The 107,164-nt window shown below is 42.0% G+C and carries 81 protein-coding genes; 25 read left to right on the top strand and 56 right to left on the bottom strand.

Annotation, left to right across the window (positions count from 1 at the left end):
* Positions 1–52: 52 nt before the first annotated feature.
* From B2O97_RS18025 to B2O97_RS18060, 8 genes are all read right to left on the bottom strand, one after another.
* Positions 53–1,336 carry a Gfo/Idh/MocA family protein gene (locus B2O97_RS18025; protein ID WP_070567396.1) on the bottom strand — a complete coding sequence of 428 codons (1,284 nt, stop codon included), beginning with the start codon at positions 1,334–1,336 and terminating at the stop codon, positions 53–55.
* Between the two features lie 109 nt (positions 1,337–1,445).
* Positions 1,446–3,284 carry an alpha-L-fucosidase gene (locus B2O97_RS18030; protein WP_115047567.1) on the bottom strand — a complete coding sequence of 613 codons (1,839 nt, stop codon included), beginning with the start codon at positions 3,282–3,284 and terminating at the stop codon, positions 1,446–1,448.
* Between the two features lie 56 nt (positions 3,285–3,340).
* Positions 3,341–4,306, bottom strand: coding sequence for an SGNH/GDSL hydrolase family protein (locus B2O97_RS18035; RefSeq protein WP_115047565.1), 966 nt, complete (start codon positions 4,304–4,306; stop codon positions 3,341–3,343).
* 29 nt (positions 4,307–4,335) lie between these two features.
* The gene (locus tag B2O97_RS18040; RefSeq protein ID WP_286767806.1) at positions 4,336–6,978 is read right to left on the bottom strand and encodes an alpha-L-fucosidase; all 2,643 of its coding nucleotides are present in this window, start codon (positions 6,976–6,978) and stop codon (positions 4,336–4,338) included.
* Between the two features lie 28 nt (positions 6,979–7,006).
* Positions 7,007–8,764: a RagB/SusD family nutrient uptake outer membrane protein gene (locus tag B2O97_RS18045; protein WP_115049467.1), complete on the bottom strand. Its 1,758-nt coding sequence runs from the start codon at positions 8,762–8,764 to the stop codon at positions 7,007–7,009.
* Positions 8,765–8,787: 23 nt separating this feature from the next.
* Positions 8,788–12,324: a SusC/RagA family TonB-linked outer membrane protein gene (locus B2O97_RS18050; RefSeq protein WP_286767807.1), complete on the bottom strand. Its 3,537-nt coding sequence runs from the start codon at positions 12,322–12,324 to the stop codon at positions 8,788–8,790.
* Positions 12,325–12,573: 249 nt separating this feature from the next.
* Positions 12,574–13,845 carry a FecR family protein gene (locus tag B2O97_RS18055; RefSeq protein ID WP_286767808.1) on the bottom strand — a complete coding sequence of 424 codons (1,272 nt, stop codon included), beginning with the start codon at positions 13,843–13,845 and terminating at the stop codon, positions 12,574–12,576.
* 65 nt (positions 13,846–13,910) lie between these two features.
* Entirely contained in the window at positions 13,911–14,510 is a 600-nt protein-coding gene (locus B2O97_RS18060) for an RNA polymerase sigma-70 factor (RefSeq protein WP_053003692.1), read from the bottom strand.
* A 155-nt stretch (positions 14,511–14,665) separates the two neighbouring features.
* On the opposite strand from B2O97_RS18060, the gene B2O97_RS18065 reads away from it, so the two are divergent.
* Positions 14,666–15,814: an alginate lyase family protein gene (locus tag B2O97_RS18065; protein WP_286767809.1), complete on the top strand. Its 1,149-nt coding sequence runs from the start codon at positions 14,666–14,668 to the stop codon at positions 15,812–15,814.
* Between the two features lie 62 nt (positions 15,815–15,876).
* On the opposite strand, the gene B2O97_RS18070 is transcribed toward B2O97_RS18065, so the two are convergent.
* The 7 genes from B2O97_RS18070 to B2O97_RS18100 all read right to left on the bottom strand — a co-directional run bounded on the left by B2O97_RS18070 (position 15,877) and on the right by B2O97_RS18100 (position 27,681).
* Positions 15,877–17,382 carry a glycoside hydrolase family 32 protein gene (locus B2O97_RS18070; protein ID WP_286767811.1) on the bottom strand — a complete coding sequence of 502 codons (1,506 nt, stop codon included), beginning with the start codon at positions 17,380–17,382 and terminating at the stop codon, positions 15,877–15,879.
* Between the two features lie 66 nt (positions 17,383–17,448).
* Positions 17,449–19,053, bottom strand: a complete 1,605-nt coding sequence (locus B2O97_RS18075) for a glycoside hydrolase family 32 protein (RefSeq protein ID WP_286767812.1) — start codon at positions 19,051–19,053, stop codon at positions 17,449–17,451.
* A gap of 60 nt (positions 19,054–19,113) precedes the next feature.
* Complete coding sequence (locus tag B2O97_RS18080; RefSeq protein WP_070567410.1) at positions 19,114–20,226, bottom strand: hypothetical protein; 1,113 nt, start codon at positions 20,224–20,226, stop codon at positions 19,114–19,116.
* A gap of 43 nt (positions 20,227–20,269) precedes the next feature.
* Entirely contained in the window at positions 20,270–21,952 is a 1,683-nt protein-coding gene (locus B2O97_RS18085; protein WP_286752939.1) for a RagB/SusD family nutrient uptake outer membrane protein, read from the bottom strand.
* 45 nt (positions 21,953–21,997) lie between these two features.
* A complete protein-coding gene (locus tag B2O97_RS18090) occupies positions 21,998–25,123 on the bottom strand; it encodes a SusC/RagA family TonB-linked outer membrane protein (protein WP_286767817.1) in 3,126 nt (1,041 codons plus the stop codon).
* Positions 25,124–25,209: 86 nt separating this feature from the next.
* Positions 25,210–26,160, bottom strand: a complete 951-nt coding sequence (locus B2O97_RS18095; RefSeq protein WP_159332812.1) for a carbohydrate kinase family protein — start codon at positions 26,158–26,160, stop codon at positions 25,210–25,212.
* 198 nt (positions 26,161–26,358) lie between these two features.
* Positions 26,359–27,681, bottom strand: coding sequence for a sugar porter family MFS transporter (locus tag B2O97_RS18100; RefSeq protein ID WP_046674257.1), 1,323 nt, complete (start codon positions 27,679–27,681; stop codon positions 26,359–26,361).
* 292 nt (positions 27,682–27,973) lie between these two features.
* Between B2O97_RS18100 and B2O97_RS18105 the strand changes: the two genes are divergently transcribed.
* Entirely contained in the window at positions 27,974–30,727 is a 2,754-nt protein-coding gene (locus B2O97_RS18105) for a hybrid sensor histidine kinase/response regulator transcription factor (protein WP_286767819.1), read from the top strand.
* A 30-nt stretch (positions 30,728–30,757) separates the two neighbouring features.
* On the opposite strand, the gene B2O97_RS18110 is transcribed toward B2O97_RS18105, so the two are convergent.
* The 6 genes from B2O97_RS18110 to B2O97_RS18135 form a co-directional block, all read right to left on the bottom strand.
* Positions 30,758–31,528 carry an ABC transporter permease gene (locus B2O97_RS18110; protein ID WP_286752943.1) on the bottom strand — a complete coding sequence of 257 codons (771 nt, stop codon included), beginning with the start codon at positions 31,526–31,528 and terminating at the stop codon, positions 30,758–30,760.
* Positions 31,521–32,426: an ABC transporter ATP-binding protein gene (locus B2O97_RS18115; RefSeq protein ID WP_286767821.1), complete on the bottom strand. Its 906-nt coding sequence runs from the start codon at positions 32,424–32,426 to the stop codon at positions 31,521–31,523. The genes B2O97_RS18110 and B2O97_RS18115 overlap by 8 nt, the downstream gene beginning before the upstream one ends.
* A gap of 5 nt (positions 32,427–32,431) precedes the next feature.
* Entirely contained in the window at positions 32,432–33,622 is a 1,191-nt protein-coding gene (locus B2O97_RS18120; RefSeq protein ID WP_172462346.1) for an erythromycin esterase family protein, read from the bottom strand.
* Positions 33,623–33,974: 352 nt separating this feature from the next.
* Positions 33,975–35,591: a RagB/SusD family nutrient uptake outer membrane protein gene (locus B2O97_RS18125; protein WP_286767823.1), complete on the bottom strand. Its 1,617-nt coding sequence runs from the start codon at positions 35,589–35,591 to the stop codon at positions 33,975–33,977.
* Positions 35,592–35,600: 9 nt separating this feature from the next.
* Positions 35,601–38,714 (bottom strand): SusC/RagA family TonB-linked outer membrane protein, encoded by a 3,114-nt coding sequence (locus tag B2O97_RS18130; protein WP_286767824.1) that lies wholly within the window; start codon positions 38,712–38,714, stop codon positions 35,601–35,603.
* A gap of 318 nt (positions 38,715–39,032) precedes the next feature.
* The gene (locus B2O97_RS18135; RefSeq protein WP_286767825.1) at positions 39,033–41,288 is read right to left on the bottom strand and encodes a GH92 family glycosyl hydrolase; all 2,256 of its coding nucleotides are present in this window, start codon (positions 41,286–41,288) and stop codon (positions 39,033–39,035) included.
* 630 nt (positions 41,289–41,918) lie between these two features.
* On the opposite strand from B2O97_RS18135, the gene B2O97_RS18140 reads away from it, so the two are divergent.
* From B2O97_RS18140 to B2O97_RS18165, 6 genes are all read left to right on the top strand, one after another.
* Positions 41,919–42,509, top strand: coding sequence for an RNA polymerase sigma factor (locus B2O97_RS18140; protein ID WP_204990787.1), 591 nt, complete (start codon positions 41,919–41,921; stop codon positions 42,507–42,509).
* A gap of 83 nt (positions 42,510–42,592) precedes the next feature.
* Entirely contained in the window at positions 42,593–43,609 is a 1,017-nt protein-coding gene (locus B2O97_RS18145) for a FecR family protein (protein ID WP_204990788.1), read from the top strand.
* 24 nt (positions 43,610–43,633) lie between these two features.
* Entirely contained in the window at positions 43,634–46,984 is a 3,351-nt protein-coding gene (locus tag B2O97_RS18150; RefSeq protein WP_286767826.1) for a SusC/RagA family TonB-linked outer membrane protein, read from the top strand.
* Positions 46,985–46,995: 11 nt separating this feature from the next.
* The gene (locus B2O97_RS18155; RefSeq protein WP_286767827.1) at positions 46,996–48,381 is read left to right on the top strand and encodes a RagB/SusD family nutrient uptake outer membrane protein; all 1,386 of its coding nucleotides are present in this window, start codon (positions 46,996–46,998) and stop codon (positions 48,379–48,381) included.
* 28 nt (positions 48,382–48,409) lie between these two features.
* Complete coding sequence (locus tag B2O97_RS18160) at positions 48,410–49,882, top strand: TlpA disulfide reductase family protein (protein WP_286767828.1); 1,473 nt, start codon at positions 48,410–48,412, stop codon at positions 49,880–49,882.
* A 232-nt stretch (positions 49,883–50,114) separates the two neighbouring features.
* The gene (locus B2O97_RS18165; protein WP_286767829.1) at positions 50,115–51,239 is read left to right on the top strand and encodes an MBL fold metallo-hydrolase; all 1,125 of its coding nucleotides are present in this window, start codon (positions 50,115–50,117) and stop codon (positions 51,237–51,239) included.
* A 2-nt stretch (positions 51,240–51,241) separates the two neighbouring features.
* On the opposite strand, the gene B2O97_RS18170 is transcribed toward B2O97_RS18165, so the two are convergent.
* Positions 51,242–52,051, bottom strand: coding sequence for a helix-turn-helix domain-containing protein (locus tag B2O97_RS18170; RefSeq protein ID WP_112373432.1), 810 nt, complete (start codon positions 52,049–52,051; stop codon positions 51,242–51,244).
* A gap of 334 nt (positions 52,052–52,385) precedes the next feature.
* Between B2O97_RS18170 and B2O97_RS18175 the strand changes: the two genes are divergently transcribed.
* The 3 genes from B2O97_RS18175 to B2O97_RS18185 are packed head-to-tail and all read left to right on the top strand — an operon-like array spanning position 52,386 to position 53,780.
* Complete coding sequence (locus tag B2O97_RS18175) at positions 52,386–53,024, top strand: alpha-L-fucosidase (RefSeq protein ID WP_236560138.1); 639 nt, start codon at positions 52,386–52,388, stop codon at positions 53,022–53,024.
* On the top strand, positions 53,024–53,428 hold the full coding sequence (locus tag B2O97_RS18180; RefSeq protein ID WP_286767830.1) for an alpha-L-fucosidase: 405 nt from the start codon (positions 53,024–53,026) through the stop codon (positions 53,426–53,428). The genes B2O97_RS18175 and B2O97_RS18180 overlap by 1 nt, the downstream gene beginning before the upstream one ends.
* Positions 53,400–53,780, top strand: a complete 381-nt coding sequence (locus B2O97_RS18185) for a discoidin domain-containing protein (RefSeq protein WP_286767831.1) — start codon at positions 53,400–53,402, stop codon at positions 53,778–53,780. The genes B2O97_RS18180 and B2O97_RS18185 overlap by 29 nt, the downstream gene beginning before the upstream one ends.
* A gap of 106 nt (positions 53,781–53,886) precedes the next feature.
* On the opposite strand, the gene B2O97_RS18190 is transcribed toward B2O97_RS18185, so the two are convergent.
* From B2O97_RS18190 to B2O97_RS18210, 5 genes are all read right to left on the bottom strand, one after another.
* On the bottom strand, positions 53,887–55,653 hold the full coding sequence (locus tag B2O97_RS18190; protein ID WP_201639552.1) for a RagB/SusD family nutrient uptake outer membrane protein: 1,767 nt from the start codon (positions 55,651–55,653) through the stop codon (positions 53,887–53,889).
* Between the two features lie 12 nt (positions 55,654–55,665).
* Positions 55,666–58,902: a SusC/RagA family TonB-linked outer membrane protein gene (locus B2O97_RS18195; protein WP_286767832.1), complete on the bottom strand. Its 3,237-nt coding sequence runs from the start codon at positions 58,900–58,902 to the stop codon at positions 55,666–55,668.
* A 582-nt stretch (positions 58,903–59,484) separates the two neighbouring features.
* On the bottom strand, positions 59,485–60,309 hold the full coding sequence (locus B2O97_RS18200; protein ID WP_112373435.1) for an alpha/beta fold hydrolase: 825 nt from the start codon (positions 60,307–60,309) through the stop codon (positions 59,485–59,487).
* A 234-nt stretch (positions 60,310–60,543) separates the two neighbouring features.
* Positions 60,544–61,053 (bottom strand): DsbA family protein, encoded by a 510-nt coding sequence (locus B2O97_RS18205; protein ID WP_286767833.1) that lies wholly within the window; start codon positions 61,051–61,053, stop codon positions 60,544–60,546.
* 2 nt (positions 61,054–61,055) lie between these two features.
* Positions 61,056–61,517, bottom strand: coding sequence for a redoxin domain-containing protein (locus tag B2O97_RS18210; RefSeq protein ID WP_286752985.1), 462 nt, complete (start codon positions 61,515–61,517; stop codon positions 61,056–61,058).
* A 211-nt stretch (positions 61,518–61,728) separates the two neighbouring features.
* On the opposite strand from B2O97_RS18210, the gene B2O97_RS18215 reads away from it, so the two are divergent.
* Positions 61,729–62,577, top strand: coding sequence for an SDR family NAD(P)-dependent oxidoreductase (locus B2O97_RS18215; protein WP_112373441.1), 849 nt, complete (start codon positions 61,729–61,731; stop codon positions 62,575–62,577).
* A 74-nt stretch (positions 62,578–62,651) separates the two neighbouring features.
* Positions 62,652–63,566 carry a helix-turn-helix domain-containing protein gene (locus B2O97_RS18220; RefSeq protein WP_112373442.1) on the top strand — a complete coding sequence of 305 codons (915 nt, stop codon included), beginning with the start codon at positions 62,652–62,654 and terminating at the stop codon, positions 63,564–63,566.
* An 11-nt stretch (positions 63,567–63,577) separates the two neighbouring features.
* On the opposite strand, the gene B2O97_RS18225 is transcribed toward B2O97_RS18220, so the two are convergent.
* A complete protein-coding gene (locus B2O97_RS18225) occupies positions 63,578–64,102 on the bottom strand; it encodes a hypothetical protein (protein WP_201639556.1) in 525 nt (174 codons plus the stop codon).
* Positions 64,103–64,335: 233 nt separating this feature from the next.
* Between B2O97_RS18225 and B2O97_RS18230 the strand changes: the two genes are divergently transcribed.
* A complete protein-coding gene (locus B2O97_RS18230) occupies positions 64,336–64,581 on the top strand; it encodes a hypothetical protein (RefSeq protein WP_286767834.1) in 246 nt (81 codons plus the stop codon).
* A gap of 127 nt (positions 64,582–64,708) precedes the next feature.
* On the opposite strand, the gene B2O97_RS18235 is transcribed toward B2O97_RS18230, so the two are convergent.
* On the bottom strand, positions 64,709–65,266 hold the full coding sequence (locus B2O97_RS18235; RefSeq protein ID WP_146752970.1) for a hypothetical protein: 558 nt from the start codon (positions 65,264–65,266) through the stop codon (positions 64,709–64,711).
* 231 nt (positions 65,267–65,497) lie between these two features.
* Between B2O97_RS18235 and B2O97_RS18240 the strand changes: the two genes are divergently transcribed.
* Positions 65,498–66,205 carry a Crp/Fnr family transcriptional regulator gene (locus B2O97_RS18240; RefSeq protein WP_115047516.1) on the top strand — a complete coding sequence of 236 codons (708 nt, stop codon included), beginning with the start codon at positions 65,498–65,500 and terminating at the stop codon, positions 66,203–66,205.
* A 53-nt stretch (positions 66,206–66,258) separates the two neighbouring features.
* On the opposite strand, the gene B2O97_RS18245 is transcribed toward B2O97_RS18240, so the two are convergent.
* From B2O97_RS18245 to nirB, 4 genes are read right to left on the bottom strand one after another with little or no spacing between them, the layout of a single operon-like run.
* The gene (locus B2O97_RS18245; protein WP_236560135.1) at positions 66,259–66,660 is read right to left on the bottom strand and encodes a hypothetical protein; all 402 of its coding nucleotides are present in this window, start codon (positions 66,658–66,660) and stop codon (positions 66,259–66,261) included.
* A 6-nt stretch (positions 66,661–66,666) separates the two neighbouring features.
* Complete coding sequence (locus tag B2O97_RS18250) at positions 66,667–67,479, bottom strand: formate/nitrite transporter family protein (protein WP_112373447.1); 813 nt, start codon at positions 67,477–67,479, stop codon at positions 66,667–66,669.
* A gap of 48 nt (positions 67,480–67,527) precedes the next feature.
* Positions 67,528–67,857, bottom strand: coding sequence for a nitrite reductase small subunit NirD (gene nirD / locus B2O97_RS18255; RefSeq protein ID WP_286767835.1), 330 nt, complete (start codon positions 67,855–67,857; stop codon positions 67,528–67,530).
* Positions 67,858–67,909: 52 nt separating this feature from the next.
* Entirely contained in the window at positions 67,910–70,426 is a 2,517-nt protein-coding gene (gene nirB, locus B2O97_RS18260; protein WP_286767836.1) for a nitrite reductase large subunit NirB, read from the bottom strand.
* Between the two features lie 199 nt (positions 70,427–70,625).
* On the opposite strand from nirB, the gene cobA reads away from it, so the two are divergent.
* Entirely contained in the window at positions 70,626–71,387 is a 762-nt protein-coding gene (gene cobA, locus B2O97_RS18265; RefSeq protein WP_286767837.1) for a uroporphyrinogen-III C-methyltransferase, read from the top strand.
* Positions 71,388–71,517: 130 nt separating this feature from the next.
* Here cobA and B2O97_RS18270 read toward each other — a convergent pair whose 3' ends face one another.
* Positions 71,518–72,267 carry a DeoR/GlpR family DNA-binding transcription regulator gene (locus B2O97_RS18270; protein WP_115047512.1) on the bottom strand — a complete coding sequence of 250 codons (750 nt, stop codon included), beginning with the start codon at positions 72,265–72,267 and terminating at the stop codon, positions 71,518–71,520.
* 4 nt (positions 72,268–72,271) lie between these two features.
* Positions 72,272–73,456, bottom strand: a complete 1,185-nt coding sequence (locus B2O97_RS18275) for an MFS transporter (RefSeq protein WP_286767838.1) — start codon at positions 73,454–73,456, stop codon at positions 72,272–72,274.
* Between the two features lie 74 nt (positions 73,457–73,530).
* On the opposite strand from B2O97_RS18275, the gene B2O97_RS18280 reads away from it, so the two are divergent.
* Positions 73,531–73,920, top strand: coding sequence for a VOC family protein (locus B2O97_RS18280; protein WP_046674292.1), 390 nt, complete (start codon positions 73,531–73,533; stop codon positions 73,918–73,920).
* Positions 73,921–74,009: 89 nt separating this feature from the next.
* Here B2O97_RS18280 and B2O97_RS18285 read toward each other — a convergent pair whose 3' ends face one another.
* The 3 genes from B2O97_RS18285 to B2O97_RS18295 form a co-directional block, all read right to left on the bottom strand.
* Positions 74,010–74,612 (bottom strand): hypothetical protein, encoded by a 603-nt coding sequence (locus tag B2O97_RS18285; protein ID WP_112373453.1) that lies wholly within the window; start codon positions 74,610–74,612, stop codon positions 74,010–74,012.
* A gap of 56 nt (positions 74,613–74,668) precedes the next feature.
* A complete protein-coding gene (locus tag B2O97_RS18290; protein ID WP_112373454.1) occupies positions 74,669–74,923 on the bottom strand; it encodes an FUSC family protein in 255 nt (84 codons plus the stop codon).
* A 259-nt stretch (positions 74,924–75,182) separates the two neighbouring features.
* Positions 75,183–75,572 (bottom strand): DoxX family protein, encoded by a 390-nt coding sequence (locus B2O97_RS18295; RefSeq protein ID WP_112373455.1) that lies wholly within the window; start codon positions 75,570–75,572, stop codon positions 75,183–75,185.
* A gap of 35 nt (positions 75,573–75,607) precedes the next feature.
* On the opposite strand from B2O97_RS18295, the gene B2O97_RS18300 reads away from it, so the two are divergent.
* The gene (locus tag B2O97_RS18300) at positions 75,608–75,880 is read left to right on the top strand and encodes a hypothetical protein (RefSeq protein ID WP_286767839.1); all 273 of its coding nucleotides are present in this window, start codon (positions 75,608–75,610) and stop codon (positions 75,878–75,880) included.
* A 637-nt stretch (positions 75,881–76,517) separates the two neighbouring features.
* Here B2O97_RS18300 and B2O97_RS18305 read toward each other — a convergent pair.
* The 4 genes from B2O97_RS18305 to B2O97_RS18320 are packed head-to-tail and all read right to left on the bottom strand — an operon-like array spanning position 76,518 to position 80,230.
* The gene (locus tag B2O97_RS18305) at positions 76,518–77,168 is read right to left on the bottom strand and encodes a 3-hydroxyacyl-CoA dehydrogenase NAD-binding domain-containing protein (protein ID WP_201303490.1); all 651 of its coding nucleotides are present in this window, start codon (positions 77,166–77,168) and stop codon (positions 76,518–76,520) included.
* On the bottom strand, positions 77,143–78,279 hold the full coding sequence (locus B2O97_RS18310) for a catalase family protein (protein WP_112373457.1): 1,137 nt from the start codon (positions 78,277–78,279) through the stop codon (positions 77,143–77,145). Before B2O97_RS18310 ends, B2O97_RS18305 begins: the two co-directional genes overlap by 26 nt.
* A 17-nt stretch (positions 78,280–78,296) precedes the next feature.
* Positions 78,297–79,652 carry a Dyp-type peroxidase gene (locus B2O97_RS18315; RefSeq protein WP_286767840.1) on the bottom strand — a complete coding sequence of 452 codons (1,356 nt, stop codon included), beginning with the start codon at positions 79,650–79,652 and terminating at the stop codon, positions 78,297–78,299.
* A gap of 20 nt (positions 79,653–79,672) precedes the next feature.
* A complete protein-coding gene (locus tag B2O97_RS18320; RefSeq protein ID WP_070567536.1) occupies positions 79,673–80,230 on the bottom strand; it encodes a hypothetical protein in 558 nt (185 codons plus the stop codon).
* Positions 80,231–81,032: 802 nt separating this feature from the next.
* On the opposite strand from B2O97_RS18320, the gene B2O97_RS18325 reads away from it, so the two are divergent.
* Positions 81,033–81,491, top strand: coding sequence for a hypothetical protein (locus B2O97_RS18325; protein WP_112373459.1), 459 nt, complete (start codon positions 81,033–81,035; stop codon positions 81,489–81,491).
* A 49-nt stretch (positions 81,492–81,540) separates the two neighbouring features.
* Positions 81,541–82,851 carry a hypothetical protein gene (locus B2O97_RS18330; protein ID WP_286767841.1) on the top strand — a complete coding sequence of 437 codons (1,311 nt, stop codon included), beginning with the start codon at positions 81,541–81,543 and terminating at the stop codon, positions 82,849–82,851.
* 58 nt (positions 82,852–82,909) lie between these two features.
* Here the strand turns inward: B2O97_RS18330 and B2O97_RS18335 are convergent, their stop codons facing one another.
* The 9 genes from B2O97_RS18335 to B2O97_RS18375 all read right to left on the bottom strand — a co-directional run bounded on the left by B2O97_RS18335 (position 82,910) and on the right by B2O97_RS18375 (position 95,304).
* Entirely contained in the window at positions 82,910–83,446 is a 537-nt protein-coding gene (locus tag B2O97_RS18335; protein ID WP_147282010.1) for a hypothetical protein, read from the bottom strand.
* Between the two features lie 577 nt (positions 83,447–84,023).
* The gene (locus tag B2O97_RS18340) at positions 84,024–85,883 is read right to left on the bottom strand and encodes a DUF4859 domain-containing protein (protein WP_286767842.1); all 1,860 of its coding nucleotides are present in this window, start codon (positions 85,881–85,883) and stop codon (positions 84,024–84,026) included.
* A 22-nt stretch (positions 85,884–85,905) separates the two neighbouring features.
* Complete coding sequence (locus tag B2O97_RS18345; RefSeq protein WP_139145032.1) at positions 85,906–86,874, bottom strand: hypothetical protein; 969 nt, start codon at positions 86,872–86,874, stop codon at positions 85,906–85,908.
* An 80-nt stretch (positions 86,875–86,954) separates the two neighbouring features.
* Entirely contained in the window at positions 86,955–88,097 is a 1,143-nt protein-coding gene (locus tag B2O97_RS18350; protein WP_286767843.1) for a DUF4859 domain-containing protein, read from the bottom strand.
* Between the two features lie 19 nt (positions 88,098–88,116).
* Positions 88,117–89,592, bottom strand: a complete 1,476-nt coding sequence (locus tag B2O97_RS18355) for a RagB/SusD family nutrient uptake outer membrane protein (RefSeq protein WP_286767844.1) — start codon at positions 89,590–89,592, stop codon at positions 88,117–88,119.
* 45 nt (positions 89,593–89,637) lie between these two features.
* The gene (locus tag B2O97_RS18360; RefSeq protein ID WP_286767845.1) at positions 89,638–92,799 is read right to left on the bottom strand and encodes a SusC/RagA family TonB-linked outer membrane protein; all 3,162 of its coding nucleotides are present in this window, start codon (positions 92,797–92,799) and stop codon (positions 89,638–89,640) included.
* Between the two features lie 393 nt (positions 92,800–93,192).
* Positions 93,193–94,056 (bottom strand): AraC family transcriptional regulator, encoded by an 864-nt coding sequence (locus tag B2O97_RS18365; protein WP_201639566.1) that lies wholly within the window; start codon positions 94,054–94,056, stop codon positions 93,193–93,195.
* Between the two features lie 140 nt (positions 94,057–94,196).
* Complete coding sequence (locus B2O97_RS18370) at positions 94,197–94,724, bottom strand: hypothetical protein (RefSeq protein ID WP_286767846.1); 528 nt, start codon at positions 94,722–94,724, stop codon at positions 94,197–94,199.
* Positions 94,725–94,761: 37 nt separating this feature from the next.
* The gene (locus B2O97_RS18375) at positions 94,762–95,304 is read right to left on the bottom strand and encodes a hypothetical protein (RefSeq protein ID WP_286767847.1); all 543 of its coding nucleotides are present in this window, start codon (positions 95,302–95,304) and stop codon (positions 94,762–94,764) included.
* 367 nt (positions 95,305–95,671) lie between these two features.
* Between B2O97_RS18375 and B2O97_RS18380 the strand changes: the two genes are divergently transcribed.
* Together B2O97_RS18380 and B2O97_RS18385 are read left to right on the top strand one after the other, a co-directional pair.
* Positions 95,672–96,388, top strand: a complete 717-nt coding sequence (locus tag B2O97_RS18380; RefSeq protein ID WP_286767848.1) for a hypothetical protein — start codon at positions 95,672–95,674, stop codon at positions 96,386–96,388.
* A 61-nt stretch (positions 96,389–96,449) separates the two neighbouring features.
* The gene (locus B2O97_RS18385; RefSeq protein ID WP_286767849.1) at positions 96,450–97,073 is read left to right on the top strand and encodes an outer membrane beta-barrel protein; all 624 of its coding nucleotides are present in this window, start codon (positions 96,450–96,452) and stop codon (positions 97,071–97,073) included.
* 65 nt (positions 97,074–97,138) lie between these two features.
* Here the strand turns inward: B2O97_RS18385 and B2O97_RS18390 are convergent, their stop codons facing one another.
* Positions 97,139–98,092 (bottom strand): LytTR family DNA-binding domain-containing protein, encoded by a 954-nt coding sequence (locus tag B2O97_RS18390; RefSeq protein WP_286767850.1) that lies wholly within the window; start codon positions 98,090–98,092, stop codon positions 97,139–97,141.
* A 356-nt stretch (positions 98,093–98,448) separates the two neighbouring features.
* Between B2O97_RS18390 and B2O97_RS18395 the strand changes: the two genes are divergently transcribed.
* The 3 genes from B2O97_RS18395 (at position 98,449) to B2O97_RS18405 (ending at position 100,644) form a co-directional block, all read left to right on the top strand.
* Positions 98,449–99,588, top strand: a complete 1,140-nt coding sequence (locus B2O97_RS18395) for a hypothetical protein (protein ID WP_286767851.1) — start codon at positions 98,449–98,451, stop codon at positions 99,586–99,588.
* 5 nt (positions 99,589–99,593) lie between these two features.
* Complete coding sequence (locus B2O97_RS18400) at positions 99,594–100,172, top strand: hypothetical protein (protein ID WP_286767852.1); 579 nt, start codon at positions 99,594–99,596, stop codon at positions 100,170–100,172.
* A gap of 145 nt (positions 100,173–100,317) precedes the next feature.
* The gene (locus B2O97_RS18405) at positions 100,318–100,644 is read left to right on the top strand and encodes a hypothetical protein (RefSeq protein ID WP_286727937.1); all 327 of its coding nucleotides are present in this window, start codon (positions 100,318–100,320) and stop codon (positions 100,642–100,644) included.
* 1 nt (position 100,645) lies between these two features.
* On the opposite strand, the gene B2O97_RS18410 is transcribed toward B2O97_RS18405, so the two are convergent.
* The 4 genes from B2O97_RS18410 to B2O97_RS18425 form a co-directional block, all read right to left on the bottom strand.
* A complete protein-coding gene (locus B2O97_RS18410; RefSeq protein WP_286767853.1) occupies positions 100,646–101,998 on the bottom strand; it encodes a RagB/SusD family nutrient uptake outer membrane protein in 1,353 nt (450 codons plus the stop codon).
* An 18-nt stretch (positions 101,999–102,016) separates the two neighbouring features.
* On the bottom strand, positions 102,017–105,187 hold the full coding sequence (locus B2O97_RS18415; protein ID WP_286767854.1) for a SusC/RagA family TonB-linked outer membrane protein: 3,171 nt from the start codon (positions 105,185–105,187) through the stop codon (positions 102,017–102,019).
* Positions 105,174–106,556 (bottom strand): TlpA family protein disulfide reductase, encoded by a 1,383-nt coding sequence (locus B2O97_RS18420; protein ID WP_286767855.1) that lies wholly within the window; start codon positions 106,554–106,556, stop codon positions 105,174–105,176. The genes B2O97_RS18415 and B2O97_RS18420 overlap by 14 nt, the downstream gene beginning before the upstream one ends.
* A gap of 152 nt (positions 106,557–106,708) precedes the next feature.
* Positions 106,709–107,083, bottom strand: coding sequence for a hypothetical protein (locus tag B2O97_RS18425; RefSeq protein WP_286767856.1), 375 nt, complete (start codon positions 107,081–107,083; stop codon positions 106,709–106,711).
* Between the last annotated feature and the right edge of the window lie 81 nt (positions 107,084–107,164).

The following is a 107,164-nucleotide window of genomic DNA, read 5'->3' on the forward strand; positions in this document are numbered from 1 at the left end:
ACTGCCTTTTTGAGACAGCCTCGTTTTTATCATTAGTCGACCATTTTCTTGATTAGAACTTTCTAAAATCCCATTCTCCGCGATAAGGGCGGCTACGCATGAGGTTAGCATAATCATTGTCGAACTGTTCCTTTTGTGGATTCCATTTTAAATCCTTTTGAAGTTCATAGGCAATGTTGATGGCATTGCAAACAGAGCTCGTTCGATGGCCTATTTCAACATCACAGATCGGCTTACTTCTTTTTTTGATCGCGTCTACCCAGTCCTGATAGTGATTATCACTGTAATACAGGCGACGATCTGTGGAGCTCAATTTAAGATTGGCCAAATTCTCGGGATTCGAACGGATAAATTCGCGGCTTACTTCAATCTTACCTTTTTCACCAATAAATTGAATCGCGTTATGTACGCCCCATTGCACATGGTTTACCCGAACTCCATTGGCATAGTTAAAGGAAAGCCCGCTATTGCTATTTGCTGCTTTAGGTGGATTGAATTGCACCGGGCCAGATTCGTCCATGCCCAACGCCCATTGCACAATATCAAACATATGTGCTCCCCAATCGGTAATATAACCACCGCCGAAATCACGGTAACCACGCCACCAAGCCCATTTATCATCCTCAAGCGGTGGGCTTAAAATCGGGTTATAACCGCGGTAAGGTGAAGGTCCTACCCACATATCCCAATCCAAATAATCCGGTGCTGGCATAGCTGGTAGGTCGCATTGTTTGACCGGTTCGCCCACAGACACATTAATTTCTTTTATTTTGCCGATATAGCCATTGAGCACCAGTTCTGCGGCTTGTCTAAAATTATAGGAAGAACGCTGCATGCTACCTGTCTGAAAGACACGTTTATATTTGCGGGTTGCATCGACCATTGCTCTCCCCTCGGCAATGGTAAGCGCCAGGGGTTTCTCACAATAAATATCTTTGCCGGCCTTAGCTGCATCAACAGCAACCTGTGCATGCCAGTGATCTGGTGTTGCAATAACAACAGCATCAATATCTTTCCGATCCAATAGTTCGCGATAATGGTGATAGGCCTTGATCTCAGTCTGTGCTTTTGACAATTCCGTTTGCTTTTTCCCTGTCGCAGCAATAAATGCGGCCAACTTCTTACGGTCCACATCGCAGGCCGCCAGACTTGCGATTTCCTTGCAGCGATTGAGACCGTTCATCAAAGTATAGGATTGTTTTCCGACACCGATAAATCCAAGATTGATACGATCACTTGGTGCAAGAAATCCATTTCCGCCTAACACAACGCGCGGGACAATTGTGAAAGCCAAAGAGGATACAATCCCCTTGGCTATAAAATCTCTTCTTTTCATTTTTTACTGTTAGTTTATTTTTCTGCTCGTCTTTATAGACACTTATTCGGTCCTCGGCGGCAAAATTGTTTATGTATGGATGATTTGTCTAGGCTTTCTCAAAAATAGTTTATTCTTGAACCGGAACCAGTGTAATTGACGCAATCTCAGGTAATGCATCGCCATCAATTGCCGTAGCCTGCAGCAGCACTTTTGTACTTGGCTCTCCGATCACTTGCTGTGATACTTCTATTGTTCCCATGACCGCTTCCTTAAATGCAGTTCCATTTTCATTTATAAAGGCGAAAGGAATCTTTTGTCCAAGAGCGGTTAGCAAAATTTTGCCCTGATGTTTAGGATTAGGTAGATAATTGAGGAGTACTCGGTATTTACCCGGTTTCTGAATTTTAATATCCCAAATTACTTGATCGGCAAGATCCTTCCATTGACCTATGGCATTCGGGCGATTTGGATCATGGGTATGTGCGCCAATAATTTTCAGTCCCTTTCCTTCCTGCAGTTTTGCATTATTTGCGTTCATCACGATGCGACCATCCGCCTGTGTTTGTGTTAGGCTTTCCTCAACAATTGGTTTTCCCTGGATCTCCACCACGATAACCTTAGGCCCTTTATTGCTGTCGAAGACATCAACAGGAATTGCTGGTCTACCATTTTCCAGCGTAGATTTTAACTTCATTTTCGGTGAAGCCAGGGCATAGACAGCCGTCACTTTATTTTTGATTGGCAGATTTATTTTCCCATCGGCTGGACGGTCAAAAACATGCAGATAGAGTTTCCCATTTTTTTGCGTACAATAACCCCAATCCAACGCTTGGAAAGGGCTCGCCGTAGTCCCGTAAATAGCTTCGCTATTGATCTTCATCCAGTCCCCGATCTGCTCCATAATACGCACCGCAGGTTCGGGAATGCCGCCATCACCATCGGGTCCGACATTTAACAGGAAATTGCCGCCCTTACTTACTGTTTCCACAAATAATTGCATGATCTTGGGGAAGCTTTTCCAATTTTGATCATGGGCGCTATAACCATAACTTTCATTCATGGTATGGCTTACCTCCCAATACATACCAGGCAAGCCTGTTGGTGGAATATATTTTTCAGGCGTTCCAATATCACCGTTTTTATTTTCGAGTCCATTCCAAAATCGATTATTGATAATAATGTTGGGTTGCCATTTGATCAGGTCTGTTAAAATATGTTTGGTTCCCCAGGCTTCACCTTCGTGCTGTTTGCTACTGAAATCGGGCCACAGCATATCCAATCGCCCGTAATTTTGGGCAAGTTCCTTAATTTGGCCATAGAGATAGGCTTTATACCGTTCATGATCAGGTTGATGATTATCTACATTCGGGTTTAACTGAAAAGCCTCATAGGAATCGGGATGCTGCCAATCCAGCAGCGAATAATAGGCACCTACTTTCATTCCCTCTTGGCGGAAAGCTTCCATAATTTCGCGGTAAAGATCTCTCCCTTTTGGCGATAAATTTGCCGTACCTGTTACATCGTTTTTAACCGCGTAAGGCTGTTGACTATTGAATAAGCTAAAGCCTTCGTGGTGTCGAGAGGTCAGCACCATATACTTCATTCCCGTTTTTTTTGCAAGGTGAGCCCAGGATTTTGGGTCGAAAGAACGCAATGTAAATTTTGGTTTCAGCACTTCAGCATACTGCTTACTGGGAATTTTTCCCCAAGTCTGTATCCATTCAGCATAATGCTGTGGGTATTTTTTCCCTTCAAAAGAACCTCCCGCTGCACTATACAATCCCCAATGGATAAATAACCCAAAACGAGCTTCTTTAAACCATTCCATGCGTTTATCTTGTGTCTCCTGCCAGCCAGTTACGCCTTCATAAGGTAATGATTTGGTCTGTGAATTAGCAACATCGGTCATGCATAGCAACATTCCCACTGCTGCTGCACACTTCCACTTTAAAAAATTGATTTTCATCGTAATATAGTTTTATACATAAAAGTTCATGGATTATAATCATTAAACAGGGGTCATCAGAAACCCAAGTTGTTTATTTCCTCCTGCATGGTATCATAAGTCTTTCGCGCATCCTCCAATGGAATTCCTTTTGATAGTCCGGGTCGTTTATGGCCTGTAAAAGTCAACCATGTGTCTTTCATGATCGTCTGTCTTTTCAAAACAAGGGCATATAACTGGCGAAGTTTTGGTTTATCAAGCAAATTGTCATCCCATGTGCTTTCAATCGGGAAATTAGGCATCAGGTGTTTAACAATTTCCCTTGCCATGAGCCAATGGCCCAACTCGCCAGGATGAACACCATCTGTCGCTAGCCTAAACTGAGGATCTTTCTTGATGCCAGTCTCCAAATATCGCCGCATGGGGAAATGGAGGTCAATGATTTCCCATGATTGTTTTCGGCCATAATCGATCAACCATTCGGCATAACGATCCAATACTTTATTATACCCATTGAGCCGAAGCTGCGGATCATCATGCACCGGTGGAGTCATCCATATGATACGTTTGACACCTTGATCTGCAAGTCGTTTTTGCAGGTGTATAATTCCGTTTTTATAGGCTTCAAAACGGGCCGAATCAAATGGTAGGTAAATACCGTCATTCATGCCATAACATACGAAGACAACCTTAGGATTGATTTTATCGAGTACATTATCCAAACGGTCAAATAGACAAGGTCGCGGAAACTTTCCATCGGCATGATTCGGCTCACTAAGTCCAGATACGGTCTCACTTGGTAGCCCCGAGTTAATAAACTGGGGTTTCTTTTTCGGATGACTGCTCAGGAACAAACTTTCGGTCATGGCGACATATTGACCGGCATAGGTAATGCTATTTCCCAGAAAAAGAATTTTCTGTGCTTCGTTCCAGGCAAACTGATTAACCTGTTTTTGCCCAACAGCTTGTACATACCATAAACTTAAGCAGAAGAGCAGCGACAAAACACGTATTTTTTTTGTAGTTAATAATTGATTCAACATCGTTATAATTGATACAGTCAATATTCGAATTAGCCTAGTTTTATTTTTAGCGCATAGCCCAAGCTGTTGTTTTCTATCTTCTTGGGTAATTTCAATTGCAATCCATGGTTATCCTGCTGGAAATCGATCTGACCAAACCCTAAGATTTCCACTGATTTCACTTTAGCCTTATTTTGGTTCAGGGACTTTACATTGACGATTCCACCCTTAGGTACTACAAGAGCCATCGCATATACAAAATCATTCTTTTGGGTAAACCAAAAATCCGAAGCGGTAAAAGATGCCTTAAATCCTTCTCTCTCCCGTTGTTCGGTATCCGTTATCCGAATTGCTGTAGGCCCCTCATGTGCAGTGGTCCATGGGGATGTCCCATAAATCGCTTCACCATTGAGTCGCAACCATTTCCCTAATATAGCAAGATTTTTCTTTACCGGCACAGGGACATTCCCCTGCGCATCGGGTCCAATATTGAGCATATAGTTACCACCTTTACTGACAATTTCCAAAAGCCAATAGCGCAATTCGTCTACATTTTTCCAATCATGATCGTAGGATTTATAGCCCCAGGAATGATTGAATGTCCCGATGGCTTCCCAAGGTTGGTTAAAATGTTCCGAAGGATCTGGAATCCGATTATCTCCTGGAATGGCATAATCGCCCATGCCATTGCCAATCCGTTCGGAGACAATAACATGTGGATTGCAATCATAAACGGTTTTATAGAACCGAAAGCTTTGTTCTCCAGTCATCAGTCCCGGCATATCAAACCAGATATATTTCAGCTGTTTGAACCGCGTCAAAATTTCCTTTACCTGAGGAATTGCTTTTTCGTTGAGATACGAAGCAAAGGAATTTTTACTGGGATCCCAAAGATTGGCACCAAAAGCATCGGTTTTGGTATGGGCAAGATCATGCTGTGCCTTCGTTACCTTATATTGCGCGTCGCTACCATCCCTCCAATCGATATTCTGTGAATAATAGACACCAAAATCGAGTTTATGCCGAAGACAGGCATCATAAAGTTCCTGAATGATATCGCGTTTAAAGGGCGTAGCCTGTATGCTATTGAATGAACTGACCTTTGAACCATATAGCGCAAATCCATCGTGATGTTTACTTGTCACAACAAGATATTTCATCCCGGCATCCTTGGCCATTTTAACAATGTTATCGGCATCAAAAGATTGAGGCGAAAATTGGTTTGCTAATTTGGCATAGGTTGACCGTGGAATTTTTGCGACCAATTGAATCCATTCGGCGACACTAGGACTCCCTAAATCTTCTATTCTCTGACCGTTCCATATACCTGCTGGGATCGCATACAGTCCCCAATGGATAAATAGACCAAACTTTTGTTGCTGAAAGTCTTGGAGTGCCCGTGCTTTCTGTTTATTCATCTCCTGCCATTCCTTCATTAGCTGTGCAAGTCGATGTCTTCGCTTGTTCCATCGCGTCAAGGCTTCTAAATAATAATAGTCTGCATACACCAAAGGCACATCAATCTCTCCTTTATGTGGAATACTACCTACACTATGTTTTAAGATAAACAGACCATTTCCTCCAACTTCACTAGCGTACTTTGGCGAGCCCAATGATCGCAAAATCTTTTCAGCCAGATCCAAATAATCCTGCTGTTGTCCCGGCTCCATATATTCAACCAATTCCAAAAGTGCCGATGCAGTGACAGCAGCAGCGGATGCATCCCGCGGGGTAGTGCCAAAATCTTCTTTTCGATAGTCCCAGTTTGGAATAAACCCCGCTTTATCGACATCAAAGTCCCACAAGGGAACTCCATCATCAGGCAAGCGCGGGTGCCGTGCATAAAAGTCTGCCATTTTTAGAGCAGCCTGTAAAAACTTAGGATCCTTCGTTTCACGGTACAACACAACAAATCCATACAATCCCCAAGCTTGCCCTCTCGCCCAGGCGGAATTGTCCGAAAAGCCCTGAGCAGTCTCCCTGCTCAATACAGCACCCGTATTGGGATCATAGGTAACCACATGGTAAGAACTGTAATCCGGTCGGTATTGATTTTTCAACGTCGTTTCTGCATGTCGAATAGCGGCATTCCGATAAACAGAATCGCCAGATAATTTGGAAGCCAAAAAAAGAAGTTCCAAATTCATCATATTGTCGATAATGACAGGGAATTCATATTTATGCTTACCGTCCCAAGAAGAAAATGTATTCCAAGACTTGATCGCTCCAACCTTTGGATTGAAACGTGTCAATAAAGATTTGGCACTCTGGATCAAGATCGATTTGAAGGTGGTGTCACCCGTCAACCGATAGGCATTGCCATAACTGCAGTTCATTACGAAACCAATATCGTGGTGATGCGTATTAAATTGATTTTGACGTAATGAATTCGTCCATTTTAATGCAGCGTCCCGCCATTGATCATCGCCTGTATACTCAAAAACATACCAAAGACAGCCCGGCCAAAAGCCACCAGTCCAATCCCGGATATCAGTAAACGTTGTTTTTCCATTATGATCTGCCGATCGTGGATACTTACTCAGATCTTTATGATCTTGATACAGCAATGCATACTGTCGTTCGGCCAAATCAAATCCCTTTTTTACGATATCGCTTGTATCCGCACGTAGGAGAAAAGGATAAAAAAAGGTCAAAAAATAAATAAAGTATAAGCTATATCTAAAAAAAATCATGTTTAGGTTCATTTTATACCCACAAAAACTAATCGATCCAACCCGGGTTTTGCACAAGGTTCACGTTCATCTGTATTTCTGAGGTCGGAATAGGCCATACGGTCAAGAAATCGCCTTTGTAGCTATAATTCCCAACATTTGTCCCCCAGACCTGCTTACGTCCATTGCCTGCTTGAAACACCGTCTCTTTCCAGGTCCCCCAACGCAATTCGTCAAAGTAATTGATCCCCTCATTCGGAAACTCCACACGGCGTTCGTTGCGAATACGTGTACGTAAATCATCTTTTCCGCCAACAGCCGTTACAGCATTGGAATTTAAAAGTGCCAGCCCCGCACGCTGGCGAACTTCGTTAACTTTTGCTATAGCTTCATTCAGTTTACCATCTTCATTCAAGGCCTCGGCCCACATCAATAAAACATCAGCATAGCGAAAAATCGGAAAATCGATAGGTCCATAATTACGATCCACAAGCTCATTGACTCCTTCAGCAACAAATTTTCGATAGAAATAGAAGAAATTGATCTGCGTATCACTCTGAATATCGCCGTCTACCTGTGCCTGCCCACGAAATGGCCAGCGCATAAATTGAAGACTTTCAACATTCGTAAAATTATAGGCACCCCTAAAAGTCGAATAAGGCGTCACGACATTGGCCTGCAAACGGGGATCACGATTTTCATAGGCCTTTTTGATGCGCTCCTCATTGCCTTGGGGCAGATAAAGGCTCATTTTTGCACCTCTTAATACCGCAGCTGCCTTCTCCGCATCTGTCAAGTTGTTACGTAGAAAAAAGACCTCCCTTTCATTTTCGGTTAAACTGCTGTATCCTGGAATAATTTTATCCCATTCAAACTTAGAGCCATCGTTATTTTCGTATAGATCAACCAAGTGTGGTGAAGGCATATAGTAATTCCAGCCTCGCGAATAGACCGAGGGCCAACCGCAAAATAGCTGCATATTATTCCCATATCCCTGTTCACTGCGATGCTGAATGGAAAAAATCATCTCAGGACACTGCTCATTGGCCTCCTTAAACAAAGCTTTATAATCGCCGAACAGGGTGTGGCCAGCATCTTTTACTTTTTGAAAATCAGCCGCTGCTTTTGTCCAATCCTTTCGATAAAGATAAACTTTACCCCGTAAGGCATAGGCTGCCGCTTTAGTTGCATGTCCATAATTTGCATTACCCGCGGGATAACGATCGGGGAAATTGCTTTCAGCAATACAATCGTTCAGGTCAGCCAATATTTGATTCCAAACCTCCTCTTCCGAACTACGTCCTTTAATGGCCTCCGCCGCTGTAAAGGGCTCGAGATAAATGGGTACTCCTTTGTAGAGTTGGTTAAGTCGAAAGTAAAAATAAGCGCGCAGAAATTTAGCTTCCGCAATATATTTTGCTTTCTTTTCTGCTGTAGAAGGCGATTTTATGGGAATATTCTTTAAGGCGTCGTTTGCACGCTGAATACCTTCATATTGAATTTTCCAAACGTTCAAAAATAAGGGGTCTCCCGCGGTAATGGTTCCCGTCAATAAGGGTTCATCAAAACGTGCCTGCCCCGTATAGGAAAACCGATCAAACTGATACAGTTCATAGGGTGAGATCAGTCCACTATGCCCCATCAGGAGCCTAAACGAACTATAGATTCCCGCAACGCCCAAATCTGTTAAATTGTCGGTTGTCCACATCGTTGCCGTGGAAACCGATGAATATGGAGAGGTATCCAAAAGATCTTTTTTGCACCCTACTATACCTGTTAGCAATACAATCGCTAGAAATTTTTTCATCTTTTTCATAGTGTTCATTTAGATTAAAAGGTTAGATTCAAACCCAATGAATATTGACGCATCGTTGGGTAGTTGACGACAGACGAGTTGATCAGCGAAGGATCATTGCTCGCAGGTCCAATTTCCGGATCCAGTCCAGGGAACTTGGTCCATGTCAACAGGTTTTCACCAGCTAAATAAATCCGAAGTTTAGCGATTGAGAAACGTTTTGCTATGCTTTCAGGAAGGGTGTAGCCTAACTGAAGATTTCTCAGCTTCACAAAAGACGCATTATATAAGTAATAATCGCTGGTACGTCCATTCTGTGCATCGGTCACCCCTTTTAAGCGTGGATAATAGCCATCTATCCGATTGTTGGGATCCGAAGGATTCGCGGCATTATAATAATAATGGTTGTTAGCGACCAATGCTGGGACTGATTTCCCCTGTGCGACGATAGAGGAATTGAGATAAAGTTCATTCCAATAATACGACATACCTGAAGAAGCGGACCAGATCATGGACGCATCAAATCCTTTATAGGCCATGTTGATACTAAGACCATAATTGAATGCTGGTGTTGCCCTTTTGCGCATAAACTTTTGGTCATAGACATTTCCATAAACACCGTCACCGTTCATATCCGAATAAATCAAGTCGCCATACCAGATCTTGGTAGGATCTATCCCGTCGGCGGGCTGAAATGAATAGCCTGCAGCGACCATAGCCTTCAACCATTCCATATCCTGTTCTGTCCGGATCATTCCGTCGCGAGGTCCACCATTTTTATCAACGGAGCCATCCGCTAAGAAGTGGCTTCCTGAGCCACGGTATACGTTGTATAAATAGAATTCATTGATTTCGTGGCCTTCCAGAATCCGTTGGTTTACTCCATTAGAAACCATACCGATATTGGACTGGTAAACCCGATTACCGGCGGCATCAGTGACATACCCCTCCGACAATGCTCCTTTATATTTTTCGACACGATTGGTATTATAGGCGAAGTTGGCTGATACGCCATATTTAAAATCGTTGATTTTATCTTGGTATCCCAGCGTCAATTCAATCCCTCGTTTGCTCACTTCGGCAATGTTCATCGTCGCTGCTGTAGCGGTACCTGTGGTCGCCGGAATAGTCGGGACGTATAGTATTCCATCCGTGTAAGCGCGATAGGCATCAAATTCGACGGTCAATTTATTTCTCCATGCTGTCGCTGTAAAGCCTACATTTGTCGTAGTGGTGGTTTCCCAATGCAACAGGTCATTTCCTAGTTTAGTCTGCGCCAAACCACGAACAGCCTGGTTATTGAATGAATAGTTTACAGTACCGTACGAGGGCAGATGATCATAATTACCCGGGGATGCATTATTTCCGGTTTTCCCCCAGGAGGCCCTTATCCGCAAATCATTCAGAAAAGACTTAAGTGGACGCATAAACGATTCCTCCGAAATACGCCATCCTGCGGAGAAGGCCGGAAAGAAGCCCCAGCGCTTGGCGGTTCCAAAGCGTGATGATCCATCGTACCGTAACACCGCTTCGGCCAGGTATTTATTATCGTAAGCATAATTGGCGCGACCAAAAAAGGAACGTAAACCGTAGTCGAGCTCATCACCTGTGATAGAACTCATTGTTGTTGCCGAATTAAATGTCGTCAAGTCGGGGTGTACAAGTCCCAGTTTAGCCGCCCCTATATTATATTGGTTAAAATACTGTTCGTTATAGCCCAAGATACCGCCAACGTCGTGTTTACCAAAAGATCCTGAATAACGTAATACATTATCAATAATCACATTGTAGCTCTTGGTAAGGCCATATTGGGTTGTAATTTGTCCCGACGAAAGCGCAGCTGTACTCAATTTGTTGGTTGCAAAATTCCATTTTTCATAAGGCACCTGATGGGAGTTGGTTTCGGTATACGCATAATTGTAATTTACCTTAGATTCAAACTCCAACCCCTTCATTAAATTTAACTTTGCAAATATTGTGGTGTTGAATCGGTTGACCTGGTTCTTCCCTCCCATTCCATTTAGAAAAGCTAGGGCATTGTTTGCGGTTGCCGATTCTTCGGCGGCAGCCGGAAAACCATAAGCGCCATTGTAATAAGGATAAACTCCGGGCACAGTCTGTGTCAGGTAAGAATATGCAGTTACTACATCGGCCACACTCAAATTCTGCATATCGCCAAAGGTCTGGGTACCCACCGTTAAAAACTTGGCAACTTTCGATTGTAGATTAATACGCATGCGTATCTTGTCGGCTCCAGTTTCGGGCATGGTCCCCGGGTTGTTGAAATAACCTACTGAAAAGAGGTATTGCGTGTTCTCACTCCCACCATTTAAGGATAGATTGTGATTTTGTAAGAGTTTGCGTTGTCCAAAAAGCACATCTCCCCAATTGGTATTGGGATACGCAACTTCATTGGGAATCCCAAATTCGGTCAATCCATTCGGATTTTTCTTCGCTTCTTCCCAGAGATTGATTGTTGCATCCGTATATACGGCCGCCTGCCCCAGATTCTTGAACCCTTCATTCACAAGGCGCATATGCTGCGCGTAGTCGGTAATAAATTCGGGTACATTATTGGGCCGTAGCATCGAAACCATTCCCGAATAGGATACATTATTTTTTCCCTTTGATCCTTTTTTTGTCGTAATTAAAATAACTCCATTTGAACCCAATGATCCATAAATTGCCGCTGTTGCCGCATCTTTCAAAATGGAAATCGATTCTACATCATTGGGATTGACAGCATCCATGGATCCGACAATACCATCGATCACCACCAAGGGTGAGGTATTGTTTAAAGTTCCCTTTCCTCGGATCAGGATATTAGCGCCATCTGCCCCCGGTTTTCCGGTTGTGGTCTGTACGTTAACCCCCGCCGCGAGTCCGGCCAGAGAAGAGCTAAGTGTAGCCGTTGATCTGTTTTCCACCGAACTTCCGTTCACGGTCGATACAGCACCAATCACATTTGCGCGTTTCTGACTTCCGTACCCGACAACAACCACCTCGTCTAGACCACTGACAAGCTCTTGAAGCACAATACTCAATTCTTCATTGCCGGTGACACTCTTTTCTAGACCTTGGTAACCGACGTTTGAAACTACCAAGGTTGCATTGGTAGTTGGTAACTGGATGGTAAATTTCCCATCTTGATCTGTCACCGTGGAGATATTGGTTCCTTTCACGGTAACGGTCGTTCCTACCAGGGCCTGTCCTTTGCCATTAACGACTTTACCGGCAATACCCCGCTGCAGGACTTTTTTGTGTTCGGGAATTAATGGATTTCTTTTGGGTTTTATCACGATCACCTCATCTTTTTTGATCCACTCCAGATCCAGAGGTGCTACGATAGCATTTAATGCATCTTCCAATTTGGCATGCTGTATATTGACTGACAAGCGAGTCTGTGCCAGCGACTTGCCATTTAAGAAAAAATTGACGCCACTCTGCTTTTGGAGATCGCGCATCACCTGATTTAAGGTGACGTGCTTAGCGGTTAAGTTTATGGTTTGCGCATTTCCTTCTGCAAACAGCTGCATTGCAGTCAGTAAAGAAATGAGTACGATTAATTTCATAATCAGTATACTTCGTAAAGTTAAACTCCACGGGTGTAGCCTAACAAATGGATAAAAAATCATATGTTTGTACGGTTTGTATGTTATTTATAAATGGTTATCAAAAATTTGCCTTTGGGCAACACTTGTAAGTATATGCATCCAATTTAAGGCAGTGCCCCCCAGCACTGCCCTTTTTGTGTTGCTTATACCTTTCTCCAGCTCAAGAAGAGTCTATAGTCATTTCTTTTTTCATCAATATTTAAGGTTTTATTGCAATGGTGTCACCAATAAGATATTTTTTTCCTGACCTTTACTCAACTCAAAATGCAACCCACCTTCTTCCAATACATCGAGTACGTCACGGAGTGACTTGTTTCGTTTGATACGACCATAGAAATGCGTTTGTGGCGCTTCGCCCTTGTACCTCACTTCTACATTATACCAGCGACCAATCTGCTGCAATGCATCCGACACCGGTGTTTCGTCAAAATAAAACAAGCCATCTTTCCAGGCAGTGAACGGCGCTGTATCTACATTTGCAACTTGTATATTTCCATTATTAGTATTAGTCGATTGCTGACCGGGTTGAAGGTATATTGCCTGTGAAGCGCGATTATCGTTTGATAATTTGACCTTCCCTGTGATTAAAGTTGTCTTAATAGCCGTACTTTCCGGATAAGCATTCACATTGAATGTTGTCCCAAGCACCTCAATTTCCTGCCCTTTACTGTGTATTTTGAAAGGTCTCGAGCTATCTTTGGTCACCTCGAAAAAGGCCTCTCCCAACAGGATAACTTTTCGTTCATTTTTGGCAAAGGCCATCGGATATTTTAGCGAAGAGGCCGCATTAAGCCATACTTTTGTTCCATCAGGTAAAGTAATTTGATACATCCCCCCCAGCGGTGTGGTCAACTCCAACATCGCCTTGCTTGGATCCATTTGCTGGCCTTGTTTACTTAAGGCATCGGCGATAGATTGCCCATTTTCGTAGGTGATATTTTCCCCCATGACAATCCCCGAAGCCTGTTTATCGAGTTCCAAAAGTGTACCATCTGCCAAGCGAAGAGTGGCACTGTTTCCGCCAGGCTGTACAGCATCATCCTTTGTATGTTCCAGTCCAGCGAGATTCCTGTCCACCAGGGTATGACTCGTCTGCTGTTGCCAAAATATTACTGAAAAAACAAAGAGCAATAGACAGGCCGCTGCAGCCCAATAGGGCCATCGTATGGAGATAATGGTTTTCTTCTGGATCGGCATACGATCTTCCCCTCCTTTTTCCAATAAGTTATCGTTATCTTCTTTTCCTTGCTGGATTTGTTTTTTGATGGTTTCGAGTATTATTTTCAATCTCGATTCCTCCATTTTACCAACAGACAAAGGCCGTAGTAAACTAGTTACTAAAGCCTGATCGATCGCATCCTGCTCACTGGTGTCAGTAGTAGAAAGCGCATGCTGTAGCCATTCGATCTCCTCAAGCGAACAGTTCCCTTCTTGATATTTTTGAAGTAATTGGTCTATTTTAGATTTATTGGTCTCCACTGAGCTGTATTTTAAAGTAAATACACACAGCATGAAATAAAGGTCTGCTCTAGAAAAAAATTTTTTTATTTAGCCGAATAGAGAAGCAATGCCAATAACAATGATGAAAATCCACTATCCTGCAATGCGCCACTTCGGATAAACTTATTTGCTTTGACAATATGGTCGCGAACTGTCGCAATGGAAATCCCCATTTCTTCGGCGATCTCTTGATAACTTTTACCCTCCAGCTTGGACAGCCTAAATATTTTTTGGCGTTGTTTGGGCAATTTGCTCAGTAATTCCTCGACCAGGACCAAGGCTTCCTTTGAATCCAGCACTTTATCAATGGTATTCTCGGATTCCACTACCCCATAGGCGAGCTGGATCTCGGATTCCATTTCCAATTTCAACCTTCGTTTGAAATTAAACGTAATATTACGTGAACAGGTAAACAGAAATGCGGCGAAAGATTGTTCAGGATTTATTTTTGTTCTATTTTCCCAAATACGTAGAAAAACATCCTGAAGTAAATCTTCAGCGATAGTTTCATCTTTCAAAAACCTAAGAATATTGGCGTAAATAATCTGGCTATAGCGATGGTACAAAATATCAAAGGCCTGGATATCTCCATAGTGAAGTTGGCACAAGAGTTCCTTCTCAGGCAGATTTTGATCGATGTCCATAATTGATTATTCTAGGCATGAAGTTAATTACTTCGCTGCAATAATTCAAATCAAATTTCTGAAGCCCAGTAAACTTATTGTATTTTTTTTTTAATTTGCAGGAGCTAATCCCCCCATAGCTGCGCAATCAATTGATAAACGTATCCATTTAAAACATGCAAAATTTTAGATATTATTTTCGGAAGCTCAGCCGTTCGACAGCTCAATGTATTAAAATAGGGTCAACCTTGATTCTGATCTATTTTTTTACGGCTTCTTCTCCCTGCCATGCCCAATCTCTTATGCACCCGAATGCACAGATTAAGTTTGTAAAATCACAGATCAGCAAAAAGTCCGAACCGGTATATACGGCGTACAAGCAATTGATTAGGCTGGCCGATTCTCTTTTATTGACCAATCATCATGCTGTCGAAGATTTTAGTGTCCCTGGCTTTTATAGCGATAAAGAAGGCCAACGTGCCATGGCAAAAAAACTCCATGCAGACGCTTTTGCCGCTTATTGTACGGCCCTCGCCTATACGTTGAATGGGGAGCAGAAATATGCCCAAAAAGCCCTTTACTTCATGAATGCTTGGGCCACCATCAATAAAAAATATTCCCAGTTTGACGGACCAGTTGTACTTTCTTATGCTGGTGCCGGATTAATGATTGCAGCAGAGCTGCTCAAAAACGATCCGCTCTGGGCAGAAAACGATCTTAATCACTTTAAAAGCTGGACGATCAGCGTCTATCAAAAAGCGACACATTTCTTACGTGAAAGGCCAAATAATATTGCTGATTGGGCAAGGTTTGCAAATTTGCTTTCGGCCAATTTTCTTGATGACCCAAAAGAGCTCGCCTTCACCATATCATTGATTAAAGGCGATCTTTTTGAAAAAATCGCAGCGGATGGTCACCTCATTGAGGAAGTAAAACGAGGAGAAAAAGGTTTATGGTACACCTATTTCTCGTTGGCCCCATTAACAGCCTCCATGTGGTGTATACGTCAGGTGACGGGCGAGAACCTGTTTGCAGCCACGAAGGATGGGAAATCGATCAAAAAGGCCCTAGATTACTTATATTATTACAATCAACATCCTACAGCATGGCCCTGGTTTAAAAATCCTGACGTAGACATTCACAACATGACGGTAGGCGTCTGGCCTTCCAACCTACTTGAAGCCATGAAGGATATTTATCAGACGGCTGAATATGATTCGTATCTCTCGATTTACCGTCCAATTATCTACAAAAAGAATCATTTTGCCTGGACTTTCCCGACATTAATGCCGGTATACTTGAATCAGGCCAATAATATAGAATAGTATAAACCATAAAGCGATCCTTCGTGAAAACGAGGATCGCTTTAATCGTGTAAATTGGGGTTCTATTTCTTAAATCCAGCAATACCGAGCTCTTGAAACTCCAGCTTTTTATTCCCCACGATACGCACCTTGGTTATCGGTCTGTTCGGAAAAAATAAACTGGTCATTACCGTTAGTCCCCCATCTGCAAAAAGCTCCACAGAGCTCACATCAACATACAAGCTGAAAGAGAGTTTTCCGTTATTCAGCAGGCGTTGTGCTGAAGCTATCTTTGGGAATTCCTCGTTAAACGAAACTTCCCCGGACTTAGAGCGGTCGATGTAATATGCATTTTGATCTTCACGATAACCAATAACCAATTCGTCACCAGAGTCATTTGATAAGATCACTTTGAAAGACTGTTGCTTTAAATCTTTGAGGTCCAAACGGTACGCTTGCGGGAGATGTTGCTCGAACGAAACTTCCTTCGTTCCGCCGCCATGGTACTTTTTAAGCGGTCGAAATGCAGTTTCAATTTCTTTGGGCGCAGTACTTGCAACGTAGAACGACTGTCCAATTTTATCCAACGATAAAACACGTGGTATGGTTGAGGAGGAGCGCCATTTTGTGGTAGGAACCACATTGGCATATTGCCAGTTGCTCATCCAGCCAATCATCAGGTGCCTATCCCCCAGGTTACTCCAAGTTACACCGGCATAATTATCGGGTCCCCAATCCAGCCACTTTATTTTGGTATCTTCTGTGTGGAACTGATGTCCATCAAAGTCACCCACAAAATATTGTGTTACGGAACCACCGTTGGGCCCACCTGGATTGATACTGACCAACAAGACCCACTTTGTAACTCCTTTGTAGTCCATGGGAATAAGATCGGGACATTCCCAGACACCTCCATGGGCTCCCACCTCTTTACCAAACTCACTTTCCTTCTGCCATGTTTTCAAATCTTTGGAAGAATAGAAAGTAATACAATCTTTTGTAGCTAAGGTCATAATCCAACGTTGGCTATGCGCATGCCACATCACCTTTGGATCCCTGAAATCCCATATGCCAGGGTTTGGTAATACTGGATTGCCTTTATATTTTGTCCAGGAAAGACCCTTATCTAAACTATAAGCTAAACTTTGATTTTGATGCAATCCCGTTTTCCGATCCTCTTCCTGATGATTGTGATGGGTAAAAATGGCGACCATAGCATCTTTTCCAAAACCTGCGGTGTTGTCTTTATCGATCACAGCACTACCTGAGAAAATAGTTCCCAAACTGTCGGGGTACAATGCGATCTTCTGCTCGTCCCAATGAATCAAATCTTTACTGATCGCATGGCCCCAATGCATTGGTCCCCAAACGGGTTTTTCGGGATTATGCTGAAAAAAAAGATGATAATTACCGTTCAAATAGACCAGCCCATTGGGGTCGTTCATCCAGCCCTGCTGTGGGGTAAAATGGTAAAGTGGACGATACTTCTCTTGGGGATCCCGTTGTTTTTGCTGCCCCATCTGGGCCAGACTTGTACCGACAATACTTAGCAAGAACATCGTAAGTCCGTATTTTTTTAATCTTATCATTTTTCTTTTGTTTACGTTTATAATCCGATTATTGTTCGCTTCAATAAGCAAATATCTTATAAATTATCAGGAAGATTTTTCAACTTTCAACCCATTGACTGTAACGATTCCCTGATCCACAAAAATAGTCCATGGATTTTGATCCATTTTATAGATCCGGTTGGTAAAAGCAACACGATCATTCACATACACGACACAGATAGACTTTTCAATACTAATTTTCAGATTAAAAATCCGATTGGTCGGTACGGTGAGTGGTGTAAAATTGAGTGCTGTTTTACTTCCGCCACCATTTCGAGCCTCCTTATTCATAAGCAGGGCCGGCATATTCCAACGATTGGATGAAGTCAGGTCAAAAGCAATGCTATACACTTCGGTCGGATCATCACATGCTCCAAATGAAAAACCAAATTGATTGGATTGCGAAGCATCAATAGTCATTGTCATTTTTACGGTCGACGTATTTCGGTTAAACAGCGCATAGCTTCTTCCCCCTGATTGAGCTGACAAACGATAGGTTTTATTCGACTCAGAAACTTGACCAACGCTGCTCAGTTTTTCAAAGGCGACTTCTTTATTGAATTTGCTGTTTAGGGCCTCCGGAATTTTAGGATACAACTGTCCTGACGTTCCCTGAACCAACTGATGGGAAATTAGATTTCCAGCCCAGGGCAGTTCGTTGTTATTATTGACGGTTTGTCCCGTTGAACACCAACCCGAAAGATAACGTGTTGTACCATCGCTAGCCGTCTTGCCAGCATAGAGATAAAGTCCATCAAAGGTTTCATGATGTCCTTCGGCATCCCGACAGATCATCCAGGGACCATCCGGAGAATCCGCAATACGATAAAATGTCTTGCGATGTTCATCCCGGTTGATCCGCGAAAACAACAGATACCACTTATTGCCCATTTTAAATAGATCCGGGCATTCCAATAGTTCAGCATCTGTTTCGATGCCATATTTTTCCACTGTCCCTGTCGTCGCAACGAGCGGTTCAATCATCGACCAACTGCTTAAATCGGTTGACTGATAACGTGCAAGGATTCCTTTTCCGTCTTTTCGCGTCGTGACTAGCATCACGTAGGCATTACGGCCTTCATCCCAATAAACGTGCGGATCCCGAAAATTATTTCGATCATAGCCCACCGCAGCCTGCAGTGCCATAGCTGGTTGCTTGGTCCAATTCATTAAATCAGTGGAGGTAGCCAACATGATCTTTTCTGCTGGAGTAAAAACACTGTTATGACCTGTATAGAAACAGTAATACACTGTTCCTTTTTTGATAAAACTTCCTGTTCCGATCCATTCATCCTGACTCCCCACAGCGCCCGACGACAATACTTCGGTATAGCCCTCAAATGTTCCAAAGTCACTTGTTCGCGTGCTATAAATCGGGTGCCTGTTGGCGTTCTCATAGAGATAAAACAAGTAGAACTTTTTATCGCTGGCATTGTAATAAGGCATGGGATCGCCCACAAACCCCTGCTGAGGCCTATAGAATCGTTGATATGGGCCAGCCTCCTGCCCCGAAATACAAGCCGTAGAACTGTCCACAGGTTGTATTGTTATGGGCTTATCTACCACTGTCGAACGCTCGTCGCTATTCTTGCAACTTGTCAACAAGCTGAGCAAGAATACTGTCGGAAGCAAATACATTTTTGGTCTCATGATTTAAATCTTTCTATTAATCCCTTATAATCTATCATCGCTTGTTTTATTTGTATTCGATCATTCTTTAGGTAATGCTTTCAATTCGTCCCAGTACATCCGTTGGGTAGGAAATGCCACGGGCTGTCCATTAGGATGCTCATGCGGCATCACAAGTATATTGTTGATGATAGCCTTTCTTCCAGCAGGAATCTGAAAAACCAACTCTTGCCACTCCCCAACGTGCTCCTTTGCATAATTAGCCCGCAACCAATCTTTTTGCTGTTCACCATCCGATTGAATCTCCAATTGTACATCTCCCGCTACATCCTTCAATATCATAATGGAAAAACGGCCATATTCTGCCGGATTGATAGTCACTTTATTTGCATTCCACAGCGCACCACCATGCCAGCCTTCGCCCGTTTTATTATCCCGGACAAAAGACGCACAGAACGGTGTTGCATTAATTCCCGTAGTTTTCGGGTTGGGATAAGGTGAATCTACGGCGCTCACCCCTAACCCGTCGAAATGTGGAACGCTTGTTTCGCCATTATAAATCATCAGGATCTGTTTGGGTTCCGTGCCCAAAATCGCTGTTACCGTATACTGGAACGTCTGCCCCATATACGCAAGGCTGTATTTTATCGGAGAACTTAAATCCACGGGGCCACTCTGATTGGGCGTTATGCTCGCGCCAGCTGTAAATTCTATCGCAGGTGATAAGTTCTTCAGGTCTGTCCCCAGGGGTAGGTAAATTTTAATGCTTTTATTTTTCTGATCGATGATTCCAGCTTTTTCTCCGATATGGAATGCCGTTATTTCCGCTTTGATTTCTTTGACGGTTACTTGATAGGTGTTGAATAGATTTCCATTAAACACGCGGTAAGTAATTGGTGTTGTTCCAGAAAATGAAAAGTTCTGGGCGATACCTGAAGCTGGAGAAACCTTGGCATTATTGGGCAATTCAATTGTCGGAGCCACCGCTGAAAGATCTGTGCCTTCAGGAACCATGACAAGAATGGTACCTTTTGCCGGATCTATTTTTCCAGCGGTATTACCGACCTTGAAGGAAAGTACCTCTACATCTGCGTTCAAATTGAGTGTGCTATCGGCATCACGCTTGCAGGCAGCAATAAGCCAGATAAGCAGGATAGTAATCCCTACTTTTATCGTATTTTTTAATGTGTGCATTGGAATAATTGGTTATGCTAATCGTTCAACAATAAATGCTTATTTAATAGCCTGGATTTTGTTTGTACAGATATTTACTTAATCTGATCTGTGCTTCAGGAATCGGCAAGTATTCGTTCCTATCTGCAGTAAAATGTGCCGAAGAATAATAAGATCGACGTGACTTTTCCGCATCATAATAGGCATTCATGGCCTGGTCTGCAATTCCCCAGCGTACAAGATCAAAGAACCTTCCGTTTTCCATCGCAAGCTCCAATCGTCTTTCCCAACGTAACGCCTTCCGGGCATTTTCTTCGTTCCATACAATATTATCTCCATTTTTGTACGTTTCGATCAGGGTTTTATCATTTGCATAGCCCGTAAGTGCAGTGCTATTTTTTGCCCGCGTACGTACTTGGTTTATCAATGGCAGTGCTTCAGCCGAACGATGCAGCTCGATAAGCGCCTCTGCCCGCATCAACAGCACATCGGCAAAGCGCAATACAATTCGATTTTTTGTATTGGCATAGAAAGGTACCATCGGGACAAAGCAATCGCAATCGGGATCTACATTCTCTTTCAATGAGGCGTAAACCGAATATTCTGCCGGGTTACGGTTCCAGCTTTCTTCATACGTTCTTTTGCTACTATACTTGTACGGTAAGCCCGGAATTGCAACCGTATGAAATAACCGTGGATCGTACTTTTCTGAGGTATTAAAGCTATTCAACGCATTGTAGTTATCCAGTGGTAGACCTTTACCCGTTGTGCGAAACGCGTTGACAAGGCTTTGACTCGGTTTATTGAAATCACAACAGCCTACGCCCATAGGTACTGATAGCACATCAGAAAAATTAACACGCCCAAATTTTGTGCCGTCATCTTTTGAAAACTGAACTGAAAACAGGGCTTCGGTCCCATTTTCATATTTGCCCGGCAAGAAATTAAAAGCAAAGTCGGTTTCCAGCGTATGATTGGATGAAAGTACAACATCCGTATTTTGTACAACCTTTTCCAAATCTCCGGCATCGATGCCCGTCACCACATTACGTTCGGCATTGTCCTGACGGTATCCCTTATAGAGATAGGTTTTGGCAAGATATGCCGCAGCAGCAACACGGTTGGCACGCCCGACCTCCGTTTGTACAGCCGGGAGATGATCTACAGCATACTGAAAATCATCCACAATCTTTTGCCATAGCGCATCGTTGCTCAAGGCCCTATTCGATACGGTTTCATAGCTGTCTACCGCGACATTTTCATCAATATAAGGCACATATTTGAAAAGGATCTTGAGCATAAAGTAAAAATGACCGCGTAGAAAGCGTGCTTCACCCAGCTTTTCTTCCTTCCCATCGAAATTATCCATCTCCTGTATGGTCTTGATCGTGGTATTGGCACGCGAAATCGCCACGTACAACTGAAACCACAATTTATCCAACTCTGCAAAATTGGTTGTAATGTTATTGGAGACCTCCAGGAAATGAAAGGTCTGGATATCCTGTGGTCCCGATCCGCCTTTATAAGCATCGTCCGACCGAACCGTACCATAGGGCCATAAGCTAAAAGGGACGTCATAATGATCGTTACCCAATGCCGCATAGGTAGCTGTCAATAATCGTTCGGGCTCCTTAACCTGATCGGAGCTCAGTACACCATTGGGTGTTTGATCTAAAAATTTGGTGCATCCTGGAAGTAGTCCAGCAAGAACCATGAATATCGCTATTTTAGTGGTTATTTTTTTCATCCGTATAAATTATTTAGAAGTGTATCGCCTTATTTCGCTCCCATTTTAAAATCCAATATTTACCCCAGCTGTCCAGGTGGTTGGAATTGGATAACCCCAACCTACATTTTCAGGATCCACACCGGTGAAATTTTTTGATTTAACGGTAAATAGATTCTGACCAGTTACATAAACCCTTAATCGACTCATACGCAGGTGTGCGGCGGTTGCTGTTGGCAAAGTGTAGCCCAGGGACAAATTCCGGAGCTTCATATAAGATCCATTCTCGATAAAGTAATTTGACAGACGGCCCTCGTCGTTGTTATTTGTTGTTTGTAAGGCCGGGATCGTTGACGTTGGATTTTGTGGTGTCCAGGCATTGAGCAGACGTACACCTTTATTGGAATTGACATCGTCCACACTCCAGAAGTCCGTTTGCTTTTTCAGCCAGTTTTCAACATCTATTCCCTGTACCCCCTGAAAGTACGCAGATAGGTCAAAGCTTTTATATTTTAGCACAATGTTCAAACTATAAGAAAAATCAGGATGAGGACTACCAATCCATGTACGGTCCATATCGGTGATCTGCTTGTCCGCATCATAGACGTTGACATAACGTAAACGCCCTATCCCTTTACCGGTCTGATTGACGTGCGCATCCACCTCGTCCTGATTCTGAAAAATGCCGTCGGTGACATAGCCATAAAATGACCCTAGCGGCCGGCCGATAATATTGTCTCCTTGACGACCACCATAGGAGTTTTCTACTGCTTCGGGTAAATGTGTCACCTTGTTTTTATAGGTCGAGAACACAGCCATTACATCATAATCCAATCCAAAGGTTGTTTTATTACGATATCCGGCCGATATGTCCAAACCTTTATTTTCCATGGAGGCACCATTCGCCCAACGGTAACCGCCCTCTCCGACCACACCGATATAGGCTGGATTGATCAACATATCTTTGGTTGCTTTAACATACCAGTCAATCGAACCATAGAGACTTTGATTAAACAATGAAAAGTCCAAGCCTATATTCGTCTGCGTGGTAGTTTCCCATTTCAGATCATTATTTTCCGTTTGGATTTTGCGGTATCCCGATGGTAACTTTCCCGTTCCTGCACCCGATAGATCGTATGCTGTACCGTCCACGATATTCCATGTTGGATCAGCAACACCATATTCGGGGACGAACAGGGCATAGGTAGCCAGATTACCAATACCCTGGTTGCCTGTCTGCCCCCATCCCACACGTAACTTGAGGTCAGAAATATAATTTTTTGTACTTGCCATAAAGCGTTCAGAAGAGATCCGCCAGCCTGCCGTTACCGCCGGAAAAGTGGCAAAGCGGTTATTTTTACCGAAGCGGGAAGAGCCATCGTGGCGTACGGTGAAAGAAGCCAGATAACGGTCATCATAGGAATAATTGGCCTTTCCAAAATAGGATAGCAGCGAGAAGCCTGTAGACCCACCTCCTACTGCCGCTGTACCCGTACTCACACCTGGCCACATATACTCTGGTGTTTCTATGGCAAATGCACCATCACCAGCGGTATAGGCGTTAAAATTAATATCATTCTGACGGTTCATTTCGATACCAGCAAGCACATCTATTGTATGTTTGTCGATTGCCTTCCGATAAGTCGCTGTATTGGACCAAGTCCACTTCATCCCATGAGACTGCTCCATATTAACGCCACTGCGGCTGCTGTTCATAAATCCCGAACGATAGGATACTTCCAGGTTACGTTTGTAAAAATTACTGTAATCCAGGCCATAACTGGTTCGAACATGCAGATCTTTTATCAGCTGTAGATCGGCATAGGCATTCCCAAACAAACGCCAATAATTGTATTTATTATTTCTATTGTCGTAAAGTATACGCATGGGATTATGACGGTCGTTCATTCCTAATGCTGGTCCCCCCCAGCCCATTCCATCTACCGTATGCACGGGGATAATCGGTAAAGCTTTCAACGAAAGGTCAAGTACATCGCCGGGGACCTGCACTTCACCCGTGTTGTTTACTGTAAAATTCTCTCCAACAACCAGTTTTCCATCAAACAGTTTATAGTCAGCATTCATCCGGGCGGATATTCGCTGGAAATCCGTGTAACGGAGTGTGCCATTGTTGTGCAAATAACCTAAGGAGAAAAAGGAGCTGGATTTTTCTGTTCCGGAGCTCAATGTCGCATTGTATGACTGCTGCAGTCCTGGTTTCGAAACTTCCTTAAACCAATCGGTATCTGAAGCATACATAGTGTGCTCACGATCAATATACTTGGAAACAAAAACAGTATTGAGCTGAGGCACGCCATTCGCATCGTTATTCCATTCAAACTGATAACCAATATTGTTTCCATTTGGATTGCCACCGCTGTTGATCGTTGCCTGCCATAGGGCACGACAATATTGTTGTGCGTCGAGCACTTTCATGCGATTATTAAAATGCGTACTGGTGGCGTAGGCGTCTACTGTAAGTTTAGGGGCACCTAGCTTTCCTTTTTTCGTAGTGATGACAATAACACCATTGGCTGCACGCGAGCCATAGATACTCGCCGAAGAAGCGTCCTTTAAAACCTGAATGCTTTCGATATCATTCGAATTGAGTTCGTGCATTCCGCCCTGTGTGGGGGTTCCATCAATGACATACAAGGGATCCTGACTACTATTGATCGAACTGATTCCGCGCATACGCACTGTTGCCGCTCCACTTGGACTACCATCCGAAGTTACAGTCATACCGGCTACCCTTCCTTGCAGGGATTTCATTGGGTTATTTTCTGGAGCCTTCATCATCTCAGCAACATTCACAACACTCACTGCACCAGTCAAGTCCTTCTTCCGTTCGGTTTGATATCCCGTAACGACCACTTCATCCAGTCCTTTTTCGGTGCTCGTAAGCTGAATATCGAGGAACTTTCTTCCGGCAACAGCAATTGTCTGCGTGGCATAGCCGACATAACTTATTTCTAATGTGCCCTGATTGCCCGATGTCTGGAGGACAAATTCTCCCTTTTCATTTGTCTTGGTAGCTATTGTGGTTCCCTTCACCACTAAAGATGCCCCCACTACAGGTGCTGCTGTTCCACTATCCGTAATTCTTCCCCGGATTTCAGTCTGCTGCGCAAATGCGACAACAGAAAAAAGTGCCAAAGACGGGAGCAGCATTGCTTTCTGTCTTGTAAACATAATTGGTTATGCGTAAATGGTTAATTATTTAGATTGATTATTTTATGATGATAACGTGTATACTGCTTCTTTAAGAAGCAGTATACTTACTGTTGCTTCTGGCCTCCATTAAAGATCGGATGCAACCATTGGAATCGATTGATGACCTCATCGTTATATTCAGGACAAGCCCCCCGGCTCTGTGTCACAAACCCACTTAAGGTCGCCGCAAATTCCAGTACTTCCTCCAGCTGAACACCCTCCTGCATCTGAAACCTTTTGGTGAGGAAAGCCGCCAAAAACGAATCACCACTTCCGATTGTATCTTCTACCTGAACTTTCAAGGCCGGGAAATGATAACTGATATTATCTTTTTTATAATGATACACGGCTCCATCTGCACCATAGGTTACTATTGCCTCCTGAATTGCAAAACGGGCCATGATCAAGTCTACACGCTGCTGATCGGTATAGGCTTCCGTAGCGCCATTCCAGTCGGAAATAACATGCAGTTCCTCGGCATTCATTTTCACAAAATCAGCGTATGCCAACAACTTATGTATTTTTTCAGGACCAAAATAAGGTGTACGCAGGTTGACATCCATCACCCGAAAGCGGGCTTTTTCAAGCAATAACAGCAAACTTTGGAAGCTTACTTCATCCCGACAGGCTAGACTTCCATATACCAAAAAATCCACCGTTGCAACTGCTTCCAGAACAGCACTATCCACTGCTATTCTGTCCCAAGCTACCGGATAAACGATATCGTAATGCACATCGCGTTTAGCATCGATCGAAACCTCTACGGTTGAGGTAGGCAATAACTCATCGTACTGGAAAAAATCGGTCGGAATGCCCAGATCCTCACATACCTTACGTAGTTCATAACCATTTTCATCACGCCCTATGCGTGTTAGCATACGCGTCGTAACGCCCAGTTTATTGAGGTGATAAGCCACATTCAACGGTGCACCGCCCAATTTTTTACCGGTAGGAAGATTGTCCCAAAGTACCTCTCCAAAACAAATACCCTGTATTGATTTTTCTCCGTTTTTCATATTTCTTCTTTTTTCACAAAGCTTCGGCCGAGCGCCAAAAGCCATGTAACGAATTGATTATTATATTTCCCTTTAAGTTCAATGTTGACAATAGATACACACGACTTGCTATCATAATGTCATTGATTAAATAGCTTTCGATAGGCGCCAGTCGCGCCATGGCTACTCCGACACCTATTCGTTTAGTCCAGCTAAAGACTAATGTAGATTGATGGTATGCCCAAGGTCTTCCAGTGACTTCCCTTTTGTCTCCGGCATAAACTTAAGCACATAGATAAGCTGTAAAACCATAAATAGGGCAAAGATCAAGAAGGTACCGCCCCCGCCGAGCATTTCCGTCAATGCAGGAAAACAAAAGGTAATAATTGCCGCCATCACCCAGTGTGTCAAGCTGCCGAATGTCTGTCCTTTAGCACGGACATCATTCGGAAAAATTTCCGAAATAAACACCCAAATCACAGCGCCTTGCGAGAATGCGAAAAAGGCAATAAAACTCATCAGATAGATGGTGATCGCAAAACCCGTCGTTTGATTGGTATAAAAAGCATGGGAAACGAGTGCCAAAGATACAATCAGTCCAATGGAGCCCACCAACATTAATTTTTTTCGACCGACCTTATCGATGAAATTGATCGCCAGCAACGTAAAGATAAAATTGACAACCCCGATCCCAACTGTTGAAAGCAATGAACTCTGTGAGCCCAAGCCGGCCATTTCAAATACACGGGGGGCATAATAAATGATTGCGTTAATACCTGAAACCTGATTGAATAGCGCAAAACAAAAGGCCAATAAAATAGGTTTGACATTTTCGCGAACGAAGAGTTTGCCCTCCCCTGCTGTATTGTTTTTGGACTCCTGAATTTTTGAAATCTCCAGCTCGTAACCATCCGAGTTGATTTTTTTCATAATTCGTTTTGCTTCAGCTAAATTACCCCTGTGCAGCAGTAACCATCTTGGACTTTCCGGAATAAGGAAGATCAGACCGAAGAATAATAACGACGGAAAACACTGTACGCCTAACATCCAACGCCAGGACTCTTCCCCTACCTGACCGATAAAGTAATTGGACAGATAGGCAATCAGAATCCCCAATACGACGTTGAACTGGAAAAGTCCGACCAATTTTCCACGCGATGCCGCCGGAGATATTTCCGATATATAGATTGGTGCAGTTACCGAAGAGACGCCAACGCCTATACCACCCAGAAAGCGGAATAAAATAAATATCGTCCAGTCATTCGCCAATGCGCTGCCTATTGCTGAGATAAAGTAAAGAGCTGCAACCGCAAATAAAGTATTCTTACGCCCCAACTTATCTGACGGCAGTGCACCCAGCGCTGCTCCAACAACTGTTCCGATCAATGCAATGGCCATGGTCAATCCATGCTGAAACTCACTTAAATGCCAGTGTTCCTGCACGGCCTTTTCTGCTCCTGAAATAACCGCTGTATCAAATCCAAATAAAAATCCGCCTAAAGCCACTACAAAGGACCAAGCTAGTACCGTGTTTTTGTTCATGTTATGATCTATAATTGATTAATCCAAATTTAACCCTGGTTTCATCTTAACTTAAATTTGAGCTTCGCAAAAACATTTATTTATGTAACATTTTTTAAAAAACATTAAAACACTAAAAATCTGAAACTTACACTAGTATTACTTTTTAAAACTTTCACTTTTTAAACAGAAAATTTAGAAAATGATACATTTTTGAAAGTTTCCATATCAGTGTAAAGAATACACTAACAAAGACGAGGTTAGCCTAAAAAAACTAAATAATGTATATTCGGATATTGAAGGAAAAAAAATCATGGGAAAATATTTCATTTATGGTGGCATATTGATCCTGCTTCTTTTTTGTGGATGTCAACCAATGGTCCAGAAGAAAAAGCGGATTATTGCTTTTTCACAGTGTATCGGAAATGATGCCTGGCGACAAACCATGCTCGAAGAAATGAAAAGGGAACTTTCCTTCAATCCGGATATTGACTTTCTTTATCGAGATGCCCATGGCGACAATAATGTCCAGATTAATCAAATTCGGGAATTAGTCAAACAGGATATCGATCTTCTGATTGTATCGCCAAATGAGGCCGAGCCCCTTACCCCTATAGTAGATTCGGTATTTCAACGCAATATACCCGTCATCGTAACTGACCGTAAGACATCCTCAGGCCAATATAATGCCTATGTGGGGGCAGACAATCTTGCTATCGGAAAACTGGCGGGCCAGTATAGCCGCACCATTTTACAAAACAATGGTTCGATCGGCCTGGTTACTGGATTATCGGGTACATCCGCCTCCATAGAACGTGAAAAAGGCTTTATGCAGCAAATTGGAGATGCTAAAGGGATTCGAACGAGCGGAATCATTCACGGCGGATGGGAAAAAAACAAAGCTTATTTGGAAACGCGTAGGCATATAGACCAAATGATCCAGAGTGATATCATCTTCACCTTCAATGATCAGATGGCCATGGGGGTAAAAAAAGCATTGGACGAAGCCCAGATCAAAAAGGACATTAAGATAATCGGTGTTGATGCCCTTCCTGGTCCCGGAAATGGGCTTGAACAGATCATACAGGGCAAAATGTTCGCTTCCATACTCTACCCCACTGGCGGAGCCGAAGCCATTCGAACGGCCTTGGCTATCATCAACCACCAAAACTACCGCCGCGAGAATATACTCGCAACCTCTGTCATCGATAAAACCAACGCGGAGTTGCTTGCCCTGCAGTCGGATAAAATAAAGCAACAGCAGCTCGATATAGACAAAAGACAGGAATTCATTACGGAACAGAATAAGATTTACCAAAGTCAAAAGTCGGTTCTTAATGTACTGGTCGTTAGCTTGGTGCTTGCTGTTGTCTTTGGTGGCATTTCTATTATCGTGATCAGGAGCAACTGGGAAAAGAACAAACATCTGGAAATCCAAAATAGTGAGATCCTTGCGCAACAAAAACAGATCGTCGAGATGAATAGTCAGATCCAGCAAGCGGCAGAAATCAAGAATAATTTCTTCACCAACATCTCACATGAATTTAAAACACCACTGACGCTTATTATAGCGCCTATCGAGGACCTTGAATTACGAAAAGACCTGCCAGAAGAAGTCAAAGAACAGTTGTCGCGCGTCAAGCGGAATGCAAAAAAACTACAGCGTTTGGTTACCGACCTCATTGATATCCACCGAATCAGTAAATCAAAAATTAGGTTACATGCGTCTATCGTTTATATCGATCCATTCATCCAGCAGGTAATAGGTAGTTTCAAACCGCTATTTAAGAAAAACAGAATCTCGGTCAGTTATATCAACAAAACGAGTTTGAAAGAGGTTTGGATGGACGAATACCTCATGGAACAGGTCCTATCCAACTTATTATCCAATGCGATCAAACATACTTCAGCAAGCGGCAGAATTGAAATTATACTAGAAGAAAACAATTTCAAGGACTATTTTTATCTACGCGTATTGGATAATGGTCTGGGAATTGCGCCGGTTGATATTGAGCATATTTTTGATCCTTTTTACCAAGGAGCCGGCAGCCGTAACGGATCCGGAATCGGACTCGCATACAGCAAACAGATCGTCGAACTGCATCATGGCCAGATCACCGTGAGCAGCAAGCCCGGCCATGGATCGATCTTCACCCTCCGCATGCCAATTGGGAACGGTCATTATGAACCTGCTGAACTGGCCGGTTTCGACAGTGGAGAAAAACCATCGTTTCATCAACAAGATCTACTGGACACGACAGCAAAGGTGGTAGACAACAATCTTTCTTTTCGATCCAACAAATCGAAGAGCATTATGATCGTCGAAGATAATGATGAAATCAGAGACTATCTCCGCTCGTTATTGGAACAGGATTACAACCTGTTTCTGGCGAAGGATGCCCAGCAAGCCACTAGTATGATGAAGACACATTTTCCAGACCTGGTGATCACCGATATTATGCTTCCTGATGGAAGCGGACTGGATATTTTGAAAGACATCAAAGCCTTTTATCAGACCGCACATATTCCCGTCATCTTACTGAGTGCACTTGCCAACGAGGAGACCATGCTTGAGGGGAGCAAATTAATGGCCGATGACTATATTACTAAGCCATTCAATGCCGAACTGCTGCGGATACGTATTTCAAATATTCTTCAATCGCGTCATCAGCTTAAAGAAAAATATAGCAGCAACGTCGAACAGTTTGAGCGTACTCAAGCCGAACAGGTCAACGATAGCGACAGAAGATTCCTAAACAATCTCTCCGCCATTGTCGAATCCAAGTTATCGGATCAGCGGTTAAGCGTCGACGGGATTGCCAACGACCTCCATCTCTCACGCGTTCAGCTCTATCGTAAGGTGAAACAGCTGCTCGACTGCAGTGTCAATGAGTATATTGTGGAACGAAGATTAAAGAAAGCCAAAAGCCTGATGGCTGAGGGTCTAACCATCAACGAAATATTTAGTAGTGTCGGCTTTTCATCAGCATCTTACTTCGCGTCGGCCTTTAAAAGGAAATATGGACAGTCACCAAGCGCCTATAAAAAAGAATTTGACAAAAAATAGCCGATCAGTGGGGCATCCACAAACGAAACGTTAAAACTGCCCCTTTCGTTTAAATAGATAAAAGCTGATCAATAGAAATACAACAACCATCACCATGTTGCAGTAATCGAGCCGTGCAAATGAGTCATTTTCGGATAGGATGTTCATGACCGCATTATAAGCACCCGTATAGGGTATAAAATCCGAAAAGCTTTTTTGCGCCACAAGCACTGAAAACACCAACATAAACATCCCCACCCCAATCGGGTAAATAAAGCTTCGGAACAATAGACTTAAAGCCAGCTGGATCATCCCAATAGCTGATAAGGTAATGAAAAGCTTCAGAAATGTATAAAAAATCACCTGCCTATAGTCGTAATTCTGGAAACCAAGGACGGGATAAATCAGACTGAGCAGATAGCCGCTGATCAAAAATGCAGCGTACGCAAAAAGAATTGAAAAAAGTAATGTTAGTAGAATAAAGGTCGCTTTGGAAAAGAAAATATTCGATTTACTGATGGGCACAGTAAAGAGTATTTTATAATTGTTATTCTTATACTCCACATCACAGCAAGCATATACGAACAAAGCGACAAGAATGGGATAGAGTAAATAAAAAAATTGAAATACATATCGACCCAATAAGACTTTCCAGGGATTGGGAATGGCGCTGGCACCACCGGAATTGACAATGTCATAGATTATATAAGCGCTAATCGCAAAAATAAGCAGCATAGGTGCGATCAAGACCCCAAAAATTTCCCTGTTACGAAGAAGTTTGTACTTTTCAGACAAAAAAGCAGTATAAAATGTATTAGTCATTTGCACGAGCGATTAGGTTTATAAAAATTTGTTCAAGATCAGCACCACGGGATTCCAGCCCATAAATAGCAATCTGCTGTTCAACCAAAGATTTGATCACAAAATCAAATTGTTGATCATCCCCTATATTGACGATAACATTTTGACCATCGAAGTTAACCGTAGAAAAACCTCCATTTTGCAAAATAGAAACTGTTGCAGCAGGATTGGATGTCCGTAAGAACACTTCTCGGTCAACCTGTCCCAGCAGCTCATGCTTAGTTCCTTGGAAAATCATTTTCCCACCTTCTATGATACCAATGTGTGTTGCTATTTTTTCAAGCTCACTCAAAATATGGCTTGAAAGAAAGATCGTTTTACCCTGTTCATTGAGGTGACAAAACAAGTTGCGCATTTCCACAATACCCTGTGGGTCGAGACCATTTAATGGTTCATCCAGAATGAGTAATTGGGGATCATGAAATATCGCCATTGCAATCCCTAACCGCTGTTTCATACCCATAGACAAAGCATTCGTTTTTTTCTTTTTCTCCCGATGAAGATCAACCATTCCCAACACTTCATCAATACGTTTATTCCCTTTTTTATGAATGATATCCAAATACTTTAAATTTTCAAAAACGGTTAACTTAGTATAATAACAAGGCGATTCGATCAGGTTTCCAACATTCGTATAGATACGTGTTCGATTTGTCCTAAGACTATTTCCCTGAATAAAAATCGCATCTGTCCGGTCCTCCAAAAGACCTAAAAGTAGCTTGATTGTTGTCGATTTTCCGGCTCCATTTCGCCCGAGATAGCCATAAATACCCTTTTCTGGTACCTGCAGACTGATGTTATCCAGGATTGTTTTCGCGCCTATTTTAAAGCTAAGTTGTTTTGTGAGGATACTTTCCATTGGTGTTACCGGTAAATTGGATCTTTATTGATATCGATATAGAAAATGCCGTCGATAAAGTCGTGCCACCTTCTATCTTCATCAATCCCTTGATTGATGACTGAACTAAAATTCTGTTTTAAAATACTATTGTTGGACAACTCCCGAAGATCTAAAAAGAAATAAGGCGATTTGGTAGCATGAAATACATTTTCCACCGCCAACTTACCCACTCTATCGACAACACGGCCAGTTTTATCGTATCGTCCATAGGAAGTAAAGTCCAGGCTATATGCTTGGGCGCCATATTTACGCTTTAGATAAGTCCCAAGCGGCCGATAATCTTTATTGTATGGAGCAGAAAAGCTATGGATATTGGCACACCAGACGATAATCTTTTTGCCGGCGTAAAGCGAATCGATCTGATAGCATAGATTTTCTGCCATCAGGGAATCCCTAAAATGCATGCTCTGCATTGATCCTGATTTATAGCGCCAAGATTTGTCAAAGTTATTTCTCATATCGGACAGGTATCGGCTATAGATCAGGTGCTCATTGTCTTTTACACCCCTGCTGATCACACGGCTCAATGCATCCAATTCTGCTAAAAACTGTTTCTTTTGGTCCGCATCGAGCTGCTTGCTGGCAAAACGTTCATATGTCAGGTATTCCAGTTTGTTTCTATTTTTTTTCAATAAAGGATACTTGGTTGAATCAATCCCATTTTTGACTAAGAAATCTTCTAATAATTTCGCCCGCTTATCAGACAATTCCCTACCCGAAAACTGAATATCAAACCCACCGAGAGAAATAGGATTCTGGGATGTTTTCGTATTTTTATAATAAGTTAAGAGCAGTTGATTTTCCTCATTTTGCCACCAAAAGTCAAATAGACCGATACCGCCGACCGTTTTTACTTGAGACCGACTCGTAGGGGTATCCATCTGTGCATTCATCATCCACATATCATATTGCCCTGCCTCATATAAAACTACGTCATAATCGAGATGCTCATGCAGATAACGAATGAGTCTGGCTTTCGCTTTGAAAGTTTCGCCATCATTGTGCAGCATTTCACCCAACATCAAAATTCTATTATTTTTTAGCGTAGCATCAAAAAAGCGTAGATCCGAAAAATTACTATCGGTCATCAAGATACTTTTGATTTCTTTTTTATGGCGATTCACTTCGGTTAATAATGTTGCATGATTCGCCATGGGCGTATCATTATAGACAAGCTTATTAAACGATAAAATTAAAACTGTAGTTATCGCAAGTGCACATAAAACACCTCTCATGCATTTCAGCTTATATAATTCATAATTGATCTATCTACTGCGTGTCACGCTAAAGTAGAATACATTTTAACATAAGATGATCATTTTTTCTTTTTCCACAAAAAAATTATACAAAAAAAATTAGAAATGCCCTATAACTACAAAAAGGCGGTTAAGTGAGTGTATCACATAACCGCCTTGCTTGCTTGCTTGCTTGCTTGCTTGCTTGCTTGCTTGCTTGCTTGCTTGCTTGCTTGCTTGCTTGCTTCGTAAAAAATATAGCAGGAGAAAATTAATACCCTACATTTTGTTTCAACGTTCCTTTACTGTTATCGATTACAGCTTGCGGAATTGGCCACAATTCATTTTTTCCAGCTTTGAACGTTCTATTTTCAGAGAAAAAACGATCAGTTAACGAAGTATAAGTAACCTTGCCCGTTTTAGGATCCACCGTACCTTTGGACAGCGCGCCATTTACAGGACCGTTCATCACATCTTTGGCTATTCCCCAACGAATAATATCAAAGCGGCGGCGTCCTTCTCCTGCGAATTCTACACGAAGCTCACGACGCACCAACTCACGCAGTTTGCTCTGACCACTGTAAACTGCTTTATCTACTTTTGGCATCTTTGCGCGTAGACGAACCAGATCGATATTGTCATATACGCTATTATCAATGATCCCCAATTCAATCTTTGCTTCCGCATTTAACAGAAGCATTTCAGCATAACGCATCACAATAATGTTGGTACCCACGTTCCAAATGTTCGCATAACTGCTCGGATTTTGGATGTATTTTTTATAGTTGTAAGCTGTGCTAGATGCATTATCTGGACCAGATGGATAATCTTCCGATTTCGGATCCAATGGATCGAAATATTTACCGTTATACAGTGCTCCTGGGTAAACAATTGTTGCGCCCAGGCGTGGATCTCTTTTTTCATATGGACTGGCAGGGTTATAGGATTTCGACTCGCCAATAGTTTCTCCATCGGCAGTTTCGTAAGCATCTACCAGACTCTGTGTTGGTACAATAGACCCCCATCCGCCCATGGAATTGGGCAGCATAATACCAAGTGAAGTATATCCTTGAATATTTACCAAATATTCGATATTCATCATAACCTCACTGTTGTTTTCATTTGCCTCTTCAAATAGGGTTGCATAATCATCGAATAATTTATAATTAGCCGAAGAGATGATCTCCTGTGTTGTATTGATGACATCCTGATATTTCTTTTCAAAAGCATAACAGCGAGCCAACAAACCAAGGGCGGCACCTTTTGACATCCGCCCGCCTCCCTTAGCAAACGACAAATCTGCTGCAGCTTCTTTCAATTCTTTTTCCACAAATTCCAATACTTCTTTTTGCGTATTTGCAGGCACGAACGAATTTTCTGCGGTCAAAGTTTTCGTAATGATAGGTACTCCCCCAAATAAGGTCGCCATATCAAAATACTTATATGCGCGTATGACGCGTACCTCAGCGGTCAGCCGTTTCTTTTTTTCAGCATTAACCGGCGATTTTTCAATATTTTCAAGGATATAATTAGCACGACGGATATGCTCGTACGTATAGCGTGCCTCTGCGTTTCCAGAGTTTGTCGGTGTTGCCGTCCCATTTCCCAAAGCTTGGAATCCTTCCCAAGGGAAATCACTATTGGAGTTATCCGAAGTACAGTCCATGTAAAAGATCTGTGTACCGTCTTCCCAAGCAGATCCTTCGGCCAGCTTACCGTCGCTTCCCCTTGTACCGCTGTACAAACCTGTTACAGCAAAATCGGTTTCTGCTTCCGTTTTCCAAAAATTATCGGCATTATATGCATCCAACGGTTCCTGATCGAGTTTTTGACAAGAGAACAATAAGGTGGCTACGCTCAATGCAATCGTTATATTTCTAAGTTTCATGATTTTCAATTAAAAGTTTACGTTAAGACCAAACACATTTGTTTTCACTTGTGGGTAGTAATTACCTCTAGAATCCGCTGGAGCCTCCGGATCAAATCCTTTAGCAAAACCAGTAAAAGTCAAGAGGTTTTGCCCACTATAGTATACCTTGGCCCCTTTAATACCGATTCTATCCGTAAACGTTTTTGGTAAGGTATAACCGAAGGTAATGTTCTTCAAGCGGACATAACTTGCATTCTGTATCCAAAAATCGGAAGGAGTGCCTGAAGGACTATTTTGTGACCAACTGGTCAATGCCCTCGGCATCGATCCATTTGGATTGGTCTCTGCATTGAAACGATCTGCAAAAATGGTTGTCGGTTTATCAGATCCCGAGATCCCGCCAATGGCTTCACCCCAAAGATAGCCCTGTACTTTAGCGGCCCCTTGGAAGAATAGGCTCAGATCAAAGTTTTTATAACTCATATTGGACGTCAGACCAAAGATGAATTTCGGATCAGGCGAACCTAGATATACATGGTCATTTCCATCGATTTTTTTATCGCCATTCTGATCTTTATAGATAATATCACCAGCACCTACAGTTCCATTTACGCCTTGAATGCCACTGTTTTTATATTCTTCATCCGAACGATAGATTCCTGCTGTTTCGTAGCCATAAAACGAACGGATTGGTCGGCCCTGCTCATAGATATAAAAAGTTCCATTAACTTGTGGCTCATCGCTTGCCCATTTTTTGATCTGGTTGTTAATATAAGAACCATTTGCGGCAATGCTATATTTAAAATCACCAATACTATTTTGATAGTTCACTTGGAGCTCAACCCCATTATTTTGTACTTTCCCTGCATTTTGGTAAGGCGCTGGAAGACCATATAAGTTCGATACGGGCAGTTTTAACAACACTCCATCAGTTTTACGGTCAAAGTATTCAAATACAAAGCCCAAATTGTTTTTGAAGTTCAGGTCCAAACCAATGTTAGTACTTGTCGTTGACTCCCATTTCAATATTGGGTTTGCTGATTCAACGATAGCTCCGCCAGAACTAATCTCACCGCCAAAGAAGTAATTATAGCCAGGAGAAATGGTAAATAAGCCTGGATAATAAGCGTCTGAAGAAGGATATGAATTATCTGATGTTGCCGCTAATTGTTGGTTTCCGAGTTTACCCCAACCACCTCTTAATTTCAATTCTGAAATTACATCAGACAAAGGAGATTCTTTAAAGAAATCTTCCTGAGAAATACGCCATCCTGCTGAGAACGAAGGAAAAGTACTCCAACGATTGCTTCCCAAGAATCGCGATGTCCCGTCACGTCTCACATTGGCTTCCAATAGGTACTTATCCGCAAATGCATAATTGATACGACCGAAGAAAGAGCGTAAAATTAACTTTTTTGCTCCCCCGTCGACTTTCATTCCGTCCTTGCTACCTAAATTCAGTTCCGAAAAATCATTATTCAAAAACCCTTGCGCATAAGCACTGGAGTAATCTGCACGGAATGTTTCATCCATAAAACCGCCTAAGACATTGATTTGATGATTACCAATCTTTTTATCATAGGTCAACAAGGTTTGAAAAGTCAATCGTTCAGATTGAAAGTTGTAAACAGTCAGATTATTCACCCCTTGCTTAGGTCCCAAATCACCGTTCGGTGCATAGTATTGGATGTCTTTGACGAATTTGGAAGACATATTGTCGATCGGTTGAAAGCCAACAACTTGTTTGATCTTCAATCCATCCATAATCTTAAATTCACCGGAGAAATTGACCTGCGTATGTTTATTGATCATATTGTCCTTTGCCTCCAGATCCATCCAAGCGATTGGGTTACCGTCGCTACCACGACCATACACACCATTGCTATATTTGTATGGAATAAAACTAGGAATACGATTTACCTGTCTAAAGATCTGTGCCATGTCACCTGTAGAAGGGTTTACGGGTTCGGTAATACGTTGATAGTTATACGCCAGCCCTAAATCAAATCGAAGCCTTGAAGACACTTTTGCCCCCACATTTGTGCGTAAATTATACCGGTCCGAACTCGCAACTTTAATAACACCTTTCTGCCCTAGATAGCCTCCGGAAGCCATATACTGCACATCTTCTGTTCCTCCTGTAACCTGCAAATTATGCGATTGCTGGAAACCTGACCCTTTATACAACAACCCTAACCAATCTGTATTGGGATGACCGTCCGGATCAGATCCATTTTTGAAAAGTTCTAGATCCTGCTGGGAGAAACGCTGCGTCTTCCCTTCATTTTTAAGAGCCTCGTTTAAGATGACAGCATGGTCATAAGAGTTCATATATTCCGGTAGACGTGTTGGATCCTGAATCCCGGCATAGCCCGTATAATTCAATTGCGGTTTGCCACTTCCCCCTTTTTTGGTCGTAATCAGAATAACCCCGTTTGCAGCCTTAGATCCATAAATTGCTGCACTAGGTCCATCCTTCAGTACCGAAACACTTTCAATATCGTTGGGATTGATATTATTCATCGAGCTTTCTATTCCATCGACAATAACAAGCGGATTCGCATTATTGATAGTACCTAGACCACGGATTCGGATGGTACCGTTATCCTTACCTGGTTGCCCCGAATTTTGAGTAATTGTTACACCCGAAAATTTACCCTGGATCGCTGAGGATACATTTGTAACGGGACGGTCCTGTAGATCCTTTGACGTGATCGCCTGTACAGCACCAGTTAGATTTACTTTCTTTTGTTTGGCAAATCCCACAACAACAACTTCTTCCAAAGCCTCATTGTTACTTTCGAGCTGAATTGACAGGGTCGTCCCTGTAACAGTTACTTCTTTAGTTTTATAGCCAACGCTACTAACAAGCAAAATATCACCGGCTTTCGCTCGAATTGTAAATGTCCCTTTTGCATCTGTCGATGTCGATACCGATGTACCTTTGACCGAAACAGTCGCAGCCGAAAGAGGACCATCTTCTGCGGTTACTTTCCCGGTAACTTGGTTCTGAGTGGCCTCGTTTGCTTTATGTTTAAATGCAATTGGCGTTTCTGCGGCCCACAAACTTTGCGAAGACGCAACAAGAAGAGCAATAGCAAGCAGGCTTACCTTTTGGTTACTTGTAAATTTTGAAATCATAATTAAATAGTTAGTAAAGTTGAGTCTGTCAGTTTAGTATTTGATTGACTGGTTCAGCCCATTAAATTAGAGGGATATTTTATGGGAACAAAAAAACGGTGTCACGAAATCGATTGCGCAAATAACGCAATCGATTGACTTTTATTTATTGAAATTCACTTTGTCACTTTTTTAGTACAAAAAACAATGTTTCTTTAGCTTGTAAAGGTTGCTGCTTTAGAATAATAAGCTGCACACCACCTAAACAATAAAGAGCCCTAGATCTGAAGATCAAAGGCTCTTTATTCTCGTATGAAGGAGATTCCTTATATATTGCGGCTAATTTCCCCAATTTTGATTTGCTTTATCCCCCATCACAAACTCCAAGGTACCACCTTTCAACACATCGGCATGGGTCAACTGTGGAACGTTCAGTGGCTTTCCATTTAATTTAGCAGACTGAATGTATTTGTTTCTTGCCGATGCATTCTTGCCGATAATAACAAAAGACTTACCATTAGGAAGCTGTATGCTCACCTTCTGGAAAAATGGAGATCCGATGCTGTAGGACGTCAAACCCGGGGTAACCGGATAGAAGCCCATTTGTGAAAAGACAACAAAAGCAGACATTCCACCACCGTCTTCATCTCCCGGCACCCCCATTAAATCGTTTCTAAACCATTCCCCGATCAGCTTGCGTATCCTTTTCTGTGTCATCCAAGGTTGTCCAGCATAGTTATATAGATAAGGAATATGCAAAGCCGGCTCGTTTGCCATGGAAAATTGTCCAACATTACCTGTATGATCTGGAAGCTGCGCATAAAAATCAAATTTTGACCGACCCAAAGGTTGCTGGAACATCTCATCAAGGTACTTGACAAAAGATTCATTTCCTCCCATCAGTTTGATCAGATCGGGAATATTATGCTGCACATCCCAGCGGTAGATCCAGGCATTGTTTTCACCGTAATATTCCCGTGCTCCCTGTCCGCCAGAAAACACATAGTCAAAAGGCATGATAAAATTTCCCTTGTCATCTTTGGGATGGAAAAATTTGGTCTGCTCGTTGAAAAGATTTCTATAATTGAAAGATTTCTTCATAAATAACTCATAGTCAGCCTGAATACCCAATTCTTGCGCAAGCTGTGCCAAGCACCATAAATCGTAAGAGGTACCCAAGGTTACTGCGACCGGTTGTCTCCGTTCAAAACCGTTTACTTCGGGTATGGTTTCTTTTTCACCTGGATACAATGCTGGGATATAGCCTTTCTCCTTAAAAAATTCGTCTAGTTTTCCTGCGGCCTTACCGGACCATGGAGCCAAAGTCTTTTCTGTAATTGCACCTTTTGCAGCCAGATACGCTTTCTTGATATCAAAATTGCGCACTCCTTTGCGATAAGCATCCAATAAAGTTGCTACACCATGATTGGAATTCATCCTTCTACTATCGCCGGTAATCTCAGGGAAAGTAGGCAACCATGGCTGCTCCATTTGCTCGGACATCCGGACAAAAGAATTGAGGATCATGGACTCTGTGTTGGGATCCAAGAGTACCCGTAATGGGTGATGTGCCCGGTAAGAGTCCCAGATCCAGTCATCTGTAAAAAAAGGTTTACCTTCGTCCTGATGTACCTTTCCGTCGAACGCGCTGTGATAGCGACCATCTTCAGAAATGTTGACAGGTCTTTCGTAAGTGCGGTATAAAGACGTATAAAACACGTGCTTATTGGACTCATTGTCGCCCTCTACAGCAATTTTACCTAAAGCATCGTTCCATATTTTACGTCCTTTTTCAGCCAGCTTCTTTTGGTCAAAGTCACTGATTTCACGCTTCAAATTGGCTTTTGCTTGTGCCGCATCAATAAATGAAACGCCATATTTCATACGTAAGCTAGTCCCTGCTTGATTAAACTCCAGTACCAGGCAAGAATTCTTACCAGCAACTTCAGTGGCATTTTCCAATTGTTGGCCTTGCAGTCGCTTCACGGCAAAAGGTTTGGATTCGGGAACGGCATAAATATACACATGCGTGCCATTACCAATATCCTGCATACCCGAAAGTCCCTGACCGTCCCATTGAAGTTTCCCCTCCTGTGAATTGAACTGCAGGTATTTTGTCGAAGTTGACGGAAAAGTAAAGGTATACATGCCCGACTGATGCGACAACGCGTAGTCTACCTGAATATTCTCTTGATCCAGTAACACGGAATACGCATACGGATGAATTTCCTCTTGATCGTAACTGTACAATTGTACCGGTTTCAAATCGCCTGGCAATTTCACCATTGGGCTAAGGTTGAAAGCCGATCTTCCACGATGGCTTGTAACGATAAGTGGCAGACCAAACAGACGATCTGAAGTATAGTCTCCCCGCTTAGGATAAACGCGCAAAAGGCTGTTTGGCAAGTGAACCGTTGGGTAGGTTGGTACCAATAAATGACTGATGTTTCCCATGTATGGGTTAACATAATCAACATAATCTTTCGTCATTCTAGCTTGGGAAAAACCTTTTAGCATACTGACCGAAAGAAAAACAAAACAGCATAATGTACGCAATAATCTTTTTGTTTTACGTTTGATATTCTTTGTTAGCATTTTAAACAATTAAGTGTTCGATGGTTTAAGGGCAAAACATATGTTCTGCCCTTAAAGTTAATTTTTTTTGACAACATATCATCTTTGTGTCTACCAAAATCAAAATTGGATCTCTAAAAACAAAAATTTTTATTGTTACTTATCAAATAAACTAGATAAAATCCTGTATACTGACACAAATAAGCGTTTATTTGATAATTTATTCGAAAAATTAAAAATGAATTCTATTTTAATTTTATTCAACCTAATTTTGAGATAATTACAAACTAAAAACCAATTTTTATGGATATAAACTAACAAACATGCGAAATGTTTAACCATTTCCAAATCGATTTGTTCAACGGTGCTTTACAATAATCATGTTGACCTCAATAAATTACCTATAATTGTGACAAGGATCTTCAACAAGCAGGCATATACTTTTGTTAAAGTTTTAAACTGATTGCTATCTCGTAACATTCGAAGCTCTTTTGCAACTATAATAAAAAATAATGTTTTCATTAAAATAAAAGAAGAAGGCAAATATTATACGCAGATCTTGACCTTATTTAATAAAATATGTAATATTGAAAAAAAGTTACATTCCTAAACCCTACCAACCCAAGGAATTCAACTTCACGCTATCATATCATGAAAAACGATAAATATCCAGCTCATAATGATGCAAGCTTGTTAGCTCGGCTCCGAGAAGGCGATTTAGAGGCTTTCAATATTTTGTATGATAAATATTGGTCTTTACTTTTAGATGAATCTTACAAAAGGCTCGAAGATTTGGCTTCCTGTGAAGAGATTGTTCAGGATGTATTTATTGAACTTTGGGAACACTGTCCCAGTAGAGAAATTCACAACCTGAAATCCTACCTCATTGCATGCATGAAATACAAAGTCTTTGAAACCTATAAGAAAAACAAACGCAGAAATATCCTTATCGAAGAAAATCATCACCTTTATCGAAGTTATGAAATTCTGGAAGGAGATCAGTATGCCGAAAAGGATTTAAAATCTTTAATTGAACAATGGGTAGCCAATCTCCCACAAAAAAGAAAAGAAATCTTTAAAATGAGATACTTAGATGGACTTACCACAAAGGAAATTAGTGATTTGACAGAAACTTCCCAAAATACAGTTCAAAATCACCTCGGAGTATCAATTCAAAAATTAAAAAAACTTGTTATCCAACATTTTTTGACGCTACTATTAATTTTATACAACTGTAAATAAGCAAATTACAAATAAACACCAATTTAGACTAGTACATTTTTTCCTGTTAGGGGCACTATTTAAGTGAACATTGTACTAATCATATGCAATATCCTAACCAAGAGCTCGAAAAGCTAATTGACAAATACTTAAAAGGCGAAGCCAATTCGGAAGAAATAGACGTCGTGGAACGTTTTTTCGATTCATTTTCATCCCGACCGAATTTAAGCAAAACACTACCCGATCATGTACAGAAAGCACTCAAAGCACGCATTCATGGCAGAATTATAAAGAAACTGACTCGGAGGAATCAGAAAATATTCAATTTCCCTAGAATTGCAGCAGCTGCAGCTATCCTCTGTATCGCTTTTACATCTCTTTATCTTTACAAAATTACGCAATCAAACAATCAAGAACTAACGCTAACAAACGGACAACAGCAGCGAATTGTTCTAGAAGACGGTACAAAAGTTACACTTAATGCGTCGAGCAAAATAATCTACCCCGCCTCATTCAAAGATTCCAGCACACGTGAAGTTACTTTGATCGGGGAAGCATTTTTCGATGTCGCCAAAAATCCATCCAAGCCCTTCCTTATTCATACACCAAGGATGGAAATTAGCGTTCTGGGAACCGCTTTCAATGTGCGCGATTATGCCGAAGAAAATAATGCCGAAACAGCTTTGGTACGTGGCAAAGTATCCATTTGGAAAAAAGGAACTGACAATCAGAAATTTATATTAAAGCCCAAAGAAAAGTTTGTGATCAGAAAGGTAAATGGAGTTGAAAAGGAATTCCCATCGACAACTACTAAAACCGCATCGGCTCCCATGGCAATAGCTATTCAGCCATTTTCCATCTCTGAAAAAGACGGATCCGCTTTAGAAACCGAATGGTTATTAAATCGGATTACCGTTCAAGATGATAGATTATTGGATATCGCCTTAAAACTAGAGCGCATGTATGGCGTGGAAATTAAAATTACAAACAAAGCAGTTGCCAACCAACGCTACTCAGCAACATTCGAAAACGAACAACTAGAAAATATCCTAAAAGCATTACAAACTGTCAATTACTTTCAAATTAAAAAAACGGGGAAAAACCAAATACAACTACTCTAAAAACAATCAACCTATATAACTCACATGAACAAAACAAAACCCAAATTTAGAAAAGAGTCGAGATTGGCTTTACTGCTCATTTGTCTTAGCGCCATGCATATACAGAGCTTCGCCTATTCTCAAACTGAAAAAATTGATGTCTCCGTCCAGGGAGGAAAACTCGAAGATGTATTTCAAACAATCAATGACAAGAGCAAATACAAAATGTTCTTTAGCAAATCGACTCTCCCAAACTCGACAATCAATATTGTTGGAAAGAAAATCAGTGTAAAAGATCTTCTTTCCCAGTCTCTGGCCGGGAGCAACCTAACATGGGAAGTATTGGACAATGATATTATCGCTATAAAAGAAAAAAAACAGAATCAGCAACACATTGCGGGCCAAGTAGTCAATGAAAATGGAACGCCTTTGGCAGGAGTATCTGTTATCATAAAGGACTGGCAAAAATCAGAATACCGCAATATGCAAACGAGTACCGCAACGGATGTCAATGGACAATGGGGACTGCGTATTCCAAATGACGATGTCATTATTACTTTTTCTTTTATTGGTTATCAGAAGGTTGATATCACTGCGAAGCAACTTATTGCCAATTCTACTCCTATTAAACTGAAACCGGAAGAAGGAAGCTTAGAAGAAGTGGTTGTTATTGGCTACGGTACGACAACACGTAGATTGAATACGGGATCAGTTGCTTCGATCACAGCGAAGGACATTACCTCTCAACCTGTAAGTAATCCCCTTGCCGCACTATCGGGAAGAATGTCCGGTGTATTGATCGCCCAAAACAATGGTGTGCCCGGAAGTGCCGTTCAGATTCAGATTAGGAATCAGGCGTCATTAAGTGGAACGACCTCAGGTTCAATACCGCTATACGTGGTTGATGGAGTTCCCTTTACCAATTTTAACGGTGGACAACCTGCAACGGATAACCTCAATTCATTTGGGATCTCAGCTTCTTCAGGCGGCTTAAGTCCCTTCAGCATGATTAATCCAGCGGATATTGAACGTATTGATGTCTTGAAAGATGCCGACGCTACAGCGATCTATGGTAGCCGGGGCGCAAATGGTGTCGTTTTGATCACCACAAAAAAAGGATCTGCAGGTCGTACTCGCATTGGTGTCAACTTTAACACCGGATTTACCGAGGTCAACCACTTTATCCCTATGTTGAACCTAGAACAATATCTCACACTAAGAAAAGAGGCTTTTGCTAATGCTGGAGTTACACCTACAGCCGATAACGCTCCAGATCTTATGTTATGGGATCAGAACAAATCGACAGATTGGCAGAAAATGCTGATTGGAAACAAAGGACATATTACCGACGTTCAAGCGAATATGTCTGGTGGAAAAGAATCTACCCGCTTTTTCTTTAATTCGGGATATAGACGCGAGAGTACTGTTTTTTATGGGGATAGCAAAAACAGTCGCTTTACCTCACGGTTAAACTTAGATCACACCTCTTCTGACAAAAAATTCAATGCCGCTTTATCAGTTAGCTATGCCAACGACAATTCGGATATGCCTTCCTCTGATGTCACTTCACTCTACAATTTGCCCCCCAATTATCCAATCTATGGTGACAATGGAAAATACTATTGGTTACCGTCATCAGCTTTTATTGACAACCCAATCGCCTTGCTCGAACGGAAATACTTTGGTAATACCAATAATCTGATCTCAAATGCCAATCTGAGTTACAAAATTATACCTGGACTGACTGCAAAAGCAAATTTTGGCTATACCATCACACAGTTGAACCAAAATAATCAACGTCCAATTACTTCCTTAAACAACACCGTCTCCAACCCGCTTGGATCTTCCAGTTTCTCTAATACAAAGGCCGAAAATTGGATTATTGAACCGACATTGGATTATGTAAAAAGTATCGGCGAAGGTAAATTTACGGCATTAATTGGAACAAGTTTTCAGCAAAATTCATCCCGTTCACAGACAACCAATGGTTCTAATTATTCAAACGATGCACTTTTAGGTTCGCTCAGTGCCGCAGGATTATTCACTGCCAGCAATAACCTCGTATATTACAAATACAATGCACTATTTGGAAAAGTAAATTACGACTGGAAAGAGAAATATTTGTTTAATGGAACTTTTAGAAGAGATGGCTCATCTCGTTTTGGACCTAAAAACCGATTCGGAAATTTTGGAGCAATAGGGCTAGGATGGGTCTTTGGAAAAGAGGATTTTATACAAGATAATCTAACGTTTTTAAGTTTTGGTAAATTGAGAGCGAGCTATGGAACTACAGGTAATGATCAAATTTCAAATTACCTTTATCTTCCACTCTACTCTTCAACAACCGCATATCTGAATAATCCTTCCATGAATATTGGAACACTTCCAAATGAATATATCAAGTGGGAAACAACCAAAAAACTGGAGTTTGCTTTAGATCTAGGTTTCTTGAAAGATCGAATTTTGTTTACTGGAAACTTTTTCAGAAATCGTTCTTCTGACCAGATAACTGATTTAGTTTTAAGTACTCAAACGGGCTACAACAGTTACAAAGAAAACCTACCGGCATTGATCCAAAATACAGGCTTGGAATTGGAGTTGAATACCACCAATATTACAAATGAAAATTTTACATGGAAAACATCTGCTAATTTCACGTTTTATAAAAACAAACTTGTCGAATTTCCTGGAATTGAAAACACATTTTATTCAAGTAGCTTTCTAGTTGGTGAGCCGCTCAATATGATCCGTTTGTATCACTATCAAGGTGTAGACCCCACAACAGGAAGAGCGTTATACGAAGATCGCAATGGCGATGGGGCTATAACGGGCGATGACCGATACATTGCTAACTTAGGCACACCTTTCTATGGCGGATTTAACAATACTTTTTCTTACAAAGGCTTCGAGCTGGGGGTATTCTTTCAATTTAACCACCGCTTTGGAGTAACTAAAATCCTCAATACGAGACCTGGTGCTATGCTCAACCAAAATGATTACTGGTTGGACAGATGGACATTAAATAACAGTAATACCAATATCCCGGGAGCAATTATCCCGACAGTACCAGCATCTTCAGCTGATGGAGTTGCATTAAGCAACTCTTATAATCAATATACCAGCTCTGATGCTGTCTATGGGGATGCTTCCTATATTAAATTGAGGTCTGTCAATTTATCTTACAACCTGCCCAAAAGCTGGACTTCGAAATTAAAAATGTCTAATTGTAATGTATTTATGCAAGGGCAAAATCTCTTTACATGGGCCAAGAACAAATATGTCCTGGATACCGAAACGACCGTGCAAGGCGGTCCATCTGGTTTAGGAACGGGAACGATTGCCCAAGTATTGCCTCCATTGCGGACGATTGTATTTGGATTTAACTGTCAATTTTAAAACTAGAGATCATGAAATTAAACATCAATAAAAATATACTATTATTAGCAATTACTAGTGGAACTCTTTTGACTAGCTCCTGCGAAAAATTTGTGGAATTAGGCGCTCCGCCGACACAAGTAGTAGCTGGCGAAGCATTCTCCACAGATGCTTCTGCAAATAGTGTCATACGCGGATTGTATACCACAGCATTAAGCATCAATCTCGCCGGGACTTCAACCTTTTATACGGGAATCGCTGCAGACGACCTTCAATACAATGCGGCTGATGCAAATACCTCGGAATTCGCCAGCAATAGCCTGCTGAACACAAATGGGAATATCGCTAATTTCTGGTCAAATTGTTACCAACTTATCAAGAATGCAAACAATGCTATATCAGGTCTCGACGCATCCACCAGCCTTACCCCAAGTGTAAAAGATCAGCTCCTGGGCGAAGCGAAATTTTTTAGGGCCTATACCTATTTCTATCTCGTCAACCTTTATGGTGATGTGCCATTGCAATTACGTGATGACCTACACGCTTTTGAAGATGCAGTTCTTCCACGAACTTCGGCACAGCAAGTATATGATCAGATTATTGCTGATCTTAAAGATGCGGAAAGTAAGATGGCGACGGCCTATGATGCAACAGCAAGCCCGAGAGGAAGAGCTAACAAAACTGCTGCAAGTGCATTATTGGCAAGAGTTTATCTTTACCAAAAGGATTATCAAAATGCCGAATCTTATGCGACCAAAGTATTACAGTCATCTGATTATGGCATGCCGACACCAGATAAAAATTTTGTAAACTCGAGTAATGAGGTTATCCTTCAACTTGGCAATCAAACGGGAGTAACGACATTTGGCTCCAATTATATTACCGCGGCTACAGCTACACCCAGCTACACCCTACCGGACGCTGTGTATAATAGCTTTGAGACATCTCCGACGGTTGACTTAAGAAAAACAAATTGGACAAGTTCAAAGACGGTCTCCAACAAAATCTATTATGCCATAACCAAATATAAAGTATCCTCGGGAACAGGTTCCGAATACCATATTATGCTTCGCTTAGCCGAGCAGTATCTTATTCGCGCGGAAGCGAGGGCTAAACTGGGAAAACTTGCCGAAGCCCGAACAGATGTGGATGCTGTCCGTTCTCGCGCTGGACTTACAGGACTTAATTCAAGCTTAAACCAAACACAATTACTATCTGCAATAGAAATGGAACGTCTGCACGAATTTTTCGGTGAGTTCGGCCATCGTTGGCTCGACCTCAAGCGTACCGATCGTGCTACCGCTGTATTATCTCCAATCAAATCAAACTGGCAGGCCACGGATGTCTTGTATCCCATTCCACAAGCCCAGATTTTGATCAACAATAAACTGACACAGAATCCAGGATACGAAGATTAATGAATTTAAAAAATCATACAGACAAAAAATGAAAACAAAAATCTTAACGGCTGCGTTGGTATTTTCGCTAACAGCATCTTTTGCACAACAACCAGCAAAAAACAAATACCAACAATATCTTCCAATTATAGAAAAAGGTACGTTGGTACAAAAGGATTCGCTCGCGAATGTATTAATGAGCGAGCTAAAGACTTATAAGTCTGAAGAAGATTACCGCACGGCGATCAATATTCTGCGCTCTTTAGGCAAAGAAGATCTTCAAACATCGGTCGAGGAACTGGCAAAGAAAAAATACCCAAAAGGATCACTAACCCGCGATGCCTTTATAACCAATGTTTTTTACACTGCCAGTACGCCATTGGCGAAAGAGAAAGCGTATAATGAACTTATAAAAAAGTGGCCAGTTAAGAACTTCAGCGAAGAGCCCCTCACATATGATTATGTAGTGGCTACTTTGGCACAGAGTTTTGCCAACGACGGAAATTCACAAAAAGCTGTACATTATTTAGGCGAATTGAAAGAACGATTCTGGCGCGGAAACGGCTATATCCCTGTGGGACAAATTTTATTGAGTGCGGGCGACACGGCAACTGCTGCACCGCTCTTAAAAACTGCCATGGACGATAGCTATTATTATTTAACGCTTCCAGAGAATGAAAAAGACAATAAAGCCCGCTTTGCAGGCATGGGCTATACGAGCTCCATGTCAGCTTATGTCAATATCCTTGTTGCACAGAAAAAATATGCGGAAGCACTCAATTATATCGAGAATGCTTTAAAAGTTGCTCCGGAACAAGCGGATGGACTTGCAATGGTCTATTACAAATCACTAATGGGTACTGGAAGAAAGCTAGAGGCCTATAATATTCTGACCAAATTATATGCTAAAGGGCAGTTTGCTATCGAAAATGATCTTAAGAAATTGTACACCGAATTAAACGGTTCTGATCAAGGCTACGAACGTTTTAACGCATCCTTGAAAACAGAATTAACGCAAAATATTCGTAATCACATTAAAGAGATGGCAACTTTTAAACCTGCACCTAATTTTGAATTACTCAATCTTAAAGGTGAAAAAGTATCCCTAGCCAGTTTAAAGGGAAAAGTTGTCGTATTGGATTTTTGGGCAACTTGGTGTCAGCCATGTATCCGTTCATTCCCAGGAATGAAGGCAGCACAGGACTCTTATGCAGATGATAAGGATGTACAATTCTTATTCATGAATACCTGGGAGCGCGATAAGAACTATAAAGAAAATGTGATATCCTTTATCGCCAAGAATAACTATCCTTTTGAAGTGCTCTATGACGATCAAAAAGATCCACAAACAGGAGAAGTTATGGCCGCGAAATTCGGAGTCAAAGGAATTCCAGCAAAATTTATTATTGATAAGGAAGGAAATATACGTTATTTTCTTACGGGATCTACTCCAAATGTAGATTATATTAAATTAGAAATGAAAGAGCTCATTGAAGCTGCTAAAAAACCTTATAAAGGCTAAAAAGAAGGGGGCGTTCAAAAAGATTGAACAGCCCCTTCTTTTTATGATCCAACCAACTGTAGTCCAGCCAACTCCTGAGCGTAAAAGAAGAATTTTTGTCGGCTTTAAGACTTTCTTAATATTGTGGATCCGATGAATCTGCCGAAATGAGCCATACAGCACATAAATTTGAGCTGTCAACAAAAACAAATCTGCCTCAGCAGCCATACCTTTGTTGCCATACAACAAGCAGATGACAACAAGAAACAGCAGGAAGAAATGGCTTATATTTTTGAAAATAACAATCCTAGGACTGGCAGTTCTCATCGCTCTTATCGGACTATATATGATGCATCCACAATTCGGCAAAAGACCCTCGGGTGAAAGACTTCAACGCATACAGTTATCCAAGCAATATCGGGACGGTAAATTTCAGAATAGCAGCCCTACACCACAGCTTACGCAGGCCTGGACGGTCGCCCTATACGATTACTTTTTTAAACGCTCGAACGAAACAAGTCCCAGACACACTATACCAACAGTGGATATCGACTGGGAAAAGTTGTTACGTCAGTCGCATGGCCTTGTTTGGTTTGGTCATTCTTCCTATTTCCTTCGTCTCGATGGTAAGAACATACTCGTCGATCCAGTCCTTAGCGGCAGTGCTTCGCCTATCCCAGGAAGTGTAAAAGCGTTTAAGGGAGCCGATGTCTCTACCGTATCTGCCCTACCGCCGATTGACTATCTATTCATATCACATGACCATTATGATCACATGGATTACAAGACGTTAAAGGCACTACAACCCCGGGTTGGAAAAGTCATTGTTGGTCTTGGTGTTGGCTCCCATCTTGAATATTGGGGATATCGTCCTGAACAGATCATCGAAAAAGATTGGTGGGACGAAATCAACTTGGGTGATGGTTTCAGTGTAACAGTTGCACCCGCCAGACATTTTTCAGGCCGCAGCATATTTTCTGCCAATACATTATGGGCATCCTATGCGCTCCAGACACCTTCCATGCGGCTCTATTTAGGCGGGGACAGCGGTTACGATAACCACTTCAAAGAGATAGGTAATCAATTGGGTCCTTTTGACCTGGCTATATTGGAAAATGGTCAATATGACCTTAGCTGGAGACATATACACATGATGCCAGAGGAGGTTGTCCAAGCGGCACATGATCTCAAAGCCACCTTGCTATTTCCGGTTCATTCGTCCAAGTTTGTATTGGCCAATCATGCCTGGAATGAACCTTTAGAACGTATTTCCAAGGAAGCAATACGACAACAACAGCCCTTGCTTACCCCCATGATCGGCCAGGTCATCGACCTCGATCAGCCCCCTTTAACACCTAGTTATTGGTGGCGGAAATAGTTTTAAGCAACGGAATTGATAGTCGCTGGTGTTATGCCAAACTTCTCCTTGAAAGAGGCATAAAAATGAGAAAGGTTTTCAAAACCCAGATCAAGATAAAAATCTGCAGGTTTTTGCCGCTTATTTTCAATTAGATAATAAGCCTCAGAAAGACGTCTTTCTTGCAGCCATTTTCGGGGCGATGTCTGGAATATTTTCTCAAAATCACGTTTAAAGCTTGCTAAACTCCGCCCTGTTAGTTTCGCAAAGTTTTCTAAAGGTACATTGTACCGATAGTTTTTAACCATAAACTGCTCGAGATCAATTTTATGCGGCTCTGAAAAGTCAAAAAGCAGGTCTTTTAACTGTGGATAACTTTCCAACAACAAGGTGATCAACTCGTAGATCTTTATGTTTTCCATCTGCGGACTTACTCGGTCGATGGCTTCTGCATAAGGGGTCAATGACTCAAAATAACTTTTTATAAACAGGTTACTTTCCAGTACAACATTGGACTCACCCTGATACTTTTTGTCTGAACTGAGGTGATGATCCATTGCGTATTGCTTCAGTCGATCCGCTTGCAACAAGACGGAAACAGATTTATAGACATTATTTTCTGCAGGATATTTAAAAGCTTTGGCCAATTGGTTTCTACGGGCAACCACAATCTGCCCTTCTGTTGCTACCAATTTTCCTTTTTGATGATCCAGGTGCGTTTCGCCAGACATCTGGAAAAAGACCACATGTTCGGAAATAAACTGTTCATGCCCAAATGCTTTCTCGACATAACAGGAATACAAAAAGGCATTCCCAAAATCTCTCTCTTCCATGCTCAATACGATTTATTTTAAACGGCTGTGCGACTATGGGTACCAATCGCTAAAATCAGTCCCAGTCTAAAGGTAGCAAATATCTCATACCTTTTGCAAAGTCTAGTTGTCCAAAAGCTCAAAATATATTTGCCGCACAGCTCAAATCAAATCGCAAAAAATGCCACACAGAAATCCACCAATTTTAATAAAGCCTGCGGTTCAATCAAGACACTTCTCGTCCATAAAAATTTGTATTTCATTACGAAACCATTCGGACTGATTACTATTTCTTCCATTAGGCTTAAATAACACAAACATGGCCTACCTTTACAGCATAACAACTTCATAAATTATGTCCAAAATTTCACATGCTCTACTTTACTGCCTATCTTTTCTTTTACTGGGCAACACGCTATTTGCACAATCCGTTTTTTCAAAGAAGGTCCTCGAACAGAGTCAGCTCGACTTTGTCAATCTTGGATTCGGTATGTTCATCCATTATGGCATGCCGACGTTTATGGAACAAGATTGGTCGGATCCCAATGCCGCACTTGAACTGTTCAAATCGCCAAAGCTCAATGCAGTTCAATGGGCGAAGGCGGCCAAATCGGCCGACATGACCTATGGTTGCCTAACCACCAAACATCACAGTGGCTTTCCGATCTGGAATACCAAAACAACAGATTATAATGTAATAAATACGCCTTTACATCGTGATGTTGTTAAAGAATTTACGGATGCTTTCCGTAAAAATGGTTTGCGTGTTATGCTGTATTATTCCATTCTGGATATGCATCAAGGTATACGTCCACATACCATTACCAAAGCACACATCCAATTGATCAAATATCAGCTGACGGAATTGTTGACCCAATACGGGGAAATCGACGCCTTGGTCATTGACGGATGGGATGCCCCTTGGTCGCGTATTTCGTACGATGATGTTCCTTTCGACGACATCTATTATCTTGTCAACCGAAATGTTTGTTGATGGATCTCAATTCAGCAAAATACCCAGGTGATGCGTTGTTTTACACCGATATTAAATCCTATGAACAAGGTGCGGGTCAATTTATTTCTAAGGAGCACAACAAACTTCCGGCAATGGCCTGTCTTCCTTTACAACAAAATTGGTTCTGGAAAACATCATTTCCGAACACCCCAGTTAAAAACGTCAATGAATTGGTCGAGAAATTTGTCATTCCGTACAACAACGCGTATTGCAACTTTATGCTGAATGTAGCACCAAATAGTGATGGTCTGATGGATCAAAATGCACTTGATGCACTGAAGACAATCGGTACATTATACAAAAATAAACCCAAATACATTACCAAGTTATCAGGCACCAATAGTCGACCACAATATGGCCAAACAAGTACCTTCATACAGTAGCTGGAGCGAAGATATGAACATTATGGATTTTGCCAACGACGATAACTTTGGTAGTGCCTGGGTCTCCAATCCGGCAGTCAAAGGTGAAGTATGGTATGAAGTGGATTTTGAACGTAGTAAACCTTTCAATAGTGTTGTTATTACCGAAGGAAAAGACAATCCTTCACAGTATAACTTATCCTATCTGAAAGATGGAAAAAGGCACCCTATCGAGGTTACAGCGGTACAACAGGGCCGCATCAAGATCTTCCGCTTTGATGAAGTATTGGGACAAAAATTACGCTTTAGCATCAAACCTGAAAAAGGCCATGCGGTCGTAAACGAGATTGGCGTTTACCAAGAAAGACGTTAACAAGCCAAAAAACTTTCATCACACTAAACAATACACCCTTAGTAGTAAAAAGAGGCTCCTTGCAAATGCAGGGAGCCTCTTTTATTGGAACGAATAAGTTAAATTCCTATTTACTCCAACCTGGATTTTGTGTCAGATTTCCGTTCAGCACAATCGCTGCAGACGGAATTGGGTAAAGGTATTGCTTGTTGTTGTCATCCCAAGTACGCTTCACAGCTTTAAACCATTCCAGGTGATTGTCCGAAGTCATTGTCTGGAAATTGGTACTTTTACCCCCTATAGCCACCTTGGCTACTCCTGCAGGAACAGTTATCGAAGGAGCTGATTTACTTCCATCATAGAACACGACATCTGGAGTTCCATTGTGGTCGATATCAATCAACTTATCTAAAGCAGGGATATAAATTCCCGTCCAGGGTAAATTGGCCATTAGCGGTCCAAGTTTCCATCGCTTCAAATCATTGAAACGGAAACCCTCCAGAGCTAATTCCACCTGTCTTTCACGACGTATTTCTAAAAGCACGGGGTTATTGACTTCGGGGAAGAATGTATTTTTCAAGTAGGTATCCACTTTGGTCGGCAGTGTATTCGTTCCACTTGTTATTCCAGCCCTTGAACGTAATGCTCCAATAGTTTTCGACCAATCCGCATCATTGAAAGTACCTAGTTCCTGTTTCGCTTCAGCATAATTTAATAATATTTCCGCATAACGCATTAAAGGAACTGCATTGGTATTGTAACCGCCATTGTCGTAATAGGGATCGTCTAAAGTATACTTGATCGGTTGATACCCCGTATAAGTAAAACTTGCAAAATTTGGGGGAGCAGGCTGTCCATTACGGGAATATCCTGGCGTCCGGATCAACTGCGCCAAGCGCAAGTCGCGATTTTGACACTCCTCATAGAATTCCTCAGTCTGAAAGTTCGGTCTATCCGTATAAGGAGTACCGTCAACATTCAAAAAACTATTGATAAAAGGCCTTACCAAACTTAAACGTGGACCATAGGTTGCAGATGTCCACCACCAGTTGGCATCATTCAACAGCGCAAGATCCTTACTGAAAGTTACGGCCAACATGACCTCTTTTGTCACTGGCGTATTACTGATAAACAACTGTCGCTGTGATGTTTTAGGGTCTGCAGAGATATTAAGCCCATAAGGACCCTTTTCCATTAAAATCTTGCCAGCATCTACTGCCATCTGAAAAAACACCTCCGGCTGCGTAGCAAGATTCAGTTTATGATATTTACGGAATGTACCCTCAAATAGTGCAATCCTCGTTTTTAGACCAAGTGCAGTCCATTTATTAACCGTACTGCCATCGCCTCCCGTATTGGTGATATTGGCGTAGGCAAAGTCCAGATCTTCCATGATATGCTTCATGACCACCTCGCGCGAATCGCGAGGTGCCTTGAGGATGTCTGTTTCATCCACTGCCAGCGGATGATCTACCCAAGGCACATCGCCAAATCGCACCACTTTTTCATAATAAAACCAAGCTCTAAAAAAGCGGGCCAGGCCGATATAATTATTTTTTATGGCATCAGTCAATTTGGGACTGTTGCACTTAGCGATCAATTGATTGATATTGCGGAGGGTCGTCCAGGACCAGCCCGAACTGATTTCCGCACTATAAGCACCGCCGACCATAAAATCATTGAGGCTGTTTACGGCCGAATAATCGGCCATTGCATCGCCCTTATAAGCGTCACTTCCCGAAGTGATATTCCGATAGAAGGAGTTACTATAATTTTTTAATCCACTTTCACTACCAAAGATATCTTCTTCGGTAGCCCCTGCCTTTGGCAGCTCATTCAGTTCGCAAGAACTGAACAAAAGCGCAACAACAGGTATATAAAACAATTTTTTCATGTTGATATAAAACTATAAGCCAATAGATAAGTTAAAACTGATGCTCTTCATGATCGGATAATTAAATCCGTCACCGGACCCTGTTCCGATTTCCGGATCCGATTTGCCCAGGTTGCCAACATCGAGATCCATCGTCTTTTTGTAAAGCGGTGACCAGGTCCATAAGTTTTCACCCGATAGGCCTGCACGAAGACTACTGATTTTTAATCGGTTTGTCACAGACTTAGGAAAGCTGTACCCGATCTGTATGTTTTTCATCCGAATATAGGCCACATTTTGTAGATATCTGGTTTGGGAGATTGTCTTAATAGACTCGTTATAACCGGCATAACGTGGGAAATAGCCATTTGGATTATCTTCTGTCCAGTAATTATTGAGGTGCCATTCCGGTAAGTTGTTGTAAGGTCGATTGTATTGCCCCCAAAAAATAGATTCATTGCTCGGGTACCAATTCTGCTTACCCACACCCTGGAAGAAAGACGAGAAATAAATACCTTGCCAATCCAGATTAAGGTTAAAACTATAGATATATCGTGGATCGGCATTACCGATTACAGTTCTGTCGCCATGGCTATAAATCGTATTATTTCCATAATCGATTACACCATCACCATTTAGATCCGAAAAACGTACGTCACCTGGATATATTGTACCATTGTTTGACGATTTGATCAATTTTTGTTTTGCAGCACCATCAATTTCCGCCTGATTCTGAAATAAACCCTGCGTTACATAGCCCCATATTTCACCGATTCGCTGACCTTCATAATAGGATCCATCTTTGATTAAACCCTCTTTATTTTCGTAACGGTCTATATTGGATCTATAATCAGCCAAAGTACCCCTTACGGACCAATTGAAAGGACTACCGTTCAGATCGAATCTATCCTTATAAGTCAAGCTCACTTCAAAACCTTTTGTGGTCATGTCAGCATAGTTTCCTTTCGGCGACTCCGCACCAAAGATGTCAGGCAAAGCTACACCTAAGGTATACATATTTAAGGTCTTGCGTTGATAGATATCGCCTGTAAAAGTCAGTTTTCCATTTAAAGACGATAGATCAAGACCTAAGTTTGCCGTGCGCGCTGTTTCCCAAGTTAAGTTATCCGGGATCACCTTAGGCACCGAAGTATATGCCGGCTTCTGTCCGTTCAATACCCGATCCATAATCTTGATTTCGTAAATATCCAAATAGGAATACGGATCGACATTACCATTACCCAATGACCCATAGGACGCTCTTAGCTTCAGATCGGAAAGGGCTCTTTTGTCCACCTGGAAGAATGGCTCTTCAGAAATACGCCAGCCCACGGATGCAGAAGGGAATAGTCCCCATCGTTGGTTTGTCGGAAATTTGGACGAACCATCGTAGCGGCCATTGAATTCAAAAAGGTAACGGTCCTTGAAAATATAATTGGCACGCATAAATACCCCGACATTACGGTACTTGTTATATCCCGCTGTCGCTGTGGTATTCTGCCCTACTGCCAGGTTGATATTTTCAACATCATCATTGAGTAGACCTGTTTTGGTAATATAGGTTGAATTATACGTACGCTGTTCATAATTGTATCCGAGCAAACCTTTAAAATAATGATCGCCTATTGTGCGTTCATATTCACTGTATAGATTTCCAAACAAGTAACGATAGCGTTGGTCTACCTGATAAATATTGTCGTTCATACTTGTTTCCAACCGCAACATTTTTCCCTCCTGTGTGCTATACGGAACAGGCACACGGACTCTTACCGAATTAAAATCGCGATTTCTAAAAGTCAGATCCCCTTTAATGCGGAACGTATTGTTGAAAAACTTAGTCTCGAAAGAAGTTGTATTGCGGAGATCCTGATTAGCCGTATTCGTACCATTTTTACCATAGATAAAATCCCCTACTGTATAGGCTGCAGAGAAGCTCATAGATCCATCAGGGTTAAAGATCGGCGAAGAAGGGTGTCCCTCATCGGCAATATTGCGCCAGATATTTCCACCTTCACCAGCAGTCGATGGGTCTCTGTATTTGGCATAATTAAAATCGATGTTATTGCTGATCCGCAACCAGTCTGTCACCTGAAGCCCGGCTTTTGCACGCGTATTATAGGTCTTATATTTATCGCTATTATAGCGGTACATACCATTGTAATCGTAAGCACGACCAGAAATATAGTAATCCATTTTTTCAGAATTACCGCTGATGGACAGGTTATGATCCTGGACAAACGTATTGTCCTTGATCAGCATACCATAATAATCCTCATTACCGTAGTATACATAATTACCCTTATCATCTACCGTGACCTGCTCCGTAATTCCCTGTTCTTTTCTTCTCTTAAATTCCTCCAGCCAATCTGTTGTAAAGATCTGTGTCTTGTTGAGCTTGCTCGGAATCGAGGAATAATTGTTCCAGGCATTATAGGCTGTAAAGAAATGCGAAGCATATTCATAGCCATCCGTCACAAATTTGGGTAAAGCGATCGGTTTCTGAAAAGAGCCACTTCCCGAATAGTTGATGGAAGTTTTTCCGGATTTGGCACGTTTGGTTGTGACCAAAACGACACCGAAGGTACCGCGGGAGCCGTAAATCGCAGATGAAGCAGCATCCTTGAGTGTCGTTACACTTTCAATATCATTGGGATTGATCGCCGAAAGATCACCCTCGACTCCATCGATAAGCACAAGTGCGCTCCCCCCCTGACCAATGGAAGTTGTCCCACGGATATTGAAACTTGGCGCCCGATTGGGCTTACCATCGGCCGGAGTTACATTTAAGTTGGGAATGACACCTTGGAGCATCTGGCTGGCATTGCCCAGTACGCGTCCTTCAAAAGCTTCTGATCCCACTTGGTCTACTGCACCGGTAAGATTCACTTTTTTCTGCGTACCATAACCGACCACCACAACTTCCTCCAGTTCGGTATCTTTGGATTCCATGATGATATCGATCTGCCCTCCCGTCACGCTGATGATCTTTTCACTGTAACCTATCCCTGTCAATTTGAGTCTTTGCCCTATATTGGCTTGAATCGTGAACTGACCCGCTACATTCGTCGAGGTTGTTTTTTGGCTGGTTAAATTGGTAATGGTAATTCCGGACAAGGTTGTTCCGTTTTTGTCTTTTACCACCCCTTTTACGGTAGACTGAGCTGCAACACCGTGCGTCTCTTTGGTCAATTTAGCATAATCACGCTCTACATTAGCCCAAGTTGGGTATGAGAGACCCAATGCCATACTGATTAGTAATGTTTTCTGCATCTTTAGTCTAGTTTAGAATTTTGCATCAAAGTTGACGCTTTGACTTGGTTTATAATTAACCGTAATGTTAACAAATATTTAATTAACATCAAAAACATCAACGACTAAACAGGTTTTGCAGGTAGATATTTAATAGAAATTTAACTTTTATATAACATAAATCATAAGAACAAGTATTGACACACTTAAAAGTTAATCTATTCAATTCAAAAACCTAAAGTCCCATTTTTCATAATCCAGAAATACGCTAATTGACCGCGAAGGGCAACAGATCATATTCAATTAAATCCATCAAGCGGGATCGCATTAACGGTACTCAGCCTATTTCCGCATTTTTCTTAGGGTCAAACCTACAAATTAATTCGTTTCGAGGTCTCTGTGTACGTATCGATAATAAATTTAAAAATCCTACCACCTGTCAGTTTTGCTAAGCAGCTGATTATACTTTCTAGCATAGCAATGCTCATCTGTTACTTTCCTTCCCGCCAAAGTGACCAATAGAAATAGCTCTAAGATAGGATAACAAAAAGATGCTGCCTTNNAAGGCAGCATCTTTTTGTTATCGCTTTTTGTTGTATGCGCTTATTTTCCGCTAATAAAATCCAAAATATCCTTATTAATGGTCTCCGCTTCTGTAGTAGGCATTCCATGTGGAAAACCGGGATAGGTAATTAAAGTACCATTTTGGACTAACTTAGCCGCTCTTCTACCCGTGATATCAATCGGTACGATCTGATCATCTTCACCATGCAATACTAAGACAGGAATCTCGACTTTTTTAAGTTCTTCTGTAAAATCAGTTTCAGAGAACGCTTTGATACAATCATAGTGTGCCTTAATACCGCCCATCATCCCTTGCCGCCACCAGTTGTCCATCACGCCTTGCTGTACATTCGCTCCATCGCGGTTATAGCCATAAAAAGCGAGGGTAAAATCTTGAAAATACTGTTGTCTGCGTGTTGCAGTATTCAATCTTATTTCGTCAAAAACCTCCATTGGTACACCATCGGGATTTGTAGCACTCTTAGCCATGGTCGGGGTAACCGCACTGATCAATACAGCTTTTGAAACCCGAGAAGTACCGTGATTGGTTATGTAGCGAACGACCTCGCCACCACCTGTTGAGTGACCAATATGGATGGCATCTTTTAAATCCAATGCTTCTACCAATTGTGCAATATCCGACGCATAGGTATCCATCTCATTTCCTGTCGCCGTCTGTGTCGAGCGACCATGACCCCGGCGATCGTGTGCGATCACACGGTACCCTTTTTCGAGGAAGTACATCAACTGCGCGTCCCAATCGTCGCTGGATAAAGGCCAACCATGATGAAATACGATCGGTTGTCCTGTTCCCCAGTCCTTGTAATAAATTTCTGTTCCGTCTTGAACTTTGAATGTTGCCATGATGAGTAGTTTAAGAATTTTATTGTTTACATGATATGTTAATTGGATTGCAATTCATAGTCCAACAAACATATACAACTGTATTTAAGCATACTAAAAAATTAAAAGTCAATTTAAAAACAACGATATTTCGTTATTTATACAACAGGTTCATTCGTTTTTACGATACGATCTATTATCCTGCAAGAGACTTCTCGTCGTGTGCTCACCTGTGTTTAAATAGTATTCATATATTCAGTTTTCACCTAATATTTGAACCAAATCTTCCGCTCCACCATCAAATTTCTGTCCATTAACAAAAAATGTCGGTGTCCCATTAACGCCGCTAAGCATACCACTTTCAAAATCGCCATCCACGCGATCCTGTAACGCCTCGTCCTGCGAATCAGATTTGAACTTCGACATGTCCAAATCCAGTTGCTCGGCGATATCCAGCAGCAATCTTTCACTCAGCAAGTTTTGGTGTTCAAAAATGGCATCATGCATCTCCCAAAATTTCCCTTGCAGTGCTGCAGCCTCCGCCGCCAATGCTGCGGGTTTTGCATAGGGGTGCATCTCCGAAAGCGGAAAATTGCGGAATACAAACCTGATCTGGCTTCCCAGTTCGGCCATCATTTCTTTTATAATTGGATGAGCTGCACCACAATGCGGACATTGGTAATCCCCATATTCAACAATGGTCAGATCGGCCTGGCCATTTCCCAATATATGGTCAGCATTGCTGACCTTCGGTTTCAATGACATAATTATTTTGATTTAAGATTCTCCAATGCTTCGATAATACCGTCTGCACCCGGATTGACCGCAGTCGGAGACAGATAACTCCAAGCGATAACGCCCTCCTTATCAATCACAAAAAGTGCGCGCTTGCACTCCCCTTCCTCTTCATCGTAAACACCATACTTCTTGGCGACCTCGCCTTTAGCTTCAAAATCGGCTAAAAGTGGAAAATGCAGCTTTCGGGATTGCGCAAAGGCCATATGGCACCATTTGCTGTCAACGGAAATACCCATAATTTCGGCATCATATTTTTTAAAATATTTGAGCATTTCATTATATAAGGCCATCTGATCGCTACATACCGGACTCCAATCTGCCGGATAAAATGCCAATATCACATTATGCCCCTTAAATTCTGATAATCTAATTTTTTGATCGGGTGTCGCGTACAAGGTAAAATCAGGAGCAACATCATTTTCTTTTAACATATCAACGTCTTTAAAGTTTATCGACCATCTCAAGGTGCACAACCTTAAAATAGATGTGCATCATCTTTAAATAAAGCACTTAAAAGCTAAAATTGTTTTAAGGAAAAAATAGCTATCCACGATTTGACTACAATATCCGTTGATCTGCCTACATCCAAACTCGATCGATTAGCCACCTTTGTAACATCAATTTATTTAAAAAAAGAAATACATGAAATCACAAAAAGTATGGTTTGTCACTGGCGCTTCCAAAGGGCTAGGTCTCAGTCTCGTTAAAGAATTGCTCGCCCAAGGTTATCTTGTGGTTGCCACATCACGAACAAAACAGGCCCTAGAAGATGAAATCGGCGATCAGGAAAATTTTCTACCGCTTGAAGTGGACATTACCGATGACAAAGACGTTGCCCGGGCAGTACTCTCGGCCATTGATTATTTCGGAAAGATTGATGTATTGGTCAACAATGCCGGATATGGTCAGACCGGCACCCTAGAGGAGCTCAGTGATCGGGAAGCACGCCGCAACTTCGAAGTGAATGTCTTTGGATCACTTAATGCCATCAGGCATATTGCCCCCCATATGCGACGCCAACAAGCGGGACATATTTTCAATATAGCATCTATCGGCGGACTCGCAGGAAATTATCCAGCCTTTGGTGTTTATTGCTCCACCAAATTTGCTGTCGCAGGCTTTACCGAAGCCCTCGCTGTCGAAATGGAACCTTTTGGTGTACACACGACCTTGGTGTATCCCGGTTACTTCAGAACTGATTTTTTATCCGAGGGATCCTTACACACCGCAGCCAATCCAATCGCTGCGTACGTCACTGCCCGAGAAAACGAAGCTACCCATCTGCATCAGATCCATGGCAATCAGGCAAACGATCCCCACAAAGCAGCAACCTTATTAATTGAGTTAAGTACGCTCGCACAGCCCCCAGTTCATTTTTTAATGGGCGAGGATGCGTATGAGCTGGCAAAAAATAAGATCAATATGCTTATGACGGAGATCGAAAAATGGAAAAGTTATACCGTGTCAACAGCTTTCGAGCAATCCGTATAACAGCTTAGTTCAGTATAAGGAGCTTCCTAGGATATTTCACAATAATCAAATTAGAAATTCATTAAATTTACAACATGGAGAATACATTTCGCTTTCATTCGCTTTCGGAATTCCACAGCTTTTGCGGACTACCTAAGCCCGAACATCCATTGATGAGCTTGGTTGATTATAGTCAAGTACATTACCCCATAAATGACAGCAAATTGAATTGGATACAACATTTTTATTCGATCGGTTTAAAGCGAAATGTAAATGCCCGGTTCAATTATGGACAGCAGCACTATGACTTCGACTCGGGCATACTCACTTTTATCTCGCCCCTACAATTTCTACAAGTGGAGATCAATCAGCAAGTGCAGGCACAACCCAGCGGCTGGATTTTGTTGATCCATCCCGATTTTCTCTGGAACAGCGAACTGGCAAAACATATTCACTCCTACGATTTTTTCCAATATCAGGTCAATGAAGCGCTTTTTCTTTCGGACAAAGAAGAAGCCATCATTGTCGATATTCTGCAGAATATAGAAAAAGAGTATCAGTCCAATATCGATAAATTTAGCCGCGAACTCATTATCAAACAGATCGAGCGCTTGCTGATTTACGCCGAACGATTTTACGAACGTCAATTTATCACCCGCAAACGATCGACCCAAGAGCTGGTCACCAAGTTTGAGCAGTTACTGTCAGCACAGTTTCAGCAACACATACTTGTGGAGCATGGCGTACCAACCGTCAGCTTCCTGGCGCAGCAGCTCAATTTATCACCAAACTACCTGGGCAGTTTGCTGCGTATCTACACCCAACAAAACACCCAACAGCATATTCAGCATAAAATGATCGAGTATGCCAAATTAAGGCTAAGCACGAGTTCCCTTTCCATCAGTGAAATCGCCTATGAACTGGGTTTCGAACATCCACAGTCGTTCAGTAAAGTGTTCAAAAAGAATACCCAACAAAGTCCCGTGGAATTTAGGCAACAATTTCAGTAGGTTATTTATCTTTACTCCGCGTAATATCCCGCTACCCCAATGCCAATCGTCCAAAAGAACTTTGACTTTTTAAGGTCCTCCAGCAGCATATCCGCATTGTCTTCGTATTCGCCATCGGCTTTGATTTCCTCAATCTCCTCCTGAACATCCTCTTCAGTCATCTGTCTCCAGACGCCCACAGAGCTATTTAAAAATGTATAGCAATATCCCGCTTCGGCATCATCAACCTCACCCTGATTTTTATCCGTTAAGAGATTGACCAGTTCAGCTGCTTCGACCTGAAATGGATTAACACCATAGATATTGATTTCAGTTTTTTCTGGATAGGGTCCATTGATGCTTTCTATAAATTCCAATGTTCCCTGATCATTAAAATCAAGTCTCAATTCGAGTTCATCATAATAATATTGGTCGTCCAGCGCATCTGAAGGAGCACCAAGCACACCTTGAACTTCAGCACGGCCCGCACCAAGATTAACTTGACCAATACCTTCAATTTGAATCCCAACAAGTGGGACTAGTTCGATCTTTTTCATGCGTATTCAGTAAATTATAAAAAGGATACCTGCATAAATAACACTTGAACATCTGCTATCGTTTTATCCAATGATGAACATAGCTACAGCGTTATGCTGACATAAATTTACACTAATTCCCATTAAATAATTATTAACATTTTTAACTTTTCATACGATCCATAGCGCACATGATAATTCGCATACTCAGGCAATTATGACTAACTTTATGAATGCATCAAAAATCCACCATTATGCAACAGACACTAGCCACATTAGACAGTTATATCCAAAATCTAAGACCTGAGCTGTATATCGATCTACAGTCCTCGTTATCGGCAGAAGAGTTTAGGGCCCTTGAACAGCAATATGATATGGAGATACCTCAGAATCTTAAAGCGCTCTATCGCTGGAAAAATGGGCAATGCAATACAAGTTGTGAAGCCTTTGTTAACAATTCGACTTTTATCCCGATGGAAGAAGAGCTGGATACAGCGTAGGAACTGACCAATATGATTGGTATGGACTTGGAAATCGAAAACTGGTGGAATGAGTATTTTTTTAGCCTAGATAACACCGGCGAATATCCCAAACGTTTTAAGGTGGGCTAACAGAAACTCATCGCCCTCATTTTTTTCTCTCGATGAATTTTTGAATTACACTCCTGTCGTTAAACATTACTTTTTTCACATAGTAACCTTTTCCACTAGAAGCCAGAGCTGCCGAATCTGCCGAAATGTAATTACAAAAAAAAGAAATCAGTTCAGGAGAAGCCTCATACACCAAATAATTCAGTCTTAAAGTTTTATTATCTGGATTCAAACATAATTGACATAAGGATTTTTCATGATCAAAAAACTCAATCTCTAGATTCGAGCAATAGTTATGTTTATGCCCTATATCATTCTTTTCAGGTTTGTACCGCTTTAACTTATCTAATTCATCGAGAAGAATGTCCCATTTCGCTAATGGAAAGGTATCATTCTTGGCCGCAAAAAAATCAACCGCATGATGTTTATAAGAATCACTCAAGTATCTTTCTTGACTATACTGTTCATCAACGAATTCTCGACTGAACAAAATCCGTAATTCCTTTTCCCGCTGTTTCTCTTTGGAACCACAGGATAAAAACAGAGGCAACATGCAATAAAGAGTAACAAAAATTAAATAAGTTCTTTGATTCATAATACTATTGGTCTTTACACTAAATCGAAGAAAACAATACATGCTGGTTTCAAATAACCGCATCAACAAGATGCCGACATTATGGAGATGCAAAATTTCATCCAGTTCCACACATTAATAAGTTAAAATCAAAAGATATACTGTTTTTATAAAAGGTAAAATAGGAATTTAAACGAATAGATAATAACTTTGGACAGATAACACACCGTCCATTATACGAATCAGACTTTGATGAAATCGAAGAAAACAAATCCTTGCGATCACTCCTGCCTTATGTGCCGTTATGTCTTACAAGATTGGCTCGGACAGATCGACCTTCATCGGAAGAATATCAAATTAAAAAAAGGTGAACAGTTTATCTCCGAAGGAGAATCCGTTCGGGGAATTTATTTCATCCAGTCGGGACTTGTCAAAGTTCACCGTAATCTGGGGGATAAAGAAACCATTGTACGATTTGCAAAAAAAGGAGATATCGTTGGCCATCGCGGAATCAGTACCGAACAAACTGTCTACCCTATTTCTGCAACAACCCTGGAAGTGTCACAACTCTGCTTCGTCGAAATGCCGTTCTTCCTGTCCACGCTACGCATAAATCCAGAGCTGAGTTACCGGTTGATGTTGTTTTTTGCCGACGAACTACATCTTTCTGAACAAAAGATGACCCGCCTGACACAGCTCGCTGTTAAAAATCGCCTTGCCTGGAGCCTATTGTTACTTCACCGTGTTTTCAGCGAGGGACATAAGGATGGATATATTGGATTATCCCTAAGCAAAAAAGACTTGGCTTCCTACGTAGGCGCTACGTACGAGACCGTATATCGTACGCTGAGCGAACTTATCGAATTAGGAGCCATCATAATGGACAAAAAAGATATTTTTATTAAAAACCTCCAGCTTTTACAGGATCTATCAGAAGAAAACAATGGGGAGTTAAACTAGCTAGAAAAGCCAACGACTCCCCAAATCATATATTCCCTTAAAAATACATCACCTTAAAATTTAAAGCCCATACCGACTCCCAATCTCCATTTACCATCAGCAGCACTCGTTTTTGCGGTATAGAATGCTGGCAGCTGAATGGCAATATGTCGGAATACAGCCGTTAAACCAAATCCCAGAGAGGGCGTGATCCAGGAGTTCTTTGGCTTCCCCGATTCAACCTTATCTTCTTTCAGTTTTAAGCTAGGTAATAGACCAAGCAACAGGCAGCTTTTGGGTGCGAATATGTATTTCACAGCTGGCCCGGTACAATTGAAGTAAACACCCCGATCGACGTAGCCCGCTACCGCAATGCCTTCAAACAAACTGCCTTTTATTATTTTTTCCTGACTATAAATTCTATCGCCAGCAATCAGCAACAAGATTAGCGTCAATAGTTTTTTCATTTGATCCATAAAAATTCAATTTTGTGAAGTTGATACCTTTTCTTTTTGATGATAAGTATAATAGATAGCCATCCCCGTAAATAGCAGACCGCCAACAATGTTTCCAGCGGTTACGATCAGCTGATTACAAAGCCACCAGTCGGAGATCGTCACTTTTGCACCAAACATCATCCCGGCAGGGATCACAAACATGTTAACAACAGCGTGCTCATAACCTAATGCAAAGAATATAAAGATCGGAATACCCGCAGCTAGAATTTTACCAAGGGTAGACTTTGAAGTCATAGACATCACCACGCCCATACAGACCATCCAATTACACAGAATAGCTTTGACAAAAGCCGAAAACAAACCCGCCGCACCATGACTGCTGTATCCAAGGGTTTTCTTTTCACTGATCAGAATCAGACTATGTTCGATATTTCCGAGCTGGCTCGACTGCCCGGTCTCTGTGCTAGCCGCCCAGAACAAAATCGCAAAGAGCACACTGCCCAACAAGTTGCCCAGAAAAACCCAGAAAAGATTATTGGCCATCGCCTTAAAATTGATCTTACCTTCAAACCAGGCTAAAGGCACCAGCGAAAAGCTTCCCGTCACCAGCTCCAGACCAAGGATAACGATAATGACAAAACCCACCGGAAAAACAAATGCACCGACTAAGCTCAGTCCCGTCTGGGAAGTCGCCAATAGTGCGAGTGTGACAGAAATTGCCAATAAGGCTCCTGACAATGCTCCCCGTATCAATAGATCTTTGATTGGAAGCGTAGATTTGTAGATTGCGGTATTCATCATTGCACCAGCAACCTCTTTTGGGCTAATATAATCCATGGTATTTTTGTTTTAAAAGGTTTTAGATTCAGTTATTTATTAGCTTAGCTAAGCAGTCATTCCAATAAAAACACTTCCGTTTTCAACCTTCACCGGGTAAGTTTTAATCGCACATTCATCACCCGAAAGACATTCACCTGTGTCTAGGGCAAAGGTTTTTTTATGGAAAGGACAAGCGACTTTCGGCGTCTCACCCAAAGAGCCCAACATCCCGCGGCTTAAAATCATCTGCCGTTTGTGCGGACATTCATTCTGCGTGGCATACCACTCATTGCGGCGGGCAAAATAAAACAAGGCCACCTGTTCGTTATTCAATTTAAGACAGACTCCGCCGTTTTCAATGGCATCTTCAATCCGGCAAGCCTTCAGCCACTGCATGTCAATTTGCATATTCATATGATTTCAATTAAAAGGTTTAGTGATTCTATATTTAATAAGTATTGATGTTCCAATCTGCAGCTTTCTTCTGTCCGCGAAAGCTTTCGAAGCGAACAGTTTCATCCTTCTCCTCTGGTGCATTTACAAAATGAACAAAGCGTTTACGAATTTCCGGATCCTCCACAGCGACTTTCCATTCACAGCGATAACTATCAACAAGCAGCTGCATATCCTGTTCCCAGGAATCACCCATCCCCAGACTATCCTGTACCACAACATTTCTTAGATAATCTATTCCGCCCTCCATTTTATTGAGCCAGGTAGCAGTCCGCGTTAACGGATCCGCGGTGCGGATATAAAACATCAAAAAACGATCGATATAACGGATACAGGTTTCACTATCGATATCCGAGGCTAATAATAAGGCATGCTGCGGCTTACTTCCACCGTTGCCGCAAACATAAAGGTTCCAACCTTTTTCGGTTGCAATAATTCCAAAATCCTTACTCTGCGCTTCAGCACACTCGCGAATACAACCACTAACGGCCGACTTGATCTTATGCGGAGCACGTAGTCCACGATAGCGTTCCTCTATCCGTATCGCAAAAGAAACACTATCGTGCAACCCAAACCGACACCAGGTACTGCCTACACAGCTTTTAACAGTCCGTAATGCCTTACCATAAGCATGTCCACTTTCAAAACCCGCAGCAATAAGTTCTTCCCAAATCAATGGCAGATCATTGAGATGTGCACCAAATAAGTCAATGCGCTGTCCACCCGTAATTTTTGTATATAACCTGTATTTCTTGGCCACCTCCCCAATAACGATCAGTTTATCCGGGGTAATTTCACCGCCTGGAATACGCGGGACCACCGAATATGTCCCACCCTTTTGTATATTAGCCAGATAACGGTCGTTGCTATCCTGAGCCACATCATTACCCTTGCCAAGAATCATCTCGTTCCAAAGACTGGCAAGCAAGGAAGACACCAAAGGTTTACAGACTTCGCATCCATGGCCATGGCCCAGCACATCCAATACATGATCATAACTTTTGAGCTCGTGGATCTTGATCAGATCATAAAGCTCCTGACGGCTCAAATCGAAATGTTCGCAGATGGTACTCCGGATATATTTCCCTTGCTGTTTCATGGTGTAATTAACAAGGTCCTTAATCATCGGCACACAGCCGCCGCATCCTGATCCGGCTTTGGTACATTTCTTTACGGCGTCCGCATTTTCACAATTTTTAGTTGCTACAGCATCACAAATCTGTGCTTTAGAAACTCCTTCACAACTGCAGATTAGCGCCGCATCAGGAAGAGCCTCTAGACCAGAAGAAGCCGACCTACTTTCACGCTGCTGGTCGAAAAGGAGAAGTTCTGGATGTTCTGCTAATGGGAGGTTATTGTTAACCATCTGAAGCAACATGTTGTAACTTGTCGCTTCCCCGACAAGTATTCCGCCCAATAGCCGCGTTCCATCTGTACTGACGTTTAGTCGTTTATAAATACCCTTATTACGATCCTCCAATAAGATCGTTCGAGCATAAGGTTCACTGATAAAAGGATCTCCAAAACTTGCCACATCAACTCCCATCAGTTTCAGTTTAGTGCTCATATCAAACCCTATAAAAGATTTTTCTTCTCCTATGATTTGAGCTGCCGCAATTTCAGCCATCTCATACCCAGGCGCCACCAGACCATAAATCATATCATTCACCAAGGCGCATTCACCGATGGCATAAACTGAAGGGTCTGAGGTCTGCATCTGTGCATTCACCAAAATTCCACCCCGTTCACCGACAGCTAGGCCCGACTTCTTGGCGAGTTCGTCACGGGGACGTATACCAGCCGATATCACCAGCAGATCTGTCGCCATGGAGGTGCCGTCGTTAAAGGCGACTCCTGTGAGGCGATCATCACCTAGCAGTTGACTTGTGGATTTTTGCAATAAGCAACGCAAGCCCAATTCCGCGAGCTTATGCTGCAAAAGCACACTGGCACTATCGTCGATCTGGCGTGGCATCAGGCGGGGAGCAAATTCAATCACAGCAGTTTCTTTTAGGCCAAGATCTAGGAGAGCTTTAGCCGCTTCAAGACCCAAAAGTCCGCCCCCCATGACCGTACCAGTTTTGACCTTTGCCGCATAAGCCTTAATCAACTCCAAGTCTTCGATTGTACGGTAGAGAAACACCCCTTCTTTCTCAATCCCAGGAATAGGAGGAACAAAAGGGGCAGAACCTGTCGCAAAAACCAAATAGTCATAATTTAATGTAATCCCTTTTAGAGACTTCACTTCCTTTTTCAAGAGATTTATAGCAATAACAGGATCATCTAAATGGATTTTTACATTATTCTCTATATACCACTCATTTTTTAGCAAAAAAAGTTCATTAATGGACGAAACTTTGAAGTAATCTGTCAAATGAACACGATCATAAGCTCGAATTGACTCCTCTGCGAATACAGTTATACCTAGGTTATTAGATTTTTGCTTTAATTTTTCACAAATCTTATTACCAACCATACCATTTCCGATAATAACAACATTTTTTCTATCCATAATCATAATTTTTATTGAAAAAAATCAATTTACACTTTCAATAACACTAATTTATGGAATAAAAAATCAAAAAATCAAAATAAATATGATTTTTATAATATTTTTTCAAAAATAAAACATAAAAATTAACACAAAACATGATTTTAGTCATATTTTTTTAATACTTTTATATAAAATAAAAACAAAAAAAAAGGATATAATGAAAGAAATAAAGAAAAAAACCTTATTTATTGTAGGTTCTGGACCGGGAGACCCCGAATTACTTACCATAAAAGCTTATAAAGCGATAGAAAATGCTGAAGTGATCCTATATGACAACCTAATTAATCAAGAAATCCTTCAAATAGCAGACAAAAACTGCTTAAAACACTATGTTGGCAAGCATCCTTATGGAAAATACGTTCCTCAGGAAGAAATAAATGAACTTATCCTACATTACTGCAGCAAATTCGACAGGGTGCTACGACTTAAAGGTGGTGATCCCTATCTTTTTGGCCGGGGTTTTGAAGAATGGCTTACCGTGCAAAACAGATCCATTGACATCACCTATATTCCGGGTATCAGCAGCATGCAAGGCGCAGGCCTTCATAATATTCCATTAACACATCGCGGTGTAAGTGAAGGCGTATGGGTATTGACAGGCATGAAGAAAGATGGAACCCTTTCATCCGATCTGCAACTAGCGGTTCAGAGCAGATCTACAGTAGTTATCTATATGGGCATGCGTAAGCTCGACGAAATTGCACGTACTTATGTGTTACACGGTAAAGGAGAAACAACAGCCGCGATTATACAGCACGCAAGCTTACCTCAACAAAGACAAGTGCATTGCAAAGTCAAAGATCTCGTAAAAATAAGCAAAGAGTATAACATGGGACATCCAGCCATCATTATCATAGGCGACGTCGTGAATCTACAACATACATTGACACTGGCTACCGAAAAAAGGCACATCATCTAACGCTATCTGCCCGTCATTCTGCCGGACACAACAATACCACTTCGCAGCAGCACGTAAACAGAAGAGCTTGCCGCAGGGATGATTATTCGCTGAATTCGACCACAATACAAGGCCAAAATAGTCAGGCCGTCTATACAATCTGCAGATCCATATTTCTAAAGGGATTCAGTTCGGAATCATTGGAGTCCAGGTCGGTGATCAATGCCGTGAGCGAATCTATTGGACATACCCTAAACAGTTCCCCTTGATAAAGCTTATTCTGGCTGGCTAAGGCTATTGTTTTCTTTGCACATTGCACCATCATCTTTTTTGTTTCGCCATCTGCAGCTGACGTTGCCGATACACCGAGCTCAGGATCTACAGCACAAGTTCCCATAATAAAGATATCGGCGTTATATTTAGCAACTTCCATACAGGTTGTGATGCCTGAAGTTACAGCCAGATCGGGTTCAAAATTACCACCCAAAAAAATAAGTTCTACATTTTTGAACTTCTCGAGCAGCGGCACGATGGAAAAATTATTTGTAACCATCCGGATCCGGATATCCAATGGCATCGCATTCACTACGGCCCATGTCGTAGTGCCACCATCCACAAAAAGGGTCATGCCATCTTTCAGAAACGGCTGTACTTTTAATGCAATAATATCTTTTTCTTTGGTCAGAAACGATTGCCTATCCTGGAAAGTCAACGGATCTTTTTCGCGAAGCATAGCCCCACCCCTGGTCTTGGAAAGCAAGCCGTTCCGATAGAGAAGATCTATGTCGCGACGGATGGTATCTTCCGATACCGCCAACAATACCGCCAGTTCTTCAAATTTCACCTTCCTCCGACTCGCCAATTCGCGGAGTATTACCTCAAAACGCTCTTCTTTTAACATGCTATTACTTCCTGATTTTATAGATAAGGGCTACCACTAGAAAAAGTAAAGCTATTGTTTCGAAAGCAATGATCAAAGAAAAATGCTGTGCAATAGCACCCAAAAGCGCCGGTCCTGCCAGCTGACCTGCATAGCCCATGGTTGAAATAACCGGAATGGCTACTGTCGGTGAAAGTCCTTCAATCCGGCCACCCTCGCTAAAAAATACAGGGACAATATTGGCGGCTCCCAGTCCCAACAGGACAAATCCAACAAGTGTAACAAAAAGCCAGGGACTAAATACCAGGATCAAAATACCTAATGACGCCAATAGGCTCCCACCGATCACCACCACTTTACTATTCAGCTTGCTTACTAATCGATCTCCCTGCAATCTCATCACCGCCATCGCTACGGAGAAGGCCGCATATCCAATTCCCGTAAATTCCGGAGATACGCCTTTGTGATCCCGCAAGAATATGGCGCTCCAATCCAACATCGCTCCCTCCGACAGAAAGGCGATGAAACACATCAGTCCAAGTACCAGCACACTCCACCTGAGCCATTGAAATCTTTTTTTGGAAACCCGAGTCTCATCAATGTGGGAAAACTCGACAATGATTTCCTTTTCCTTATGGTAACCCAGCAGCTTTCGATATTGTAAGATCAATAGCAGTATTAAAAAGATAGCGATAGTAACTGCCGCATAAATCGGAATTAGCCCCATCTTTATCAGAAAACCCAAGCCGATCGATCCAAATAGGCCACCTACGCTGAACAGCCCATGTAAAGATGACATGATCGGTTTACCCATGGCATTCTGAACCTGCACACCATGTGCGTTCATAGCCACATCTATACTACCTATACTGCAGCCAAATATAAAAAGAACACAGGCCATCAAATAGCTATTTGTTACCATCAACAGAACAGGGAGCACAACGGCAGCAATTATACCTGAGATCAAAATCACTTGTCTACTCCCAAGTTTCCCGATAAAAAAACCAGAGAGAGGCATCGTTAATAGTGCACCACCACCCAAACACAGCAGTAAAAGCCCCAGTTCTCCATCGTTAAGACCAAGACGGTCCTTGGCGAAAGGTACCATCGGTGCCCAGCTTGATAGCGCGAGGCCACATACCAAAAACATAACCTGTGTCGCTGTTTTTGCCTTAATTATCGATTCGTTAATGATCGGTTTGTTCAACATTCTGATAAATTTTACATTGCAATATTACGCAAATTTGCATAATATTGCAATGTAATTAAATAAAAAGATTTGCCATGCGAATAGAACACCTCGCCCTGTGGGTCGATGACCTCGAGAAAATACGTGCTTTTTACGCCAAATACTTTGGTACTGTTAGCGGAGAAAAATACCATAACCCGAAGAAAGGGTTTTCATCCTACTTTCTTAAATTCCGCGAGTCAGACGCACGTTTAGAGATTATGAACCGTATTGATATCACTGCAGCAGCAGCTGACAGAAGCCTGAGCAAAGGTTATACCCATCTAGCCCTAAGCGTCGGTGGAAAAGATGCTGTCGATAAGTTGACCGAGCAATTACGGTCGGATGGATATATTATCGAAAGCGAACCCCGTACGACGGGCGATGGGTATTATGAAAGTGTCATACTTGATCCAGAGGGAAATCCAATAGAAATTGTAGCTTAAACGAAAAAAAATAAAGCATCTCGATGGTGCTCGAGTTGCTTTACCTTAATCCGTATGAAAAGAAAGTCCAAAAGGCCTATTTAAGGGATTCAATTACGATTTTTTATAACAGGGTCGATCCAGTAGTAGTCGTGGTCGGTATGGGAAAAGAACTCCATGGGGGTGACGTGACAATCAATGGTGTCGCTGAGCCCATCGTCGGTATAACTGACTACCTCTTCGGAGGGAAGCACCATACCGCTCATAATGGAACCATAGTCCAGGCAATGAAGATCCGACATCAGTACATTGACATGATTCGATACGACCCATTGTTCCATTTCTTCCTTACTGACACGTTTTACACGATCGGCCAAAAAGCGAGCTTCCTCCAGCTCTTTTTCAACGCTGTCCGGAAAAAATAGTAGTAAAAATGCCTCATACTTTTCAACGTCTTTATTTCGAATTGCTTCATTCCGTAGAAACAGCTTCTCGCCCATCTGTCCATACTGGTCCGCATATTTTTTCAGTTCCATCTGCGCAAGTTCCTGATCCGACCATTTTTGCAGCTCGGATAAGGCATACACCTCCGTACCTTGTCCGTCACAGCGGTTGAGGTATTCCCAGATATCGCCCTGCACGACTTTAGGTTTCTTCTGCTCCAGCACATTGTAGCCTTGGGCTATCCATGCGTCTATTTGTTCCCTTCTCATGTTCTGCTATTCTTTTAAAAAGAAACAACAGCGCAACTGCAATGGTTTGCTTTTTTCTATTTGAGATTCCGGGCTTTCAACTCCGCATCGACAGCCTTTTCATTTTTACCAAAATATTTATAGGCTAGGACCGCCAGAATCAGGGGAAAAATTGTCGGCCAGGTTATGCCTGCGACGAATACACTGTAGGCGGCTATCCCTAAACAAAAGCCAATGATCGATGCATTGATGATTTTCGTGGGTTTGGCTTTCTTCTTAAGAACCAACAACTCTTCATTACTGAGTTCATTTAATTTCTTTTCTTCCATCATGTCTATACTTTTATAGGTTAGTTATTTTGTATGTTGATGCGAATATAATTATTTAAATGGGCAATAAAAAAACAGAAAAGGTTGGAAATTAGCAAAAATAATAGCGCAAAAAAATAAAAAAGGTCGGATGAAAATGGAACACCCGACCTTTTTAACTAAGTTACTCCTTACATGGATACCTATAGGACAACAGCCGCAGGCAGATGGTTTGTTTTTTTTCCAATTTGTATCAGCTTCTGATCGACCAGTTTTCACCCAATCAGCTCTTGCTTGTACTTTGCAATGCCCAGGCCACCAATAGGGGTTGAAAAAATAAACGGGCGAGCCGCTTTCCATCCGTATCCAATCCAAAGCCATCCCGATGGTCTGTATATTGGGCAATATTTCCGGGAAACACGGCTGCAAAAAATGCTGCTGCAATTTTTCCAACGTTCGATCGCTGTTTGGCAGGTGCTAAAATCAATGTAGCACCAAGAGCAATTTCCGCAAAACCCGAATATACAACCGTATCATCTTTGGAGATCGGAACCCAGTCTGGCACCTGAGCCTGAAATTCCTTACGGGCAAAGGTCAGATGTCCAATACCGGCAACAACCAAAAAAGCACCTAATCCAACCCGTGCAATCTTCTGCATATGTGATTTATCCATAGCTTTTTATTCAAAGTACATCATTCGACGTAAAATTGTTTGACCTATTGCAACGCATCAATGTCATAGCCTATGATCAGAAAGAACAGCAACATATTACAAGTTTACTCAACGAGGCTGTCGTTATGCCCAAGCGTGTTGATTTGATGTGCTATCCTACCGATGATTTTTGGGTGCGGAAAGGAATGGGGATCGAAGGAATAACAAAAAGCGGCCGATCTCCTCAGAGCAAGGCCGCTTTTTCAGATAGACAAATGGTACGTCACTGCATCCTGACTCTTTCCTGTAGTGCAGATCGGTATCACTAACGGAACAACTGCCGGCACTCAAACGTTTTCGAAGAAATATAAGAACAGCTGCCTTTCTCAAATCCAAAACCTGAGCATGTTTCCCTATATTTATACCCATGCTCCTAGAGCTACTGTTATGTCAATTTCTTAATACTCGATTAAACGGGTTGAAAAACTTACAAACAGGCAGTTTGAGATCAGGAGCCGGAGCTCGCAAAAAGTAGTCTCAACATCAAAAGTTTAGCGCTTCTCGGGAGTTCCTCAAAGGTGAAATGGACACAAGGAAGAGATACGCTACAGCTGTCTTTACCCACTGTCAAGAACCCAAAAATCCCGAATTACGTGTATAAGATCGAATCGAATTAGACCAACGCCTATTTCACAAATCGTCTTACTCCCTTTAACAAAAAGCTCCTTGATCATTGATTGATCAGTGAGCTTTTACAATCAACACACTATTCTTACCATGATGCTATCCGTCGGACGGTATTGTAAAAAACTATTGCTTCAGCTGCAACGAATCGTAAGCCAAAGCGATCGGATATAAATCCACAGAAAAGACTAGTCTTAAAATGTACATCTTTGCTTTAACGACAAAAGACAAAGTACACACATGAAAAAATATATTATCGTATTCAGTCTATCCTTACTTACGTTAAGCATCTCGGCGCAGAAGAAAAAGAAAAAACAGGGCCCGCCACCCGTGGTGAACTTCCTTATTCACGACAATAGGCACCATACCGATATCTTTAGAAAACTGAATAATTTCTTTCTTGATATTTTCATCCGTTTTAGGATGTGCCATGATTTCAGCTGTATTGCGCAACCATATTTGATTGGCAAAATGTAGATTCAAAAACTGTTGTGGCCTACCCGTACTATCTGCAAATTGACTCGGCAATAAGGTAGAAGAATTACTTGCAAAAATCGTTTTGTCAGCAGCCAATTGCGCTGCCTGTTTGTAAAAATCCTTTTTTATTTGGATTTCTTCTGGAATAGCTTCAATAAGCAAATCGGCATCTTTAAGCGCTTCCTCCAGATTACTCGTATAGCTCAAATGCTCCTTTGCCGCTGCTATTTGCGCATCGGTAGCTTGAATATCGATACGATAATTTTTTGCTAAATCATCAAATTTTGATTTTGCTCTATTTACAATCTCCGCATTGATGTCATAAACGGTAACATCAAAACCGTGAAAAGCAGTCTGAAAAGCGATTTGATAACCCAAAACACCACTACCCGCTACGGTGATTTTTTTATTGAATTCATTTGTACGACAATTAAAGTTTATAAAAATTAGGGTCAAAGGCTTCTTGCAAATTCGTTGGCTCTCTTCTTTTTTTATGATTAAGATCGTGCCTTGCCGTGGAAGAAGTGACGTATGCCGATTGCCTTGCTCTTTGCAAATTGCCTATAGGCGCATTTTCTTCCAACGTGCGGAATGGTGTAAAAGATAAATTTTCCATCACATCAAAATTGCCATCTACAGGAACCTGTTGTTTCGGAATTCTAATTTTTGCAACCGTTTGAAAAGGCGATAATTCCTGCGACCATTCTTCGGTCAGATCATTAATCGGCATCTTTTTTAGGTCTTTGCACAACTGAATTTGCAATTCAAAAGTCAAATCGTTTTTCGCAATTTCTTTGATAATCCCCTTGCGGTAAGGCCAATCGGCACTATCTATATCAATATCTTTTTCGGTAATAAGATTTTGAGTTTCGACAGTAGGTGCAATTCGAATTTTCGCCATATAATCGCCATGACGAACAGCACCCATACTGTAAAATTCATACAAAAAACTGTTTATAGAAGGGATTTTTTCAAATGTTTTTAAAGCGCCCAATTCCTTTAATGCTTCAAAATTTGGGAAAGCTTTTTTGTTTTCAGTCACCCATAAAGTGGCAAATTCCAACTTACCCAAAGCACCTCTTTCAAAGAAATCGTTTAGCTGTAAAAATAACTTCGAAATAAACACATAATGTGCTGCCGTGTTGCAGAAAAACACTGGATTATTAATCAAATTATAATCAACATTAGGTGAATCTTCCTCACCCGGAGCTAATTTTTTACCTTTAATACCAAAAATTTTCAACGCAAAACCCTGTGCATTTCCGCTTAATTTATCGGGCAACACACGAGATGATCCGTTCGAAAACCGCACGACAGCTTCGTATTTTCCAGCTTGCTTATAAATGCCTTGAGCCAGTTCTTCGGGTAGATTGGTTAAAATTTCAACCTCTGCTTTTAGTGCGGCATAGCCATTGGCATGCGCATCACGCGTATGGTGTGCTATTTTACTAATCTCAGGCGTATTTCTGATATAATCTTGAATATCTTTATTAATCTTAGCTATATATTTGTCAAAATTCGCAGGAATTTCTTCTAAATCATAGCTGTATTTTACATTTTCGCTCATGCTTACATTTTTAGCTGTTACAATTCACTGATCCATTTTAGAGCGGAAATACTCGGAATAAAACAATATTCACCACCTTTTACTAAGTTGAACGTTTGCAAACCACGGTATCTTTTCACCAATGGATCGGCAGGCATCGTAAACAATCCCTCTTTATCCTGAACGCCAATCATTGGGTCTTTTTCGGTTCCCAAATTCTGAGAATTCCCATCATTTGCCCATTGTTTTTGCAAAAATTCAAGCGTTCCCATCGCATCAGCACTGATACCCATGAAATATTGACCCCGCTCTTTGCCATCATCCTTGGTAACTTCTGGTGGAACAATGTCCCCAAAAGTCACACTACGTCGAATAATGCGGTGCAGACGCTCATCTTCCAACACAAATGATTTGGAATCTCTAGGATTCATTCTTCGGATATGCGAACTGAAAGGACATTTTTTACCATCTTCATCCCCTTTGAAAGAGAAATGATTGTTCTTGTTCATATCCTCACCAAGCTCTTTATCGTCTTTATCCGCCGACAAAACCAGCGGAGCACCACTTCGCCAACGTCCCACCATTTTCGCAGCCAAAAGTTCGCCCTCTTCGGCAGAATTGGTATTTTCTTGAATGTATTTATTGAAATCGGCAACTTGACTTTGGTATTTTCTAAAAATCATAAACGAGCTGTTCTTGCCCAAAACATCGGGTTGCGGATACGGTTTCGTAATGTCGCCTTCGCCAGGGTAGCCCAACACAAATTCGCCAGCTTTCAAGGGTCTATCAAAACCTGGAGGAACATCAATACCGCTGCCTTCAATTTCGGGATTGCTGATGCCATCGCGGAATCCAAAGACATTTTTCACTTCTTCGGTCGCCCCAAAATCGTGACTAATTAAAACCTGAACGCCAGAACTATCGTGTAATTTGGATTTAAACTCTTCAAATTTTGCCTTCCAATCGGTTTTGTTATTGGCAATAATAGCTGCCGCAATATGGATGTTGGCATTTTTGAAATCCCTCTCCCAATTTTTAGGATCATTAACCCCGATATCATTTAAAAAATCAGCCCTTTTAGCCATTCCTTCCTTGAAAGATTCAGGAAAAGAATCCAAAGAATCTTTGGGAAGGCCAATTTTCTCCAATCCTTTATAGGTGAAGGTAATAGAAACCGAAGAGCCGTCATTTTGATCCCAATTTTCTGCTGAATTCACCAAAGGAATTAGGTTTTTCAACGTCTGTTTTGCGTTAGTCGCATCTTTAATCTCCAAAAGAGCCACTGTACCGTAATAAGGAATTGGTCTGCTTCGGAGTACCAAAGCCTGAATTTCTTCTAATGCTATATTGACTTTATCCCTATTGAAAATTCTTTTTAAGAAATCTATTGCCATAATGAATCTATTTAGTAGGGTTATTTTTCAATTTTGTTCGCGTCGTCAATAGCTTTATTTAGACCAGTGATGATTTTGTCGTTTCTGCGAATATCATTCACCGTTAAGTGCGGAACCCCCACATACCAACCTGTAGCCGTGATTTGTTTGCTTAAAATAAAATCTTTAATCGTAGGATCTTTGATACCCGGCCAGCCTTCGATATTCCCAAAAATAATGTCCATCAACTGTGGAATTTTTGTAGCGAAGTCGTTGATATAAGCATCCCAATCGCCGTCATAAGCGGTACAGAAAAGAATTTTTTTATCATCATCGAACAATACAATTCTCAAATCGTGAAGCGTACCTACTTTGGTTGCTCCTTTCAGGTTTCCGTTGGCAATTTCCATGATTTTACGCAGGTTGTCTGCACCTCCTGGTTTCAAATCTGCCATAGCGGTAAGCTCTGAAACACGACCCGAACGCAATCCTTTTCTACCTGCCGAAGTGGTAGAATGATCGTAACCATCTTCAATTCCTTCGGATAAATTTGCTTTAATAAGCTCTGCTGTAAGTTTTAAATTATCAAATAGTGACATAATATGAGTGTTTTTAATTTATAAATTCATTCTTGCTGATTGATTTGAAATGACACGAATAGATTTCTCATTTCAGCTTAGGATGCTTTTAAATTCTATACATTAACAATAAGAAAACACATATATAATGTAGTTGATCTTGTTTTTGTACATATCTAATTTCATATATTATAGACCTTAGTAGCATTAAAACAACGTAGTTAAGAAATTGTTTTTTGTGATTAAAATATATCTACATATGTGACTTAATACAAAGCGCTTTGTCCTTTTATTTTGTAGTCATGTAGTCACGTGTTTTTTAAAACTTTTCAATTACAATGAAAAATCGGAGAAAATACTCAACAAACAGAATTCACCTCATTAGCTCCTCTTATTGCATACTCAAGGTTTAGTTGACTATCATGCCTAAAATAAGGCTCAATATAAAATAAAAGGACACAAATGATATATTCAATGATTAATAATAAAAACCCAAACGATACAATTCGCACACCTCTTTTCATATTTTGTTAAGCTAGTCTACTATAAATTACTTTCATACTTGTTCCTCTCTCAGAAATCATACTCACATTAAATGATCCAGAATTAAAGAATGAAGTGTTTTTTTTGGCCTTTTTTTTACTGAAGCAAATATATAACTTTATTTACTTGGAAATAAAAATTGTAACCATTACTGAAGATCTAGCTCAATTCACCAACAAATAATTATATTCTCCATAGTTGATAATATAATATACCAGTTGGCGATCCTAACCGCTTCAGCAGATTGGACGATTGATATGGCAAAATTAGCGATAAGCACATGAAAAACTTCGACAGAAACGGAAACGAGTACAAAATGAAACCCCAATTAGGAACCTATGTTCCTTTGGTTGCTATATTTTCTATTATGACCCTAGTTGGGTTCATCAAAATGCCGGAATCCCCTTTCAAATGGTGGATGCTGGGAGTTGTCGTAATCTTGATGATTTCCCTGCTTAGAGCCTATTTTATCATTGACATGGACAGAAGGGAAATGCGCGTCCGCAAGGGACTTTTAGGCAAAGAGGTGACTGTTCCGCTGGAAAGCCTACAGGGATTTACAATCCATAAACTCAAGCAGTACGGCCTCATCACCGTGAGCGTATCGCTTCACGCCCGTTATCGAAATGAAGATGGTAAAGAAAAAAAGGTGCAGCTCGCACAGCACTATTTTACAAAACCGATACAGCGGATATGTAATGAGATCGACGAAATCATCGCTGAAGAGAATAATCGGTGATCCGCTTATCCATAATCCTTAAGCCTGTTGAAACGACACTCTTTCGATTATGCCCGATTTAAGAATCCTAAAACGACAATTTCTACATGTACTGAAACGCGGAACAGGTGAAGCATATCTGATTGTAAAAGAGCATCCTGAAATTGACTTTTCAAATCAAATTATACAAGGCGCATTAAACATTTTCGCCTATGACGGACAGTCTGAAGGTGACCGGGCAACTTATATTTTTGAGATTATTTCTATTTCAAAACAAAAAGACAAAATCCGTAAAGCCGTTTTGCAGGGCTTGGCAAAAGAACAGGATGACACCTGGAATCTGACACATTTGTTTGCCCTGGCAAAACTTTACGCGCAGCAAAATGACACCGAGGCAAAACAAGCTATTTATGACCGGTTTTTAAACAATCCGATCGTCGGCGCTGATTGGGTCGGCGCTCATGAAATACTAGAACTTGATGGACTAAACGGCTTATTTTACGTAGCCGAGAAATTTGGAAAACACATTGAACAACACCCTGACGATTGGCAAGACGATGGCATAATTCAGCATTTTCAAGCAAAAAACCAAAGCATACAGGTTGCTGAAGAACTTAAAAAGAAAGCCCAAACCAATAAGTTCATTCGCTTTTACCTTGACAACATACAGCGAACAGAAATAAACCAGAAAACACAGCGGACAAAACCCCAAAAATACAAAGACATTCTTGATGAAGTGTTAAATAGTAAACCCTGTATTTCTTTTGCAAGAATGAGAAAGCTAACAGAAGAAGAGATAAACACCATTGCAAAGCATCTTTTGAAAGAAACGGACCAGGGAAATATTGAACGCCTTTTGGATATTTTTGACTTTCACAAATTTCCTTATGATAGCCAATTCATTTTAGACTTTGCTAAACAAAAGGGAACAGGCAAAAACAGCATAGCTGAAAATGCCCTTAATGCACTAAAACATCTAAAAAGCAAAGCCATTAGAGACTTTGCTCTGGAGAAAATACAAACAGCCAAAAATCCGATTGACTATTTAGAATTGCTGATTTCTAATTACAGAAGTGGCGACTCGAAGCTACTGACCGAAATCGCCGAAAAGGCAAAAAATGAACACGAAATTGAGCGATTGGCAGGGATATACACAGCTATTTTCAAAAAAAACAACACCAAATCCTGTAAAAATCCCCTTGAAATCCTGTATAGCAAAATGAATTGTGCGCTTCACAGAAAAGATATCATAGAAGTCCTGCTGCATAACAACGTTCTCTCCGACACGATAGAAAAAGAACTTCACTATGACTGCAACCTGGAAACAAGGATGATAGCTCTTCAAGCTGGGTTGCAGCATCCTAGTGACCGTAATTTCTGATTAAATTCTCCAGCACCTTATTGTTCAAAGCCGTGGAGCACTTAGATATTATTATCTTTTATCTTGAAAACAGTTCATTTGGCTCAACAAGGCTATAAATCCCTATATAATCATCAAACTGCAAAAATTTATTATTGATAAAGCAATAGTAACTTATAGACATGAGCTGTGATTTAGCATATCCATCTTTAAGTCTCCAACCATTATTTTCCTTGGTGAAGTATTCGAGTAGAAAATCTTCTAAATTATGACTTTTATAATAATTAGCTACTTTGGAATCCAATAAAAAACAATCAGCGCTACTTAAAATACGCGTATCATCTACCTCTATTTTTTGGTTCAAAGCTAAATCCAAAAACTTTTCATAAGACAAGTTTTTCGGATTTTCACGATGAATTCCCCACAATGCAGGTTCATTAATCATAGCGACTTTGCCATTATTGCATCGAACAAAAAAGTCAAAATCAAATCTTGAGGGCGTTGTTCTGTCATCATAAGCCATTTCATAAATTATCCTTGAATCAATGCGCTTTGTATTCTTATTTCTAGAACAAGAGCTTAAAACGATGAACGCTATCAATATAAATTTTAACATATTTATTCAGATCATTCCGGATCAATCCCAACTATTTTCCTATTGCTAAGTTTGCTATTATCTGATTAATTTCTTGTTGTTCTTCAACAATCTCCGGATCAATCTGGATAACAGTGTCAATAGTGTAACTGCAATAAACTACTTTATTATCATCTGCAAAAATCCAATTAAAAAAAATTAACGCTTCGCCGCTATTTTCCGATGACGAGATATAATAAAGATAATATAAATCAAATGACTTGGATAATTAAATTTTGTCCACCCTCGGTTGGAAACAAATGATTATACTTCATAGCGGTTAATTTACAAAATTCTCTACACTTCCGATCATCAGATTCAAGGAGCCTTTTTCTACTGAGTTGTCGCATTAAGGTCGTTAGAACTCCTTCCTTATCTCCTCCGCAAACTTATTACCCTTTTCGGAATAAACAGCATGGAAAATGCAATGATGACCGTATTTGGACTTAGGAAAATGAAAAAGTCAACAGTTAAAAAAGCCACATCTCCCGACGTGGCCTTCACTTAAATAAACATAAACATATGAACCATCACCTAATCTAGCGGTTCCAACTAACTCTTATTTCACATTCACATTAAATGTAAACGTCGCCTGCACGGTTTTCGCTCCTTCGTACGTATACACCAGTGCCTGCTTAATGGTATATTTCTTTCCAGCTGCCAGAGCTCCCGGATATTGTCCGATCGAGAACGTTATCGTACTTGCGTTAAATTCCGAAAACAAGCCCGCACTAGCGCCCCAGTTGGTGACGGCCCCGGCAGGCGTAAACCAATGCCCGTAACCCGTGGCCGTATTGTTGGGATTTAAACTTCCATTCGGCTCCACGGCATAGAACTTAATTTTTCCACTGCTCATCAAACCCGCCAGGTCTGCCGAAGGTATGGCCAAGGCCTCCCCTAGCTGCGCTGCATTGACGCTTACTTGCGTACCCGAATACCCTGTAGCATCTGCCGGGAAGCTCAAGTCATAATTCAATGCGATATCTTTCGGCTGACTGCTCACCTCATTGTATCCCGTAGCCGTTGTACCCTGTATTTTGATTTCGTAAGGCCATTGCTTATCGTTGCTGTCGTCATCATCCCAGGCATGTGGCTGGTAAACAGATGGGGCACCTGTGACGACAAACCAGAGGTTGCTACAATTGGCCGGAACAGTAAACGCGACCGTATTCTCCGTGCCCTCCGTCCTGTCACCATATACCCGCGTGCCATCTTTCAATAATGCCACATAACCATAGCGCCATCCGGCACGGCTGGCATCCACCGGGTTGAATCCAGCAGCATTCGGCAGTCCCTTAAAAGCTACCGAAACCTGGGTTCCCGCAGCCGGAACTTCCAGCGGAATCACATTGTACCCCGTAGTGCCCGGACAACGATCATAGGCAACGCGAAGACTACCGTTGGATTGACGCGTAAATTTGGTCGTCAGCTTACCGATATAATTCTTCCCATACTCCCGGATGCTGTTCAGGTCCCAGGTCACAAAGTGGGCCGCCGCATCATAGATCTCATTGTTGAACTGCTTCACATCGATACCCGTTATACGCATATAAGCCTGCACCGGATCTTCGGGTTTTAAAGCTTCGCGCCAGATGCGGCCAATCATATCGATCCCATGTTTGCTGGTCCAATACCAATGGATGAAATAGCTGGCATAACGATATTTCTCGTGATGAATATGACGATGATAATTTTCGGTATAGACGGGAAAATCGGCTCCCGAAAATGCCTGTGCCGGATAGGTTTGGTAAGCCTGCCATTGCGCGGTCTGCTCCCAGAACCCGTTGCCGCTGGTTCCGCCGTAGCCGTAACGAAATCCATGTCCGCCTTTCAAATCTGCAAATAACTGATATTGAAAACTGTGCCCGATCTCGTGTGCAATCACGGCACCTACCGGCTTACAAGTCGCCGGATTAATCCACAGTGCCCCTATTGTATCGTCGTAACCGCCGCCATACGCCATCCATTCTGTCGTATAATGCACAAAAATCATCATTTTGTATTTATCCAGATTGGATCGGTTCACTTTGCGTTCTGCAAACTTCAGCGTGCCGACGTTCAATGCGTAGAACTGTTCGGCCTTGGCCAAAAGATCATCAATATCGACGCGATATTCTTCAGGTACGGTGTTCGCATTGGGATCGTTCTTCCCATAACTTGCACCCCAGAACACGATAAAATGCTCCGACTGACGGCTGCGCGAATAGGACCATTTGCTCCCTTTATCGTTATAATCCATGCCTTCAAATTCTTTGGGCTTATAAATCTTCAAAGAATCTGTTCCCACAGTAACGGGCGGCGTGGTGACCTCTTCCTCGACAGGAAGCGCTACTTCTTTTTTGCTGCATCCCTGCGAAAGGAAAACAAGTGCTGAAACCAGCGTCAGCAGGACTTTATGCAATACGATACTTTTCATCATTTGAGCGTTTAATAGGTAGAGATCAACTATGTGTAATGGTCAAAAAACGGAAGCGAACGGTATAGGTACCACTTCGGTAGAATTTAATGGTCGATACGGGGTTAAGATTACGTCCCAGCGTAGTCGCCGTACCAACAATACGGTAATAAGAAATGGGATCACCCGACCAAAATTCTGTACCTACATAAGTACCGTTCATGATGGGATACACCAGACCCGAAACATCTGGATAGCGATACACCAAGCCCGTATCGGTAACTTCCTCCGGATAGTAAGGCGACCAATTTTTGAATGTCGGCCGGTCCCCACGTTTGATGACCTCGCCTTTTTTAGGATTGAAGGGCTTGCCGTTTTTATCTTCCCATTGATATACAATTTTGTTTTCTCCTTCCGCCTGATGCTCTACGACGATCTCATAGTCTGTATACGGTAGAAAATTGGATTCGGCCCCGTAGTCCGAACTCGTGCACGACTTAAATAAAATATCTTCCTTCTTAGCACCGATGACATTAAAGTTCAGTATATTCTTAAATTTTTTCTGTCCGGCGACATTGCTCACCTCCACATCGATCGTGTATTGTCCCGGGGTCACAAATTGCGTCGCCTGTGTAAAACCCACGCGACCACCGGTCGCATTGAGCATCATCGGTGGATATTTAGCTTTGCCGATCTTGGCATTCAACAGTTCCAGGGTGGTATCCCGCCAGGTGATCTCCGCCAGGTAGGTGGATATCTCATGCTCTTTTGAAAATTCTGTTGAGAGCTCGCCAGTTTCCTTGTTTCTTACCGCAAGCAGATTCACGGTCAGCGGGGTTGTGCTTCCATTGGCAACAATGGCATCCGTGTACACCACTGCCCCCTGATTGACTTGCAGATTCTCCACATTATAGCGTATATTTTCACTTAAATAACCTATTTGATCACTCTTGCAGGAATCCAATAGCCCGAGGGATAAACCTGCTAAGCCGATTATAAAACTTCGTTTTTTCATCTGTTTTATTTTTTCATGTGTGACGAAACCATCCGGTTGATTCAGCAAAGCAAAGGAATCAACCCTGATAGGTTCATAATTTATTTAATCTTAATGTTGAATACAAAAACAGCATTCAAATCACCCTTTGTTTTCGACTTGTACACGAGTGATTGTCGTACCGTATAGGTACTACCCACCGTTGTTTGCCCTGGATATTGCAGTATATTAAAGGTCATCGTTGAGGTTGCCAGCTCAGATACAATGCGTGCATCGGCACCCCACGAACAGGTTTGCCCTTTGGCATCGAACCAGTGTCCTGGTGCGTTCGCGGTACTGTTTGCATTTAAGCTGCCATCGGGCTGCACGGCATAATAGGTGATGTCCTTGCCTACCAATGCGGATATTGCCCCACTCTCTACGCCATAAAAGCGTGCTAAACGCGGAAGCAAAACGTCTACTGTGGTGCCAGTATAACCGGCTGCATCGTATTTAATGCTCAGGTCGTAGGTAAAGGTAAGCGTAGCACCAGTTTCCACAATTTTAGGCCCCGTCAGGATGCGCGGCACAAAATCGCCGATAAACGTATGTGTATTGGCCAGTACATTCAGCATAGTTCCTGAAGCTGTTTTAATACCAGTAGTCTGACAATATACCCGCATATCGGCCTGATCATCTTCTTTGACCGTAACAATACCGTCGGGACTGATTTGATCGGCCTCGCCACGCACTTTCACGTAATATAGATAATAAACGGGCTGTGAAGACCAGGCTGCTTTGGGCTGCTTTTGCTTATGATAGAAAAATCCACCCACATTGGCCGCATTGCTAATCGTCGTATACGCTGTGCTGGCCGTTTCCAAATTGTAAGGGGCATCGTTGTAGATGTATGCCCTCACCGAATCTACAGGGATTTCGTTGAGAAACTGGTCAAAAGAATACTGTGCATTTTCATCCACATACTTTACAGAGTCTGCCTTCTGCTTATAATAACGGTTGACCGAATAGTCCGAAGGCGCCCAAAAGGTTTTCGCCTTGTTGATTTCGTCTTTGAGTTTAAAATGGTCAATTACCAGCAGCAAGGTGTCAAACATCCCATTGGGATGAGCCGCCAGGTAGTCGTAAGTAGACAGATTGACTTCGGCCGTATGGATGCCATCATCCGTCAGATAAGCCGCTTTCTTGCAACCCACTACTGCCAGTCCAAAAGCCAGCAGCAATGCAAATCGATATAAGGTTTTCATTTTTTTCAGGTTTAGTGGTTTACATATTGACAGTTCCCCAGTATGGTGTCTGATTCAGCATAGGATTGGCAGACAACAACGATGGATCAAATGGCCAAAAGTATTTCTTCGCATTAAATTGCGACTGGTTCATTTTGCCTTCCGGAAATTTATAGACGTTAAAGTGTTTATACAACCGCACGAGATCGTAATAGCGATGGCCTTCCAGAAAAAGCTCGCGCGCTCTTTCACTAAAGATGGCCTCAATGAGCGGTTCCTCGTTTGTGTAGGCAGGCAGTCCAGCTTGCGTGCGGATTTCATTTAAAATGGTTTCTGCGGAGCTATTTTTACCCGTTGCGGCCAATCCCTCTGCCATCAGCAGCTTAATATCAGAATAGCGAAAGATGATGATGTTATTTTTAAAAATCGCATTGGCATTTGACGCATTACTCGAAAACTTAACATTTGCATATTTCGTACACAGCGCATAGTTACCGTTATAAACCATATCAAACACACTTTTAAATCGTTTATCGTTACTGTCTTTAAAGAGCGTTTTAATGTAATCCTGACTGATTCTTAAAATTGGATCTGTTAAAGTCCGAAAATAAGGTCCGGCTAGCGAAAAGTATCCAATTCCCGAGTTTGTACCTTCGTTTTCCCCATTTTGGGAGATCTCAAAAATACCTTCATTGGATTTTCCCTGATAAATACTGCGGTAATTCAGACTGTCCCTTCCCACAAAAGAATATTCGCCGCTTTCCAATACCGATTTGGCCGCCTCGATGCAGTCGGCATATTCGCCCCGCCAAGCACTCAGGTGCGCCTGCAGGGCAAGCGCTGCTCCGGTATTTGCACGCAGGGCAAAATCATCTTGGTCGATATTGCTCCATTTCAGTAAAGTCAACGCTTTAGTTAAATCGGCCTGGCTCTGATCCAGCACATCACTCTCTTTACTTGCAGCCAGATTTACAGCATCAATGGGCACCACAGATTCTGTTATAATCGGCACTGTTCCCCATACCCTCGCCATATAGAAATAGGCAAATGCACGCACAAAGTAAGCTTCGCCGATATAGTAATCCCTGGTCGATACATTGTCAAAGACATTTTCGTCCATCTTAGGGAGCCTCTGGATAACGCGGTTGGCCTGGTCTATGGCCTGATAGAAGACATCATAGCGCCGCAGCTGATACGCGGGCCGCCAAGTTTCCGAAGCTGCTACAGCCGTGTTGAGCTGCATATTGACAATCGGACTAAAGTCTGCGTTGGTCGAAGAAGTAATTTCGTCCGTTAGCAAATCGCCATAGGCATAGTAGGCCATACCGTTGGCTTGATTTAGGGCTTTGCGCAGCAGCGCATACATGGCGTTGGTTGCGCTATTGGCATCTTCCTGCGTTTTCCAGAAGTTCTCGTCGGTTGCCGAACTGACAGGCTCAATGTCCAGAAACTTGGAGCAGCCTGAAGCGAGATACATGAAAGCACTCAGCATTAAAAACAATATTTTTCTTTTCATCTCTAAATAATTTTAAGCCACCGTTATCCGATGGAACTGACATGATTAAAAGGTAACATCCAAGCCTATTGTCCATTTCTTCGGGATCGGATATCCGTTACCCGTTGAATAACCATTGGCTTCCACTGCTTCAGGGTCCGGCACGGAAGACCAGGACTTGACAGCCACATTATCCACCACCCCATAAATGCGGAGCATTTTCAACTTAAGTTTCTTAATCATGGCCTGCGGGAATGTGTAGCTCAGCTGAATATTTTTCAGGCGCACAAAACTGGCATTTTCCACGAAAGTACTGTTGGCGATGTGCCAATTGTCTACCGTATTGCGAAACAAAGTAGGGTATTTGGTCTGATCGCCGTCTTTCATCCAGAAGTCGCTGGGCTTAAAATCGCCTGCAATCGCCGAATTGGTTCCCCAGGTCGAATAAAGGGCAGATGAACCGGCGTCCTGTAATTTATCCGACAGGTAACCGTTCCACAAGGAGCGTCCAAAGACAAAACTTACGAGCGTGGATAAGCTAAAATTCTTGTAGGAGAACTGATTGATAAATCCGCCTACGAGGTCAGGATTTGGATTTCCCATATCAATTTTGTCGTTGTAATCGATCACATAATCCCCATTGACATCCCGTCGGCGCGGATCGCCAGCCTGATAAAGGACCGACCGATTAAAGTGCGCTATTCTTCTTCCGGTCAATGGATCGACAGGCACGTCAGCATTGGTCGCATATACGCCATCCACATCCCATACTTTGAATGGAAAAATAGGCTGGCCTACATTCAGGGCGCGTTGCATCCAGGGTGGTCCCACTTGTATTTCCTTTCCACCATCCGGCAGGCTGGTGACATAATTTTTATTGTAAGCCATATTGAAATTGGTCGTCCACTGGAATGCCGACGAAGGAGCCATATTTCGGGAGATAATCGTCATTTCCACACCACTGTTTCTCACACTGATAAAATTATTGGAGACGGTGCTATATCCCGAAGTAGCGGGCATCGTCAGATCGTAAACCAACTCTTTGGAGTCGCGCACATAAAAATCGGCAGTTACCGTAACTCGGTCGTGCAGCAGGTTCATATCGAATCCGGCATTAAACTGCGGTGAACGCTCCCATCGGATCGTCGGTGATGTTGCCGCCGCCGAATAATCAGGAGATACTGTCGGTTTACCATTATACGAAAGTACCGAACCAGCGATGCCATTTTCCAGCACCGATCCTGCATAAGATGCATCAAAAGTCAGTCCTGTATAGCGTGCGTAGTACGAACCCGGGTCGCGCCCCGTAATACCATAGCTACCCCTTATTTTGAAAAAGGATATGGCGTTTTTGGCTCCCTGGAAAAAAGGCTCTTCCGAAAGTACCCAGCCGGCAGAAATGGACGGGAAAATACCCCAGCGGTTATCCCTGCTGTAACGCGACGAGGCATCCATCCGGTAGCTTGCGGAAAGCAGGTATTTGTCTTTATAATCGTATCCAAAACGTCCGAATACCGATACGCGCGAGCGCTCACTGATGGAAGTCGTCGCATAGAGATCAGGCCCGGAAGGGATACCGGTTACGGTTTTCACATAAGTTCCATTATCGTTATAGCCGGACATTAAACTATTATTGGAGGTATTGCGTTCGATACCGGTTCCCAAAACGGCACTAAAATTATGGGTGTTCTGAATGCTCTTGATGTAGTTAAAATAGGTTTCCCATTCCCAGCGCTTATTTTGGTTCGTCCAGTTCTGTGCAAAGTTTCTGTAGCCTGTAAGCAATACGGGACGAAAGAGATCGCGGGTATTGTTATTGACATTAAACGAGAACTGCGAGCGCAGGGTCAGGCCGTTGATCAGAAACTTTTTGAGTGTTCCGGCGAAATTTCCATTTAAGCTGAAGGAGTTATCGCGGTCCATCATGCCATCGTAGCGCCCGGTATAGATCTGCTCATTTACATCTGTAATCTGATAGAAAGAAGAAGGAAATCCCCAGGTACTAAAAGGATATTTGGTATCGTCACCCGAACCATGTTTTGCTTTAGTAAAACCTGCGAACAAGTTGGTCTCAAATTGGAAATTGTCCGTTGGGTTGGCCTGTAACATCAGGCGTGGTGTGAGGTTTTCATTTTCAAAGCCCATCATTACGCCCTGCTCATAATAACGCTGTGCCGAGAAACGGTATAAAAATTTCTCCATGGTGGCACCGATACTCACATTGACATTGTTGATGTTGGCCGACTGCAGAAAAAGCCCCTGCCAATCGGTATTGTTGTTAAAGGCCGGATTTAAACTATCTGTCAGCATGGGGCTAATGGACCCATTGTTGAACCAGTCATACGATCCACCCTGATAGAGCAAGTTCATTTTCAGCCTGCGCTCTGCGGCTCCCACGGTGATGGGCTTCATGGCCGGACGGCTGGAAACTCCATTGTAAGCCGAGATCCGTATTTCGGGTTTCCCCTGCGACGGACGTTTGGTTTTGATGATAATAACCCCATTGGCAGCACGGGCGCCATAAATGGCCGATGCCGAAGCGTCTTTCAGGATATCAACCGATTCGATGTCGTTGGGATTAATGGCCTGCAACGGACTTGCATTACCGTAAGCCGACCGGATATCACTCACGTCGTAAATAATATTATCGATCACGTACAAGGGCGCCTGCAGTTGGTTGTCTGCTAGCCCCAGGTTGCTCGTCCCGCGGATGTTGACAATGTTATTGGTACCGGGTTCACCCGATGTGCTCAACACGGTCAGACCGGCCACGCGTCCCTGCAGCATGGCATCGAAGGTTGCATAGGGCGTATTTTCAAAATCCTTCCCTTTTACGGTAGCAATAGCTCCTGTCGTCTTCCGGCGCTGCACATCCTGATAGCCCATTACGACCACCTCATCCAGCCCCGTTCCATCTTCCTTCATCGTTATCTGAAGTGTATTTTCGCCGGCACGCAGCTGTTTCTCCTGCCGTACATAACCGACGTAACTAAAAATCAGGGTTGGATTTGCCGATTTAAGCGGTAGGCTGAATTTTCCATCCGCATCCGTTTTGGTGGCATTGCGGATGCCTTTCTCTAAAATACTCAGATCAGACAGCGGTGTGCCTTTTTCGTCTTTAACGATCCCCGTGACCGTTCTCTGTTGTTGCGCATACAGCTGTTGACAGACCAACAGCAGCAACATAAAAATACCCGTTAAGCATTTTTTTGGAAGGTTTTCATACATAGTCATAATTTCGTTAAGCAGGTGTTCATTTTAACATACCGTCGACCACACATCTACCCCTGGGATAAACGCGATTCCTTTCTAAAAAAGGCGGCTACAGTATGTTAAAAAATTGATTAGTTGTTCTTTCTGTAACAAAATTAGTACTTCGAAACAGCGGTTTTCGGTCAGATCTTACCCACTCGTTCTAACATTTTAACAAAAGAAAAAGAGGCCTATTGGCGAGGTGTAGGATTGCAGCATAGTGCATAAAACAGCAATTCCGTCTAACCATAGCAGAAGTATTTTTCCTGTTATGATTAGACGGAATTGAATCAGAGCCGAAATCGCGCCGGAAATTGAGTGACCTTTGGCCAGATGGGATCAAAAGGCCTAAAGCGATTAAAAAGTCCGTTAATCGTATAGGTAATTCCGGTAGTTGCGAACGTATATCTTGGGAGATACCCCTAAGATATTTCGGAAAACACGGTTAAAATTAGTGATGCTATTAAAGCCAGCATCGTAGGCTATTAAAGAGATCGAATCGTGCCTTCCTAAACCCAGTAATTTACAGGCTTCGCGAATACGCAGTTCATTCAAATAAGCGACAAATGTCTTTCCCGTACAGTTTTTAAAATAGCGGCAGAAGGCCTGTGGCGTCAGATTTGCTTTTTCAGCGATTTCATCCAAACTGATATTCTCTTTAAAATGCTCCTCCAAAAATTTACATAGCTTTTCAATACGGAAAGGTTTGGAGATTTCCCTTTTAGGCAATTGTACACCCGAAAGGGGCTCCAGTTCAGTAAATACTTTGCTGAGTGATTTTAACAAATAAAAAAAATTGACAAGCTGGTCCAGAAAGTCGGACTTTTGCAGTATTTCAATATAATAGCACACCTGCCCCTGAAGTTTCGGTGGGACCTTAAACCCCCGCTGGCATTTATGCACAAAATCAAGCAGGTTTCGAAGTTCGGGCATGGTAGCCATGGTAGACAGTGCTCCTTTCGCGCTAAAAAATAAGGAGACAGACCGCACACTTTCACCTGCAATGAAACTTTTAAACACATGGGCCTGGTTTGTCCCCAATAGAAAAATGTCACCGGGTTGAAATTCATGCACATTATCGTCAAGGAGGAGCTGGCCAATGCCTTCTTTAATCCATATTAATTGATATTCCTCATGACGATGCATATGCGGATAAAACTTATCCAGCACATCTTCTTGAATATAGATCGATTTATCCTGAGGAGCAGGAACTTTGAACTGAACTGGCTTCATAACAATTTAGATTTAAATAAATGTCAATATGACACTAAATATACTATAGCCAATTTAGTATTACAATGCTTAACTAAAAGAGGTTAAAATAAGGTGATATTAGGTTATAATTTGCACATGAAGGCAGCCACTTCTAGCTGTTACCCAGCCCCCAGCTCTTCAGCTAGCGATTGTAAGCCTTGATTAGCTTCTTCAAATCGTTTGAGTTCGACCGCATAAGATTCCGCAACCGTTTCGAGTAAGGCACTTCCCGCCGTAAAGTCAACATAGGCCATAACCGTATCACCACCCCACATCCAGTCAAAAATCAGGGCATACCCCTCCAAAACATAACCCTCCAGTTGTTTTAAAAGAGCCAGCATTGGCAATATTTCAAGATAGTTTTCACTGAAGTTCAGTACGGCGAATTTCCAGTGTTGCTTTTCCTCATCATAATACTCCTTCGCACCATAAAATCGATCCTTGAGCAGATTATCGAAGACTTCACGAATGCGCGCCTGCGAATAACTTGGAATAATTTCCAAAGTTGTTTTGCTGTACATCTGCCGGCTCTCCCACCATTGCGACCAATTATCGTCTCGGTTCGGGGAAATCGGTTTAGAAGCAAAAAACTCATTCAATCTCGATTTTTCTACTCGAATACTAATATAAAGGCTATCCAATTCCATACGATCGTTCTAAAGATATTCTTAACTTTTTTAAACGTTACCAGCTCGACAGTTTGATTTTACCATCGCTATCAAAATCCGTATTATCGGTCACTCTTTTGAGGTTCAGCTGCTTTAATGACAAGCCTTCCTGCAGAGGCACCCCTGTAGACTTAATCCTAAATAAGGGATAAGATAATGGCTTTTCGCCCCATTCGAGCACAAAATGATAGCCATCTACAATCTTTTGCTGGTCGTCGGTTTTGATGATCAAGATATTGTGAAAGGTTTGCTCCGGCTTTGCAGGATCACTATCGGGCAAAATACCCCTTGCTTTATAGGTGGCGACAAATTTATAATAATGGTATTTGCCATTTATGGGATTGAATATTAATTCACGGCTGTTGTTTTCCTTGATTAATGCTGCAAAAGACTGCTCAAAATCATCCAGTAACTTATAATTAAAATCGGTATTGATCTTATTGGCCACCAATACATAAGTCTTCTCATCTTTAACGGCACTATTTCCCTTCGCTTGGTTTTGTGCAGCGGCCGAATAGCAAGTAAACCAACTTAACAATAGGACTATTAAATATCTCATCCTACTAATTTATTAAAATTCAAAGAATATTCCTTAGCTGGCCAGCAATCATTTCATTTTTCGATTTTTAGGTGACACAAGCGGAAAACTTTTACACTACTCCAATAAATTTTCCAATAGCCTATCATGTATTGGTCAATCGGGAGCCATTATTCTCGCAAATGCCCAATCATTTGTGATCAAAATGCAGCTTTTAGTATCCGGGGTTAGCTATTAACTTATATTTATTAAATTTGTAGCATTACGCATATTATTTCCGTTGGCAATAGTATAGTATCAAAATAGATTATGAAAAGACCTGTTTTAACGAAATGCGCAGTTTATTGATTTTCCTTTAATACGTCTTACTGACCTATTCTATATTATTATGCTGAACATATTTCAAAAAGTAAATAAAGGGCAATGGTTGCTCTTTATCCTACCATTCTTTCTATTTGGGTGCGAAAAAGATGAGCGCGATGGCACAACCTGTGCGCAGAATTGTATTGTACTATCGGGAGTTGTTGTGGATACTCCTGCGAACAAATTATTATCTGATGTAGAAGTAGGAATTTCTTTCCAATATTACAGTTCGTTCCTTAAACCATCTATAAGTTTGGGGAAAACAAAGACAGATACCAAAGGCAAATATAGTTTTCGATTTGATGCCAGCAACTACCTATCCCGAGAAGGCTTTTTTATAGTTAGTGTCAAAAAGAATGGTTATTATCTTAATGCATACCATCCAGATTCCTATCAAAGCGTAGCTTCTTATGACTTGGACGAGCTCAAGTATGATACGCCAACCGATGAACGAATAATTCTTTTCAAAAGGGGTGAAATGGAGTTGCATCTCAAAAATGTCAAAAAACTCGAGTTGAAAATGCTCTCGGTTAGCTATGGTCCAGAGAAATCCAATACTGGTTTTTCTATCGCTCCTGTCCCTCGTGATTTGGATACCATCGTTAGGATAACGATTCCTGCCGATATGGAATCTGTATTAAAATGGCAAGGCTATAATGGACCGAACCCCTTACAATTCGACAAGGCCGCCACTGTTAATTCAGAAAAAGGAAGCTTTACACGTTATCAGTTAGATTTCTAGTGAGAATTAGCGCCAATTAAAAAGAGAAAACAATTATAAAATCTATCATCATACATTCAATATGCTTAACAAATTACTTTCCAGGATATTTCTTTCCGTTTTAACTTTATCAGCAACCGGCCTCTATGCGCAGCAAAACAATAGTGGCAGTTATGACATCGAACTTTCTATTACTCCCCTAGCTGAGCGTACTATTGGACCTCGGAAAAGCCTTATGGGAGCCGGTAGCGACGACAGTAAGAATTATATCGCTGGATTGCTCCGCGTAGGCTATCACTATAATGAAACATGGTCTTTTGGTGCGGGTGTGGGCTATTCCCATCAGAACATCACGACAACATCGGCAATAGTCGATCCATCGGTGGAGCGGATGCAATATTCCTCGGAACTCTCTATTTGGGAATTCCCTTTAGATGCCAGGGTAAAATTTTTGAAATATCTCTACGCAAATGCGGGACCGATGTTACACTTCCAGCAGAACGCAAATAGTTATGTAGACAAACAGCATGGCATAGGTTTCCATATTGGACTAGGCGCAAAGGTGCCATTATCCCAACAGTTTGCCGTCACGCTTTTTCCACACTACAAAATGTACTCCCTCATCCCTTTCCAATCGGGGAGAAATTATGATCGTGTGCGGGTTTTAGGAATTGGTATTGGCGTGAATTATAGAATTGCTAAATAGTAATTGCTTTTTCGCATGGGAAATCCCGATTTTAATCAATATGTTCATAGCGATAGAAATCGAGCCTATTTCTTATCAAACCAACGTTTAAAATCAGCAGCATGGTAACGGCTTACCAATATATCATCTTCCTTCTCAAAAGACGGCTTTAGTTCAATCGTTAATATACCATTTTCTAAAGCACGATATTCTTTAATGATACTCCGATTAACGATATAACGCCTGTACATCAGGTAATATTGATTATGGTCGAGGACCTTCATCAATGTCTCGAGGCTGTAGTTGTGTGTATATTCCTTACTACTCGTCAAGGTCAGGAGCTTTTTATCATTCGCCGAGCTTTTGATAAAGGCAATGCCGTCAAGTGCGACATAGTTATCTTCATAACCGTATTTCACCCCAAGACAAGGAGCAAGCTTGATCGCATCGGAAAGGTCCTCACTCCGCTCATCCTCCAATTTCATTTGCAGTGTTTCATAACTTACAACTACCTCCCTGAGAGCAGCCAACTCAAGTTCTGCCTCTAAGTATTGATCTTTCACAAATCGGGCAAAGCGGATGACGTATATCACCAGAAATAGCAGATTCAAAATAAAAATAAACAAAAACAGAAACCTAAATTCGTTGCGCATATAAGGAATGAGCGCACCCCAGCCTTTTGCATTTAAGGGTAAAAATACCAGCATCACAAAAACCACTGTGAGCAGTGCAGGGAGCACCATTCCGTAGAGGATTTGCCTGATCAGACGCCGCTTAAAATCTGTCAGCCATGATAATCTGCTATCCATATACCGATTAAAAATATGTGCCCCACGAAGCACAGCCATAGCGATCAGCGAAGAAAGAAACCAATAGAGATAAAATTTGGGCATTGCATACCTCGCATCAAAAACAAGAAATTTGTTGGGCGAACAGAAAAAATTACCCAACAAAACAGCCAACAATAGCTGAACCCTAATCGGGATGTAGTTAACCTGAATCTCGGAATGAAATTTCTCAATAAGTTTTTTAGTTTGCATAAAGTTTAATCGGTTAAGGCAAACTAAAATAAAAATTTTCCGGATAAAAAATTAAAAATAGCGTTGCAGGATTCCGTCAAAATTTACGGAATCCTGCTTTATTTTGCTTGCGTACTTAAATACGCACCACCATTCATGCTATAATCTCATTTTTACATAAGACACAAATAACCGCCTTAAACAACCTCAAAGCGATATTCTAGTTCAATCTCACTTACCATTCGTCTGTTTTTCCAACATTTCACCTTGTCTTCAACGAAAGACCTTCATAATTTTACAATAACGCAATTAATTATTGGATAAACAGCTACATCCAGGCCATTTGACAAAAGCCATACGACTATAGACCAAAAGAAATGATGAGAAAATTAAGAATAACTTATGCACATTCTTTTTATAGTTCCTCGATAGAACAGTGTTTCTATTGCGAACGCCACTTGAGTGACCATAACAACTGGACCAACCTCCAGCGGTGCAATGACCTATTTCGTCCATCGACGAAACTAAGCGGCAATAAGATCAGGGTTGTCGTATGCCATACCTGCCAAAGAGCCAAATCACGGCTTGAACCCGAAGAGTTTATCGAAATACTGCAAGCCAGCTTTGACAAAATACAGGAGTTTAAATATATTGCTGTATCGCATATCCAGACTATCATCAGCAATATTCTTTACATCCTGGACCATCTGGAGCCTGATCTCAACGGACGGAATCTTACTGTGCTCAAGAGAACGGACTCCGAAAAGCCGCAATTGAAGTACCAGGCTGTATCCAGCCCCCTTTCTATCCAACCGAACGCATCGCAGATTAACACAAGCCTGACCTGCTATTACTGCAATACAGCATTGGACATCTCACGGCAAGATCCCAGCCGCCAGATCACCCGCGATCATGTACGCCCTGCTTCCAAACACCCCGAATCGAGACAAATTGTATTCAGCTGTCATAGCTGCAACAACAGCAAGGCGAATGATGAGCCTGAAATTTTCCTAGCAAAACTAAAAATTGCCAATACCCATAAACAGAACTATAAGAAAATACCGTATCATCTGCTCAGCACTATTATTGTTAATCTACACGATTTGATCCATAAATCCCTGAAGCCTTTTGCTCGATACCCTGTTCTAAGCATCCTCCAACGCTACGACCTTTCGCTCCTGCGACAACAGCTTCACGGTAAAAATCGGCAACTTTGGCTCGAGCGGATTGATGACTACGCCTTGCTAGAATTGCTCTTGCTTTGTCTCGGTGCTCAAAACAATCGTTCGCAGGATGGCTTAGCACATGATGCCGCTTTTTTTAACATCACACTTTGGCGAGAGCGACTTGAACTTGCCTTGGAAATCGGATGGATCTCGGCGTTCTACCGCATCGATACGATCGATTTTCACGCGCTGATGGAAGAGCAGGAGTTTGATCAATTTTATATTCTAAGCGATCGAGGCCGCGCGGCCCTACAGCTGGAGACAGTCTGTAGTCAACAACAAAAAAAATAAAATTAATGGAACATAGTGGATCATATCAAAAGCTTATCAAACATTTAGAATCCTACAGAAAGCTCACTGAAAGCCAGGAAAATATCTTACGCAAGCTGATTACTGTCAAATACTGTAGCCCGAAAGAGGTGTACCTCGAGCGAGGTGGTATCGCCAAACATATCTGCTTTATCCATACTGGTTATGCTTTGGGCTATGAGCATATTGACAAGGAATTCCGACTATCCCGTATCTGGCAAGAAGATCAGATTATCTTAAAGACCGATAGCTTACTGGCCTTCCAGCGTAGCGAAATGAATATTATCTTTCCAGAAGGCGGCAATATCATCGAGATCCCTGTTGAACATCTCTTACAAGCGACAGAACTAATCCCTTTTTTCCATTATCTGCTCCTGCAAGAGCTCAAATATTACCAGCAGCAGGAAAATTTATTCAGATTAAAAAACAGCAGAGAATTGATACGCTGGTTTCATCATCGCTATGCTGATATTCGGTTTAAACTCACCGATCTTCAGATCGCCCAGTTTCTGGGAATCACACTCAGGTGGTACAATCAGAACAAAAATAATCCTAGCTTGGAATAAAAACAGCAGAAATAGGAAAAGAAACTCAACAGTTAGGAATTAATGTCCGCACTATAAGAATTAATGCTATAGTAATTCCTTGCTGACGAGTCTACCTTAGTATCATAATCAAAAACATACGATTATGATGAAAAATAAATTCGCAGTGAAGGCATCACTCTTCACTTTAATCTTGGCAATGCTCGCAATCGGTACGTATGCGGCAGTTGCAGTGATGAAGAAAAATGTATCACCTGAAGTAAAAGCGTCTACGACGTATTATTACAATGGTCCGTCCACCAATTTATCTACGAATGTAATGGACCCCACAAATTGGAGTCCATCACAAAATTCGAGTTTTACATGTGGACAACCGACTGACATTCCTTGTAGTTTAGATGTTCCATCTGACCAAAGTATTGACGAACATCTTGATAATCTAGGCAGTCTGTCAGCTGTCCAAAGCGCTGCTCCTTCGCGAAGAAGCAAATAACTCAACGTGGGTTTTGGGTAATCCCCGATTGCTCAATCACTTTCTGAGGTATTAAAATGTTCGCGCGAGAATCATTCGGTGGCAAAAGATATTCTTTTCCCCGAATGGTTCTTTTTAATGTGATACCTGCCCCCAACCTATTGAGGCGCTTTACATCGCCAAACCGTATACCACGCCATAACAATTCTTTTCTTCGCTCACATAAAACCTGATCCAGCACCGTAGTCTCAGGCACTGGGATCATTTTGTCAAGCCTATAACTCAAAAACTCCTGCAAGGTACTGCTTGCTTCATTGATTTTTCCTGTTCGGGCAGCACATTCCGCCCGGATGAGATACATTTCAGCAACCGTGGGTCCACAGAAGGTACCACCGCCGCCGCCGCCATAATCCCCCCGGAATAAAAGGGCGTCATCTTTTTTATTAAAGAATAAGGATCTCCTCAAATCTCCCTCCCCATAGCTTTGATAGAGCATACTATCCATACGGCTCACGTCGATGCTAATGGAATAATATGCCGTTGTCAGAAAACGGGGATAAATGATTTCAGAATTGTTATTGACATTAAAAGGGAATTTCTTTCCACCGTCAACCTGATGATAATCCAACAGTTTAAAATTTGATTGGATGCATTTTTCAGCGTATACTCTGGCCTTTTCATAATTTTGCATATAAAGATATACGCGAGCCAAATAGGCCCATGCAGCAACCTTGCTGGCCCAATAAATATTGCTCTGCTGATCCGGCAATAGCGCCTCTGCTTTTTGCAGATCTTCGACAATAAGATCAAAGGTTGCCTTTAGCGATGCCCGGACAGTCTTTTCGTTAAAATCATCGGTCACTTTAAGCGGAAGCCCCAGTGTACTTTCCCCCTGCTGAGGATCAAATCCAGCACACCACACCTGCGCCAGTTCATAAAGATTGATTGCTCTATTGAAGTAACCCTGCCCTTTGACATCAGCTGAACGAGCGCTGATACCATTTTCCTTTTCAAATGCTTCCACACCATGTATGGCAACATTCGCTCTATATATATTTCCATAGGCCAAAGACCAACCTCCACTACCATCACATTCCTGGATCATGGGACTATCTTCCAAGCGGTAAAGGTCGCGGTCCGTTTGACAAAACAAAGCATCATATTCATCATCAGGAAGATAATGATCTACCGACATTACTTCACCTTCGGGAACAGCCAAGCTATTATTAATACTGTTCATGAGCGCCCGATAATCTTCCAATGAAGTGGGAACTGCCAGTTTGCTATCCGATTTAACATCCAAAAAAGATGTACAACCGGTAGAGCCAAGCAACAGCAGGATAAAAATGGAAATTAGAATAATTGTATTTTTCATGATAAGTTCATTAAGCATTTAAAAACTAATGCGGCATCCAAAGGACCACTGCCGTGGTGGACTGATTGCATTAAAGCGATTTTCGTATTCAGGGTCAAAATCCTTCTTTGTAGCTTTCCATAAAAGTCCCACATTTTCGACATTCAAAAACATGGTCGCATCGATCTTGCTCTGCAGTATCTTCTCCAAGTTGTATTGCAGATTGACATATTGTAATCGAATATTCGAAGCAGGTTCGATCAGCACAGAGGCATTGCGGTAGTAGTTTTCCCGATTAGTATTTAGCGGATAGATCATTGCGGGTACGGAAGTTTTGTTTTCATCGCCTGCTTCTTGCCACCGAAGCTCATAGTCTGCATGCGTTATATTCTGCGCAAAGAGAGCACTATAGTCTATGCTCCGGGAGCGGATATAATGCCCCAATTTATAGAGCAAACGAAAGTCTACTGTCAGCTTTCTGAATCGAATGCTGCTCCCCGCAGAACCGAACCAACGCGGCAGTGTCGGCCCTTCGTACACCATATCTTCCAGCGTTGTATTATTATATATTTGTCGGTAATCTTTGGACTCTACCCCATCCATATAACCGATGGGATTTCCGTCTGTGTCAAGTCCTTTCCAAGGGTAAGCGAAAAGCGAATAGACAGGTTTGCCCACGATACCTGCAATCGTACGTTCATTGATAAAATTCCGTCCAATGGCATTGTTCAAATAATACTTTTCCACTTTGTCGGTACTTCTGCTGAGATTTATCTGAAACCTAAGCCCCCAATCTCTTCCTTCCAAAGCGTTTACTCCGATGGCAAGATCCAGCCCCGAAGCTTTCATTTTTGCCGAATTGCGCACGACCGTGGCACCTATTCCAGCCGTGGGATCCATTTCATCCAACCCGTAGAGGTCGCTTCCTTTTTTTGCGTACCAATCGAAGGTCAGATTGAGCTTATTTTTCCAAAGCACAAGATCAGTCCCCAGATTTAATGTCGCTATACTCTCCCATTTCAATTCGGGATTAGCATACGAAGCAAATGTGGCAATCGGAAAATTGTTCAGCACATTGCTCCCGATATATTGGATCGTATTGACCGACGCCATAGACGGATCCACATTACCACTGAAACCATAAGTAGCGCGCATGGTTAACTTATCGACCTGACCTTTATTTTCCATCGCTTTCCAGCTTGCGCCTACAGACCAAAGCAGGTTCCATTTATCATTGGTCCGCAGTCCAAAAAGGTTGGTCGCATCACGCCGTACACTGCCTGATAGATTAACCTTGTTTTTATAAGAATAGACTGCATTAGCAAAGACCGAAAGATAGCGGACTTCTGTCTGCGACAAAGATTGACCATTCGGAATCGTATTAAGTCCACTTGTTGCCAAATCGGGAAAACGCGAGGTATAATCAACGTTCGCAAAGGAAAGGGTCGTCGGATTATAGCCATAGAAACGAGATGACTCCCCTGCCCCCTTATTCATGCGGCCCTCGAAACCCAAGATCCCCGAGATTCCGTGAACATCTATAGTACGGTTAAAATTGAGCTGTAACCTCGCGTTGTGGGCAGTCTGTCGTGCTACAGACTGATCCAGAACTCCCCCTTTGGGTATGTGGTAGGTGACGACACCTGTTGAACGGTCAATTTCCGAAAAGGAATTGACTAGGTTACGGCTAAAATAACTATCCGGACCATGCAGATTTTTACCATCTGTACGATCGAGCATCAGGTTATATTTGAGATCAATGCTTAATGATCGAGAGACATCATATTTAAGCCCCGTATTCCAATTCACAATCCATTGTTGACTACCGTTATCCTGATGACGGTAATCGGTCAATGGATAATAGTTCCAATCAAGGATATAACCTTCCTTCGCCATCCGATCCACATAATCGTTGTTACGCTGTGCAATGCGAAGAGGAATTCCATGATCATCAGCGAAAGTAGCATAAGGATAAAGCTCATAAGTTGACATCTTAACATCACCATATGCAGGCATCCCCGTCGACGTATTGAAATGGATAAGGTTAAGATCCATTGACAAGAGCATATCCTTACGGATCTTCAAGGCGTTATTGAGTTTGTAGGTCAACCTCTCACTTCTATTTTTTGTCGACCCAACCTCCTTATCGTATCCCAGCGAGGACATCCAAGCAAATTGACTGCTTCCACCATTGCCCTGTAAGTGATATTGCTGAAAGAGTGAATTGCTATAAAAATGTTTTCGGTATTCATCGCGTACATCTAAACCGACGAGACCAGCTTTCAGGTTGTCATATTCCTCTTGGCTTATTTTCTGCTTTTTCAACCGGTCCAAAGCTTCCACCACTGGGCTCAAAGGCAGCATGGAACTGCTGTTAATCCGGCTATTGTAATAGCCCTTATTGAACAGGAATTCTTCCACCCCGATAAAGTCCGGCGTCGACATCAGATCTAACCTATTCAAATCTGGAGGAGCACCCGTTTTTATCGCTGTAGAAAAGCGAAAGCGCTGGCGCTGATTAAATTGTCCTTTCTTGGTCGTTACCACGATCACCCCATTACCGGCACGCACGCCCCAAATCGCTGATGCCGCAGCATCTTTGAGCACCGTGACATTTTCAATATCTAGCGGGTTAATATCATCAAGATTTCCTTCGTAAGGAAAGTTGTCCACGACAACCAAAGGATTCTTTTCGGCTTTAATAGTGCTTAAGCTTCTTACCATCAATCGGTTTGCCGAAGTACTGTTATTGTCCAACATCACACCATTCGCTAATGAAGGCAACATTCCAGTAATACCGCGGCCTATCTGTTGTTCAAGCTGCTGTTTGCTCACGCTGGAAAAGGATCCTGTCACACGATCTTTTGGAATACTTTGATAACCTGTATTAATAACCACTTCATCGATCATCCCATGCTTTAAAGCAAGTGACACCGTCAGCTCAACATGCTGCCGATCTGCTTTGACGAAAATGCTCGTATCCTGATAAGCGATATGTCGAAAAGTCACCTGCTGGCCACCTATCTTTTCGGCAATTGAGAACCGTCCCCTATTATCCGTCTTTGCTTTAGCGGCATCCTTTATTACGATGTTTACATCCTTAATAGGCAATCCAGATTCTTTATCCAATACTGTTCCGCTTAGTTGAGCTCGAGCGGATGCCGCAACCAAAAGCATCAGCAAAAGCCAGATTATTCTATTTCTTGCCATCTTTTGGATTGATTAAGTTCAACATGTCTTTGATATGTCCGTCTGTTACACTAAGGGCTAGCGTCAATCCGATCAGGTCGCCACGTGGCCCTATCCATACATACCGGGGGTAGATATAGTTAGGAAACAATTGCTGAAGGTAATCCTCTTCGATGATGGACTGGAATTTTCCTGACAGCGAGCGTTCGGCAAGTCGATCCTGAATCTTGGCAATATTTGTATAGGTGTCTTTTGTTTGTGTTGGATTGACATAGATAAGCTTTGCATCAGCGGGAAAACGGCTGAACAACTCATCTTTTTCTTTCATCTGTCCCAGACATATAGCGCACCATGTTGCCCAGAAATCCAACACCAATAATTTCCCGCGGTAAGCTTCGAGCGTCTGCCGGGTGGTATCGCCATTGTTGTAGACGAGGTATTCCCTTTCCCAAAATTCTTCGGGCAGCTTCTGACCGATAAGCAATGGATTCGCTTTAATAAGCCCATCGGCCCCGCTGTCCTTGCGGGGCGTCTGAGCTGATAAACTAAACATAGAAACTAAACATAAAAACAAGCATGTCAAAATCATGCGATAGGCACGCTTATAATCTGCAACGTATAAAAAGCATTTTAAAGCCCGCTGAACAACTGGACCTATCAAACCAAACAAAGTGTTGATTCGAAATGCCAAAGCCTTACAGATCGACATAAAGAACCTTAAAACAGATTGTTTGGATTCTGTTCCGTCAAACAACTCGGAATCTCCCACCTTTTGAAAAGCTCGCTTTTGTTGTTTGGGCCTTGTGCAATCGTTTAGTTGTCCTTGTGTATAACAAGGGCTTAGCAAGGGTGAAACTAGGGTCGCGCTATAGTCAAGCTTGTGTGTTTCTTGTGCCAAGCTATAGTCGACCATTACCAGATTAATTCCTGCCGAATTTTTACATTTCATCGGGTTTTCATCGAGTCCGCATCGGGTTTTGATCGGTTTAGCCCGATGAGATCCCGATGAAAACTCAAGACCGACTGCATAAAAGGCAGAAGCTGGGGCGAAGTTGGTCAGGCGAAAGTCCGAAGAAGATAATGCCTTTCTCCCTCTTCGACTGACCTTTGGCTCGGCTTCGAGACTTCTTCGGGACATGGTCGAGACAGGCTTGGCACTTCTTCGGCTCGGCTTCGGCAGGGCTTCGAGTACGCTTCGACTCCTACCCGAAGCGCAGTCGAACAACTGTCGAAGCATTCCCGAAGATGAGGCGACGCTGATACGACGCAGTCTCGAAGGACACTCGAACAACACCCGAAGGCTGCCCGAAGAATCTGCTTTTTTTAGAAGGTTCTGAGCGCTAATCTTACAGCGCTTTTTTAGCAGGATCGAAGTACCTTTAAAGTACATTTTTCCTTGTCTAATTTTCTTACGCAAATTTTGCGTAATTAGTACTATATCTGTGCTTAAGCAGTGCTTCACAGGTACTTGAAATATATAGGTTATATAGCCCATTAAAAAGGCTAAAAATTTCAGGATATCCATTATTTTTTTGTTGGCGGTTATTTCGATAACCTACTGAAAAACTCAGCGACTTTCTTGCTCAATTCTAGCTCTTTTCCGATGCGCTCTTCAGCTTCTGCTGACAGCTGCATTTTACGTAGGTCTATATTGTGATGACAGACGATACAATAAGCTATCAACACCCGATACAATGCGGTTGCAAATTCCTGCATATCCTCATCTTTCAAGAGCCTATTTTTTCCTGCGCCACCATCAAGATACGTGCTCAATAGTTGCAGTATATTAGCAGAAACAGTCTCTAGCGCATAACGATTCCAGAATTCCTCAATCTCCTTTATAGGATCATAATCGACCTTATGGATATCGTAGATCATCCAGTCAAAAGCAAATTGTAGCGCTAAAATCCTTTTCATTTTTCAGTCTGTAATCTTTAACCGAAAGTACATAGCATCCCCTCTCCGATCGAAATCAGCGTATCCATTCTACCAAGTACA

Source organism: Sphingobacterium sp. UBA865 (assembly GCF_002295765.1).
Classification (GTDB): Bacteria; Bacteroidota; Bacteroidia; order Sphingobacteriales; family Sphingobacteriaceae; genus Sphingobacterium; species Sphingobacterium multivorum.

Bases quoted from the DNA above. Each gene is read 5' to 3' on its own strand.
- B2O97_RS18025 (WP_070567396.1), bottom strand. From the start codon at position 1,336: ATGAAAAGAAGAGATTTTATAGCCAAGGGGATTGTATCCTCTTTGGCT.
- B2O97_RS18030 (WP_115047567.1), bottom strand. From the start codon at position 3,284: ATGAAAATCAATTTTTTAAAGTGGAAGTGTGCAGCAGCAGTGGGAATG.
- B2O97_RS18035 (WP_115047565.1), bottom strand. From the start codon at position 4,306: ATGTTGAATCAATTATTAACTACAAAAAAAATACGTGTTTTGTCGCTG.
- B2O97_RS18040 (WP_286767806.1), bottom strand. From the start codon at position 6,978: ATGATTTTTTTTAGATATAGCTTATACTTTATTTATTTTTTGACCTTT.
- B2O97_RS18045 (WP_115049467.1), bottom strand. From the start codon at position 8,764: ATGAAAAAATTTCTAGCGATTGTATTGCTAACAGGTATAGTAGGGTGC.
- B2O97_RS18050 (WP_286767807.1), bottom strand. From the start codon at position 12,324: ATGAAATTAATCGTACTCATTTCTTTACTGACTGCAATGCAGCTGTTT.
- B2O97_RS18060 (WP_053003692.1), bottom strand. From the start codon at position 14,510: ATGGACATCGATCAAAATCTGCCTGAGAAGGAACTCTTGTGCCAACTT.
- B2O97_RS18065 (WP_286767809.1), top strand. From the start codon at position 14,666: ATGCAAAATTTTAGATATTATTTTCGGAAGCTCAGCCGTTCGACAGCT.
- B2O97_RS18070 (WP_286767811.1), bottom strand. From the start codon at position 17,382: ATGATAAGATTAAAAAAATACGGACTTACGATGTTCTTGCTAAGTATT.
- B2O97_RS18075 (WP_286767812.1), bottom strand. From the start codon at position 19,053: ATGAGACCAAAAATGTATTTGCTTCCGACAGTATTCTTGCTCAGCTTG.
- B2O97_RS18080 (WP_070567410.1), bottom strand. From the start codon at position 20,226: ATGCACACATTAAAAAATACGATAAAAGTAGGGATTACTATCCTGCTT.
- B2O97_RS18085 (WP_286752939.1), bottom strand. From the start codon at position 21,952: ATGAAAAAAATAACCACTAAAATAGCGATATTCATGGTTCTTGCTGGA.
- B2O97_RS18090 (WP_286767817.1), bottom strand. From the start codon at position 25,123: ATGTTTACAAGACAGAAAGCAATGCTGCTCCCGTCTTTGGCACTTTTT.
- B2O97_RS18095 (WP_159332812.1), bottom strand. From the start codon at position 26,160: ATGAAAAACGGAGAAAAATCAATACAGGGTATTTGTTTTGGAGAGGTA.
- B2O97_RS18100 (WP_046674257.1), bottom strand. From the start codon at position 27,681: ATGAACAAAAACACGGTACTAGCTTGGTCCTTTGTAGTGGCTTTAGGC.
- B2O97_RS18105 (WP_286767819.1), top strand. From the start codon at position 27,974: ATGGGAAAATATTTCATTTATGGTGGCATATTGATCCTGCTTCTTTTT.
- B2O97_RS18110 (WP_286752943.1), bottom strand. From the start codon at position 31,528: ATGACTAATACATTTTATACTGCTTTTTTGTCTGAAAAGTACAAACTT.
- B2O97_RS18115 (WP_286767821.1), bottom strand. From the start codon at position 32,426: ATGGAAAGTATCCTCACAAAACAACTTAGCTTTAAAATAGGCGCGAAA.
- B2O97_RS18120 (WP_172462346.1), bottom strand. From the start codon at position 33,622: ATGGCGAATCATGCAACATTATTAACCGAAGTGAATCGCCATAAAAAA.
- B2O97_RS18125 (WP_286767823.1), bottom strand. From the start codon at position 35,591: ATGAAACTTAGAAATATAACGATTGCATTGAGCGTAGCCACCTTATTG.
- B2O97_RS18130 (WP_286767824.1), bottom strand. From the start codon at position 38,714: ATGATTTCAAAATTTACAAGTAACCAAAAGGTAAGCCTGCTTGCTATT.
- B2O97_RS18135 (WP_286767825.1), bottom strand. From the start codon at position 41,288: ATGCTAACAAAGAATATCAAACGTAAAACAAAAAGATTATTGCGTACA.
- B2O97_RS18140 (WP_204990787.1), top strand. From the start codon at position 41,919: ATGAAAAACGATAAATATCCAGCTCATAATGATGCAAGCTTGTTAGCT.
- B2O97_RS18145 (WP_204990788.1), top strand. From the start codon at position 42,593: ATGCAATATCCTAACCAAGAGCTCGAAAAGCTAATTGACAAATACTTA.
- B2O97_RS18150 (WP_286767826.1), top strand. From the start codon at position 43,634: ATGAACAAAACAAAACCCAAATTTAGAAAAGAGTCGAGATTGGCTTTA.
- B2O97_RS18155 (WP_286767827.1), top strand. From the start codon at position 46,996: ATGAAATTAAACATCAATAAAAATATACTATTATTAGCAATTACTAGT.
- B2O97_RS18160 (WP_286767828.1), top strand. From the start codon at position 48,410: ATGAAAACAAAAATCTTAACGGCTGCGTTGGTATTTTCGCTAACAGCA.
- B2O97_RS18165 (WP_286767829.1), top strand. From the start codon at position 50,115: ATGACAACAAGAAACAGCAGGAAGAAATGGCTTATATTTTTGAAAATA.
- B2O97_RS18170 (WP_112373432.1), bottom strand. From the start codon at position 52,051: ATGGAAGAGAGAGATTTTGGGAATGCCTTTTTGTATTCCTGTTATGTC.
- B2O97_RS18175 (WP_236560138.1), top strand. From the start codon at position 52,386: ATGTCCAAAATTTCACATGCTCTACTTTACTGCCTATCTTTTCTTTTA.
- B2O97_RS18180 (WP_286767830.1), top strand. From the start codon at position 53,024: ATGGATCTCAATTCAGCAAAATACCCAGGTGATGCGTTGTTTTACACC.
- B2O97_RS18185 (WP_286767831.1), top strand. From the start codon at position 53,400: ATGGCCAAACAAGTACCTTCATACAGTAGCTGGAGCGAAGATATGAAC.
- B2O97_RS18190 (WP_201639552.1), bottom strand. From the start codon at position 55,653: ATGAAAAAATTGTTTTATATACCTGTTGTTGCGCTTTTGTTCAGTTCT.
- B2O97_RS18195 (WP_286767832.1), bottom strand. From the start codon at position 58,902: ATGCAGAAAACATTACTAATCAGTATGGCATTGGGTCTCTCATACCCA.
- B2O97_RS18200 (WP_112373435.1), bottom strand. From the start codon at position 60,309: ATGGCAACATTCAAAGTTCAAGACGGAACAGAAATTTATTACAAGGAC.
- B2O97_RS18205 (WP_286767833.1), bottom strand. From the start codon at position 61,053: ATGTCATTGAAACCGAAGGTCAGCAATGCTGACCATATATTGGGAAAT.
- B2O97_RS18210 (WP_286752985.1), bottom strand. From the start codon at position 61,517: ATGTTAAAAGAAAATGATGTTGCTCCTGATTTTACCTTGTACGCGACA.
- B2O97_RS18215 (WP_112373441.1), top strand. From the start codon at position 61,729: ATGAAATCACAAAAAGTATGGTTTGTCACTGGCGCTTCCAAAGGGCTA.
- B2O97_RS18220 (WP_112373442.1), top strand. From the start codon at position 62,652: ATGGAGAATACATTTCGCTTTCATTCGCTTTCGGAATTCCACAGCTTT.
- B2O97_RS18225 (WP_201639556.1), bottom strand. From the start codon at position 64,102: ATGAAAAAGATCGAACTAGTCCCACTTGTTGGGATTCAAATTGAAGGT.
- B2O97_RS18230 (WP_286767834.1), top strand. From the start codon at position 64,336: ATGCAACAGACACTAGCCACATTAGACAGTTATATCCAAAATCTAAGA.
- B2O97_RS18235 (WP_146752970.1), bottom strand. From the start codon at position 65,266: ATGAATCAAAGAACTTATTTAATTTTTGTTACTCTTTATTGCATGTTG.
- B2O97_RS18240 (WP_115047516.1), top strand. From the start codon at position 65,498: ATGAAATCGAAGAAAACAAATCCTTGCGATCACTCCTGCCTTATGTGC.
- B2O97_RS18245 (WP_236560135.1), bottom strand. From the start codon at position 66,660: ATGGATCAAATGAAAAAACTATTGACGCTAATCTTGTTGCTGATTGCT.
- B2O97_RS18250 (WP_112373447.1), bottom strand. From the start codon at position 67,479: ATGGATTATATTAGCCCAAAAGAGGTTGCTGGTGCAATGATGAATACC.
- nirD (WP_286767835.1), bottom strand. From the start codon at position 67,857: ATGCAGTGGCTGAAGGCTTGCCGGATTGAAGATGCCATTGAAAACGGC.
- nirB (WP_286767836.1), bottom strand. From the start codon at position 70,426: ATGGATAGAAAAAATGTTGTTATTATCGGAAATGGTATGGTTGGTAAT.
- cobA (WP_286767837.1), top strand. From the start codon at position 70,626: ATGAAAGAAATAAAGAAAAAAACCTTATTTATTGTAGGTTCTGGACCG.
- B2O97_RS18270 (WP_115047512.1), bottom strand. From the start codon at position 72,267: ATGTTAAAAGAAGAGCGTTTTGAGGTAATACTCCGCGAATTGGCGAGT.
- B2O97_RS18275 (WP_286767838.1), bottom strand. From the start codon at position 73,456: ATGTTGAACAAACCGATCATTAACGAATCGATAATTAAGGCAAAAACA.
- B2O97_RS18280 (WP_046674292.1), top strand. From the start codon at position 73,531: ATGCGAATAGAACACCTCGCCCTGTGGGTCGATGACCTCGAGAAAATA.
- B2O97_RS18285 (WP_112373453.1), bottom strand. From the start codon at position 74,612: ATGAGAAGGGAACAAATAGACGCATGGATAGCCCAAGGCTACAATGTG.
- B2O97_RS18290 (WP_112373454.1), bottom strand. From the start codon at position 74,923: ATGATGGAAGAAAAGAAATTAAATGAACTCAGTAATGAAGAGTTGTTG.
- B2O97_RS18295 (WP_112373455.1), bottom strand. From the start codon at position 75,572: ATGGATAAATCACATATGCAGAAGATTGCACGGGTTGGATTAGGTGCT.
- B2O97_RS18310 (WP_112373457.1), bottom strand. From the start codon at position 78,279: ATGAGCGAAAATGTAAAATACAGCTATGATTTAGAAGAAATTCCTGCG.
- B2O97_RS18315 (WP_286767840.1), bottom strand. From the start codon at position 79,652: ATGGCAATAGATTTCTTAAAAAGAATTTTCAATAGGGATAAAGTCAAT.
- B2O97_RS18320 (WP_070567536.1), bottom strand. From the start codon at position 80,230: ATGTCACTATTTGATAATTTAAAACTTACAGCAGAGCTTATTAAAGCA.
- B2O97_RS18325 (WP_112373459.1), top strand. From the start codon at position 81,033: ATGAAAAACTTCGACAGAAACGGAAACGAGTACAAAATGAAACCCCAA.
- B2O97_RS18330 (WP_286767841.1), top strand. From the start codon at position 81,541: ATGCCCGATTTAAGAATCCTAAAACGACAATTTCTACATGTACTGAAA.
- B2O97_RS18335 (WP_147282010.1), bottom strand. From the start codon at position 83,446: ATGTTAAAATTTATATTGATAGCGTTCATCGTTTTAAGCTCTTGTTCT.
- B2O97_RS18340 (WP_286767842.1), bottom strand. From the start codon at position 85,883: ATGATGAAAAGTATCGTATTGCATAAAGTCCTGCTGACGCTGGTTTCA.
- B2O97_RS18345 (WP_139145032.1), bottom strand. From the start codon at position 86,874: ATGAAAAAACGAAGTTTTATAATCGGCTTAGCAGGTTTATCCCTCGGG.
- B2O97_RS18350 (WP_286767843.1), bottom strand. From the start codon at position 88,097: ATGAAAACCTTATATCGATTTGCATTGCTGCTGGCTTTTGGACTGGCA.
- B2O97_RS18355 (WP_286767844.1), bottom strand. From the start codon at position 89,592: ATGAAAAGAAAAATATTGTTTTTAATGCTGAGTGCTTTCATGTATCTC.
- B2O97_RS18360 (WP_286767845.1), bottom strand. From the start codon at position 92,799: ATGTATGAAAACCTTCCAAAAAAATGCTTAACGGGTATTTTTATGTTG.
- B2O97_RS18365 (WP_201639566.1), bottom strand. From the start codon at position 94,056: ATGAAGCCAGTTCAGTTCAAAGTTCCTGCTCCTCAGGATAAATCGATC.
- B2O97_RS18370 (WP_286767846.1), bottom strand. From the start codon at position 94,724: ATGGAATTGGATAGCCTTTATATTAGTATTCGAGTAGAAAAATCGAGA.
- B2O97_RS18375 (WP_286767847.1), bottom strand. From the start codon at position 95,304: ATGAGATATTTAATAGTCCTATTGTTAAGTTGGTTTACTTGCTATTCG.
- B2O97_RS18380 (WP_286767848.1), top strand. From the start codon at position 95,672: ATGCTGAACATATTTCAAAAAGTAAATAAAGGGCAATGGTTGCTCTTT.
- B2O97_RS18385 (WP_286767849.1), top strand. From the start codon at position 96,450: ATGCTTAACAAATTACTTTCCAGGATATTTCTTTCCGTTTTAACTTTA.
- B2O97_RS18390 (WP_286767850.1), bottom strand. From the start codon at position 98,092: ATGCAAACTAAAAAACTTATTGAGAAATTTCATTCCGAGATTCAGGTT.
- B2O97_RS18395 (WP_286767851.1), top strand. From the start codon at position 98,449: ATGATGAGAAAATTAAGAATAACTTATGCACATTCTTTTTATAGTTCC.
- B2O97_RS18400 (WP_286767852.1), top strand. From the start codon at position 99,594: ATGGAACATAGTGGATCATATCAAAAGCTTATCAAACATTTAGAATCC.
- B2O97_RS18410 (WP_286767853.1), bottom strand. From the start codon at position 101,998: ATGAAAAATACAATTATTCTAATTTCCATTTTTATCCTGCTGTTGCTT.
- B2O97_RS18415 (WP_286767854.1), bottom strand. From the start codon at position 105,187: ATGGCAAGAAATAGAATAATCTGGCTTTTGCTGATGCTTTTGGTTGCG.
- B2O97_RS18420 (WP_286767855.1), bottom strand. From the start codon at position 106,556: ATGTACTTTAAAGGTACTTCGATCCTGCTAAAAAAGCGCTGTAAGATT.
- B2O97_RS18425 (WP_286767856.1), bottom strand. From the start codon at position 107,083: ATGAAAAGGATTTTAGCGCTACAATTTGCTTTTGACTGGATGATCTAC.